The sequence below is a fragment of the Herbaspirillum rhizosphaerae genome, assembly GCF_046025915.1.
Classification (GTDB): Bacteria; Pseudomonadota; Gammaproteobacteria; order Burkholderiales; family Burkholderiaceae_D; genus Herbaspirillum; species Herbaspirillum rhizosphaerae_A.
This window is the reverse complement of sequence record NZ_JAQQFR010000007.1, coordinates 1-115,343: the sequence shown is the minus strand read 5'-3', so window position 1 is coordinate 115,343 and position 115,343 is coordinate 1. Positions and strand designations below refer to the sequence as shown.

The window sequence follows — 115,343 nt, the reverse complement described above, 5'->3', positions numbered from 1 at the left end:
AAGCTCTTGCGCAAGCTGTTCCTGTGGCTGATCGTGTTGCCTTTAACCTTAGTGTTGCTGCTGCAACTGTATTTCTTCGTGCAGATCTGGTGGTGGGTTGATCACAATCCTGATTCGACCAGTTTCATGCGTCAGCAATTGTCCATCCTGCAAGAAAAAAATCCCAACGCGCAATTGCAATTCCGCTGGGTGCCTTACAACCGTATTTCCAATAACCTCAAGCGCGCCATCATTGCGTCGGAAGATTCCAATTTCTCCGAGCATGAAGGTGTCGACTGGGATGCCCTGCAAAAAGCCTACGAAAAGAACAACAAGAAGGGCAAGGTCGTCGCCGGCGGTTCCACCATTACCCAGCAGTTGGCGAAGAACCTGTTCCTTTCCGGTGAGCGCAGCTATATTCGCAAGGCGCAGGAATTCGTCATTACCTACATGCTGGAATTCCTGATGGACAAGCAGCGCATCTTTGAGATTTATCTCAATGTGGTGGAGTGGGGGAATGGCGTCTTTGGCGCCGAGGCAGCGTCGCTGCATTACTACAACACCAGTGCGGTCAATCTGGGGCCGAGCCAGGCGGCGAGGCTGGCGGTGATGCTGCCGCGTCCGCGCTTCTACGACAAGAATCCCGGGTCTGCCTACCTCGCCAACCGGACAGGCCTGATCCTGCGCCGCATGGGAGCGGCCGAGCTGCCGCCGGTGAAGCCGGTGGAAAAGCCGCCCGCCAAGCCCGCCGCCAAGTCGTCTTCCCGAAAATAAGCGAGGTAGCAGGCGGCCGCAGCTGTGGCGCTTGCTTGCCGACAAGCTTGAACGTACACTTGCGTTCCAGTTCGACGGCAGGTCGTGAACCGCTTTGTTACCGCGCCGTTACACACTATCCGTCCAGTCGACTTGTCCTGACAGTGAGATCACATGATTAATGTTTTTGTTTTGCAAAATGGTCGACTGAATCAGGTCAATATCGATAGCCGCAGCGATCTGGAAAACATCGTGCCGGTCTGGGTCGACCTGACCGAGCCGACCGACGACGAGCGCGCCTGGGTCAAAAGCATCTACGGCGTGACCTTGCCGGACGAAGACGAATTCAGCGACATTGAAGCTTCCGCGCGTTATTTCGAAGCGGAAAACGGCGACCTGCATCTGCGCACCGATTTCTTGTTCGAAGGCGAAAACGACGCCTCGGCCACCATGACCGTGGCCTTCATCCTGGCACGCAACATCCTGTTCTCAGTCCATGCGGAAGACCTGCCGGTATTTCGCCTGGTGCGCATGCGCGCGCGTTCGCGTCCCGGTTCGATCGGTGATTATCGCGACGTGTTGCTCGACTTGTACGAAACCGATGCCGAATATTCGGCGGATGCACTCGAAGGCATTTATCAGAAGCTCGAAGCCGTCAGCCACAGTGTGCTCAAGAAAAGCCTCTCCGACCAGGCTGCTGCCGACGTGCTCAACACCATCGCCCACGAGGAAGATTTGAACGGACGCATCCGCCGCAACATGATGGATACGCGCCGCGCCGTGAGCTTCCTGATGCGTGGCCGCTTGTTGAGTTCGGAGCAGTTCGAAGACGCGCGCCAGATCCTGCGCGACATCGAATCGCTGGACGGCCATACCGCCTTCTTGTTCGACAAGATCAACTTCCTGATGGATGCCACTGTCGGTTTCATCAACATCAACCAGAACAAGATCATCAAGATCTTCTCGGTGGCTTCGGTCGCCTTCCTGCCGCCGACGTTGATTGCCAGTATTTACGGCATGAACTTCGAATGGATGCCCGAGCTCCATTGGGGCGGTGGCTACCCACTAGCGATCCTGATGATGATCGGCTCGGCAATTGCGCCGTTCTGGTACTTCCGCCGCCGCGGCTGGCTCAATTAAAACGCATTCCCTCACGCTTGGTGATGAACTGCGTTCTACGGAAAGGTCTTCACCGCTTCCCAGCTTCCCTTACCGGCGCGGTACAGCGTGTAGCGGGGATTGTTGAGGTTGCCTTCCTGGTCGAAAGAAATCTGTCCCGACACGCCGTTGAATTTTATCTTGTGCAAGATCGCCGGGAGCCGCTGCGGGGTGGTTGAGTCGGCCTTCTTCATCGCATCGATCAATATGCCGACGGCGTCGTAGGTCAGCCAGGATTGGGGTATCAGCGGTGCTTTGAATTTTTCCCTGTAAGTTGCCACCAGCCTTTTATAATCCGCAACTTTGTCAGGCGCAATGCCGGGCGCCAGCACCATGGTGCCTTCCGGATATTCGTCAGAACGCTGAGGAAAATCGCTGTTGATAGCGCCACTGGCCAGCAGCAGCGGGACATTCATATTCATTTGCTGCAGACGCGACGACAAGGCCATGGTTTGCGGCAAGATACCGGCGAAACACACCAGGTCAGCATTGGCGTTCTGGATTTTTGCAATGGCTGTATTGAATTCCGAAGTCCGGGCGCTCGCCAATTGCTCGTGCTCCACGACACGCACGCCTTTGCGTTGCAGATTGGCGATGAAATTTTTCGCGAGGTCGACGCCGAGCGAGGTGTTGTCGTCGATGATTACGATACGGCGCGCACGGATGACGCCAAGCGCTGCTTCAGCCAGATATTTCGGTGTGACTTCGCTGTTGCCCAGCATTTGGAAGATGGTCGGGTAATTCAGTTTGGTGAACTCCCGTCCCGCTGCCGTAGGGGACACCTGTGGAATGCCCGCATCCCTGTATACCGGTGCTGCGGCAATGCTGGCGTCTGTCGTCAGGTGCCCGATCACGCCCACCACGCCGGCCGCGACAGCAGCGCGCGCGGTGATGGCGGCGATGTTCACATCGTTCTTGTCGTCGGCGACAAACAGTTTGAAGCGGGTCAGCTTGCCGCCGATACGGATGTCGCTTTTATTGGCTTCGTCTATTGCGAGCTGAGCGGCGTCGTGTGCGGTCTGTCCGCGCACCAGCTTCATGGAGCCGATCAGGCCGATGAGAACGATTTGGCTAGGTTCCTGCGCTTGTGCCGTCATCAGGGGCAAGGCCAGCAGAATTCCTATCGAAGCGGAGACGCGACGAGAGAAATTTCTCATTTTCGATCCTTTAACAATGGTCTTCCGGGGCTTGGCGGTGGCGAAGGCTTATTTGCTGTCCCTATCTTTGCATGTGAAGTGGATATCGCATGAGGCAGAGAAGACGGGGTTTGGAACGGCTGTTAATCGATATGCCGACAGAATGGGCTTGTGTCTGGACGCAACACCAGGTCCGGCCATGTGGCTGAAGATCGGCGGGGCAGGGTACGAAAGTGTTGCTTCTTAGAAATATTTAAAGCGTCTTCCAGATTTGTTTCTCGGCGCATTGTGTAAGCAGAAGGATGGCTGACACGCAGGAACAGAAGGGGGTTTTTATCGTCATACCGCGGATCGTGTAGGACACGGTCTGACAAGAGCTTGCGTCGTTCGCTGATGTCGCGCACGGGCTTGAGCGTCAACAATGACCACATCACCTCACGATGGGGTTGAAGCCACAAAAGGACATCGTCATGAAACACCACTACATCTCCCTGCTCGCCGTTGGCTTGAGCATGCTTGCGCTACTCAATGGCTGTGCCGGCGGTCCGGATTATCGTTCAGCGCCAACCGGCCCGAACGCGCCGCCTTCGTATTCCAATTCCAGCACCGGCGTGATCGAAGAGATCGAAGTCAGCCATCAGCAAAGCAACGGTGTCGGTGGCGCGGTTGTCGGCGGCGTTGTAGGTGGTCTGTTGGGTAACCAGATCGGTAGCGGCTCGGGCCGGACGGCGGCTACCGTTGCCGGCGCCGTAGGCGGTGGTGTGGTCGGCAATCAGGTGCAGAAAAATCATGGCGGACGCGAGGTCTACAATATCCGCGTACGCATGAATGACGGCTCCATGCAAAGCTTCGCGCAGGACAGCACGGATAACTTGCGCGTCGGCGACCGCGTCCGCCTGGATGGCGGAAGGGTCTATCGTTACTGATAATCTAAGCTAATACTTGCTACTAATTATTGCGCTGGATAGAGTCCGCCGAGCACGCGCAAGCCACGTGCGCCGGTGACCGCCGGCAGGTTGCCCGGCAAGCGCAGGCAAAAGCGCTGCGCCAGCCAGGCGAAGGCCAAGGCTTCCACGTGATTCGGGGCGATGCCCAGTACTTCCGTGGATAACACCGGAATAGCGCGTTCTGCGCCGGCCGACAAGGCTTCTCCCAGTAATTTCAATAAGTAGGCATTGTAGGCGCCGCCGCCGCAGACATACACGGCGCCGGTCTGTGCCGCATGCTTGAGGATCGCGTCGGCAATGGTCGTCGCGGTAAAGGCGGTCAAGGTCGCTTGTACGTCGGCGGGCGTCAACTCCTTGTGTGATGCCAATTGTGCATCCAGCCATTCGATATGGAACAGATCCCGACCGGTGCTCTTTGGCGGCGGCAACGCGAAATAGGCGTCGCTGCGCAAGGCGGCCAACAGCGCTGCATCGGGTTTGCCGGATGCGCCCCAGGCGCCGTCGGCGTCATAGGTTTGGCCCTGGTGGCGAGCGATCCATGCATCCATTAATACATTGCCGGGGCCGGTATCGAAACCGGACGTTGCTTCCAGTTTGCCGGCAGGCAGGATACTGATGTTACTGATGCCGCCAATGTTGACTGCCACGCGTGCCTGCTCTTCGCTGCCGAAGACCGCCTGATGAAAGGCCGGTACCAGCGGTGCACCCTGACCGCCGGCAGCAACATCGCGGCTGCGGAAATCGGCAATCACATCGATGCCGCACAACTCCGCCAGCAGCGATGGATTGTTGGTCTGACGCGTATAGCCCAGTTCAGGGCGATGACGGATCGTCTGCCCATGTACACCGACGGCGCGGATATAGGCTGCCGGAATGGCGCTTTTTTCCAGTAACTCGGCGATGCATTGCGCGTAATAGACGGCCAGTTGATTGGCTGCCATCGCCTCGCGCTGCAATTCGTTTTCGCCGTTGGCTTGCAAGGCCATCAGGGCCGCGCGCAAATCATCGGGAAAGGGCACATAAGCAGTCGCCAGCGTTGCCATCGGCTGTCCGTCTGCATCGGCCGGCAGCGAAGCCAGCACGCCATCGACACCGTCGAGGCTGGTGCCCGACATCAGGCCGATGTAGAGAGAGGACGAGGCGGAGCGTGGAGGATCGAGATCGGTGGACATAGAAAAACCGGTGATGAGATCGCTGCATTTTACAGCGATTCCATCACCGGTTTTATGCACTCAGAGAGCGCTGATACGACTGAGCTTAGCGTGAAGCCAGCGTGACACCATTGCCGTCGGCAGGGCGCAGCAGCGACAGGCGGCGGCTCATGTCGGTCGACACCGTGCGGAAGCGCGCCAGTTGATTGCCGCCCAGCGGTTGTGCGTTAGGCACGTCTACCGACAGCGGATTGCGCGGCACATTGTTGACACGGAATTCGTAATGCAGATGCGGCCCGGTTGCCCAGCCCGTCATGCCGACGTAGCCGATCACTTCGCCCTGGCTGATCTTGTCGCCCTTGCGCAAGCCCGAGACAAAGCGGCTCATGTGACCGTAGGCAGTGGAATAACCGCTCCAGTGCTTGATCACGACGATGTTTCCGTAGCCGTTTTGCTTGCCGACGAAATCCACCACGCCGTCGCCCGATGCATGGATCGGGGTGCCGGTCGGCGCCGCGAAGTCGACACCGGTATGCTGCTTCCAGATACCGAGGATAGGATGCACGCGCATCGAAAAGCCTGACGAAATACGGGTAAAGGCCAATGGCGACTTGAGGAAGGCTTTCTTCAGCGACTTGCCGTCGAAGGAGTAATAGCCGCCGCCGATTTTGCTGCCCGGCTCATCGAACCAGACGGCCTGATAGGTGTTGCCGGCGTTGGTGAACTCACCCGCAAGCACGCGGCCTGTGCGTACCGGTTCTCCGTTGTTGTAGAAGGTTTCATAGACCACGTTGAAGCGGTCGCCGCGGCGCAGGTCCGACGCGAAGTTGATGTTGGTGGCGAACATGTCGACGATTTGCGTCGCGATGCTGTCGGGGATCTGGGCGTTGTCGGTGGCGGCAAACAGCGACGAGCGGATTTGGCCCGAACGCATTTCAACACGGCGCTCCAGCACGGCAGGTGCCGTCGTTGCCTTGAATTTGTCGCCGTCGCGTGCGATCACCAGATTGTTGATCGGGCCGTCGCGGCCATCGCTCAGGGTGGCGGTCAGTTGTTGCAGCTCGCCCTCTTCAGAGGTGCGCGCCATGACGCGCTTGCCTGCGCGCAACTGCATGACGGCGCGGGCCAGCGTATCGGACTTGATGAAGCTGGCTGCTTCCTCGTCATCGACGCCCAGTCGGGTCAGTAATGTTGCTAATGTGTCACCGGCACGGACTTTTTCTTCGTTGACGTAAAACTCGTCACGTTCTTCCAGCTGGGCAATCTGTTGTTTCAGATCAGGCAAGGCCAAGTCTTTGGTGATGGCGTGAACCGGCGCGTCGGAGGTGTCCGGCTCGGCCGGTGCAAAACCGGCGGCGCCAATGGTGAACGCGCCAAGGAATAAAGCCCCGGCGGAAAGAACCTTGGTTTTACGGGAAGAGCCGTGAAATTTCTCGTGGCAGAAGAGATGGGCGGTGCGGTATAGGGAGGCGGCGCGCGCGAATTTATCTTTAGGGAACATGCAATACGTTAAAATCTACCGTTTACGCTTGTTCTGAATTCTGTTGCAGGAAAAGCAATGAGAGAAGACGGATCGTTCCGTTTATTGTCTTGTTGATGATCAACTCGACAACCGACTCATGTTGCTGTTCAACCGCAGGCATCGTCAGTGACTCCCCGATGACGCACGCTTTTACAGACTCTTGACAGGCGATGAATGCTAATTCTCTGCTGATTGCGCTTCTAGATGGCGTGCGGCAGAAAGACGAAGTGCGCATTATAGCAAGCGTCAATCCGGTACTGTCCTACAAAAGCCTATTTTTTAGTTATATCAATGACCGCCGAACAACCACCATCCAAAACTCCCTTGCCCCTGTCAGACAAAGTACAGGAGGCGCTTGCCGTTGCCAAACGCGGCGTTGACGAATTGCTCATCGAAAGCGAATTCGCCCAGAAACTGGCGCGTGCCGAGCAAAGCGGCCAGCCGCTGCGTATCAAGCTGGGTCTGGATCCGACCGCGCCCGACCTGCATCTGGGCCACACTGTGGTGCTGAACAAGATGCGTCAGTTGCAGGATCTCGGCCATACCGTGATCTTCCTGATCGGTGACTTTACCTCGATGATCGGCGACCCATCGGGCCGCAACGCGACCCGCCCGCCGCTTACGCGCGAACAGATCGAAGTCAATGCCAAGACGTATTTCGCCCAGGCCAGCCTGGTGCTGGATGCGGCCAAGACCGAGATCCGTTACAACTCCGAGTGGTGTGACCCGCTGGGCAGCCGCGGCATGATTCAACTGGCGTCGCGCTACACCGTAGCGCGCATGATGGAGCGTGATGATTTCACCAAGCGTTTCAAAGAAGGCACGCCGATTTCGGTGCATGAATTCCTGTATCCGCTGATGCAAGGCTACGACTCGGTTGCGCTGAAAGCCGATCTGGAGCTGGGCGGCACCGATCAGAAGTTCAATCTGCTGGTCGGCCGCGAGCTGCAAAAGGATTTCGGCCAGGAGCCGCAATGTATCCTGACGATGCCTTTGTTGGAAGGTCTGGACGGCGTCGAGAAGATGTCGAAGTCCAAGAACAACTACATCGGTATCACCGAGCCGGCCAACACCATGTTTGCCAAGGTGATGAGTATTTCCGACGTGATGATGTGGCGCTACTACGAACTGCTGTCGTTCCGTTCGATGGCCGATATCGCCGGTTTCAAGGCAGACGTGGAAGGCGGCAAGAACCCGCGCGACATCAAGGTGGCGTTGGCCCAGGAAATCGTTGCCCGCTTCCATTCGCAGCAGGCTGCCGAAGATGCGCTGGCGGACTTCGTCAATCGTTCCAAGGGCGGTATTCCCGACGACGTGCCGGAAGTCGCCCTGAGCGGCGCGCCGCTGGGTATCGGTCAATTGCTCAAGCAAGCCAATCTGTGCGCCTCCACCTCGGAAGCCTTGCGCATGGTGGAGCAGGGTGGTGTGCGTATCGACGGCACCGTGATCAGCGACAAGGGTCTGAAGGTCGATGCAGGTGTGTTTGTGGTGCAAGTCGGCAAGCGCAAATTTGCACGCGTCACTTTGTCGTAATCACAACGAATCACAACGAATCACAACGAATCACAACGAATCACAACGAATCACAACGAATCACAACGAATCGCAACGCATGATCGGATTATTGCAACGAGTCAGCAAAGCTGATGTCGTAGTGGAAGGCGAACAGATTGGTGTCATCGGCGCGGGTTTGATGGTGCTGGTCTGTGCCGAACGTGGCGATACCGAAAAGGAAGCCGATCTCTTGCTCGGCAAGCTGCTCGGTTACCGCGTGTTCGCCGACGATGCCGGCAAGATGAACCGCAGTGTGACGGATGTGCAGGGCGGTTTATTGCTGGTGCCGCAGTTTACGCTGGCGGCCGATACGCGTTCCGGCACGCGGCCATCATTTACACCGGCAGCTGCACCGGAAGACGGCAGAAGATTGTTCGATCACTTTGTCACACAGGCGAAAGCCAGGCATGGCATGGTGCAGACAGGACGCTTCGGCGCCGACATGCAGGTTTCACTGACCAACAACGGTCCGGTCACATTCTGGCTGCAGGTGAAGCCGGCCGCGACAGCAAACATAAGCAAGCCCTAGCAAGCCAATTTTCAAAGGAGAGCACAATGAAACTCTGGAGCGATTCTTTTCAAGACGGTGCGACCATCCCAGGCGAATTCGCCTTTGCGGTGCCTGATGCCAAAAGCCACATAGCGCTGTCATCCAACAAAAATCCACATCTCGCCTGGAGCGATGTGCCTGCCGGCACCAAATCGCTGGTGCTGGTCGTGCATGATCCCGACGTGCCGTCGCGCGGTGACGACGTCAATCAGGAAGACAAGACCGTGCCGGCGGACTTGCCGCGTGTCGACTTTTTCCACTGGAGCCTGGTGGATATCCCGGCAAGCGTCAGCGAACTGGCTGCAGGCCAGTTCAGCAGCGCCGTCACTACACGCGGCAAGGCCGGCCCTGCGATTCCGGGCGATCCGTTGTTGGGCGCGCGTCACGGCCTCAACGATTACACCAGCTGGTTTGCCGGCGACGGCGACATGAGTGGTGATTACTTCGGCTATGACGGCCCTTGTCCGCCATGGAACGACGCGATCGTGCACCGTTACGTTTTTACGCTGTATGCGGTGGATCAGGAGCAACTGACGGTAACCGGCAAATTCACCGGCACCGACGTGCACAATGCGCTGCAAGGCCACGTGCTGGCGCAGGCCAGTATCACCGGTACGTACACATTGAACCCGGCGTTGGTCAGCTGACGAATCAACTCACCAAGTAAATAAGTAGAGAAACAGACTCATGCTCGATATCCTGCTGATCCGCCACGGCGAAACCGACTGGAACGTAGACAAGCGCCTGCAAGGCCACATCGACATTTCTCTGAACGCCGAAGGACAGCGGCAGGCAGCAGCGCTCGGGCGCGTACTTGAGAACGAACCGCTGGATGCCATCTATGCCAGCGACCTGCAACGCGCGCGCGATACGGCCCAAGCCGTGGCGACACGGCAAGGCAAGACGGTGCAGATCGATCCTGCTTTGCGCGAGCGTTGCTACGGCGGGTTTGAGGGTTTGCAGCACCACGATATCGAGCAGCGCTATCCGGAAGACTTTGCTGCATGGAAGTCGCGTGAACTCGATGCGCGCTACCCGGCCGGAGAGCGCATTGCCGAAACCATGCGCGAATTCTCCGGGCGCGCCGTCAGTGCAGTCAGCGCTATCGTTCGCGAAGGGGCTGCCGACGGTCATCGCAAGATCGCCATCGTCACCCACGGCGGCGTTCTCGAATGCATTTACCGCTGGGCCAGGCAAACCGGTTTTGCGCATGCGCGTGATTTTGATATCTTCAACGCCAGCATCAATCGTCTGCAATGGGATGGTGAGCGCATCCACATCAGGCAATGGGCGGATATCGCTCATCTCTCGCCGCAAGTACTCGACGAAGTCGATCGCTGAGGAAGCCTCGATGCATTTTTAATCGGTAGCGAGACGTTCTGCGGTGCCGGATATAACGATGCATTGCTTTTTTGATAATTTCTCGTCGGCGTTGCGCTGCAAGACCGATTCTTGTTGGGGCGCAGGGCCAATCGCGCTAAAATAGCGCCCTTCCCCAGCAACCACACGCTCACGCGTCCAGAGATTCGTGAATATCGGCCCGCATTCCCTGCGCAATAACGTTTTCGTCGCCCCCATGGCGGGTGTGACGGATCGTCCTTTCCGCCAACTGTGCAAACAGTTGGGCGCGGGTTATGCCGTCTCGGAAATGGCCGCCTCGGACCCGCGTCTCTGGCAAAGTGAGAAGACCTCCCGCCGCACCAATCATGACGGCGAGATGGAGCCGAAAGCGGTGCAGATCGCCGGCGCCGATCCCGCCATGCTGGCCGATTGCGCCAAGCACAACGTCGACCGCGGCGCGCAGATCATCGACATCAACATGGGCTGCCCGGTCAAAAAAGTCTGCAACAGCTGGTGCGGTTCGGCCTTGTTGCAAAACGAAAAACTGGTCGGTCAGATTCTCGACGCGGTGGTGAAAGCCGTCGACGTGCCGGTGACGTTGAAATTTCGTACCGGCTGGAATCGCGAGAACAAAAATGCATTGACCATCGCCGCCATGGCCGAGCAAAGCGGCATCGCCATGCTGACGTTGCACGGCCGCACGCGCGCCGACGGCTACAGCGGCGAAGCCGAGTACGAAACCATCGCCGCCGTCAAGGCAGCGGTGAAGATCCCGGTGGTCGCCAATGGCGACATCACCACGCCGGAGCGCGCCAGGCACGTGCTGGCTGTGACCGGTGCCGATGCCGTCATGATCGGCCGTGCAGCGCAGGGACGTCCGTGGATCTTCCGCGAGATCGATCACTTCCTGCGCACCGGCACGCATCTGCCGGCGCCGATGGTGACCGAAGTGCAGGAACTGATGCTGGAACATTTGCAGGCGCACTATGCGTTCTACGGCGAGTATCTCGGCGTACGCACGGCGCGCAAGCACATTGGATGGTATGTCCGCGACCTGCCGGAGGGAGAAGAATTCCGGCAACGCATGAACCGCCTCGAAGATTGCCAGCTGCAGTGGAACGCCGTGCGCGATTTCTTCGAATCGCAGGCGGCATATGGCGAGCGGTTACAATACGGGATTGCCGAACAGGCGCTGGCAGCGTAGCTGCAAGCAGCACTGAAGGTTATTGATTAACACACCAAAAAGAACAGAAGTAGCACGTAATGAGTAAAGAAAGTATCGAGGATGTCGTCAGGAAGAGCCTTGACAAGTATTTCAAGGATCTCGGCGAGCAACTGCCATCCAATGTGTATGACATGGTTGTTTTGACGGTCGAGAAACCGATCTTCGAAGCAGTGATGGCGCGCGCCGACGGCAATCAGTCTCAAGCCGCAGAAATTCTCGGTATCAATCGCAATACCTTGCGCAAGAAATTGCAGCAGCACGGCTTGTTGTAAGCGCAGGCCTTAGTCGCCTGCATGTATCGCATACATGCGGCAGCGTCCCTCGATTGCAGGCGTTGCCGGTCCCACCACCGAATTCCTTCATTTACCTTCATGCCATCATGATCAAACAAGCACTCATCTCCGTTTCCGACAAAGCCGGCGTGCTCGACTTTGCACGCGCGCTGTCCGCCATGGGCGTCAACATCCTGTCCACCGGCGGTACTGCCAAACTGCTGGCCGACAATGGCGTCAAGGTTACTGAAGTCGCCGACTACACAGGTTTCCCGGAGATGCTGGACGGCCGCGTCAAGACGCTGCATCCAAAGGTGCACGGCGGCATTCTGGCGCGCCGCGATTTTCCTGAGCACGTCGCTGCGCTGGACAAGCACGGCATCCCGACCATCGACATGGTGGTGGTGAACCTGTATCCGTTCCAGCAAACCGTCGCCAAGGAAGAATGCTCGCTGGAAGACGCGATCGAAAACATCGACATCGGCGGCCCGGCCATGTTGCGTTCGTCGGCCAAGAACCACAAGGACGTGGTCGTCATCTGCGACCCGACCGACTACGCCGGCGTGCTGGCCGACCTGCAAGCCAGCGGCGACCTGCCGTACGAAAAGCGCTTTGCGCTGGCCAAGAAAGTGTTCGCGCACACTGCGCAATACGACGGTTCCATCACCAACTATTTCACCTCGCTGGGCGAAGACAAGCAGCACACCACCCGCAGCGCCTATCCTGACACGCTGAACCTGCACTTTGAAAAAGTCCAGGACATGCGCTATGGCGAAAACCCGCATCAATCGGCTGCGTTCTATCGCGATATCAAGAAGAGCGACGGCGCGCTGGCCAACTACACCCAGCTGCAAGGCAAGGAACTGTCGTTCAACAACATCGCCGACGCCGACGCTGCGTGGGAATGTGTCAAGACCTTCGACGCTGCCGACACCGCAGCCTGCGTCATCATCAAGCACGCCAATCCCTGCGGCGTGGCAGTCGGCGCCAATCCATTGGAGTCGTACAGCAAGGCATTGCAAACTGATCCGACTTCCGCGTTCGGCGGCATCATCGCCTTCAACCGCGAACTCGACGGCGCAGCCGCTGAAGCAGTTGCCAAGCAATTCGTTGAAGTGCTGATCGCTCCGTCCTTCAGCGCCGAAGCCAAGAAGATTTTCGCCGCCAAGCAAAACGTGCGTCTGCTGGAAATCCCATTGGGCAATGGTCTCAACGCGTATGACTTCAAACGCGTCGGCGGCGGTCTGCTGGTGCAATCGCCGGACGCCAAGAACGTGCTGCTGGCCGACGTCAAAGTCGTCAGCAAGAAGCAACCGACACCGCAGCAATTGCAAGACCTGATGTTCGCCTGGCGCGTCGCCAAGTTCGTCAAATCCAACGCGATCGTCTTCTGCGGCAATGGCATGACGCTGGGCGTCGGCGCCGGCCAGATGAGCCGTATCGACTCCGCGCGCATCGCCTCGATCAAGGCGCAGAATGCCGGTCTGACACTGGCTGGCTCGGCCGTGGCGTCGGATGCATTCTTCCCGTTCCGCGACGGTCTGGATGTGGTGGTGGATGCAGGCGCAACCTGCGTGATCCATCCGGGCGGTTCGATGCGCGATCAGGAAGTGATTGATGCGGCAGACGAACGTGACGTCGTGATGCTGTTGACCGGCACGCGTCACTTCCGCCATTAATTTTCTTCGCTCTCAAATACTGTCGTCCTGACGAAAGTCAGGACCCAGCGTCGTAAAGACGGTCGATAAATCACTGGGTCCCAGCATTCGCTGGGACGACAAGAAATTCCTTTTTGATAATTAATTCACGTGCGGTAACATTCGCGCATGAGTTATTTCGTCTATATTCTGGCGAGTCAACGCAACGGCACGTTGTATATCGGCGTCACTGGCGACGTGGTGCGACGCGTTCATGAACACAAGTACGGCTTGATACCCGGATTTACTCAAAAATATGGGGTCAAGGATTTAGTGTATGTTGAAGTCCTGGACGATATAGTTAGTGCTATCGCTCGTGAAAAACAACTGAAAGCATGGCGACGTGCCTGGAAAATCGAGTTGATCGAAAAGACCAACCCTTATTGGAATGATCTGTATGCAACGGTCGTTTGACGACACTGGGTCCCAGCGTACGCTGGGACGACGCGTAATGGTTCAGTCGTGGATGCGTTCGTACTCATGAAAATTCTCGGCATCGACCCCGGCTTGCGGACCACCGGTTTTGGCGTGATCCACAAGCAAGGCACCAAGCTCACCTATATCGCCTCCGGCACCATCAAGACGCCGGATGCCGATTTGCCGCAACGGCTCAAAGTCATTCTCACCAGCGTCGGCGAAGTCATCAAGACTTATGCGCCCGATTGCGCGGCCATCGAAAAAGTTTTCGTCAACGTCAATCCGCAATCCACGCTGTTGCTCGGACAAGCGCGCGGCGCTGCGATTTGCGCACTGGTGAGCGCCGATCTGCCGGTGGCGGAATACACCGCACTGCAAATCAAGCAGGCCGTCGCCGGTCACGGCAAGGCGCAGAAGCAGCAGGTGCAGGATATGGTGCAGCGTTTGCTGGCATTGCCGGGCTTACCCGGTACCGATGCGGCTGATGCCCTCGGTGTAGCGATCTGCCATGCACACAGCGGCGAAGCATTGAGCGCCCTCGGTGCACTCGCGCCAGGCTTGGCGAAGAAGGGCTTGCGCATGCGCGGCGGTCGCCTGATCGGTTAGTTTTTCTTGAAAAATTTCAGTACGCGTTTCACTGCCTCCACCAGCAGCAGCACCACACCGCCGGCAATCACGCCGAATACCGCATCGATCACCGAAGGTGCAATCACCGACAACAAACCGCCCACTGCAGGCAGTGCGGCGAGCGGCGTACTGACGTCCGCAATCCAGTGATGCACCGGCGGGATGCCATGCGTCAGAATGCCGCCGCCGACCATGAACATCGCGACAGTGCCGATGACGGTCAGACTCTTCATCATGTAAGGTGCTGCGACCAGAATAGCGCGACCGACGCGTTGTTTGAACTGGCCGAAGCCGCTATTGCCGCCCGTGCGCAGCAAATACAAACCACCATCGTCGAGTTTGACGATACCTGCCACCACGCCGTACACGCCCACCGTCATGATCAATGCGATGCCGATCAGCACGATGATCTGTTGCTGCAAAGGCGCGGTGGCGACCGTGCCGAGCGTGATGGCGATGATTTCCGCCGACAGCACGAAGTCGGTGCGGATTGCGCCCTTGATCTTGTCCTGTTCGCTGGCAGCGTTATCGGCGTCATCAACTGCCGCCGCCTCATGATGCTCTTCCTCGTGCGGCAGATACTTGTGCGCCAGCTTTTCGAATCCTTCGAAGCACAGGAAGGCGCCGCCCACCATCAGCAGCGGCGTCACGGCCCACGGTGCAAAAGCGCTGATAGCCAACGCGGCAGGCACCAGAATCGCCTTGTTCTTCAATGATCCGACTGCCACCGCCCACACCACGGGGAGCTCGCGGTCGGCGTTCACACCGGAGACCTGCTGCGCATTGAGCGCCAGGTCGTCGCCCAGCACGCCCGCTGTTTTTTTCGCGGCAACCTTGGTCATCAGGGAGACGTCGTCCAGGATGCTGGCGATGTCGTCGATCAATGCGAAAAAGCTGCTGCCTGCCATGGTGTCCTTTGGTCTTGAAAATACGGTGTACTGAAGAGAAGCAGGGCAGACAATAGCCCACGCGGACGGGATTAGGCAAATCGTGTCCAGTCGTGTCCATTCAGCAAATAATTCAATGCTGCCGGATATACTGTTTATCCGAACAGTACTGTATCATTCCACCATTCATCTTTCTGCCCAGCTATCATGATCGGTCGCCTCTCCGGAATTCTGCTCGAAAAAAATCCTCCGCAATTGCTGGTCGATTGCAACGGTGTCGGTTACGAAGTCGGCGTGCCCATGAGCACCTTCTACAATCTGCCGGGACTGGGCGAGAAGGTCGTGTTGCTGACGCATCTCGCGATTCGCGAAGACGCCCACGTCCTGTTCGGTTTCGGCAGTGCAGAAGAGCGTAATACGTTTAAAGAGTTGATCAAGATTTCGGGCGTTGGTGCCCGGACTGCCTTGTCGATTCTGTCGGGCATGTCGGTCAGTGATCTGGCGCAAGCCGTGACCTTGCAGGAAGCTGGCCGCCTCACCAAAGTGCCCGGCATCGGCAAGAAAACCGCCGAACGCCTGCTGCTCGAATTGAAGGGCAAGCTCGGTGCCGATCTCGGCGCCGTCGGTGGCGTCGTGCATCACGATACAACTTCGGATATCCTCAACGCCTTGCTGGCGCTGGGTTATTCCGACAAGGAAGCGACGCTGGCGCTGAAACAGGTACCAGCCGATGCAACCGTCTCGGAAGGCATCAAGCATGCGCTCAAGGCGCTGTCCAAAGCATAAATAGTCACCATCCATGAGCATTCAGACCGACGACTTTTCCGAACAACGCATCATTGCAGCCACGCCGGCTTCGGCTAACGAGGAAGCAATCGAGCGCGCGCTGCGCCCCAAGCAGCTCGACGAATACGTCGGCCAGGAAAAAGTCCGCGGTCAGCTGGAGATCTTCATTTCAGCCGCACGTCAGCGCGGCGAAGCACTGGATCACACGCTGCTGTTTGGCCCTCCGGGTCTCGGCAAGACCACCATGGCGCACATCATCGCGCGCGAGATGGGCGTCAACCTGCGCCAGACTTCCGGCCCGGTGCTGGAACGTGCCGGCGATCTGGCCGCCTTGCTGACCAACCTCGAAGCCAACGATGTTCTCTTCATCGATGAAATCCATCGCCTGTCGCCGGTGGTCGAAGAAATCCTTTACCCGGCGCTTGAGGACTATCAGATCGACATCATGATCGGCGAAGGTCCTGCTGCGCGTTCGGTGCGTCTCGATCTACAACCCTTCACGCTGGTCGGCGCCACCACGCGCGCCGGCATGCTGACCAATCCGTTGCGCGATCGGTTCGGCATCGTTGCGCGTCTGGAGTTTTATTCGCCGCCGGAACTGGCGCGCATCGTCACACGCAGCGCCGGCTTGCTCAATGCACCCATCGTCGAAGAGGGCGCGCTGGAAATCGCCAAGCGCAGCCGTGGCACACCGCGCATTGCCAATCGTCTGTTGCGCCGCGTGCGCGACTATGCGGAAGTGAAAGGCGACGGCAGAATTACCCGGGCCATGGCCGACGCCGCGCTGGTGATGCTGGATGTAGATCCGGTCGGCTTTGACTTGATGGACCGCAAACTGCTGGAAGCCGTGCTGTTCAAATTTAACGGTGGCCCGGTCGGCCTCGACAATCTCGCCGCCGCCATCGGCGAAGAGCGCGATACCATCGAAGACGTGCTCGAGCCTTATCTGATTCAGCAGGGTTATCTGCAACGCACGCCGCGTGGCCGTGTAGCGACACCGCTGGCCTATACGCATTTTGGCGTGACGGCACCGCGCACCGGCCCCAACGGTGACCTTTGGGCGGGCTGAGTCTTGAATCGTGCTCGGTGAAATTGTATTGGCTGTCTTCCCAGTACAGCAGCCCATGCCTTGCTCATTGAGTCCTCAGCAGCGCCGATGCCAACCTGACACTGGCCTGACCAATTGACCGCCTCAGTTGTAGCAGGACGGTTTTGTGTCTTTCGAGATGGCAACTAGTCGCTCGACATCATTATTTCATTAAAAATTTGCCAAGAAATTCGCGGGATCTTCTCGTGATTTCTTTATTTTCACTTGTGCAAAAATTAATCGTCATCGACAATGGATAGCTAATCACTATCTTTCTGTGCGAGCCTCTCATGCTTATGTCGAGCCAAGCCAGTCGGTATGCGCATCAACTCCTCGATGCACGAGCAAACACACGTTTACTGCCGCTGTTGTCCTCCTCTGAACCGCTGTCTGTTGACGATGCCTACGACATCGCCCGCCGTGTGCTGGATATTCGCGTTGCACAAGGCGAGCAGCCCATCGGCCGCAAAATCGGTTTTACTGTGCACAAGACCTGGAGCCAATATGGCGTGACGGACGACGTGCGCATCCCGATCTGGGCGCATATCTATGACAGCACAGTGCGGTTTGCCGAGGATAATCATGGCAAGCAATGCCTGGCTGGTGCACTGCAGCCACGTATCGAACCAGAGATCGTCTTCAAGCTCGGGCAGACACCGTCGCCCGATGCGACCATCGATGAATTGGCTGAATGCATTGAGTGGATGGCCCACGGTTTTGAGATCGTGGCCTGTCCTTTTGCCAATTGGGAATTCACGGTTGCGGATTCCATCGCGGCCTTTGGCTTGCACGGTACGCTGATCATTGGCGAACCACACGTGTTGTCGTCTGCCACACGCCACAACCTGGCGCAGATTCTTGCCGGCGCAAGCGTGTCGCTGTCGAGCAGTACTGACAGCACCGGCACCTTGCGCGCGGCAGGATTTTTCAACAATGAAGCAGACAGCCCGCAGCATGCCTTGTGGCATCTGCATCAATTATTGAAAACGCAGCCTCAATTCGCACCGCTGCAGGCAGGCGAAATCATTACCACAGGCACCTGGACCGATGCGTATCCGATTGCAGCAGGGCAGACGTGGATTACGGCGTTCTCCGGTGTCGCCTTGCCAGGATTGACGGTATCGTTTGTCTGAACCTGTCGCTACAATAGAGTACTTTCATCGGACCCTTTGCGGTCCGATGTTTTTTTGATCGCTGATTTTTGAGAGCCGACTATGCAAATCTGGGTTGATGCCGACGCCTGTCCAGGCGTCATCAAGGACATGCTGTTCCGGCTTGCCGAGCGCACCCAAATCCAGGTCACGCTGGTCGCCAACAAGCTGCTGCGTGTTCCGCCGTCACGCTTCATCAAGGCGGTCGTTGTACCTGCCGGCTTTGATGTTGCGGACAAAGAAATCGTCAGGCTGACGCAGCCCGGTGACCTCATCATTACTGCGGATATCCCGCTGGCTGCAGAGGCGATTGCCAAAGGCGGCGCGGTACTTAATCCGCGCGGTGAAATGTATTCGGCCGACAATATCCAGCAACATCTGACGATGCGCAATTTCATGGAAGAGCTGCGCAGCAGCGGGGTAGAAACCGGCGGCCCTGCAGCTTTCAGTCAAAGCGACGGACGTGCCTTTGCGCGTCAGCTTGACCGCTATGTTGCCAAGTTCAAATCTGCGCCGTAACATCTAGCCCGCTGCTGTATGCAAATCACTTGGCAGTAAACACGCGCAACGGCACCCACTTATGCTGCTCCATGATGTATAGCGTAAAACTCGGTTTGACCAACGCACCATTGGCGTCGAAGGAAATTGGTCCCGTAATGCCGTTGTATTTGATCTCGTGCAGCGCATCGATGATTTTGCTGCGCTCCAGCGAATTGGCTTTCTTCGCCGCGGCGATCAACAGATTGACGCAATCATAGGAGTACGCAGCAAAGGGCAGCATGTCGGCATTGAAACGTTCGGCATATTTTTTCTGTAGCGCTGCCATGCCTGGACGCTTTTCCAGTGGTGTACTCGGGACGATCGCCATGACCGTGTTAGTCGTCTTATCCGCGTCGCGCAGAAAGCTGTCGGTCACCACGCTACCGGTTACCAATAGCTTCGACGGTAAATTGAATCGTTGCAGATTGCGCGCCAGCACGTCGCTCTGAATAACGCGTCCGCTGAAAAAAATCAGATCCGGTTTGATTTGCTGGGCCTTTTGCAACGGCGCGTTGAAGTCCGATGTCTTGCCGTTAACCGAGGCGCGGTACACGATCTCGCCGCCGGCCGTCTTCACATGATTCGACAAATAGTCGGCCATGCTCATGCCCAGATATGCGCCATCGTCCAGCACGAATATGCGTTTGAGTTGCTGTTCCCTGACCAGATAATCCGCTGCCAATGCCAGGCCTGCATCATCACTGCCCAAAATTTGGAACGCACTCTTGTAGGATTTTTGCGTAAAACCTCGGCTCCACGACGCAGGCGAGATTTGCGCCAGCCCCGCTGCGTTGTACACCGGTGCTGCGATCACCGTGGCATTGCTGGTCCAATGACCGACTACACCGATAGCGTTGCTGCTCACGAATAAACGTGCAATGTATTCCGTAATGCGTGGGTCTGCTTTGTCATCCTGCTCCATCAGGTCAAAGATCACAGCCTGACCGTTGATACGCGGATTGCTCTTGTTGGCCTCTTCGATAGCGAGAATGGCGGCATTGCGTCCGCTCTTGGCATTGATTTCAGCGAGCGGGCCGGCAAAGCCGATCTGGACTATTTTGGGAAGCTCTTCTGCCGCGATGGCATGGGCAGCGAATGGGGCCGTCAAGAGCAGCAAGATGAAGCGTCGGAATGAACACATGCACCCTCCAGATAATGATTGTTTGCAGTGTCGGCGTTATGCCGGTGCCTTGATGGTTCTGCGCACTGTCCAGCGGTTTTTTTCTGTCTGATACAGGGTGTAGCTGGGATTTTTAAGCGTGCCGTCGGGGTTGAAAGACATCACCCCGGAAAGGCCTGAATAGCTGACTTCATACAGCGACGCAATAATGCGCCGTCGATCCAGCGAATCAGCTTTTTTAATCGCACTGATCAGTGTCAGTGTGCAATCGTAGGCAAACATGGCAAACGGTGCTGGTTCGCGATTGAAGCGTGCCACATAGCGCTTCCGGAAGTTTTGTATTTTGGCGTTGCCATCCTTGGGCGGACCAGGGACGATCGCATACAAGTCTTCATTGCTGTAATTGATTTTCGTGAGGAATTCCGGAGAAACCACCGGCCCCGTCAATAACAATCTGGATGAAATGCCGAGGCGTTTTATGCTGCCGGCAAGTACTGCGCTTTGCGCGCCGCGGCCTGTGAAGAGAATGAGCTCCGGACGAAACTGCTTTGCAAATATCAGCGGCGAATTGAAGTCCGAAGTTTGTGTGCTGACAGAGCGACGCAGCGTTTCCATGCCTGCTTTTTTGGCATATTTTTCAAAGGAATCTGCCATCGAAACGCCCAGCAACGCGCTATCGTCAATCACCATGACGCGCTTGAGAAACAGATTGGAAGACAGATAGTTGACAGCGTAAGACATGGCGAGATCATCGCTGCCGACACCTTGGAAATGACTCTTTCCCGCGACGAGCGTGTAGAGGCTGCTCCACGCGATTGGTGCCAGTTGCGCGATACCGGCTTCGGTATAGATGGGCGCTGCGCTAATGCTTGTAGTGCTGGTCCAGTGACCCACTACGGCGACTGCTTCCGTCTTGATCAGGTAGCGCGCGATCCGTTCGGCTGCACGCGGATCTGCTTTGTCGTTCTGTTCCAGCAATTTGAACGAAACGTTAACGTTTCCGATGCGAACCGGCGCCGCATTGGTTTCTTCAATCGCCAGCTGAGCAGCTTGCGCACCACTGACGGCATCCGGATCGTCCAGCGGTGCGACGTAGCCAATCAGCACTTCTTTATTGAGTTCTTGCGCAACGGCAATCGATGGATAAAAGGCTGCTGCGCAGATGTACAAAAGGCACCATATGACGGGACGAAATAGTGGTGACATAGAACAGTTTCCCCTCTGCGGATTATGATTCTTATGGCAAAAATCATCGTAGTGCAAAGCGATGAATGCCCGACTGTGACGTCATTGCAGAGCTTGGTTGGGACGATGTCTCATGTGGCCCTTTTGTTATCTACAGACTAACAATTCCGTCACGAATGAGCAATGCGAAATCTAACAGGCGTTGTGTAGATGCGCATATTGCCCGAGAGGAAAAATAGAAGGGGCGGAGAAATCAGAAAAAGAATGCGCGTTGAAGAGGAGCGGGAGGGTGGGACTAGATGGGTGGCAAGATGCAAGGAATGCATCCGGAAAATGCGCCGCACATTGTCTTGCCTGCGGCGCATATGACGAGAAAGCGTCGTTACTCTTCGCGTACCCAGGTCTGCGTGCGACCCAGCATCGGCATGCCGATATAGCCGCGAACATTGAGCTTCTTGCCATCTTCAACGACGGTCAGCTTGCTCTTGTACAACTTGCCGTTGGCAGGATCAAGGATCTGGCCGCCATTGTATTCGTCGCCGTCTTTCTTCAGCCCGGACAGGATAGTCATGCCGATGATGGGCTGATCCTTCAGTGCGCCTTCGCATTTCACACACTTGGGATTCTGATCTTCTTCCGCCGGGCGGAACAGCTTCTCAATCTTGCCCTTGAGTTCGCCGTCGCTTTCGGTGATGCGGATCAAGGCCTTGGGTTTGCCGGTGGCGTCATCAATATTCTTCCACAGGCCTACGGGTGAACCGTCGGCCCAGGCGGTTGCGGTAGTTAATGCGCTGACGGCCAGCAGAGCGCTGCTCAGGATGATGCGAGTTTTCATGATGTCTCCGTCCAAAATGGAAGTTATAAAAGCACGGTTGTTCTAATTTTGTTCAGCTAGTGTAGTCAAGCCGGCGAGGTCCGGCAAGGATTAAAAACGGAGGTATCCGGGCAACGCCGGCAAGGCAATAAAAAAGCCGCCGGCCTTTGCAGGGCGGCGGCTTGTCGAAACAGTAACGAACGAGCTTATTTCAACTTATTTCAGCTTGGTCAGTTGCTCTTCCAGTTTTGCCAGCGTTGTCGTGAAGTTGGCCAGGCGTTCTTTCTCCTGTGCCACCACCGCCTCCGGTGCGCGTGCAACGAAACTCTCGTTGGACAGCTTGGCGTTGGCCTTGACGATCTCGCCGCTGATGCGGGTGATCTCCTTGGTCATGCGCTCACGTTCGGCAGCGATATCGACTTCCACCTTCAGCATCAGCTTGACGTTGCCGACGATCGCCACCGGTGCGGGCGACTCCGGCAGTTGCGTCACGACTTGCGTTTCGCTCAGTTTCACCAGCGATTGCAGATACGGCAGGAAGGAGTTCACCGATTCCGCATCGGCGGTTTCGATGATCAGCGGCACGCGCAGGGCCGGCGACAATTGCATCTCGCCGCGCAGATTGCGGCAAGCGTCGGTCAGTGTCTTCAGTTGCGTCATCCAGGCTTCCGCTTCGTCGTCGATCTTTTCCAGATCGGCTTGCGGATAGGGTTGACGCATGATCGAGTCACCGGCCGGATCGAGTTTCTTGTCGGTCAATGGTGCAACGCTTTGCCACAAGGCCTCAGTCACAAACGGCAGCACCGGATGCGCCAGGCGCAGCACGGCTTCCAGCACACGCAGCAGCGTGCGGCGAGTGGCGCGCTGTTGCGCTTCATTGCCGGTCTGCACTTGCACCTTGGCGACTTCCAGATACCAGTCGCAGTATTCATCCCAGACGAACTTGTAGATGGCCGAAGCGATGTTGTCGAAGCGGTAGTCGGCGAAACCCTTTGCCACTTCCGCTTCAGCGCGTTGCAGCAGCGAGACGATCCAGCGGTCGGCTTGCGAGAACTGCAGCTTTTCCTTGTTGCATTCACCTTTGATATGACCGTCGAAACCGCAGTCATGACCTTCGGTGTTCATCAACACAAAGCGTGTGGCGTTCCACAATTTGTTGCAGAAGTTGCGATAGCCTTCGCAGCGGCCGAGGTCGAAGTTGATGTTACGGCCCAGCGTCGCCAGCGAGGCGAACGTGAAGCGCAGCGCATCGGTGCCGAAGGCCGGGATGCCGTCCGCGAATTCCTTGCGGGTCGCCTTTTCGATGCTGGCGGCTTGCTTCGGATTCATCAGGCCGACGGTACGCTTGGCGACCAGTTCATCCACGCCGATACCATCGATCAGGTCGATAGGATCAAGTGTGTTGCCCTTGGACTTCGACATCTTCTGACCGCTGGCGTCGCGCACCAGACCATGCACATAGACCGTATTGAACGGCACCTGTCCGGTGAAGTGCGTGGTCATCATGACCATGCGCGCCACCCAGAAGAAGATGATGTCGAAGCCGGTCACCAGCACCGACGACGGCAGGAACAGCTTGTAATCAGGCGTGACTTCCGGCCAGCCCAGCGTGGAGAAAGGCACCAGCGCCGACGAGAACCACGTATCCAGCACGTCGTTGTCGCGCGTCACAGTCTTGCCGCCGGCTTGCGCCTTGGCTTCTTCCTCGGTGCGGGCAACGTAGACCTTACCGTCTTCGTCGTACCACGCCGGGATCTGATGGCCCCACCACAGTTGGCGCGAAATACACCAGTCCTGAATGTTGTTGAGCCACTGGTTGTAGGTGTTGCTCCAGTTTTCCGGGATCAGTTTGATCTCGCCGTTGGCGACTTTTTCCAGCGCAACTTCAGCGATGGATTTGCCCGGGAAATAAGTACCTTCCGGCGCCGGCTTGCTCATCGCGACAAACCATTGATCTGTCAGCATCGGTTCGATCACGACACCGGTACGGTCGCCGCGCGGGACCATCAGCTTGTGCGGCTTGACCAGTTCCAGCAGGCCCAGCGCATCGAGGTCGGCAACCATCTGTTTGCGCGCTTCGAAGCGATCCAGGCCTTGATATTTGGCCGGGCCGTTTTCGTTGATCTTGGCGTCCAGCGTCAGGATGCTGATCTTGTCCAGGTTGTGACGCGCGCCGACGGCGTAATCGTTGAAGTCGTGCGCAGGCGTGATCTTTACACAGCCGGTGCCGAATTCCTTGTCGACGTATTCATCCTTGATGATCGGGATTTCGCGATCAGTCAGTGGCAGCTTCAACATCTTGCCGACGAGGTGCGCGTAGCGCTCGTCGGTTGGATCGACCGCCACGGCGACGTCGCCCAGCAGAGTTTCCGGACGTGTTGTTGCCACCGTGATGTGGCCACTGCCGTCCACCAATGGATAGCGGATGTGCCACATCGAACCGTCTTCTTCTTCCGACACCACTTCGAGGTCGGATACAGCCGTGCCCAGTACCGGATCCCAGTTCACCAGACGTTTGCCGCGATAGATCAGCCCTTGTTCGAACAGGCGCACGAAGACTTCCGTGACGGCATTCGACATCTTTGGATCCATGGTGAAGTATTCACGATCCCAGTCAGTCGAAGCGCCCATGCGGCGCATCTGGCCGGTGATGGTGGAACCGGATTTTTCCTTCCACTCCCACACCTTCTCGACAAACTTCTCGCGGCCGAGATCATGGCGCGAAATCTTTTGCGCATCGAGCTGGCGTTCCACCACGATTTGCGTGGCGATACCGGCGTGGTCGGTGCCCGGAATCCAGGCCGTGTTGAAACCGCGCATGCGATGGTAGCGGGTCAGACCGTCCATGATGGTCTGGTTGAAAGCGTGGCCCATGTGCAGCGTACCGGTCACATTCGGCGGCGGCAGCTGGATGCTGAACGACGGCTTTTCCGGTGCGGTGGTGGCCGCGAAATATCCGCGCTTTTCCCACTCCTCGCGCCAGAATTTTTCGATATCGGCAGGCTCGAACGACTTGGCTAATTCCATGATTTGACGTGTGTTTTTGCGAAACCGTCCATTATAAAGGAGGCATGCCCGCAGCGGTTAAAAGCAACCTACCGGAGCGCACGTGACGATTTGTCCCATGCCCCTAAAAAATAAGCTTCCAAGGATGAGAAAGTACTTGCGATCAACGTTGTCCAAATGCAAAAATGACCTCCATCCGGGGGAAGGTATCCGTACCTGCCGAATATAAAAATAATCTGATTCAAGCATATGCAATCGACAGGCAGGGCAGCATTGCCATTCTGTGGCGAGCTGCGGGGAATGCTGGCATGAGGCCCCGCAAACCAAGACGCAACGTTGCGAAAAAGGCAATTTCGCCGGGGGTGCTTTTCAGGCGTATTGCCTTGGAAAGCGCGACTGCATTGTGCATCGGCATTCTGCTGGCATTTCTCTGGCCAAAAATCGTCGGCGAGGAATTTTCGACCAGAAGCAATGCGCGTATCTACGCTCCTTTTACAGGAAAGCTTTACGGCGCTGCGGCGCGCGAACATACGAGTGTCGTTTTGATCGACAATGCCGCGCTCAACGATGCAGGAGAGGCTTGGCCGCCTCACTATTCTTACCACGCTCGTCTGCTTAAAGCGTTGGCGCGCTATCGTCCGCGCGCAGTATTCCTCGACATCTATTTTGCCCAGGTACGCGACGACGCCACCATTGCACTGCTGACAAAGAGTCTCTGTGCGCTGCAAGAGCAGGGAACGCCGGTCTTCCTCGGCGTATCGCCGGACGCTACGGGCAACGCATTGCTGCGTCCTGAGCTGGAGAGCCTTGCTGGACGCTGTTTCCAGAAGGTCGCCTTGCAGTACACGCCAGACAGTCTGGATCGTCTGGCCTGGGCCTATCCGTTGGAAAGCGAAGAAGAAAACTCTCGCGAAGAAGCGCTGCCGAGCGCTGCATTGGCGATCTATCGCGAGGCCTTCGGACGACAGTTGCATGTTGAAGACAATGAGCTGGCGCTGACATGGGGGTTACAGCCAGCCACCTACGGCCTTCGTTGGCTCGCTGCGGAAGACAAGGAGAACAAGCAAGCGCAACAGGAGAGCGGCAACCGTCTGTACTGCCGGCAGGATTTCGGCGTGCTTGAGCTGGCGCCAGCAATCGTCAAGAACTGGCAGCATCATGACGCGGAGAAACCGGTGTGCGTGTATCACGAGACGCTGTACGCGAGCGACCTCGCCTCCAGTTCCGAAGAAGAGGAAGCAGTTCTGAAACGCTTACTCGAAGACCGCGTGGTCATGGTGGGGGCCGCACTATCCGGTGGCGGAGACCGCGTACTCTCGCCCTTGCATGGGCGGATCCCGGGCGTCTATCTGCACGCCATGGCGCTTGATAACCTGTTGACCTTCGGGCATCGCTATCCCCGTGATATCCATTTGGAATGGAGTACAAGCTCAAGTCATCTGAAGCTCTATCTCTTTCTTTGTCTGAGCCTGCTGTGTGGATTGGTTCTTCCCAAGGCCTTCCACGCAATCTGGACGGACTCTCGTCCAACGCGCTGGCATCGGCGTGTCGATCATCTGCACGAACGCTGGCGTCGCTGGTGGCGACCGACGACGGATTGGCTGTTCGGCGCCGAGTCGAAACCGATGGGAAAGAAAACATGGGTCACTCTCAAACAACAGCGCTCATGGATGCAAAAATGCGTGCACATTTTGCGAGGACTTGCACAGACGGCATCTGAATTGCTGTGGATCGTTCTGAAGCTGGCAATGGCGATGGCAGTTGTCTGCGTCTTTGTCACGATAGGGCAGTACTGTTTTTCCATAGGCTTGATGTCGACGGTCGATATCGTCTTCTTCACGTTTGCTGCGGAATGGTTTGAGTTGAACGAAAAGTTGCTGAAAAAGCTGGGAATGAGAAAGTCGGAAGATTAACCAGGAACGAGGGGAAAGCATGAAGATAAGTACGGTAGTCGCAGCGCGCATCAAGACGTGTCTCTTGGGTTTGACGATGCTGGCTTGCGCCACCAGCGTGTCTGCACAAAGCCTCGGCAGCGTGGTCGCCGCAAAACAGAATCCTTTGCCGGTGTACGCCAATCCGGATGCGGTTGCGCCATCCAATACCGTCGCCGCAAGCAATCTGCCCTGGCCCATCAAGGAGTCAAAAAACGATTTCTTCAAAGTGAGTGTCGGCGGCAAGGATGTCTGGGTGGACGCCATGGATGTGCGCGCCGACCGTCAGTCGGTACATCGCTGCAGCGCCATGCCGGGAGCAAAAGATACCGCAGGAAGTCCGGGCGCAGCCGGGAAGAATTGCTGATCGACTGCGGATGAACTGCTGATGAACGGCGAACCGAAATAAAATATTTTCAGGGGATGGGGAAATGAAGCACAAGCGCCAATTGCTTGCGGGCGGGGTATTTCTGGTACTGCTGTCCGGATGCCAGACTGTTCAGGATGTAAAAGAAAAGCTGCCGTCCCTGTCCCTGACCGGGCCCAGCGTAGAAAAAGTCGGCGATCTTCCCAAGGTGGAAACGCCGAAGTGGGATGATGCGACCGAGGACGTCAATGACAACCGGGCGGTCGGCTACGGGCTGGTCAATATGCCTGGCATGGAGACGTATCTGAATCAGTTGTACGTCAAGATCAAGAAAACTGCCGAGGTGCCTGACTGGCCCGGCAAGATTTATATCTCCTCCGATTCCACGCTCAATGCGCATTCCAGTGGAGCAGGCAATATTTTCGTCAACATCGCCGTGCTGCAATCCTTCGAATCGGAAGATGAGATCTTTGCGCTCCTGTCGCATGAGTTTGCACACGTCTATCTCGGACATCAGACTGCCTACAACGCGCGCATGCTGACGGACACGGCCACATTGCTGGCCATGGCGGCAAAGACTGCCGGGAAAGATGTCAACCTGAACGTGTGGGGCAGCCAGAACAATATCGCTCTGCTGGGCATGGCCGCCAACAGCGTGCTGTTGCCTGCGTGGCAGCGATCGGTCGAAGAGCAGGCAGACCGTTTAGGCGCGACGATCAGCCTGCGCAATGGTTACTCGTATGCCTCCGGATTCAAGGCGTTTCTGGAGCGGCTGGCCGACGTTGAGCAAGATGTCGCGAAGAAGAGCCAGGCCCAGTTGCAGATCAAGCGCTCCGCAGCAATTCAGGGCCGCAAGACGGATGTCGACAAGGCCATTGGTGAGGTCGGTGATTCGATCAATGACAAGATTGCGGCACTCGTCGGCTCGGCGACACAAAATCATGACGATGCCGTCTTTCGCGAAGATGCACTGAGCCAGCAGGTAGCGCCACTGCTGCCGCGTCCGCGACCGCAGCCTCGCGTCATTCCGTGGCGCAACGCCCTGAAGGAAAAAACGACTGCCGAAGTACTGGCTCACTATGCCTTGTTTCCGCGCATTGATCAGATGACGGCAACCAACAAATATCGGGACGCCCTCCGGCTGGCGCGGACGGCGGCAAGTGGCGCGACTGCGGGGGATGGCATGGCGGTATCGTATCTGTCCGACGTGATGCAGAAAAACGGCATCAGCCGGGCAGAGCAGATGAAGGTGCTCATGCGCAATCAAGATTGGCCACAGCGTTCGTGGGCGGTGCAGGTAAGCATTGCCAATGCCATTGCAGCCACTGACAAGGCCAAGGGAAAAGCCTTCATCGATCAGCAATATGCCTACTTTGGACAAGCGCAACGCGCCATGCCGGACGTGATCAGTTTCTATGTTGCACAGGACGACAAGGGCACGGCTGAACGCATGGCGCTGGCGTGTACGGTATCCAATCCCCGCTTCCGCGCCATTTGTCTCGATCGATCCAAAACCGAGGCCCAGCGCCAGACCGAAAAGATGCAGAGCGAGGCACGCGCCAAGACCATGGCCAATCAGATCGGTGACAAGATGAAAGTCAAATAAGTATCAAGGAAATGACGTAAATGAAGACCATGAATAAAGGCGCAAGAGATTGCGCCTTTATTTATTCCCTTACCATTAACGCGGTGTCGAGACCGCTTGCAACAGCCAGCGCTTGAAACGCTCCACCTTGGTCCATTTGCCATGCGTAGCCGGATACACCAGATGATGCGCGTGCACGCGTATGCCCTTGCGATCCGGGAATACCGGCACCAACCGACCTTCCTTCAACGCCGCATCCGCCAGCCAGGCACTGTCCAGCGCGACACCCAACCCTTGTATTGCCGCCTCGATCGCCAGATAGGCGCGGTCGAAGCTGAGCGCGTACTGGCTCGGCGCGAGTTGGATGCCGTGGGCGGCGAACCACTGTGGCCATTGCACCAGATTCACTTCTGAAAAAATCAGGCTTTGCTGTAACAAGTCTTGCGGCGTGCGCAACTTCAGCCGCTCGGCCAGCGTCGGGCTGATCATGGGCATCACTTCCTCCGTCGCAATTGTTTCGACATGCAGGTCGGCCCAGCGCGCCGCGCCATAGCGGATATCGAGATCAATCTCTCCTTGTGAAAAATCCGAATGCATGTACGACGCCGACAAGCGGATGCGAATGTCGGGATGTTCATGCATGAAATGCGGTAGCCGCGGCATCAGCCACAGGCTGGCGAAACTCGGCGACGCATGCACGCGCAGCACCTCGATACCGTCGTCGGCGCGTGCATTCTGCGCGGCGCTGGCAATCAGCGCCAGTGCACCGGCCAGGCTTTGCTGATAGCGCTCGCCGGCAGGTGTGAGGGCAACGCCGCGCGAGGTGCGATGGAACAATTTCAGCGCGACAAAATTCTCCAGATTGGTGATCTGGTGACTGACGGCGGAGGGTGTCAAATTGAGCTCTTCGGCGGCCTTGCTGATGTTGCCCAGGCGCGCGACGACTTCGAAGGCGATGACCGATTTGAGCGGCGGCAGATGGTGCATGGCGAGTCTCCCTGCAGGGTCTCCTGCTTGTTCTTGTTATGAAAATTATTCAAAGCATGTTGAGGGATTCTAGCTTGCTGGCCTATGGGGCGGGTGAAATACTGCATCCGTCGTCAGGGCTGGCTGTGAAATAAATCTAAAGGCGTTGAAATCCAAACGACGCAGCCCGGCGGCGAGAAAAAATAAATCCATTAGGAGACAACCGTGTTACTCAAAGACAAAGTCGCCGTCATCACTGGCGCTGCTTCCGCTCGCGGTATCGGCAAGGCCGTGGCCCGCCTGTTCGCTGCGCATGGTGGCCGCGTCGCCATTCTCGATCTGGACGAAGCTGCCGCTGTTGCCGCTGCCGCCGATATCGGCGCCGGCCACATCGGGCTGGCATGCAACGTCACCGTCAAGGCAGATTGCGAACGTGCCGCCAAGGAAATCCTGCAGCGCCTCGGTCAGGTCGACATCCTGATCAACAACGCCGGGATCACCCAGCCGTTGAAGATCATGGACATCCAGCCGGAAAACTATGAGGCCGTCACCGACGTCTCGTTGCGCGGCACGCTCTACATGAGCCAGGCGCTGATTCCGCACATGCGCAGCCGCCGCAGCGGTTCCATCGTCTGCCTGTCGTCGGTGTCGGCGCAGCGCGGCGGCGGCATCTTCGGCGGTCCGCATTATTCCGCCGCCAAGGCCGGCGTGCTCGGACTGGCGCGTGCCATGGCGCGTGAGCTGGGGCCGGACAACATTCGCGTCAATTCGCTCACGCCCGGCCTGATCCAGACCGACATCACCGCCGGCAAACTGACCGACGAGATGAAGGTCGAGATCCTCAAGGGCATTCCGCTCAATCGTCTCGGTGTTGCTGATGACGTCGCCAATAGCTGCCTCTTCCTCGCCAGCGATCTGTCGTCCTATCTGACCGGCGTCACGCTGGACGTCAACGGCGGCATGCTGATTCATTAAGTCACTAAGGAGTTGCGATGACTACCAAGGAACAAAACTTCACCCTCGCAGAGCGCGCCTATCGCATCCGCAAGAAAGCGCTGCGCATGGGCGAGGTGCAGGGGCAGGGCTACATCGCCCAGGCGCTGGGCATTTCCGACGTGCTGGCGGTAGCGTATTTCCGCGCGCTGCGCTACAAGCCGGACGATCCGCATTGGGAAGAGCGCGACCGCTTCCTGCTGTCGATCGGTCACTACGCGATTGCCTTGTATTCAGTGCTGATTGAAGCCGGCGTGCTGCCGGAAGAAGAGCTGGAAACCTACGGCGGCGACGACAGCCGTTTGCCGATGTCTGGCATGGCGGCATATACGCCCGGCATGGAAATCACCGGCGGCTCGCTCGGCCAGGGACTGACGGTTGCAGTCGGCATGTCGCTCGGCCTCAAGCGCAAGAAGTCCTCCTCCTTCGTCTATAACCTGCTGTCGGACGGCGAACTCGATGAGGGCGCGACGTGGGAAGCAGCCATGTCCGCCGCGCACTGGAAGTTGGGCAATCTGATTGCGATTGTCGACGTCAACAACCAGCAGGCCGACGGCCCGTCAACCAGCGTGCTCAACTTCGAACCGCTGGCCGACAAGTGGCAAGCTTTCGGCTGGTACGTGCAGCGCGTCGACGGCAACAACCTGAAAGAAGTCGTGGCGGCCTTTGATCGTGCACGCGTGCTGGCGGAAGACAAGCCGCGCGTGATCATCTGCGACACCAAGATGTGCAAGGGCGTGCCTTTCCTCGAAGGGCGCGAAAAGAACCACTTTATCCGTGTCGATCCTGAAGAATGGCAACTGGCGCTCGATACGCTTTATGTCGGGAGCGAAGCATGAATCAGGTCATGAAAGACAAACAAACAGCCGAAGCAAAAAGCGATGTTCCGGCCAAACCACGACTGACCACCTCGGCGATGATCGCCTCGCTGGCGGCCGAGGGACAGGCAACGCGCCCGGCGCCGTTCGGCCATGCGCTGGCGGAGCTGGCCAATGTGCGCACCGACATTGTCGGCATGACCGCCGATCTGGCCAAGTACACCGACTTGCACATCTTCGCCAAGGAGCATCCGGAGCGCTTCTACGAAATGGGCATGGCCGAGCAATTGCTCATGGGTGCCGCCGCCGGCATGGCGCGCGAAGGCATGGTGCCGTTCGCGACCACTTATGCGGTGTTTGCGTCGCGCCGTGCTTACGACTTCATCTGCATGGCGATTGCCGAGGAAAGCCTCAACGTCAAGATCGTCGCCGCGCTGCCGGGACTCACCACCGGTTACGGCCCCAGCCATCAGGCCACTGACGACCTGGCGATTTTCCGTGCCATGCCCAACCTGACTATCGTCGATCCTTGCGACGCGCTGGATATCGAACAGGCGGTGCCGCAGATCGCAGAACATCAGGGGCCGGTCTACATGCGCCTGTTGCGCGGCAACGTACCGGCCGTGCTGGACGAATACAACTACAAGTTCGAACTGGGTAAGGCCAAGATGATCCGCGACGGCCGCGATGTGCTGATCATCTCCACGGGCCTGATGACCATGCGTGCGCTGGAAGCAGCCAAGCTGCTGCAAAAGGACAGCGTCGACGTCGGTGTGCTGCACGTGCCGACCATCAAGCCGCTCGACGAAGACGCTATCCGCAAGGAAGCGGCGCGCAGCGGCCGCATGGTCATCGTCGCAGAAAACCACTCCGTCGTCGGCGGTCTGGGCGAGGCCGTAGCGGGCGTACTGATGCGCGCCAACGTGCGGCCGTCGGCCTTCCGCCAGATCGGCTTGCCGGACGCCTTCCTCGACGCCGGCGCTTTGCCGACCTTGCATGACCGCTACGGTATTTCCGCGGCAGTGATGTCGGCCAACATCAAGTCGTGGCTGTAAGCACTAAGCGCTGAAAAAGGAAACAAGACAGGAAAAACAGGAACGACCGCATGCAATAACAAGTAAAACCAAAATCAAGGAGACAGACATGACCAAGGACGCACTCACGCAGAGCGGGATCACTCGCCGCAAGCTCTTGACCTACGGCGTCGTCGGCGCAACCCTGCCGATGTCGGCATGGATTACCAAATACGCCCACGCTGCTGAATTCAACTACAAGTTCGCCACCGGACAAGATCCGACCCATCCGGTCAACAAGCGTGCGCAAGACGCCATCACGCGCATCAAGGAAGCCACCAACGGTCGCGTGGATATCAAGCTGTTTCCGGCAAATCAGCTCGGTTCCGACACGGACTTGCTGGCACAGGTGCGCAACGGCGGCGTCGAATTCTTCAACATCGCCGCCTCTATCCTGGCAACACTGGTGCCGGCGGCGGGCATCGTCAACACCGGCTTCGCTTTCTCCAACTACGATGAAGTGTGGAAGGCGATGGACGGCGATCTCGGCAAATACATCTTCAGCCAGATCGACAAGGTCGGCGTCATGAGCATGTCGCGCAGCTGGAACAACGGCTTCCGCCAGATCACTTCCGGCGTCAAACCGATCCGCACACCGGACGATCTGCGCGGCATGAAATTGCGCGTGCCGGCGGCGCCTATTCTGACTTCACTGTTTCAGTCGCTGGGCGCCGGGCCGACGCCGATCAACTTCAACGAGGTGTATTCGTCACTGCAAACCAAGCTGGTCGAAGGGCAGGAAAATCCACTGCCCATTATCGCCACCGCACGCCTGTACGAAGTGCAAAAATATTGCAGCATGACCAGCCACGTGTGGGATGCGTATCTGGTGCTGGGCAACAAACGCGCCTTTCAGAAACTGCCGGCGGACGTGCAGGCAATCGTGCTGCACGAGTTCGACAAGGCGGCGCTGGATCAGCGTGCCGATATCGCCAAGCTCAACGACTCCTTGCGTCAGGAGCTGACCGGCAAAGGCCTGCAATTCATCGACGTCGACAAGAACGCCTTTCGCGATGCCTTGCGCAAGACCACGTTCTATAAAGACTGGAAAGCCAAGTTCGGTGAACAGGGCTGGCATCTGCTGCAGCAATATTCCGGAGAGCTTGCATGATGGCCGCCGGCCATCACATCGAGACCATGCCGCGCGCCAGTCTGGGTTTGACGCACCTGGACCGTGCGCTGGGCATGCTCATCGAAATTCCGGCCGCCATCGCTGTGGTGGCGGAAGTAGCGATTTTGCTGACCAGCGTGTTTTCGCGCTTCGTGCTGCATCAGCCGCTGGTGTGGGCGGATGAACTGGCGTCGACCGTGTTCCTGTGGCTGGCAATGTTCGGCGCGGCGGTGGCCTTGCGGCGCGGCGAGCACATGCGCATGACGGCGCTGATCGGCAAATTGTCGCCGGTCTGGCGCGCGCGTATCGAAGCCATCGCGGTCGGTACGCCATGCCTTTTCATCGCCATGCTGTTGCTGCCTGCAGTCGAGTACGCACAGAACGAATGGGTGGTGGAAACGCCCGCGCTGGGGGTACCCGGCACCCTACGCGAAGCGGCGCTGGCGGTCGGCTGCGTGCTGATGCTGTGCGTATCCGGTTTGCGTCTGGCGCGCCATGGCTGGCGCGATCTGGGTTTCGTCGCGCTGGTGCTGGCGGCGATTGCAGCGGCCTTGTACTTGGGTGGCAGCAACCTGCAAGCCATGGGCAACTGGAACCTGGCGTTCTTTTTCATCCTGTTGCTTGGAGCGGGCGTGCTGGCCGGCGTGCCAATTGCGTTCTGTTTCGGACTGGTCACGATTGCTTATTTATTGTGCACCACGTCGACGCCGCTGGAAGTCGTGCCGGGCCGTGTCAACGAAGGCATGAGTTCGCTGATTTTGCTGGCGGTGCCGCTGTTCATCCTGCTCGGGCAATTGATTGAAATGACGCAGATGGCGAAGGCCATGGTGGCTTTTCTGGCATCGCTGCTGGGGCATGTGCGGGGTGGGTTGTCTTACGTATTGCTGGGCGCAATCATGCTGGTATCGGGCATCTCCGGCGCCAAGACGGCCGACATGGCGGCGGTGGCACCGGTGCTGTTTCCCGAGATGAAGAAGCGCGGCATGGAAGAGGGTGAACTGGTGTCCTTGCTGGCTGCATCCGGCGCAATGGCCGAGACGATTCCGCCGTCGCTGGTGCTGATCACCATCGGTTCCGTCACCGGCGTATCGATTGCGGCACTGTTCACCGGCGGCTTGTTGCCGGGCATCGTGCTGGCGGTTGCGCTGGCGATCCTTGCGCGTCAGCGCATCTCGGAAAGCAATCTCAAAGACGTCAAGCGCGCATCGCTGCAAGTCGTGCTGCGAACCTTTGTCGTCGCGCTGCCGGCGCTGGCGATTCCCGTGCTGATCCGCACGGCGGTGGTGGAAGGTGTGGCGACGGCGACTGAAGTCTCGACCATCGGCATCGCCTACACGATCGTGGTGGGGATCCTCGTCTACCGCCGCTTCGACGTGAAGCGCCTGTATCCGATGCTGGTCGAAACCGCTTCGCTGTCGGGCGCGATCCTGTTCATCATCGGCACCGCAACTTGCATGGCGTGGGCGCTGACCCAGTCGGGCTTCTCGCATGATCTGGCGCACATCATGTCGCTGATGCCGGGCGGACGCTGGGGTTTCCTGCTGATTTCCATCGTCACCTTCATCGTGCTGGGCAGCGTGCTGGAAGGGATTCCGGCGATGGTGCTGTTCGGGCCGCTGCTGTTTCCGATCGCCAGGCAACTCGGCGTGCATGAGGTGCATTACGCGATGGTGGTGATCCTGGCGATGGGCATTGGTTTGTTCGCGCCACCGTTCGGATTGGGCTATTACAGCGCCTGCACCATCGGCCGCGTCAGCCCGGATGCAGGCATGCGCAAGATCTGGCCTTACCTCGGTGCGCTGCTTGCCGGGCTGCTGATTGTTGCCGCAGTGCCATGGATCTCTATAGGATTTCTCTCATGACAACTAGTCGAAATTTGTGATGTCACGGGCCGGATTATGGGTGTAGAATCCGGCCCACGACGTTTGAAACTGAACGAAGTAAGAGAAACAAATGCTAGGGGTCCTGAATGCCAAAGTACGGCAAACGGGTGAGAAATACCCTTGAACCTGATCTGGGTAATGCCAGCGAAGGGAAGCTGCCGGACCGGCGCATGGACCATTTTTATCACCTCCATCGCCATCTCTCCGTATCCTCCTTTGCTGGCTCCAAGCCAAGTAATTTCAAGCAAAGGAGCCAAAATGAACGCCAATCCAAAATTCCTCTCCGCTACCGCCACGGTAGACGAAGCGGCAGTCCAGCCTTTACCGAATTCCCGCAAGATCTACGTCACCGGTTCGCGCCCTGATATCCGCGTGCCGATGCGCGAGATCAGCCAGTCCGATACGCCGGCGATGTTCGGCTCGGAAAAAAATCCGCCGATCTATGTCTACGACACTTCCGGTCCCTACACCGATCCGGACGCTAAGATCGACATCCGCAACGGCCTGTCGACGCCGCGTCTGCCGTGGATTCTGGAGCGCAACGACACCGACGAACTCGATGGTCCCACTTCCGAATACGGCCAGCAGCGTTTGAACGATCCGGCGCTCGCCGAACTGCGCTTCAACCTGCATCGCAAGCCGCGCCGCGCCAAAGCCGGCGGCAATGTATCCCAGATGCACTACGCGCGCAAAGGCATCATCACGCCCGAGATGGAATACATCGCCATCCGCGAAAACCTGCGCCGCCAGGAATACCTGGAGCAACTGAAGGCTTCCGGCCCGATGGGCAACAAGCTGGCCGATTTGATGGGCCGCCAGCATCCGGGCCAGTCCTTCGGCGCCTCGATCCCCGCGACCATTACGCCGGAATTCGTACGCGACGAAGTTGCCCGCGGCCGCGCCATCATCCCCGCCAACATCAACCATCCGGAAGTCGAACCGATGATCATCGGCCGCAACTTCCTGGTGAAGATCAACGCCAATATCGGCAACTCGGCTGTGACCTCCTCCATCGGTGAAGAAGTCGAGAAGATGACCTGGGCCATCCGCTGGGGCGGCGACAACGTCATGGACCTGTCGACCGGCAAGAACATCCACGAAACGCGCGAATGGATCATCCGCAATTCGCCGGTGCCGATCGGCACCGTGCCGATCTATCAGGCGCTGGAAAAGGTCAACGGTAAGGCCGAAGACCTGACCTGGGAAATCTTCCGTGACACGCTGATCGAGCAGGCCGAGCAAGGCGTCGACTACTTCACCATCCACGCCGGCGTGCGTCTGCAATACGTGCCTCTGACTGCCAAACGCATGACAGGCATCGTCTCGCGCGGTGGTTCCATCATGGCGAAATGGTGTCTGGCGCATCACAAGGAATCTTTCTTGTATGAGCACTTTGAAGACATCTGCGAAATCATGAAGGCCTACGACGTCAGCTTCAGCCTCGGCGACGGCTTGCGTCCCGGTTCGATCTATGACGCCAATGATGAAGCGCAACTGGGCGAGCTGAAGACCTTGGGCGAGCTGACCACGATCGCGTGGAAGCACGACGTGCAAGTCATGATCGAAGGCCCCGGCCACGTGCCGATGCACCTCATCAAGGAAAACATGGACCTGCAACTGGAGCAGTGCCACGAAGCGCCGTTCTACACGCTGGGCCCTTTGACCACCGACATCGCACCGGGCTACGACCACATCACTTCCGGCATCGGCGCTGCGCAGATCGGCTGGTACGGCACCGCGATGCTGTGCTACGTCACACCGAAAGAGCATCTGGGCTTGCCGAACAAGGTCGACGTCAAGGACGGCATCATCACCTACAAGATCGCAGCGCACGCGGCCGATCTGGCCAAGGGCCATCCGGGCGCACAGATCCGCGACAACGCGTTGTCGAAGGCGCGCTTCGAATTCCGCTGGGAAGACCAGTTCAACATCGGCCTCGATCCCGACAAGGCGCGCGAATTCCATGACGAAACCTTGCCCAAGGATTCGGCCAAGGTGGCGCATTTCTGCTCGATGTGCGGCCCGCATTTCTGCTCGATGAAGATCACGCAGGAAGTGCGCGATTACGCCGCCAAGGAAGGTATTTCGGAAATCGCTGCCTTGAAGCAGGGCATGGAAGTGAAGTCGGTGGAGTTCGTGAAGATGGGCGCCGAGATTTATTCCAAGACCTGATTGTTGCGGTGAATGCGATGCAGATTGAATTGAATGGCAAGCCGCATGCCATCGCTGACGGGGCGGATCTGGTGCAGCTGATTGCTGCGCTGGAGCTGACCGGGAAGGCGGTGGCGGTGGCGGTTAACCGGCAGGTGGTGCCGTCGCAGTTGTGGGCGGGGCGGGTGCTGGTTGAGGCGGATCGGGTGGATGTTGTGAGGGCTATCGGCGGGGGGTGATTTCTGCACCCCGTCGCCCTTACTGACGACGCTTTGTGTTTTGTTCCGACTTGGTTTTTGCGTAGCTGAGGTCGTTCTCTCTTCGGACTGCCGGGGTTGCCGGGGGCGGCCCGGCAGCCGCTCACTTTCTTTGCTTCGCCAAAGAAAGTAAGCAAAGAAAGGCGACCGCGCTTCGCTGCCCCTACGGGGTTCCCGTTGGTGCCGCACACAAATCGGGAAGGGAAAACAACTCGCTGCGCTCAGACATTTTTCCCTTCTTTTTCCGATTTGTGCACGTCACCAACGGCAGCTCTCATGCGGACTTCTTGTCCGGCTCGCTTCGCCTCGCCGAGGAAACTCGCCTTCGGCATCGTGGTTTCTGCGGAAGCTATTAGTCCGTCGTCCCAGCGAACGCTGGGATCCAGCGTCGTTTGCAACGGTTTGCCACAGCGCGCAAACGCTTGAAAGGATTTGAAATGAATATGAACGATACGCCCGCGCTGACTGCAGATGCGGGTTTGACGATTGCAGGAAAAACCTACAACTCGCGCCTGCTGGTCGGCAGCGGCAAGTACAAGGATCTCAACGAAACCCGCGAGGCCACCGAGGCCAGCGGCGCCGATATCATCACCGTGGCGATTCGCCGTGTGAACATCGGCCAGGATCCGAACGCGCCCAATCTGCTCGACGTGGTGCCGCCTTCGCGTTACACCATCCTGCCGAATACGGCAGGTTGCTACAACGCCGAAGATGCGGTCTACACCCTGCAACTGGCGCGTGAATTGCTCAACGGTCACAAGCTGGTCAAGCTGGAAGTGCTGGGCGACGAGAAGACACTGTTCCCGAACATGCCCGAGACCTTGAAGGCTGCCGAGACGCTGGTCAAGGATGGCTTTGATGTCATGGTCTATTGCAGTGACGATCCTATCCAGGCGCGCATGTTGGAAGATCTCGGCGTGGTCGCGGTGATGCCGCTGGCGTCGCTGATCGGATCCGGCATGGGCATTCTGAATCCGTGGAATTTGTCGCTGATCATCGAGCAGTCGAAGATTCCGGTGCTGGTCGACGCCGGCGTCGGTACGGCTTCCGATGCGGCGATTGCGATGGAGCTTGGCTGTGACGGCGTGCTGATGAATACCGCCATCGCCGGCGCACGCGATCCGATTCGTATGGCGCGGGCAATGAAGCTGGCGGTGGAAGCCGGTCGCGAGGCTTTCCTCGCCGGGCGTATTCCAAAACGTTTCGCTGCGTCGCCGTCGTCGCCGATGGCCGGACGCGTCATTTAAGCCGGTTGGACCCTATGTCTTCCTATCGTTCGTCACCGCCGTGCGTGCTGGTGTTCTCTGGCTCCGATCCGAGCGGGGGTGCCGGCATGCAGGCGGATATTCCGGCCATCAGTGCGCTTGGTTGCCACCCGCTGTCGGTGCCGACTGCGCTGACGGTGCAGGATAACGTCAGCGTGTTCGCGGTGCATCCGCTCGATGCCGAGCTGATTCGTCATCAGGCGCAGGTGCTGATCGATCGTTTCGACATCCGTGCCGTCAAGCTCGGCATTGCCGGCAATCGCCGCAATGCCGAGACGATTGCGGATTTGATTGTGCAGTTGCGTGCGCGTCAGCCGGACTTGCCGGTGGTGTTCGACCCCGTGCTGGCCAACGGCAAGGGCGATCAGTTGTCGACCGACGATGCGGCGCTGGCGATCGAGTCTTTGTATGCGGTTGCAACCGTCATCACGCCCAATCTCAACGAAGCCAACCGGCTATGCGGCAGCGAACATGCGCCCGAACAGCAGGCCGCGATCCTGATGCAGCGTGGTTGCGAGCATGTGTTGCTCAAGGGGGGGCATGGTCCGCAACAGCAGGATGTGGTCAATCGCTGGTTCGGCCCTGCAGGGGCGTTTGCATCGTGGAGCTGGTCGCGCTTGCCGGACGAGTTTCATGGCAGCGGCTGCACCTTGGCGGCGGCCTTATCGGCACAGTTGGCGCGAGGCCTTGGGATGCGCGCTGCTATCGAAGCGGCACAGCAATATTGCCAGTACGCGCTGGAAACGTCCTATGCGATTGCCGCCGGGCAGCGCATTCCCAATCGCGTGCCCTTGTACGACAAATACATTGCAGGAGAACAGAAATGAGTGAAGCCAAACAATGGTCCTTGCGCGGCCTGTATATCGTCACGCCCGATTGGGACGATACCAACAAGCTGGTCAATGCTACCGAGCAGGCAATCAAGGGCGGCGCGACGCTGGTGCAATACCGCCACAAGACTGCCGACGCAGTATTACGCAAAGAGCAGGCGAGTGCGCTGCTGCAAGTCTGCCGTCGTTACAACACACCGTTCGTCATCAACGACTACGTCGACCTCTGTATCGAACTTGATGCGGAAGGCATTCACGTCGGCGGCACCGATGCCTCTGTGGCGGAGGTGCGCGCACAGGTCGGCAAGGACAAGATCGTTGGTGCGTCATGCTACGGCACCTTGCAATTGGCGCGTGATGCGCATGCGGCCGGTGCGACCTATGTGGCGTTCGGCGGTTTCTATCCGTCGCGCGTGAAAAAATATGAATTCAAGACCGCGCCGGAAATCGTCGCCGAGTCGAAGAAGGAGATTCCGTTGCCGGTAGTCGTTATTGGCGGCATGACGCAAGAGAACTGCCTGCCGCTGATTGCGCAGGGCACCGACATGGTGGCGGCCATCAGCAGCGTCTATATGGCTGAACAGGATGCTCAGTCCGCAGCCCGCCGTTTTTCCGACTTGTTCTGAGCACCTTCGGAAATGAAAAATGCCGCTGCATCGTCACGATGTCAGCGGCATTTTTTTCGCGCTGTTTTTTACGCGATCAAGGTGAGGCGGATCAGCCTTCCAGCAAGCTGCGCAGCATCCACGCATTCTTTTCATGCAATTGCATGCGCTGTGTCAGCAAGTCGGCAGTCGGTTCATCAGCCGCAGCATCCACAGCCGGGAACATCGAACGTGCAGTACGGGTGACGGCTTCCTGTCCGGCCACCAATTGACGGATCATTTCTTCTGCGGCAGGGACGCCATCCGCTTCAGGGATGGAAGACAGCTTGGCGAAATCCTTGTACGAACCCGGTGCCGGATAGCCCAGTGCACGAATACGTTCTGCGATCAGATCCACAGCCAGCGCCAGTTCGTTGTACTGACCTTCGAACATCAGGTGCAGCGTGTTGAACATCGGACCGGTGACGTTCCAGTGGAAGTTGTGTGTCTTCAGGTAGAGCGTATAAGTATCGGCCAGCAGTTTGCTGAGGCCGTCTGCAATTTTTTTGCGATCTTTGTCGTTGATGCCGATGTTGATCGCTGCCACGTTTTTCTTTGCCATTGTTTTGCTCCTTGGTGTGATGGAATGCAACGTTGCGATTCTATGCCAAAACCGCGACCCCATGAATAGAGAGCCTGACAAAATGCCGCTTGCGGCGTTACGCCTCCTAGCCGTACGCAGTACTGTCTTCGTCGGCGCGCCTTGCCATCGGCATTTTGTCAGGCTCTCTAGCACTTGGGGATGATTGACTCCATCACAAGGAGTTAGTTTAAGTTGTCTTTTCTGTAATCTGCGCGCGGCGATACAGCGACAAAGTCAATGCCACCGCGCACAGCGCACCGATGGCGGCGAAGAGGAAGACTTCTTCGTAACCGAACTGGCCCACGATCAGCCCGGCCAGCGGGCCGGTGATGCCCAGCGCCAGATCGAGGAAGACCGAATACGCTCCTAGCGCCGCGCCGCGATTGGGCGCCGGCACCAGGCCGACAGCTTCCACACCCAGTGACGGGAATACCAATGCAAAGCCGAAGCCGGCCAACGCCGCACCGACCATGGCGACTTCCGCCGAACCTGCCAGCCACAGGATGCTGAGGCCCACGGCTTCGACGGCAAAAGAAGCGATGGCGACCTTGAAGCCGCCGAAGCGGTTGATCGAATTGGCGAACAGCAGGCGCGAGCCGATGAAAAATCCACCGAACAGCGTCAGCGAGAACGCCGCATTGGACCAGTTATGGCTGGCGTAATACAGCGTGATGAAAGTGGCAATCGCGCCGAAGCCGACCGTGCCCAGCGCCAGGCCGATGCCGTAAGGCAGCACGCGATTGAGCACCAGGCGGAAGGCCAGGCGTTCACCGCGCACCACCGGCACCGCAGGACGACGGCGCGCAATCAGGTAGCCGATCAGCGGCAGCGCCAGCGCGATGAAGCCGATGGAAGAAAATCCGGCCACATGCTGCAAGGCCACACCCAACGGTGCGCCGATGGCCAGTGCACCGTAGGTGGCGATGCCGTTCCACGAGATCATGCGTGCGGTATGGGTGGCACCGATGCGGCCGATGCCCCAGATGATGGAGCCGGTGCCGGCCAGGCTTTCACCGATACCGAGGCAGAAGCGGCTGACCAGAATCATGGACAGGCTCAGCCAAGGCAGTTCCGACGACCAGGCGGCCAGCACGAGGAAGACACCGCTGGCGACGCAGGCCAGCATGCCGCGCATGACGGTTTTCTTGGGGCCGACGGTGTCGACCATGCGGCCGGCTTGCGCACGGGTGATAAAGGTGGACAGGTATTGCACGCTGATGGACAGACCGGCGATGAAGGAGCTGTAGCCCAGATCCAGATGCACATAGCCCGGCAAGACCGCCAGCGGGATGCCTATGGTCATATAGGCAAGAAAAGTGAACAACACCGTCGACAGGATCTGGACGATGACTGCGGATTGCGCAGGGGTAGCGTCAGGCGCTGCTTCAGGTGCGGCGACAGGAGTGGAACGTAGAGCTTCTTCGGACATGATAGGGAGTAAGAGAGGGCAACCGGCCTCAATGCCATGTTGCAGTGCAGAATTTTACTCTTGTTGCCGCAAACCTGCTGGCAGCGCGGGATTTGGTCTGGTTCGGCGAATTTTTCGATGGAAGAATCAAGGGTGATGGCGCGCTGAGGATGACGCACCCACGTATAATCGCAGGATGCAAAATCTTCTCCACAATCTCAACGCCGAGCAGCTCGCCGCCGTCACTCTTCCCGCACAATCCGCTTTGATTCTGGCCGGCGCCGGATCAGGCAAGACGCGTGTATTGACGACCCGCATTGCATGGCTGATCCAGACCGGGCAAGTGTCGCCGTCGGGCATCCTCGCGGTGACCTTCACCAACAAGGCTGCTAAGGAAATGCTCACGCGCCTGTCGGCAATGATGCCGATCAATACGCGCGGCATGTGGATCGGTACCTTCCACGGCTTGTGTAATCGCCTGCTGCGCGCGCATCACCGTGACGCAGCCTTGCCGCAGACTTTTCAGATTCTCGATTCGCAGGATCAGTTGTCCGCCATCAAGCGCCTGCTCAAGCAGATGAACGTGGACGACGAGAAGTATCCACCGCGCAACCTGATGTATTTCATCAACGGCGCCAAGGATCAGGGGCTGCGCGCCAAAGATGTAGAAGCGCATGATGATTACAATCGAAAGTTCGTCGAGCTGTACGACCTCTACGATCAGCAATGCCAGCGCGAAGGCGTGGTCGATTTTGCCGAACTGCTGCTGCGCACGTATGAGCTGCTGTCGCGCAACCAGCCGCTGCGCGAGCATTACCAGCGCCGTTTCCGCCACGTGCTGGTGGACGAGTTTCAGGATACCAACGACTTGCAATATAAATGGCTCAAGCTGATGTCTGGCCAGGGGCAGGTCGATAGCGGCGCCGTGTTTGCAGTGGGCGACGACGACCAGAGCATCTATGCATTCCGCGGCGCCAACGTCGGCAACATGACGGCCTTCGAGCGCGAGTTTCGCGTGCAGAATCTGATCAAGCTGGAGCAAAACTACCGCTCGCACGGTCACATCCTCGACGCCGCCAACATCCTGATCGCCAACAACAGCAAGCGTCTCGGCAAGAATCTGCGTACCGACGCCGGTCATGGCGAACAAGTGCGCATCTTCGAATCCAGCAGCGACCTGCAGGAAGCGCAATGGATTATCGAGCAGGTCAAGAACCTCATTGCCGAAGGCTGGTCGCGTAGCGAGATCGCCTTGCTGTATCGCTCCAATGCGCAGTCGCGCGTGCTGGAACATGCCTTGTTTTCGTCGGCAATTCCTTACCGCGTGTACGGTGGCCAGCGCTTCTTCGAGCGCGCTGAAATCAAGCATGCGATCGCTTATTTGCAGTTGATGGACAATCTGCACAACGATTCCGCTTTCCTGCGCGTGGTCAACTTCCCGACCCGCGGCATCGGCGCCAAGGCGCTGGAGCAATTGCAAGACGCCGCGCGTCAGTACAACTGCTCGCTGTACGCGGCCGTACCGTATGTTGCCGGCAAGGCTGGTTCTTCCTTGAACGGCTTCATCAAGCTGATCGAAGGCGCGCGTTTTGAAACGCAGAATCTGCCGCTGCAGGAAATGGTGCAGGTAGTGCTCGACGCCAGCGGCCTGATCACGCATTACCAGAACGAAAAAGAAGGCGCCGACCGTATCGAAAACCTGGAGCAGCTCGTCAGTGCTGCGACCCTGTTTGTGTCGGAAGAAGGCTATGGCCTGGATGCGCCTGCCTTCCTCGGTCCGCAGGCGCAAGCCGTTGCGGGGACATCCATTACCACCGCCGACGGCATTGAGATCATTGACGCCGATGCCTCGCTGACGACGATCATGTCGCCGCTGTCGGCTTTCCTCTCGCATGCTTCGCTGGAAGCCGGCGACAACCAGGCGCAGGCCGGACAGGATGCCTTGCAACTGATGACGGTGCATTCGGCCAAGGGCTTGGAGTTTGATGCGGTGTTCATCACCGGTCTGGAAGAAGGCTTGTTCCCGCATGAGAACAGCGCCAAGGAAGAGGGCGGCGTGGAAGAAGAACGACGCCTGATGTACGTCGCGATTACGCGTGCACGCAAGCGCTTGTACATGAGCTTTTCTCAGACCCGCATGTTGCATGGCCAGACGCGCTACAACATGCGCTCACGCTTCTTTGATGAGCTGCCGGATGAGTCGATCAAGTGGTTGTCGCCGAAGATTCAGCAGCAACAGCATAGCTGGTTCGCTCAGCCAAAATCGGCCTGGGATGCGGCGCCTGAATCAGGAAATAACAAGATTGCGCAGAATTTCAGCCGGCCGGATTCGGGGTGGCGGATTGGGCAGAATGTGGCGCATGCCAAGTTTGGTGAGGGTGTGATTGTCAATATTGAGGGCGGCGGCGGGAGTACGCGGGCGCATATCAACTTTGGTAAGTTTGGGATGAAGTTGTTGGATTTGAGTGTGGCTAAGTTGGAGAAGCTTGGCTGATTTTGTTCCGACTTTGCTTATGTTGGTAGCTTGGATTTTTCTTTCTTCGGACGACCGTGCCGGGGGTAGCCCGGCGGCTACTCACTTTTCTTGCTTCGCCAAGAAAAGTAAGCAAAAGAAGGCGACCGCTAGGTCGTAGCCCCTTCGGGGTTCCCGGCGCCAGCGGGTGAAAATCGGGAAGGGAAAACAACTCGCTGCGCTCAGACATTTTTCCCTTCTTAATCCGATTTTCACCCACTGACACCGGCTACTCTCAAGCGGACTTCGAGACGGGCTCGCTGCGCATCGCCCTGGTTGGCTCGCCTTCGGCATCGTGGTGTCAAGTACAGGGGACGCCACAAATTTCATTTCTATCTTTTAATATCGTCGTCCCAGCGAACGCTGGGATCCAGTGACGTTTGCGCTTACTCATCCGTCTTCACGACTCTTGGTTCCAACTTTCGTTGGAACGACAGAGTAAGCAAATAAGGCCAAAGAAAAAAACATCGCAGTACCCTGGCGATGCGAAGCGAGCCCGTCTCGAAGTCCGCTTGAGAGTAGCCGGTGACGGCAGGTGCAAATCGGAAAAAGAAGGGAAAAATGTCTGAGCACAGCGAGTTGTTTTCCCTTCCCGATTTGTGCCTGACGGCGCTGGGGACCCCGAAGGGGCTACGACCTAGCGGTCGCTTCTTTGGCTTACTTTTCTTGGCGAGACAAGAAAAGTGAGTAGCCGCCGGGCTACCCCCGGCAAAGGTTGATCGAAGAAAGAACAAGATCAGTTACCTAAAAGCTGGTCGGAACAAAATAAAATAAAAACAAGCCATCGCGCTCAGCGATTAACTAATTCCTGCACCTCACCCCAAGTCGCCGCATAAGCCCCCGCCCGCGCCGCCGACAACGCAGCCGCCGCGGCAGCACACTGCAAATGCTGAATCACCGGCGCATCCGTCTGCCGTAAAATGCTGGCAATCCAGCCGCCCATGGACGCATCGCCACAACCCACGGTATCAATCACCTCAACCCGATAAGCCGGCTGATCGATCACGCTCTCTCCCTTGATCCACGACAGTCCGTTTGCGCCACGTGTGAACAGGATTTCGGCTTGCGGCGCCAGGGCCTTCAGCGTTGCTATCGGCTGCGCATCGCCAGGGAACAGCTTCTCCAGATCTTCATCCGACACCTTCACGTAATGCGACAGCGCCAACAGCTTGCGCATCAAGACGTGATAATCGGGTTGATCCATCAGCTTGCGCCAGTTGGGATCGAAGGCGATGCGTTTGCCGCGCTGAGCCCCTTCGGTGGCAATCGCCAGCAGACGCGACGCCAGCGGTTCGCGCGTCAGGCTGATGCAGCCGAAGTGCAAGACGCGCGCGTCGTCCATCCAGCCTGCAGGCAATTTGGCCGGATCAAAATGCAGGTCGGCACTATCGTCACCGACGAAGAAATAATTCGGCGGCGTAGTTGACGTCACCATCGCCAGCAACGGCGATTTGTCGACTTGCTGCAGGTAGCGCATGTCGAGTCCGGCTTCTTGCGTGAGCACACGCAATTCCTCGCCAAAGACGTCGCTGCTGATACTGCCGGCATAACCGGTCGCGACACCGAGGCGTGCACCGACGCGGGCAACGTTCCAGCAGGCGCCGCCGGGCAGGGCGCGCCATTCGCCGCCGGGCTGGCGAATGAAATCGGTCAGGGCTTCGCCGAAGACGACGAATTCGATGGGGTGGGGCATGGATGTCTCCGCGTTGCTAATGTGCTGATTTTGAAAATTCTTGATGTGACTGCGTTAAAACTCAATCGTCATGCAACGCAAATTGCGCGCAATATTCGTCCGTCACCAGACCGGTCAGCCAGCCGCCGCGCAAGGCGCCGCGTACGGCTTCGGCCTTCTTGCGGCCGCCTGCCATGGCGATCACCGGTTTGTTCGGTGGCGTACTCAGCGGCGGGGTGGTGATGCGTGCCGCCAGTGGTGAAATCAGCATTTTTCCTTTTGCATCGAAGGCGTGGCAAATCAACTCGCCGACCGCACCCTGCTGCTGCAATTGCGCCACTTCGTCGTCGTCGATAAAGCCGTCTTCATGCATCGCGCCTTGCAGGGCAATAGTGCCGATGCCGAGGAAGGTGACGTCGGCCTTTTGCGCCAGGCCGGTGACGATCTGATAGGCGCGGTGATTGCACCATTGCTTGCGATCAGCTTCGCTCTCGGCGACGCGTGGCGCGGGCAGCAGATAGAAGCGGCTTTGCATTTTTTCCGCCGCCAGCAGGGCGACGTCGTAGCGATTGGCGGAGCCGTCCGAGGCGAAGGCGCCGATCATGGAGACGATCTGGTGCTGCGGTCTCTCCATTTCGCTGATTTTTTCGATGGCGGCTTTCAGCGTACGGCCGGAGCCGACGTTGACGATCAACGGCGCTTCCTGGCGCAGATATTGTTCCATCAGCTCGGCACCGGCCACAGCGAGCATTTGCTGCGTGCCTTGCGCATCATCCCCGGCGGGTTCGTCAGCAACGGCGCTCGGCACCACGCGGCACACTTCCAGGCCGTAACGCTGCTGCAGGCCCTGCGCCAATTCCAGGCAAGACGAAATCGGATGCGTGATCTGCACCTTCACCAGATTCGATGCGCTGGCATAGGCCACCATGCGTTGCGCCATCTGGCGCGAAATGCCGAGACGTTCCGCGATCTCGTTCTGCGTATTGCCGGCGACGTAGTACATCCACGCGGCGCGCGCCGCCAGATCGAGTTTGGATGAGCTGGATGACATCGATTTTCCTTGTGATGAACCTGCTGTCGTCCCCTCCACGCAATGACATGGTTGACAGTTCAGGCGATCCGGCATTGTACGGAGTTGGCCGACGACATCGCATTATTATCAAAATTGAATATTTGCTCAAGAAAAATGCAAATGCTTGACTTTCAATGGCCAATGTTTGATTATTTGCTCGCAAACAGATTTTTTGCTCAATAACTACATCGAGGCAAAGACGGTCCTTTTCGGACGTTCTTCAGCCCGCACACAATTGGAGACAAGCATGAAACTTCGCGCCCCTGTTGCACGTGTTAGTACAGGCATTGCTGCCGCTATCGCAATGCTCGGTTCAGTCGGCATCGCCGGCATGGCATCCGCCGAGCCGGTCACACTAAACATCGCATCCATCAACAACCCCGACATGATCGAGCTGCAAAAGCTGTCGCCGCAGTTCGAAAAAGCCAATCCCGACATCAAGCTGCGCTGGGTCACGATGGAAGAGAGCGTTCTACGCCAGCGTCTGACCACCGATATCGCCACCAACAGCGGCCAGTTCGACCTGATGACCATCGGTGCGTATGAAGCGCCGATCTGGGCCAAGAAAGGCTGGCTGGCGCCGATGATCGGCCTGCCTGCCGACTACGACGAAGCCGATCTGATCAAGACCGTGCGTGAAGGCCTGACGACTGACGGCAAGCTGTATGCGCTGCCGTTCTATGCGGAAAGCTCGATGACTTATTACCGCAAGGATCTGTTCGCACAAAAGAATCTGAAGATGCCTGAGAAGCCGACCTGGGAAGAAATCGGCAAGCTGGCATCGCAACTGCATGATCCCGCCAAGGGCGTCTATGGCATCTGCTTGCGCGGCCGCGCCGGCTGGGGTGAAAACATGGCGCTGGTCGGCACCATGGTCAATGCCTACGGTGGCCGCTGGTTCGATGAAAAATGGCAGCCGCAGCTTGATACGCCGGAATGGAAGCAGGCCGTCAATTTCTACGTCGACCTGATGCGCAAATCCGGTCCGCCGGGCGCCAGCTCCAACGGCTTCAATGAAAACCTCGTGCTGTTCTCGGGCGGCAAATGCGGCATGTGGGTAGATGCGACCGTCGCTGCCGGCATGCTGTATCACGGCAAGGATTCCAAGGTGTCGGACAAGACTGCGTTTGCACCGGCGCCGATGGCAACCACCGACAAGGGTTCGCATTGGCTGTGGATCTGGTCGCTGGCAGTGCCGAAATCTTCCAAGTCGCCAGAAGCCGCCAAGAAGTTTGCGGCCTGGGCCACCTCCAAGGATTACATCAAACTGGTCGCCAAGGACAGCGGCTGGGCATTGGTGCCGCCGGGTACACGTACATCGACCTACGCTTCGGCTGATTACAAAAAGTCGTCGCCGTTTTCCGACTTCGTACTCGATGCAATCCAGAATGCCGACGCCAACAATCCGACGGTGAAACCGGTACCTTATACCGGCATCCAGTTCGCCACGATTCCGGAGTTCCAATCCATCGGCACGATTACCGGGCAAGCTATTGCCGGTGCGCTGGCGGGCAAGGGCACTGCGGATGCGGCGCTGAAGACGGCGCAGGCGCAAACGGTGCGCATGATGAAGCAAGGTCGCTACATCAAGTAATGCCGACTTGCTGCGCTTGCCCGGCTTGATGCCGGGCGGCGCATGAAACCGTTTAACCGAATTCAGCCGGATTATCGTCAAGATGCCGGCCCGAACCTGATTGCATCGAGGCCGCCATGTCGTCGATATCGAATACTTCTCCAATGCCTCCTGAAGCCAGCGCTTCACCTTCATCCACCCAAAAATCCCGTCGCGGAAAGCGCACGGGCGGCGAGCGTTTCCTGCCGATCCGTCTGCTGCAGACGCCGGCCGTGGCCTTGCTGTTCCTGTGGATGATCGTGCCGCTGGCGATGACGGTGTACTTCTCGTTCAATCGCTACAACCTGATGGCACCTGACCAGACCGGCTTCGTCGGTTTGGAGAACTACCAGTTCTTGCTGGAAGATCCCGCCTTCTGGCCATCCATCGCCAACACCGCGTTGCTGATCGGGGCGGTGCTGGGCATCAGTGTCATCGGCGGTACCTTGCTAGCGGTGTTGTTCGATCAGCCGTTTCGCGGACGCGGTATCGCACGCCTGCTGGTGATCGGCCCCTTCTTTGTGATGCCGACCGTCGCCGCGCTGATCTGGAAGAACATGATCATGCATCCGGTCTACGGCATGCTGGCCTTCGTCATGCGTCACCTCGGCATGGAACCGATCGACTGGCTGGCTGAATATCCGATGCTGTCGGTGATCATCATCGTGTCGTGGCAGTGGATACCGTTCGCTTTCCTGATTCTGCTGACTGCCTTGCAATCGCTCGACGGCGACCAGAAAGAAGCTGCGCAGCTGGATGGCGCCGGGCCGATCCGTATCTTTTTCTATATCGTGTTGCCGCATCTCAAGCGCGCGATCACCGTGGTCATCATGATCGAGACCATTTTCCTGTTGTCGGTATTTGCTGAAATTTTTACCACCACGGCAGGCGGCCCCGGTACGGAAACCACGAATCTGACTTACCTCGTGTACTCCATCGGCTTGCAGCAATTCGATATCGGCATCGCCTCGGCCGGCGGCATCTTCGCGGTCGTGCTGGCGAACATCGTGTCGTTCTTCCTGGTGCGCATGCTGGCGAAGAATCTGAAGGGAGCGAACGAAAAATGAACGATACAAAAAAGAGCCCGCTTTGGGTGGGGCTGTTGGCATGGACTTGCGCCATCGTGCTGTTCTTTCCGATTTTCTGGGTTGCCGTCACGGCGTTCAAGACGGAGCATCAGGCCTATATGCCGAGCCTGATCTTCATGCCGACGCTTGATACCTTTCGCGAAGTTTTCGAGCGCAGCAACTATCTGTCCTTCGTCAAGAATTCCATGATCGTGTCGCTGGGATCGACCTTTCTGGCGTTGCTGATTGCGGTGCCGGCGGCCTATTCCATGGCGTTCTTCCCGACCGGGCGCACGCAAAAATTGTTGCTGTGGATGCTGTCGACCAAGATGATGCCGGCTGTCGGTGTGCTGGTGCCGATCTATCTGTTGGCAAAGAACAGTGGCATGCTTGATTCGGTGACCGGACTGACCCTGATCTACACGTTGATCAACCTGCCGATTGCGGTGTGGATGGCGTTCACTTACTTCAACGATGTGCCGAAAGAGATCCTCGAAGCTGCACGCATCGACGGTGCCAACGCCTGGCAAGAAATGATCTATCTATTGCTGCCGACCGCCATGCCGGGGCTCGCCTCGACGGCCTTGCTGCTCATCATCCTGTCGTGGAATGAAGCCTTCTGGAGTCTCAACCTGACCAGCGTCGATGCCGCACCACTGACGGTCTTCATCGCCTCGTATTCCAATCCGGAAGGCTTGTTCTGGGCCAAGCTGTCGGCAGCATCGCTGCTGGCGATCGCTCCCATCATGGCGCTCGGCTGGCTGGCGCAGAAACAACTGGTGCGCGGCCTGACCTTCGGCGCCGTGAAGTAATGAAAGAACACATGACATCAAGAATCACGCATCTGGTGTGCGACTGCGACGGTGTACTGCTCGACAGTGAAAGCATCGCTTTGCGCGTGCTGCATGAGCACCTGCTGCCGCTGCTGAAAGATCCGGCAGACGGCGACAAGCTGCATCACGCGATTGCTTCCCGGCTCGGCATGTTCACCGAATTGCTGCTCGACGAACTGGATGTGGAGTTCGGCTTCGGCCTGAATGCTGTGCAATATGCCGATATCAATACTGCCGTCGGTATCGCCTGCGGCGACGAAGTGCAACTGGTGCCCGGCATTGCAGAAGCCTTGAAGGCAATCGACTTGCCCAAAGCCGTCGCCAGCAACAGCAGCAGCGATCGCATCGTGCGAGGTCTGCGCCGTTGCGGTTTGCTGAGCATGTTCGAGGGGCACATCCATAGCGCGCATGATGTCGGCCGTCCCAAGCCGGCGCCGCATGTTTATCTCGCAGCTGCCGAAGGCTACAAGATCGCACCGCAGCAGTGCGTCGCCGTCGACGACAGTGTCACCGGCGTACGCGCGGCCAGCAGTGCCGGCATGCGCGTACTGGGCTTTACCGGCGTGGCGCACGATAAGGAGGGCATGCATCAGAAGCTGCTCGCGGCCGGCGCCGAACTGGTGTTCGACGACATGCGTGAGTTGCCGGCGTTGATTACTGGACTGCTGGCAGAAGACGCCGCCTGAACAAATCGCCTGGACAAGCCGCAGCAACCTTCATACAAAACATCGTCGCCATCGTAATCGTTGGTATTTACTGGCAGTCATCGCGACGAGATCATTGAGACACAGAGAAACAAGGAGACTTCCATGGCAGCCGTCACCATCCGTAACCTCGCCAAGCGCTACGACGACACTGAAGTCATGCGCGATATCAACCTCGACATCGACGATGGTGAGTTCGTCGTTTTTGTCGGTCCGTCCGGCTGTGGCAAGTCGACCTTGCTGCGCATGATTGCCGGTCTGGAGGACATCAGCGCCGGTGAACTCAACATCGGTGAGCGCCGCATGAACGACGTACCGGCATCCAAGCGCGGCATCGCCATGGTGTTTCAGTCTTATGCCCTGTATCCGCACATGACGCTGTACGACAACATGGCGTTCGGCCTCAAGATCGCCGGCAAGTCCAAGGGTGAGATCGATAGCGCCGTGCAGCACGCCGCCAAGATCCTGCACATCGATCATCTGCTCGATCGCAAGCCGCGCGCCTTGTCCGGCGGCCAGCGTCAACGCGTCGCCATCGGGCGTGCAATTACCCGCCAGCCAAGTGTATTTTTGTTCGACGAACCCTTGTCGAATCTCGATGCCGCCTTGCGCGTGAAGATGCGTCTGGAGTTCTCCAAGCTGCATGACGATCTGAAGACCACCATGATTTACGTTACGCACGATCAGATCGAAGCGATGACGCTGGCCGACAAGATCGTGGTGCTCTCGGCGGGACGTATTGAGCAGGTGGGGACGCCGCAGCAGTTGTATCACCATCCCGCCAATCGTTTCGTCGCGGGTTTCATCGGCTCACCGAAGATGAATTTCATTGACGGCGTGGTCGCCTCTCTGAGCGAAGCAGGCGTGCAAGTTCATTTGCCCGGCGGTGGACAGCAATTGGCCGCTGTCGAGGCCGGCACGCTGAAGGTCGGCGACAAGGTCACGCTGGGCATCCGTCCGGAACATTTACACATCGTCACCGACAAGCCCATGCTGCAGGCACACTTCGCAGCGATGGAATTACTGGGTGATTTTTCCTATCTGTACGCTGCCAGCGAAGCATCGGAAGAGTCTCTGATTCTGCGCGTGCCGGACAGCATGAAGATCGCTTCCGGCAGCGTGATCGATATTGGCGCCGACGCCGGCCGCTGCCACCTGTTCCGTCAGGATGGCAGTGCGGTACCGCGTCTTGAAGTGCATGCGGCTGCGGTGCATTGAAGCGCGGCTAGGGATGTGATTAATAGCGTACAAGCAGCACAGTAATTGAGTAACAAAGCAATAGAGGACAACATGACGAATCGCGATTCAAAAAACGACCTGGTCTGGCTGCATATCGGAGCCGGATCTTTTCACCGGGCGCATCAGGCCGTCTATTTGCACCGTCTGCGCGAGCGCGGCAATGATGAAGATCGCCGCTGGCAACTGGCATTGGCAAATATCCGTTCCGATATGGCGCCGCTGTTGCAAGAACTGCAAAAAAGTGAAGGTAGCTATACGCTCGAGACCGTGACTCCGCAGGGGCAGCGTGCTTATGAAACCATTCGTGCGATCCGCGATATCGTGCCTTGGGATGTACAGTTGAAGAGCCTGGTGAAAACCGGGGCCGCGCCGCGCACCCGTGTGATTTCCTTTACCGTCACCGAAGGCGGTTATTACCTGGATCATGTGCATCAGCTGGATGTGCATCAGCCTGATCTGGCCGCCGATCTCGCCGGCGATCGGCGCACGATCTATGGCGCCGTTACGGCAATATTGCAGGCGCGTCATAACGACAACGCGGGTGGCGTGACGCTGCTTAATTGCGATAATCTGCGCCACAACGGCGAACGTTTCTTCAGCGGTTTGCAGCAGTTCCTGGCGTTGCGTGGTCATCTGCAGTTGCTGGAATGGGTGCGCAACAATGTCACCAGCCCCAATTCCATGGTCGACCGTATCACGCCGCGTCCCACCGATGCCGTGCGTCAGCGCGTCAAGGAAGCAACCGGCATTGACGATCCCTCCGCATTGATGGCGGAGTCCTTCATTCAATGGGTGATCGAGGATGATTTCAAAGCCGGCCGCCCGGCGTTGGAAAAGGTCGGCGTGGAAATGGTCGCGTCGGTCTTGCCCTACGAAGAAGCCAAGATTCGCATCCTCAACGCCAGCCACAGCTGCATCGCCTGGGCAGGTACGCTGATCGGTCTCAACTATATTCATGAAGGCACTGCGCATGAAGACATTCATCGCATGGCCTACGACTACATCACGCAGGATGTCATTCCCAGTCTGACGCCCAGCCCGCTCGATTTGGAAGCTTATCGAGACACGACGCTGGCGCGTTTCGGCAATCCGGCGATTCAGGATACGAATCAGCGTGTGGCAGCGGATGGCTTCTCCAAGATCCCGGGCTTTATCCGTCCGACCATCAGCGACAGTTTGGCGCGTGGGCACCAGCCGCGCGCCACGGCGCAGCTGCCGGCCTTGTTTTTCATCTTCCTGCAGCGCTGGAAGCAGGGCGGTCTGAGTTACGAATATCAGGACGGCGTGTTTGATCCCGCAACGGTGCGCGCCATGCTGGACGCTGCCGATCCATTGCGTGCGTACTGCGCCGATGCGCTGCTGTGGGGCGAGTTGGCCGGCACCCCGCCGCTGGAGCGCCTGCTGCGCGAAGCGGTCGCCGATATCAATGCGTGGCTGGCGGCTTCGACTAAAATGTCCGCATAAATACCTGTTCGCCGAACTATCTATCTGATGAAGACTGAAGGCGGACAAGGACAAATGAGAATTCAACGAGGAGCACCATGTATCTGGGGATAGACCTTGGTACGTCGGAAGTCAAAGCGGTCGTCATCGATGCCGAAGGCAAGCTGCTGGCGCTGGCCGGCACGCCGCTGACGGTATCCCGTCCTCACCCGCGCTGGTCGGAGCAGGATCCGCAGCAATGGTGGCAAGCGACTTGCGACACCGTCGCCAAGCTGCGCGCGCAGATCGGGCCGGAACATTTCAAAAAGATCAGCGCAATCGGCTTGTCGGGGCAGATGCACGGTGCTGTGTTGCTGGATGCGCGCGACCGGGTGTTACGGCCGGCGATCTTGTGGAGCGATTCGCGCAGCACGGAAGAATGCGCCGAGCTGACACGGCGCGCTCCTGATTTGCATGAGGTGGCGGGCAATCTGGCGATGCCGGGGTTCACCGCGCCTAAACTGCTGTGGGTAGCGCGGCATGAACCGCAGCTGTTTGAGCAGGTAGCGTGCGTGCTGTTGCCCAAGGACTGGCTGCGTTTGCAAATGACGGGGCAAAAAATTTCTGATCCGTCCGACGCGGCCGGCACACTCTGGCTCGACGTGGCGCGGCGTGACTGGTCCGACGCCTTGCTCGCGGCCGGCGGCATGCATCGCGGGCAGATGCCTGCCTTGGTTGACGGCAGCCGCGCAGCGGGTTTTTTGCTACCGGCATTGGCGCAGGCATGGGGTTTGTCGCCGGAGGTCAAGGTGGCTGGTGGCGCCGGCGATGGTGCGGCGAGTGCGGTGGGTATTGGCGCCGTCAATGCGGGAGATGGTTTCCTTTCGCTTGGTACATCGGGCGTCCTGTTTGTGGTCAACGACAAATTTCGCCCCAATCCTGCACGTGCGATTCACGCGTTTTGCCATACCTTGCCGCAACGCTGGCATCAGATGAGCGTGATGTTGTCGGCGGCCAGCTGCTTGCGCTGGTTCTGCCGTTTGTGCAGCGTCGATGAAAAGACCCTGCTCGAAGAAGTCGCCTTGCTGGATGACGAAGCCTTGGCCAATGCACCTTTGTTTCTGCCGTATTTATCGGGCGAGCGTACGCCGCACAATGACCCGTATGCGCTTGGGATGTTTCATGGCCTGTCGCACGAGCATCAACGTGCCGCGTTGGCCTATGCGGTGCTGGAAGGCGTGAGCTTCGGCATGGTGGATGGCCTGGATGCCTTGCGTGCGGCCGGCACCGGCGTGCAGCAACTGTCGCTGGTCGGTGGCGGTGCGCGCAGTGCGTATTGGGCGCAACTGTTGAGTGACGCGCTCAATGTCCGCATTGTCACGCATGTCGGCAGCGAAGCCGGTGGCGCTTTGGGCGCAGCGCGTCTGGCATGGTTGGCTGATGGCGGCGAGGAAGAAGTGGTTTGCCGTAAGCCGCAGCAGCAGGACAGTTTTATACCACGAGCGTCGCGTCACGCTGCCCTGATGCCGCGCTTGCAGCGTTACCGCGATATCTACCGGCCTTGGCCGGCATTGCCATCAACTGAGACGGCGCAATAAAAAACGACTGGCGGCGATGTGTTCGCTACCAGCCGGTTTTTATACCTGTGCTCTGTACTCTTTGCCAGCGCTTATTTGTGCTGGAACTTGAACACCGAAATCGCTTGCATCAGGCGCCCGGTCTGCTCTTCCAGGCTGGCTGCTGCGGCGGCGGCTTGTTCCACCAGCGCGGCGTTCTGCTGCGTACTCTCATCCATATCGGTGACGGCCTGATGTACCTGTGTGATGCCGGTGCTTTGCTGCTGGGTGGCGACGGTGATCTCGTTCATGATGCCGGTGACGCGTTTGACCGAGTCGACGATTTCCGTCATGGTGCTGCGGGCATCGTCCACCAGGCGATTGCCGATGTCGACCTTTTCCACCGAGTCTTCAATCAGGGTCTTGATCTCTTTCGCCGCACCTGCCGAGCGTTGGGCCAAGCTGCGCACTTCGGAGGCGACCACGGCAAAGCCACGGCCTTGTTCGCCGGCGCGTGCCGCTTCCACCGCGGCGTTCAATGCCAGGATATTGGTCTGGAAAGCAATGCTGTCGATCAGGCTGATGATGTCGACGATTTTCTTCGACGATGCGCTGATTTCGCTCATGGTGCTGCCGGTCTTGGCGACCACGTCGCCGCCCTTGACCGCAATCGCCGAGGCCGACGCCGCAAGTTGATTGGCTTGCAACGCGCTGTCCGCATTTTGGCGCACGGTGGCAGCCAGTTGCTCCATGCTGGATGCGGTTTCTTCCAGATTGGAGGCTTGCGATTCAGTACGATGCGACAAGTCCATGTTGCCGGTAGCGATCTCGCGCGTCGCGCCGTTGATCGATTCGACGTTGGAGCGCACGTCACCGATGATGGCGGTCAGATTGATGTTCATCTGACGCAGCGCGCGCAGCAGGCGTCCGATTTCATCGTGACGATCGGATTCGATATTGTTCGACAGGTCACCGCCAGTGATGGCGTAAGTCGCCTTCAGCGCTGCCATCATCGGACGCACCAATGCACTGTGCAGCGCGTACCAAATGTACAGCGTGAGCACGATGGTCGCGACGCAGATGCCGGTGTTGAGTTTGCTGTGATCGGTAAAGAAGCTCGTACTCGCGGCAACCAGCTGCAGCGCCAGCATAATGCTCATCGACAGGTTGATGCGCGTATTGAGCTGGATCTTGCCGAGCTTGGCGATCCAGCCCTTCAGGCCGGTCTTGACCACATTGCCCTGCTCAATGGCGATGCCCTTGGCCTTGCCTTTGCGGATGTCGGCGTAGAGTTTTTCTGCCGCGGTAATATCTTGGCGCGACGGTTTTGTGCGCACGGACATATAGCCGATGACCTGGCCTTTTTCGCGAACCGGTGTGATGTTGGCCAGAACCCAGTAGTGATCTCCGCTCTTGCGGCGATTCTTGACCAGGCCGGTCCAGGGGATGCCCTTTTTTACCGTCGTCCACATGTCGGCGAAGGCTTGGGCGGGCATGTCGGGATGGCGCACGATGTTTTGCGGCGCACCCATCAGTTCTTCCTCGTGAAATCCGCTGACTTCGATGAAGTAGGGATTGACGTAGGTAATATTGCCCTTCAAGTCCGTTTTCGAAACAATGGATTTGCCGTCTTGTAGTGGATACTCGACATTGGTTACAGGCAGGTTCATCCGCATCTTTTTTCCCCGTGACAGAAGCGTTGTTATAGGCAGTTTATTTTCAAAAAGAAACATTTTCTTTTTGAAAACATTTTACCTTGCGCTGTCGTTGCTTTCAGGAACGGATGTTTCTTCGCGCTGCGGCCTGCCAAAGATCGCAGTGTATGTCGGGTAAAAAGAGCAATACATGACGACGGTCAATATTATCGACAATGGCAGCAAAATAAAAACGATGATCGTCATGTTGTTGATCAGCAATGCAACGATCGTGCTGACCGCCGCCGGCAGCAGAATGCCGATCACCAGCCACGCCAGTCCATACAGCAGAAAGGCTTTACCGGCGCGGCGTACAGCGAAGAAGCTGTAAAACAATGCCTTGCCCAGCGGCATGTCGTGCCAGGTGATCAACGGTGCGGCGAACCAGAATGCCATTGCCGCCGGGATATAAACGACAGCGGCCAATACCATTGCCAGACTGATATTGCTGCCTTCAATGTCTTTGGGGTTGAGTCCGCCGATGCCGGTCATGGCGTTCCAGAAGATGCCGCCGTCGACCAGCGCCGATACGCCCACCGCACCGAATGCCGCGAGCAAATACAACACGCCCAGGGCAAGCAGGGTGCGTAATGCCGGCGAGCGGAAACCGACCAGCAGCAAGTTGGGATAAACGCGCTTGCCTTCCTCGATGTGGCGGCAGGCTTGCATGAAGGACATCGCAAACACCGGCACCAGAATCAGCGGCAGCAATTGGCCGATGACCGGCACGATGCCCAGCGCCAGCATCAGAAACATGTAGCTGAGGAACAGCGTCGATACTTCAGCAGGTTGCTTGCGAAAGAGCGCAATGCCTTCCTTGACCCATAGCCAGCCAGTTTTTGCAGGCAATTTTTCCATAATCAGTTCAGTGGCGGATTGGCGTGCGTGACGCGCAATCTCAGAATACGTTCGAAGTGCGTAGGATCGTGCGGCGTCAGCATTTCGGCGGCGCGCGGAAGATAAAAATCGTACAAACGCGACAGCCAGAAGCGTAACGCAGCTGCACGCAAGGAGGCGTTCCAGGCTTGCTGTTCAGCGGGCGTAAATGGTCGCACTGCATGGTAGGCGTCGAGCATCGCTTGCACGCGCGGCAAATCAAGCGCGCCGGTCGGCAAGTCGATGCACCAGTCGTTGACGGTGACGGCCAGGTCGAACAGCCAAGTATCGCAGCCGGCAAAATAGAAATCGAAGAAACCGGTCAGGCGTGTATCGACAAACATCGCATTGTCGCGGAACAGGTCGGCATGCACCGGGCCGTTGGGCAATTGCGCATAGATGTCGGAGGCGGCAAAGTCTTCCTGGAACTGCATTTCCGTGCGTAACAGGTTTTGTGTTTCTTCATTCAGATACGGCAGCACTACCGGTGCCGTCTGGCGCCACCACGGCAAGCCGCGCAGATTAGGCTGGCGGATGCCGAAGTCTTTCGCCGCCAGATGCATCCTGGCCAGCATGGTGCCGACTTCTGCGCAATGCACGGACTGTGGCTTCGGTTGATACGCGCCTTCAAGTTTGGTAACGATAGCCGCGGGCTTGCCGTTGAGCGCATTGATGATGCTGCCGTTCTTGTTGGGGATCGGTGCAGGCACCAGCACGTCGCGTTGCGCCAGATGGCGCATCAGTTCCAGATAAAAGGGCAGTTGCTCGAAGCTCAGTTTTTCAAACAGCGTCAGGACGTACTCGCCGCTTTCGGTCGTGATGAAGAAATTGCTATTCTCAATACCGGAAGAAATGCCTTTGATGGCGAGCGCTTTGCCGAGAGAAAACTGGGAGATCCAGCCGGAGAGGTCATCCAGGCTGACCGGAGTAAAAACTGCCATGTGCGGAAATGATGAGGAACGATGAGAAGCTCAGGCGCTGATCACAGTGTTACGCGTGTGCGCAACAATGTTGTCGCCTGAGCGTATGGGTTACTTGCCGGAACTGTCGGTGTCGCCTTCTTTAGGCGTCTTCTTGCCACCCCAGTCAAATTCCTTGATCTGCCATTGTGCGTTGGTCGGCGGGCCGCTTTGTGCGTCACCTGGCGTGGAGCTGCCGAGCTGTTGCTTGGGTTTCAGGTAATACGTGCTTGGACCCGACTGAACCTTGATTTCCTTGGTCTGGCCGTGATCGCGGCGTTCTTCAATCTTGTTGCCGGAACTTGTGCCTTCGCCTGGCTTCTTGATGGTCACGGCAGGCGGTTCGCCTTCGTCCAGCGTTTGCAGTTCAGGCGGCGGTGGCGCGACAGCGGTCGGCGCAGATTGCGCCATCGCCAATGGCGACGCAAAACCGGCCGCAGTGGTGACGACAGCCAGCAGCGCGGCTTTCGACCAGATTTGTGTGAGGTTCATGATGATTCTTCTATGGAAGTTGAACGATATGCTGTCATTGTAACAAACCGCCCTTGCGAGCCCGCAGTTTGCGGCGCTTTCGCAAGGGGGGCGGCATGCTTCAAGATTACGCTGTTCTGCGTTGTCCTGTGCTAGTCAACGTTTTATCAACGTTGCTTACCAGGCAGTCTTGAAAACCAGCTTTAGAGATACATGCCGGTTTGCTGTTCGCTATCGCCGTCGGCGCCGGGCGGTTTTTGACGGGCCTCGTAGAATTTCTGGATGGCGATCACAACTTCAGCAGGATCGTCGATCACCTGCAGCAGATTCAGATCTTTTGCAGAAATCATGCCGTCGTCAACCAGGCGTGTACTAATCCACTCCATCAGGCCGGCCCAGAATTTGCTGCCGACCAGAATCACCGGCATCAGACGCGATTTGCCGGTCTGCATCAAGGTCAGCGCTTCGCTGAGTTCGTCCAGTGTGCCGAAGCCGCCCGGCAGCACCACATAGGCGTCGGCGTATTTGACGAAGGCAACCTTGCGGGCGAAGAAATGGCGGAATGACAAAGAGATATCCTGCCAGCCGTTGCCATGCTGTTCATGCGGCAGTTCGATGTTCAGACCGACCGATGGCGAGGCACCGTCGAAGGCGCCCTTGTTGGCTGCTTCCATGATGCCCGGGCCACCGCCGGAGATGACTGCAAAGCCAGCATCGGAAAGGCGTCGCGCGATATCGACGCACAAGGCATAATGCGGATCGTCTGCTTTCGTACGCGCAGAACCGAAGATGGAAACGGCAGGTCGCAGCTCCGACAGACGCTCGGTCGACTCAATAAATTCTGCCATAATCGTGAGTACATGCCATGACTCGCGTGCCTTCTTGGCGGTGGCGCGCTCGATGTCATCCACTTCCCGCAGTCGCGGTACATTTTTTCCTCTAAGTTCCATATGCAAAAAACCTTGTTGTTAGTTGATGGTTCCAGTTACCTCTATCGTGCATTTCATGCCTTGCCAGATATGCGTAACGCGGAAGGCGCGCCGACCGGTGCGTTGTACGGCATCATCAATATGTTGCGCCGACTGCGTAATGATTATCCTGCAAGTTACATCGCTTGTATATTCGACGCCAAGGGAAAAACGTTTCGTGACGACTTGTATACCGAGTACAAGGCTACACGCAAATCCATGCCTGAGGACCTGGCGTTGCAAATCGAGCCGATTCACGCCGCCGTGCGCGCGTTGGGCTGGCCGATTCTGATGGTTGAAGGCATCGAAGCCGACGACGTCATCGGTACGCTGGGTTTGCGCGCCGCTGAAGAAGGACTCAAGACCATCGTCTCCACCGGCGACAAGGACATGGCGCAACTGGTCAACGATCACGTCACGCTGGTCAACACCATGAGCAACGAAACCATGGACCGCGCCGGCGTCATCGGCAAATTCGGCGTGCCACCGGAACGCATCGTCGACTACCTCAGCCTCATCGGCGACACGGTCGACAACGTGCCCGGTGTTGAAAAATGCGGCCCCAAAACTGCCGTCAAATGGCTCACCCAATACGACTCGCTCGACGGCGTCATGGCCAACGCCGACAAGATCACCGGCGTGGTCGGTGAGAATCTGCGCAAGGCCCTGCCTTGGCTGCCACAGGCGCGTGTGCTGGTGACCATCAAGACCGACTGCGATCTGTCGGCGCATATGGGCACCATTCTTGATTCGCTCACCGTGCAGCCGAATGACAATGCCGCGCTGCGTGAGATCTTCAGCCGCTACAACTTCCGCACCTGGCTGCGCGAGCTCGACAGCGCAACTGATGCAGGCAATGCCAACACCAATACAGGCGCTGGCGCCAAGGCCGCTACTGCTGCAGATATTTCCAGCGCTACATCAGCATCGTCAGCATCGACAACAGCACAAGGCGGCCTATTCGATACCAGTGCTGCCATCGTCAAAGAATACGAAACCATCCTGACTGAAGTGCAGCTCGACGCATGGATAGAAAAAATCAACGCGGCCACGCTCACCGCAGTCGACACCGAAACCACCTCGCTGGTTCCCATGCAAGCACAGCTGGTGGGTATCTCCTTGTGCTGCGAACCGGGCCGCGCTGCGTACATCCCAGTCGCGCACAACTATCAGGACATGCCCGCGCAATTGCCGCGTGAACTCGTGCTGAACAAACTCAAGCCATGGCTGGAAGATGAGAGCAAGCCCAAGCTGGGGCAGAACCTCAAATACGATAGTCACATCTTCGCCAATCAGGGCGTGCAACTGCGCGGCATCGTGCATGACACGCTGTTGGAATCCTACGTCTTTGAATCGCATCGCACGCACGACATGGACAGCCTGGCGCTACGCCACCTCAATCGCACTACCATCAGCTACGTTGATGTGTGCGGCAAGGGCGCGTCGCAAATCACTTTCGATCAGGTTGAAATCGGCCGCGCCTCCGAATACGCCGCAGAAGATGCCGACGTCACGCTGGCGTTGCATCACGCCATGTGGCCGCAGATCGAACATGACGCCAAGCTGCGCTATATCTACGAAAATATCGAAGTGCCGACCTCCGTCGTGCTGCAAAAGATCGAACGCAACGGCGTGCTGATCGATGCCGACATTCTGGCGACGCAATCCGGCGAACTTGGCAAGCGCATGCTGGAAATCGAGCAGCAAGCTTATGAACTGGCAGGCCAGCCATTCAATTTGAATTCACCCAAACAGCTCGGCGAAATCCTGTTTGAAAAACTGCAATTGCCCATCGTCAAAAAGACCCCGTCCGGCACGCCCTCAACCGATGAAGAAGTTCTGCAAAAGCTGGCGGAAGATTACCCGCTGCCGAAGATCCTGCTCGACTATCGCGGCCTGTCCAAACTGAAGTCGACCTACACCGACAAGCTGCCCAAGATGGTCGACCCGACCACCGGTCGCGTGCACACCAACTACGCACAAGCCGTAGCGGTGACAGGGCGTCTGGCGTCCAACGATCCCAATCTGCAAAACATTCCGATCCGCACCGCCGAAGGCCGCCGCATCCGCGAAGCTTTCATTGCACCACCGGGCAGCACGATTGTCTCCGCCGACTATTCGCAGATTGAATTGCGCATCATGGCGCACATCTCTGAAGACGCGAACATGCTCAAAGCTTTCGCCGATGGCGAAGATATTCACCGCGCCACCGCGGCAGAAATCTTTGGTGTGGGTTTGAGCGACGTCACCAGCGAGCAGCGCCGCTATGCCAAGGTCATCAACTTCGGCCTCATCTATGGGATGAGCGCCTTCGGCCTGGCCGGCAACCTCGGTATTGAACGTGCCGCTGCGGCGATGTACATCGAGAAGTATTTTCAGCGCTTCTCCAGCGTCAAGCAGTACATGGACAACACCCGTCTTGAAGCTAAGTCGCAAGGTTATGTCGAGACTGTCTTCGGTCGCCGCCTGTGGCTACCGGAAATCAATTCGCCGAACGGCCCGCGCCGTCAGGGTGCAGAACGTGCGGCGATCAATGCGCCGATGCAGGGCACCGCCGCCGATCTGATCAAACTGGCAATGATTGCTGTGCAAGGCTGGTTGGAGCGTGACGGCATGAAGTCCAAACTGATCATGCAGGTGCACGATGAACTGGTCATGGAAGTGCCGGACGACGAGCTCGCCATCGTGCGTGAAAAATTACCTGAACTGATGAAAAATGTTGCTGACTTGAAGGTGCCTTTGCTCGCCGAAGTGGGGCAAGGAAAAAATTGGGACGAAGCTCATTAACAAGGTGGTGAAGCTACTGCGCGAGCCGGGCTTTGGCCTGCGGTGCTCGACGTACTCCAGTACGTCTGCGCTCCTCGGCCAAATCTCGAATCGCTCGCTACGCTTCACCGCCCTGTTAAACGTTGTATGAATGTCTCCTTTTTCGTTCGTTCCGAGTCATGTCGGTGTCGTGCCACCCCCCTTTCCCCGCTTGCCCTCCATTAACATTCCTGCGAGCATGTGCCGCATGGTGCAAAATATGCCGCAGCAGTGAATTTTCCGTACTTGAAATAAACACAATAAAAAAGAAGTAACGATAAAAGTTGCATCTTCGTCATCGCTCGATGACGTTGGGGACAAGCGAAACAAATTAAACAAAGTTAGACAAGAGACACGAAGCTGTTGTGCAGTGAAGTTGGCGGTGCGTCGACGGAAAACAAAAGCAAAGCAGGTCGACGTATTCGTAGTGCCGGCTTCAAGGCGCAGGGGCTTCTCGGGATCATCAGATCAGGTGGAAGAACGAGGAGGCGTCATGGTTGCAGGGATGAAAGTGGGAACGCGGCTGGGGTTGGGGTTCGCGTGGGTGGTGCTGTTGCTGATTCTGGTGACGGTGTTTGGTCTGTACAACATGGACCAGATGCAGCGGCGGTTTCTGGAAGTCGTGAGCGTCAATAATCCGGAATCCAAGCTGATCAGCGAGATGATGGAGACGGTGCAGGAGCGTTCGATTTCGTTGCGCAATCTGATGCTGCAGGGCGGCGCCGACGACATCGAAAAGGAAGCGGCTTACATCAAGGCGCAGACGCAAAAATATCTCACCGCAGAACAAAAACTGCGCAAGATGTTTGATACCGAACCCGGCACGCAGCCGGAAGAAAAGGCCGCGCTGCCAAAAATCAAGGCGCAGGCTGATACCGCACATAAGCTGATCGACCAGGCTGTCGATCTCGGTCTGAAGCGAGAAGCTTACGAACTGGCGCAATTCCTCAAAGAAGACTACTTGCCTGTGCAAAAAAAGTGGCAAGCAGAGCTGACTGCGCTCAATGTTCTTGAAGACAAACTGAATCAGGATGCAGCGCGCGACAGCACCAGCGCCTATGACGCTGCACGTTGGCTGATGCTGATTACCAGCGGGGTCGGCATCGTCACCGCACTGCTCGCAGCAGTATGGATCACCCGTAATCTGCTCAAAAAACTCGGTGGTGAGCCGGACTACGCCGTCAGCATCGCCGGTCAGATCGCCGACGGCGACCTCGCCGTCCATATCGAAACCAAAAAGGGCGATCAGGAAAGTCTGCTGGCCGCAATGAGCGTCATGCGCGACAAGCTCGCTGCCATCGTCACGCAAGTACGTGCCGGCTCTGAAACCATCAGCACCGCGTCCACTGAAATCGCGCGCGGCAATCTCGATTTGTCGACGCGTACGGAACAACAAGCCGGCTCGCTGGAAGAAACAGCTTCGTCGATGGAGCAGCTTAATTCCACCGTCAAGCAAAATGCCGAGAACGCCTTGCAGGCGAATCAGCTGGCGGTAGCGGCATCGGATGTCGCGGTGCAGGGCGGTAGCATCGTGTCGCAAGTGGTGGCGACGATGGAGTCCATTAACGCGTCGTCGCAAAAGGTCGTGGATATCATCAGCGTAATCGATGGGATCGCTTTTCAGACCAATATCCTGGCCTTGAATGCTGCGGTGGAAGCGGCGCGCGCCGGTGAGCAGGGGCGCGGTTTCGCGGTGGTGGCATTGGAAGTACGCAACCTGGCGCAACGCTCGGCCAGTGCGGCCAAGGAAATCAAAGTCTTGATCGGCGATTCGGTTGAGCGCGTTGGCGCCGGCAGCAAGCTGGTGGAACAGGCCGGTGTGACGATGAATGACATCGTCACCAGCATCCGCCGCGTGACGGATGTGATGTCGGAAATCACCAGCGCCAATACCGAGCAGAGCAGCGGTATCGAGCAGATTAACGAGGCCATCATCCAGATCGACGACATGACACAGCAGAATGCAGCCTTGGTTGAGCAGGCTGCTGCTGCCGCGCAGTCGTTGCAGGATCAGGCCGGCAATCTGACGCAACTGGTCAGCGTGTTCAAGCTGGACGGTCGCCACATTGGCATGGCACAACCGGAGCATACGGCACAGCGCACCATCGACATCACGCCGATGCATCCGGAGTTGCCGGATGCGGTGACGGCATAATCAAACGAATCACGCGAATGCGTTGCGTGTAGTGCAAATCATTCCACAACTCTTGTAGAATGCTCTGAGCAGGAAAAGCAGCACGGCCTGCCTGAAACAACATCAGGCGGGCCGTGTTTGTATCCGCCGTGCTATCGATTTTTGTTTGGCGTTTGTATGTTTTTTTAAATGCGGCGTCCCATGCAATACCGCCGTCGGCATGTTGCCAGGCGCCCATCATTCCCTCGCGCAATTCTGTTTTGAATTCTGAACTGGAGATTCTCATGAACGATCTGAAGAACGATGTCGACAGCCTGGTCGGTACCACCGGCCTGCTGGATGCCGGCAATCGCCGTACTTTCATCAAGACGGCTCTGGGTACCGGATTTGCCGCCGCAGTGCTGCCGGTGTGCGCGCAAACCATGATCAAGACCGACACCGCCGGTCTGACGGCAGGCGAGGTCAGCGTGATGGTCAACGGCACCAAAGTGCCGGCGTATCGCGCCCAGCCGGAAGGCAAAACCAATTTGCCGGTGATCTTTGTCATCTCCGAAATCTTCGGCGTGCACGAACATATTGCCGACATCGCCCGCCGTTTTGCCAAGTTGGGTTATTTGGCGATCGCCCCGGACTTTTTCGTGCGCCAGGGCAATCCGGCGATCTATCCGACCATTGCCGAACTGAACAAGGAAATCATCTCCAAGGTGCCGGACGAGCAGATCTTTGGCGACCTCGATGCCTATGTCGCCTGGGCCAAGGATAACGGCGGCAATCCCGACAAGATGGGGATCAACGGTTTCTGCTGGGGTGGTCGCGTGGTCTGGCTGTATTGCGCACGCAACCCGAAGATCAAGGCGGGCGCGGCCTGGTACGGCCGTATCGTCGGCGAAAAGACCGCGCTGCAGCCACAGCATCCGATCGATATCGCGCCGACACTGAAGGTGCCGGTGCTGGGTCTGTACGGCGGCAAGGATGGCGGCATTCCGGTCGCAACCGTGGAGCAGATGAAAGAAGCGCTGGCCAAGACAGGCAACAAATCGGAGTTCATCGTATTCCCCAATTCCGGCCATGCCTTTAACGCCGACTACCGTCCGAGCTATGTGGAAGCGGACGCCAAGGAAGGCTGGAAGCGCGCCACGGAGTGGTTCAAAGCGCATGGCGTGGGCTGATTGCCGGTGACCATCTGATCATCAATAAAATTTGAATCCGGTTCAATTGCATTGATGATATTGGCGTTGTTTTTGCGTCAATCCAGCGAGTTTTACGGAGCAGCAAAGGGATTTCAAGCAGCATCCTTTTCTCCGTAACTTCTGGATTGATCACATGCAGCGCAAGGACTTTCTCAAGCTCGGCGCCCTGGCCGCATTGGCGGCAGGCGCGCCGGGAACCATCGCCTCCGCACTAGCCGGGCGCAAGCAACTTCCGCCTGAACATCCCGTCATCATTGTCGGTACCGGCTATGGCGCTTCGGTGGCAGCGCTGCGTCTGGCGCAAAAAGGTGTGCGCGTGCTGATGCTGGAGATGGGCATGGAATGGCCCGTCACCTCCCGCCACGATACCTTCAGCAAGATGATGCCGCCGGACCATCGTTCGTCATGGCTCAAGGACGGCAGCATTGCGCCGTTCGGCAATATCTTCTCTTTCAAAAAATATACCGGCGTGCTGGATCGCATGGAGTTCGACGGCCTGAAAATTTATGCGGGTCGCGGCGTCGGCGGCGGTTCGCTGGTCAACGGTGGCATGGCGGTCACCCCCAAGCGTGCCTACTTCGAGGAAATATTTCCGGAGATTGACTCGGCAGAGATGTATGCGCGCTATTTCCCCCTGGCCAACCAGACGCTGAAGGCCAACCTCATCGCCCCAGCCTTCTTTGAGCGCTCCGAATGGTATCGATTTTCACGCGTTGCTCAGCAGCAGGCGCACAAGTCCGGTTACAAGACGACCTTCGTGCCCAACGTCTACGACTTCAACTACATGGAGCAGGAAGATGCCGGTACCGTCTATCGCTCGGCGCTGGGCGGTGAGGTCATCTATGGCAACAATGCCGGCAAGAACAGTCTCGACAAGACGTATCTCGCGGCAGCACGCAAGACTGGTCTGGTGGAGATTCTTACCTTGCATGAAGTTGCCGACGTCGCAGCCGAAGGCAACGGCTACAAGCTGGATGTCAATTGCATCGATACCTCCGGCGCCGTGGTGCAGACGAAGGTCTTCACCTGCAAATATCTTTTTGTCTGCGCGGGCAGTGTCGGCACCGCGTCCATTTTGCTCAAGGCCAAGGCGACAGGCGGCTTGCCCGATCTCAGCGAGGACGTCGGCAAATATTGGGGAAACAATGGCAACGTCATGACCGGCCGCAATTTCGTCAGGCCGGGAACCGGCGCCAGTCAATCCAGTATTCCCGTGATGGCAATCGACGACTGGAACAACCCTGCGCATCCGGTATTTGCCGAAATAGCGCCGCTGCCGATCGGACTGGAAGCATGGAGCACGCTTTACCTGGCCATCACGCGTAATCCCGATCGCGGTACTTTCATCTACGACAAAGCCAGCAAAGCGCTGCAATTGCGCCTGCCGGAGAATTTCACCAGGCAATCGGTGGCAGCGACCAGAAATCTCATTGATAAGCTCAACGATGGCAACGGCGGCACCATCGCGCATTTGCTGTTTCATAACGGCATTGGCGACGACATTTGCTACCACCCCCTGGGTGGCTGCGTGCTTGGCCGGGCCAGCGACATGTATGGCAGGGTCAAGGGATATCGGAATCTTTATGTCATTGACGGCTCCATGATTCCAGGCAGTACCGGGGTCAATCCTTTCGTAACGATCACCGCCCTGGCGGAGCGCTGCATCGCCGAGATACACAAAAAGGATTTCGCCTGACCGTGTGACACCGTGAGCGCCATTTTAGGGCGCGGTACGGCTGCTCTCTTCCTGTTTCGCACCAAGATGAGTGAGAAGGGTTGCTCAGAACCATACTTGCATGCGGCGCTTCGCTCGGTCTTCAGACGAAATCCGCATGCAGCTGGTCGTGGCACAAGCTTTGCTTATTCAAAAACTGAGTAGAAGCGGTTAGCGATCGGACATCATCCCGATCGTGGGACATTGCTCGTGAAGCCACTGGCGTTGCCGGTGGGCTGGTACTTCGTTCAATACGACACGAGAGAATGATGCTGCTAACTGTATTCAGGCCCCTCCGCCATTTCTGCTTGTTCCGCCGGCATGCCTTGCGGGCGCGTCAACTTCTTTGTTCTCCCCATTTCCTGTTTGCACGATCGGCCGACTTTGCGTCTGCCGGTCTTGTTGCGTCTTGCGACCGTATTGCACAGCGCATGCGGCGCCCGTTTTCTGTCAATCAACCCACTGAAAGGAAGGCATGATGAGCAAGCGACTACGTTGGACAAGCCTGGCGGCCGGCATGATGGCCATGGTCTGCCTGCATGCGGCAGTGCATGCGCAAGAGAAAGTGACCTTGCTGAGCAACTGGTACGCCCAGGCTGAACACGGCGGTTTCTATCAGGCCGTCGCCAAAGGGATCTATAAGAAATACGGCATGGACGTCACCATCAAGATGGGCGGACCGCAAGTCAACAACATGCAGATCCTGGTCGCCGGCCAGGCCGACTTCAGCATGGGTTATGACTTCACAGTGTTGAAGGGCATCGAGCAGGGTTTGCCGCTGGTGACGGTCGGCACTTCGTTTCAGTCCGATCTGCAAGGCATGATGACGCACGCTGATGTGCCTAATCTTGGTGCGCTGAAAGACAAGACGATTTTAGTGGCCGGTTCCGGTCAATCTAGCTGGTGGCCGTGGTTGAAAGCCAAATACGGCTACACCGACGCGCAATCGAAGGCCTACACCTTCAACCTGCAGCCGTTCTTCGCCGATCCGAATATCGTTCAGCAAGCCTATCCGTCGTCGGAGTTGTTCCAGGCGGAAAAGACCGGCGCCAAGGCTAACTTCTTCCTGTTCGCGCAAGAGGGCTATCCGCCTTACGGCACCACCATCATCACGCTGCAAAAGATGGTGGCGACAAAGCCTGATCTGGTGAAACGCTTCGTCAAGGCTACCGCCGAAGGCTGGAAGAGCTATCTGGAAGATCCGTCTGCGGGTAACGCGCTGATCAAGAAAGACAACAAGGAAATGGGCGACGAGCAACTGGCTTACGCGCTCAAGAAACTCAAGGAACTGAAAGTCGTCACCGGGGGCGACGCCGCCAAGCAAGGTATCGGCATCATGACGGATGAGCGCTGGAAGAAAACCTACGACACCATGGTGTCGACCGGTCTGCTGAAGGCCGATGTCGATTGGCACAAGGCGTACACCACGCAGTTCGTCAAAGACATGCATGTGATGCCTTAAGCGATAGCACAGAGAAACATCGTCGTTCCCGCGAAGGCGGGAACCCAGCGTCGTGTCTTATTCGACGTATTTGTGCGACGCGTAACGACACTGGGTCCTCGCGTTTGCGAGGACGACGGTGTTGATGTTGTGAGCATAGACAGAACTGACAGCGTGAGGACGCCATGATTCTCTACACACCACCCAAGACTGCGCAGCGCCTGCCGGTCATTGATTTCGCCGATGCGTTTTCCCAGGACCTCGGCAAGCGTGAAGCCGTCGCCTGGGAGATCCACAAGATCGCGCGCGACGTCGGCTTCTTTTATCTCATCAATCACGGCGTACCGCAAAGTCTGGTTGATGGGCAATTCGACTGGGCGCGCCGTTTCTTTGCTGCTCCCGATGCGGTGAAGCGCGGGGTCGACATGGCGCTGTCGCCCGCTGGTTTCGGCTATGAGCGTATCGGCACGCAGGCGCTGGATGATGGTCCGACCGATCTCAAAGAGGGCTTCCAGTTCGGTACCGATCTGCCGCTCGATCATCCTTATGTGCAGCAAGGCGTACTGCGCTACGGTCACAACCTCTGGCCGCAAGAGTTGCCCGGCATGCGCACGCATGCACAGCAATATCACGCCGCCATGAGCAGGTTGTCGCAGCGGCTGCTGGCAATTATTGCGCTGTCGCTACAATTGCCTGAAGACTTCTTTTATTTCGCACTCGGCACACCGATCGCCACGCAGCGCATGCTGCATTACCCGCCACAGCCTGCCGACGCCCAGCACAACCAGATCGGCGCCGGCGCCCATACCGACTGGGGGCTGGTCACCATCCTCGCACAAGACGACATCGGCGGTCTGGAAGTGCGTAACGCCGATGGCGATTGGGTACGCGCGACGCCGATCCATGGCAGTTTCGTGGTCAATATCGGTGACCTGCTGCAGCGCTGGAGCAACGACGTTTATCACAGCAACGCGCACCGCGTGCGCAACGACAATCCGGTGCCGCGTTATTCGCTGCCGTTCTTCATGGATGGCGACCATGCGGTCACGGTGTCGTGCCTGCCGTCATGCTGTTCCGATGAACATCCGGCGCGCTATGCGCCGTGCACCATCGGTGATTACCTCGCACAAAAAGTACGAGAAACCTTTGGCGCCGCCAGCGTACTGGCTGCGACATCGTAGTTTGATCAGATCGAATTTGCGGCGAAGGCGACCATGATGGCGCGCCGGCCGCTTGGCCTTGTCCCTGCAAGCGCAGAACGACATGGCCGGTTTTAAAGGAGTTTGCACCATGCTGGTTACGAAACAAAAAGTCCTGCGCCGCTTCTGGTACGCCCTGATGCCTGTTTCCATGCTCAAGGACGGCCCTAAGCCATTTACTTTGCTGGGTGAGAAGATTGTTCTCTGGCTCAAGGAAGACGGCTCGCCGGCTGCCTTGCAGGACCGCTGCTGCCATCGCACTGCGCAACTGTCGAAGGGCTTTGTGGAGAAGGGCAACATCGTCTGCGGTTATCACGGCTGGACGTATGACTGCTCCGGCGCTTGCGTGCGCATTCCGCAAAATCCGGACGGCGCGATTCCGGCCGGCGCCAAGGTCAAGCCATATCATTGCCAGGAACGCTACGGCTACGTCTGGGTGGCGCTGGAAGATCCGTTGCGTCCGATTCCTGATTTTCCGGAAGAGAGCCAGCCGGGCTATCGCCGCATCTTCCAGTTCTATCAGCGTTGGGAAACCAGCCCGCTGCGCATGATGGAAAACTCTTTCGACAATTCTCACTTCAGCTACGTGCATCGCGCCACGTTCGGTCTGTACGATCAGCCCAAGCCTGAGAAGTACGAGATCACCGAAACCGACTACGGCTTCGAGGCGGAGACGCTGGTGCCGATCAAGAATATCCCGGCCAGCTATCGCGTCACCGGCACCACCGACGACGTCACCATGCGTCACATGTTCAACCGCTGGTATTTGCCTTTCGTGCGCCGTTTCGGTTGCCAGTACCCGGTATCCGGACGGCATCACATCATCTACAACTGCGCCACGCCGATCGACGACAGCACCATCATGCTGGCGCAATGGCTGTACCGCAACGACACCGAAGAGGATTGCCCGGAGGCGGAGCTGATCGCCTGGGACAAGCCGATTCTGGACGAGGATCGCGAAATCCTCGAAGCCACCGATCCCGATGCCTGCATCGATACGCGCCGCAAACAGGAATTTCACATGGCGTCCGACCGGCCTGGACTGATCATGCGCCGCGCTCTTCTGCAATTGCTGGAAGAGCATGGCGAGACGGAAGTGTTCGGCAGCGACAACCAGGTGTAACGGTGGGTCACATGAAGCGAGGCAACCATGAATGCGATGCAAGAGGCGATGATGAAAAGAGATGACATGACGATGCCGCTGCCGGGTTCCGGTGAATATGGCGCCGATGCAGCTGATCTGTCGAACACCGTGCTGAGCGCGAACCGTGTCGAAAAGACTTACCGCAACGGCACGCGCGCACTGGACGAGGTCAGGCTGGACATCAAGCGCGGCGAGTTCGTCTCGCTGCTCGGGCCGTCCGGCTGCGGCAAGAGCACGCTGCTGAAAATGTTCGCCGGGCTGGAGGAGCCGTCGCACGGTCATATCCGCTGGTGGGGCAAGAACCTGGCGACGGTGGGTACCCCGGATCGGACGCTGGCGATGGTGTTTCAGGAAGCGACGCTGATGCCTTGGGCATCGGTGGTGCAAAACGTACGTCTGCCGCTTGAGCTCAAGCACATGCCGCGTACCGAAAGCGACGTGCGCGTGCGCGATGCGCTCAAGCTTGTGGGACTGGATCGCTTTGAGGATGCCTATCCGCGTGAACTGTCGGGTGGCATGCAGATGCGTGCCTCGATAGCGCGTGCGCTGGCGACGCGGCCAAATCTGTTGCTGATGGATGAACCTTTCGGCGCACTCGACGAGTTCACACGCAACAAGCTCGATGCCGATCTGCGCAAGATCTGGAGCCAGCAAGACCTGACCGTGGTGTTCGTCACGCACAGCATTTACGAAGCGGTATATCTGTCGAGCCGCGTGGTGGTGATGGCGGCGCGGCCGGGACGCGTGATTGCGGACGTGCCGATCGAGGCGCCGGGAGCCGGCGGCATGCGCGACGACGCTTTCCGCATCTCGCCTGAATTCATGGGCTATTGCAAGATCCTGTCCGATTACCTGACGCTGGCCAATCAAGAAAACCAAGAAGGAGGGGCCCATGACGCCGCTCATCACTAATCCGAAATTTTTGCGCGTTGCCGCGCCCTTGATGATCGGCGTGGTGTTGCTGCTGGCCTGGCAACTGATCTGCGTAGCGCTGGAAGTGCCGGTCTATCTGGTGCCGACACCGTTGGTGATTGCCAAGACGCTGGTGGCGGATTGGGGCTTGCTGTCCGATTCGCTGCTGGTGACGCTGAAGATCACCTTCATGGCCTTCGTGCTGTCGGTGCTGCTGGGTGTGGCGATCGCGTTCGTGTTCGTGCAAAGCCGCTTCATCGAAGTCAGCTTCTTCCCGTACGCGATCATTCTGCAGGTGACGCCGATTGTCGCTATCGCACCGTTGATCATCATCTGGGTCAAGGAGCCGACCTTTGCGCTGGTGATCTGCGCGACCATCATGGCGCTGTTTCCCATCATCTCGAATACCACGCTGGGACTGCGCAGCGTCAATCCGGGTTTGCTGAATCTGTTCAAACTGAACAAGGCCTCGCGCTGGCAGACCTTGCGTCGCTTGCGCATTCCCAGCGCCTTGCCGTACTTCTTTGGCGGCTTGCGGATTTCCAGTGGGCTGGCCCTGATCGGCGCGGTGGTGGCGGAGTTTGTCGCCGGCACCGGCGGTACAGGCTCGGGATTGGCGTATCAGATCTTGCAGGCGGGTTTTCAACTGAATATTCCGCGCTTGTTTGCGGCACTGTTTTTGATTACCGTGACCGGGATCGTATTGTTCCTCGCCATGATGGCCTTGTCGCGCGTGGCGCTGGCCGGATGGCATGAAAGTGAAATGGGTTAAACGACAATGCAGACAATGACGACTTCTTTTTTGATCAGCAACATCGATGCCATCATGACCGGCTTGCCCGGCGCGGCGGCGCGTCATGCCGGGCCGGACATCCGTGTGATTGACGGCGTCATTGGCGCCATCGGCAAGCTGTCACCCTTGCCGGGCGAGACGATTGTCGACGCCACCGATTGCATCGCCTACCCGTCGTGGGTGAACACGCATCACCATCTGTTTCAGTCCATGCTCAAGGGCGATCCCGAAGGTATCAATGCCTCGCTCACGCCGTGGCTGGCGGCGACGCCTTATCGCTATCGCGCCAAATTCGACGAGAAGCTGTTTCGCCTGGCCGCGCGTATCGGCCTGGTGGAGCTGATGCGTTCCGGCTGCGGCACGGTGGCCGATCACAACTACTTGTACTATCCCGGCATGCCTTATGACACTTCGGCGATTTTGTTCGAAGAAGCCGAAGCGCTCGGCCTGCGCTTCGTGCTGTGCCGCGGCGGCGCGACGCAGACGCGTCAGCTGGAAGCCGAATTGCCGACCGCGTTGCGGCCGGAAACGCTGGACGGCTATCTCACCGACATGGAGCGCCTGATCCAGCGTTATCACGACTCGTCGCCAACTGCGATGCGCCGCATCGTGATGGCGCCGACCACACCGCTGTATTCGGCCACGCCGGAAGAGTTGCGCACCATGGCCGGTTTTGCGCGCCGTGCCGGCGTGCGCTTGCACAGCCATTTGTCCGAAACCGTCGGCTATCAGGAAACCGCGCAGGGCAAGCACCACTGCACGCCGGTGGAATTCGCCGAGCGCTGCGACTGGCTTGGTAACGATGTCTGGTTCGCCCACCTGGTCAAACTCGATCCCTCTGAAATCGCCTTGCTCGGCAAGACCGGCACCGGCATTTCGCATTGTCCGCAAAGCAACGGCCGGCTCGGCAGCGGCATTGCGCCGATCCGCCAGCTGGAAGAGGCGGGCGTGCCGATTTCCATCGGTGTCGACGGCGCTGCGTCCAACGAAGCCGCCGACATGGTGTCGGAAACCCACGCTGCCTGGCTGATGCAGCGCGCGCGGCGTGGCCAGGAAGCGACGCCGTCCTACGCCGGCGGCAGTTTTGAAGGCGGTGCCGATGCCGCGACGGTGGAAGACGTGGTGCGCTGGGGCACGACCGGCGGCGCCAAAGTGCTAGGGCTGGGAGGCCTTGATGGCTTGCAAGTCGGACAACAGGCCGACATTGCGCTGTACCGCCTGGACGATCCGCGTTACTTCGGCCTGCACGACCCAGCGCTGGGGCCGGTGGTCGGTGGCGGACGGCCGTATTTGAAGGCCTTGTATGTGGCCGGCAAGGCGGTGGTCGAGGATGACAATATTCTCGGTGTCGATCTGGTGGCATTGGGGCGGGAGGCAAGGGAAGCGACACGGCGTTTGTTGGCAGCCTAGGGCGATCCACGCCGGTCGGCGGGCGCAAAGCAGCAGGTGCTCGCCGCCGGGCTGGGGGATTTGCCGTAAAACTGCTAAAATGGCGGGCATGATCAAGCGACGTAAAGCCTTCTCCGCCGACACCTCCGACGCAGCCTTCGACGCGACGGAAACCTCCGATTTTGCTGCAAGCTCCGACAAGGCCGCCAAACTGGCTCCCGAGTTCGACCTGACCAATCATTTCCTGATAGCAATGCCCTCGATGCTGGATCCGATTTTCGGCGGCACCGTGGTATATCTGTGCGAGCACAATCAGAACGGCGCGCTCGGCGTCGTCATCAACAAGCCGACCGACATGACCATGGATGTCTTGTTCGATCGCATCAATCTCAAGCTTGAAATCATTCACGATTCGCCTGATGCCGTGCCTGAGCTGTATCGCAGCCCGGTGATGTTCGGCGGTCCGGTGCAGGTCGAGCGCGGTTTCGTGCTGCATACGGCGATGAGCCAGTTTTCGTCTACCTTGCAGGTGACCGAAGGCATTTCCCTGACCACTTCCAAAGACGTATTGGAAGCAGTCGCTCACGGCGACGGGCCGCAACAGGTGCTGGTCAGCCTGGGTTGCTCGGGCTGGAGTGCCGGTCAGTTGGAGGAAGAACTCGGCCGCAATGGCTGGCTGACTGTCAAAGCCGATCCATCCATCATTTTCGACTTGCCGGTGGAGCAACGCTTCACTGCAGCGCTGGCCTTGCTGGGCATCGACCCAGTCATGCTCAGCGGCGATTTCGGCCGGGCCTGAGCAGGACTCCGTGGAAACGCTCCTGGCCTTCGACTTCGGCTTAAAGCGCATCGGCGTGGCAATCGGCAATACCCTGATCAAACAAGCTCAGCCTTTAACCATCATCAGCGCGGCAACCAACGACGGAAAGTTTGCCGAACTCGGCAAGCTGATCGCGGAGTGGGCGCCGACGCGCTGCATCGTCGGTCTGCCCAGCCATCCGGACGGCGCCGAGCACGAAATGACCGTACGCTGCCGCCGCTTCGCCAACCAGTTGCACGGCCGTTTCGGCGTCGAGACGGTACTGGTGGACGAGCGCTATTCTTCAGCCGTGATCGAACAACGCCGCGGCGAGCATATCGACGCCGAGGCCGCCGCCATTATCTTGCAGCAATATTTTGACGACTCCCATGAGCACAACTAACACTTCCTTACCGTCGCTGGACGCCGAAGCGCTGTATGCCAAGCTGGTGCAGCAAGTAAAAGCCGGTTTGCAAGGCGTCGAACACGCCGCCATCGTCGGCATCCACTCCGGCGGTGCCTGGCTGGCAGAACGTCTGGCTGCCGAGCTGCAACTGAACGACCGGCTTGGCTTCATCGACGTCTCCTTCTATCGCGACGACTTCGCCGAGAAGGGCCTGCGCCCTGACGTCAAGCCGAGCCAGATTGGTTTTGACGTCGAAGGCGCGACCATCGTGCTGGTCGACGACGTGCTCTACACCGGCCGCACCACGCGCGCCGCGATCAACGAACTGTTCGACTACGGCCGCCCGGCGCGCATCCTGCTGGCGTCGCTGGTTGACCGCGGCGGCCGCGAGCTGCCGATCGCCGCTGACTTCCTGGCCGAGACGATTGTGCTCGCCGACAACCAATCCCTGCAACTGCAACGCGCCGACGACGGCCGATTTTCCCTGACGGTGGTCCATGCTTAATCCACAACTGAACAAGAACGGCGAACTGCAACATCTACTGACCATCGAAGGTCTGCCCAAAGCAATCATCACCAACATCCTCGACACCGCGTCGTCCTTCGTCAGCATTGGCGATCGCGAAGTGAAGAAGGTGCCGCTGATGCGCGGCAAGAGCGTGTTCAACCTGTTCTTCGAGAACTCCACGCGCACCCGCACCACCTTCGAGATCGCCTCGAAGCGTCTGTCGGCCGACGTCATCAACCTGAATATTTCCGCCTCCAGCGCCAGCAAGGGCGAGTCGTTGCTGGACACTATCGACAACCTGGCCGCGATGCACGCCGACATGTTCGTGGTGCGCCATTCGCAATCGGGTGCGCCCTATCTGATCGCCAAGCATCTGATCGACACCAGGCAATCGCACGTGCACGTGGTCAACGCCGGCGACGGCCGCCATGCGCATCCGACGCAGGGCTTGCTGGACATGTACACGATCCGTCACTACAAGAAGGATTTCACCAACCTGCGTGTGGCGATTGTCGGCGACATTCTGCACAGCCGCGTGGCGCGTTCGGATATCCACGGCTTGACCACGCTGGGTGTGCCGGAAGTGCGTGCCATCGGCCCAAGCACATTGCTGCCGAGCGGGCTGGAGCAAATGGGCGTGCGCGTCTTCCACAACATGGAAGAAGGCCTGAAGGACGTCGACGTCATCATCATGCTCCGTCTGCAGAACGAGCGCATGAGTGGCGCCTTGCTGCCGTCAGCGCAGGAGTTCTTCAAGAGCTACGGCCTGACGCCTGAACGCCTGGCGCTGGCCAAGCCGGACGCCATCGTGATGCACCCGGGCCCGATGAACCGCGGCGTCGAGATCGACTCGGCAGTGGCCGACGGACCGCAAGCGGTGATCCTGCCGCAAGTGACGTTTGGTATCGCGGTGCGCATGGCGGTGATGAGCATCGTCGCAGGTAACTGAGCAATCTCAAGCAACCCAAGCAACCAAAGCAACAACGAATTCAACATAGATTCAACGCGGACAAGAGTGGAATAGAGCGCATGAAACTGCACATCAAGAACGGCCGACTGGTCGACCCTGCCAACAATATCGACGCGCAGCACGACGTGTTCATCGCCGACGGCAAAGTGGTCGGCATCGGCAAGGCGCCGGCCGACTTCACGGCCGATAAAACCATCGATGCGACCGGCTTGGCGGTTGCCCCCGGTCTGGTTGATCTGAGCGCTCGCCTGCGCGAGCCGGGTTACGAATACAAGGCCACGCTGGAATCTGAAATGCAGGCGGCAATGCAAGGCGGCGTCACCAGTCTGCTGTGCCCGCCTGACACCGATCCCGTGCTGGATGAGCCGGGCCTGGTTGAAATGCTCAAGCACCGCGCCAAGTCGCTCAACCAGGCGAACGTCTATCCGCTGGGCGCGCTGACTGTCGGTCTGAAAGGCAAAGCCCTGACCGAAATGGCCGAGCTGACCGAAGCCGGTTGCGTCGGTTTTTCGCAAGCCGATGAGCCTATTCTCGACACCACGGTATTGCTGAGTTCGCTGCAATACGCCAAGACCTTTAACTACACCGTCTGGCTGCGCCCGCAGGATCCCCACCTCGGCCGTCACGGCATCGCACATAGCGGCCCTGCCGCCTCGCGCCTGGGTTTGTCCGGCGTTCCGGTGATGTCCGAAACGATCGCGCTCTACACCATCTTCGAACTGGTGCGCTCGACCCGCGCCCGTGTCCATCTGTGCCGCATGTCGTCCGCCGCCGGTCTGGAGCTGGTGCGTGCCGCCAAGCGCGAAGGCTTGCCGGTGACTTGCGACGTTGGTGCGCATCACATTCATTTGTCGGATATGGACATCGGTTTCTTCGACTCCAACGCGCGCGTCAATCCGCCATTCCGCTCGCAACGTGATCGCGATGCGATCCGCGCTGCGCTGCTGGACGGCACGATCGATGCAATTTGTTCTGACCACACGCCAGTCGATGATGACGAGAAACTGCTGCCTTTCGGCGAAGCCTCGCCGGGCGCCACCGGTCTGGAACTGCTGCTGTCGCTTTCCTTGAAATGGGCGGAAGATGCCGGCGTCAAGGAATCCGATGTGCTGAGCAAGGCCGTCGCCAAAGTCACCACCGATGCCGCGCGCGTGGCAGGTTTGCCTGCGGGCGGACTCAAGGTTGGCGACATTGCAGACGTCTGCATTTTCGATCCCAAGACACGCTGGACGGTGGAAGCCAAAGTCTTGGCCAGCCAAGGCAAGCACACGCCGTTCCTCGGTTACGAACTGAGCGGCCAGGTCAAGGCAACCATCGTCGCCGGACACATCGCTTTCGAACGCTAACCTCAGAAGAAAAAGCGATGCTTCCTTTTCGCATACTGCGCCTGGTTGCGCATTTGTTTCTTGGCATGGCGATTTGCGCCTTCATCTTTCCCTGGGTCGGCCCGGCGCGACGCGAAGGCCATATCCGCCGTTGGTCACGCCAGGTGCTGGGCATCTGCGGTATCCGCGTAGTCATCCATCCGCTGGATAGCGTGACGGCACCGGCGCGATCGCTGATCGTGGCCAATCACATCTCATGGCTGGATATTTTTGTCGTGAACTCGATGCAGCCATGCCGTTTCGTCGCCAAATCGGACATCCGGAGCTGGCCCTTCATCGGCTGGCTATGCGCAAAAACCGGCACGATTTTCATCTCGCGCGGCAAAGCCAGCGACGTGCGCCGGATTTTCAAGGGATTGGTGGAAAGTATCGAAGCCGGCGACCGCGTCGCCTTCTTCCCGGAAGGAACGACCGCTGCCCAAGGCAAGTTGCTGCCGTTTCATGCGAACCTGTTTGAAGCCGCACTTGATGCGAAGGTGCCGGTGCAACCTTATGCGCTGCGCTATCTGGATGCGCAGGGGAATTATCACCCTGCCGCCGATTTTATCGGTGACACGACCATCGTGGAAAGCATTCTGGGGATTCTGAAGGCGCGTTCCATGACGGCGGAATTGAGGCAGCTGCCTTCAATTTCAACCGAAGGCGCGCATCGCCGCGAACTGGCTGTCGCCGCCCGCAAGGTAGTGGCGGACGGGTTGGGTTATGTGCCGGAGGATATCAGCCGTGCTTCTGCGCCTGCGGGCAATCCACTTGAAACAGCGCACGATCCTCAAGCCGCACCGCAGTAAGTTTTCCGCCCCAGACGCAGCCTGTGTCGAGCCCCATGAGATTTGGGCGCAGCGTCAATCCCAGTGCAGACCAATGACCAAAGACGCAAGTCACGTCGGCGGTCTTGCGTCCCGGCATATCGAACCACGGTACGTAGCCTTCAGGCGCAGCGCCGGCGCCCTCCTTGATCTTGAAATCGATGCCGCCGTCAGGCCTGCAAAAGCGGATGCGCGTCAGGGTATTGATAATGCAGCGCAGACGATCATAGCCTTCAAGGTCATCCGACCATATTGCCGGCTCATTGCCATACATATGACGTAAAAAGTCTACCCAGTCCGGGCCGCGCAGTTTGGTTTCCACTTCATGCGCCAGTGACATCACTTTTTCGGCATCCCATTCCGGCAGGACCCCCGCGTGGAATAGGAGATGGCCTTGTTCGAACAAGGCCAAAGGTCGATGGCGCAGCCAATCGATCAGTTCGTCACGGTCGGGGGCGATCAGGATGTCTTGCAACGTATCGGTCGCATGGAGAGGGCGAATGCCTTGCGACACAGCGAGCAGGTGGAGGTCGTGGTTGCCGAGGACAGTCTGGGCGCGGTCCCCGAGGGCGCGGATGTGGCGCAGGGTCTGAAGCGACCGCGGACCGCGATTGATCAGGTCGCCAAGGAACAGGAGTTGGGCATTTGGCGAGGACTTATCGATTAAATCCAGCAACTGTTGCAGTGATTGGCAGCAGCCTTGAAGGTCGCCGATAGTGTAGGTGATGGACATTAGCAAACAAATGGTAAGAATAGTAGTTTAATTGAGCAATTTTGACTCTGTCGCGAACGACTAGTGGCGGCAGTCGTGTTTCATTTCCTGCGTTCCGGCGCAGTACGAGGTTTTTTCATGACATCACTATTTTTAACTAGAATAATTCATTGCTAATTTGCAGTGGCGGCCTTTCCTTGAATGTCATTACCCTACCAGGGATGATTGAATGTCATTTTGATAATTCAAACCCGGCTATAAATAGTGGATAATCCAAAGTTACCCGTAAATTCAGAGTGCCTATGTAGTATCGCTCTTAGTGTATGTGGCCCGCTATTTATTTGAACGCACTTAGGACAACCAGATGATTTTCGTTACAGGAGGGGCCGGTTTTATCGGTTCCAATTTTATTCTCGATTGGCTCGCCAAAAATGACGAAGCGGTAGTCAATTTCGATAAATTGACCTACGCGGGTAGCATGAATAACTTGGTAAGTGTTAGTCAGGATCCTCGGCATATTTTTGTGCAGGGCGATATCGGTGATAAAGTGCGGGTCGCTGCGTTATTTGCGCAATACAAGCCACGTGCCATCATTCACTTCGCCGCCGAAAGCCATGTAGATCGCTCGATCCATGGTCCTGCTGCCTTCATTGAAACCAATGTGAATGGCACCTTTGGTCTGCTGGAGGCCGTACGCGCGCATTGGGCCAGTTTGCCAGATGCTGACAAGGTCACTTTCCGCTTTTTACACGTCTCTACGGACGAGGTGTATGGAACTCTGGGGACGCATGATGCGCCGTTTACAGAAACCAGCCAGTACGCCCCCAATAGTCCCTATTCTGCCTCCAAGGCGGCATCCGATCACTTGGTACGGTCGTATCACCATACCTACGGTTTGCCCACTCTGACGACCAATTGCTCCAACAATTACGGCCCTTATCATTTCCCGGAAAAGCTTATCCCATTGATCATTGCGAATGCCCTGTCAGGTAAGCCGCTGCCTGTTTATGGGGATGGCCAGCAGGTGCGCGACTGGCTCTATGTAAGCGACCATTGCGCTGCAATCCGCCGCGTGTTGGAAGCGGGAGTACCGGGTGAGGTCTATAACATAGGCGGCTGGAACGAAAAGACCAATTTGGATGTGGTACATGTCTTATGCGACATTCTGGATAGACTTAGTCCAAAGAGTGCTGGCAGTTATCGCGATCAAATCACCTTCGTTGCTGATCGCCTGGGACATGATCGCCGCTACGCTATCGATGCGCGAAAGATTGAGCGTGACTTAGGCTGGAAACCAATGGAGACTTTTGAAACCGGTATTCGCAAGACGGTGCAGTGGTACTTGGAGAATCAGGCCTGGGTCGCTGATATTCAATCGGGCGAGTATTTGAAGTGGGTTGACCAGAACTATAGTCAGCGCCAAGGTGCTATAAAGGCAATGCAATGACAACGGCTGCGCAAAATCGCAAAGGCATTATCCTGGCCGGTGGCTCGGGTACCCGACTGTATCCGGTTACGATGGCGGTCTCCAAACAGCTGCTGCCGGTTTACGATAAACCGATGATTTATTATCCGCTGACGACGCTGATGCTTGCTGGAATTCGCGAAATCCTGATTATCTCAACGCCACAGGACACGCCGCGCTTCAAGGAATTGCTCGGCGACGGAACACAATGGGGTATAGAGCTCAGTTATGCCGTGCAGCCGACACCGGATGGTCTGGCGCAGGCATTTATTATCGGACGGGATTTTATCGGAAATTCCCCTTCTGCCTTAATCCTCGGGGATAACATCTATTACGGTCACGATTTCGACAGTCAATTGCGTGCCGCCTCTGCACGGACGGGGGGCTCGACGGTCTTTGCCTACCATGTGCATGATCCAGAGCGCTACGGTGTTGTTGAATTTGACAGTGAGCGTCATGCCGTCAGCATTGAAGAAAAGCCGCAACGGCCAAAATCCAACTATGCAGTCACAGGTTTATATTTTTACGATCAACAGGTCTGCGACATCGCCGCCAACATCAAGCCATCTGAGCGCGGGGAGTTGGAAATCACCGACGTCAATCGTGTCTACCTCGAACGCAATGAGCTCACAGTTGAGTTAATGGGGCGCGGGATGGCATGGCTCGACACGGGCACGCACGAGTCGCTGCTGGACGCCGGGCAGTTCATTGCCACTATCGAAAACCGCCAAGGGCTGAAAGTGGCATGCCCGGAGGAGATCGCCTATCGCAAGGGATACATCACAGCCACGCAACTCGACGTATTGGCGCAACCGCTAAAGAAAAATGGCTATGGTCAATATTTGTTGCGTTTACTGACTGACAAGGTGTACTGAAGATGCAAATTAAACAGACTGACCTCTCGGACGTACTCATCGTTGAACCTAAAGTATTCGGCGACGATCGTGGTTTCTTTTATGAGAGCTTCAATGAGCGCAGTTTCAATGAGCTGACTGGTATCACGGTCGATTTTGTCCAAGACAATCACTCTAAATCTACAAAAAATGTTTTGCGCGGTTTGCACTATCAGATCCAGAATCCTCAGGGGAAATTGGTGCGTGTGGTGTCTGGTGAAGTTTTTGATGTCGCTGTGGATATCCGAAAAAGCTCGCCTACATTTGGACGCTGGGTGGGAGTGACGCTGTCCGCTGACAACAAGCGCCAGCTATGGGTGCCACCGGGCTTCGCACATGGCTTTCTCGTTACCAGCGATTCTGCAGAATTTTTATACAAAACTACCGACTATTGGGCTCCGGAATTCGAGCGCTCTATTCTGTGGAGCGATCCTGCTATTGGCATCGAATGGCCGATTGATGGTGCGGCACAGCTTTCCGGTAAAGATCAAATCGGGAAATTGCTGGCCGATGCTGAGGTTTTTGCGTAAAGATACTGCTCACAGGAAACTTCAAAGCCAAAGTGGCGTTGGCAGCGTTATGGGAGATAAAACGCTGACGGAAATTGCACAGTAATATGAAGGCCATTCGAATCAGGTAACGGAATGGAAACGGCAATTGCTGGAACGCGCAGCCGACGTGATTGAGAGTGGATCGAACACCGGAAGACCGACAATGCACCGGACATCAAGACACTGTATGCAAAGATAGGTCAGCTGACGCCTGAGGATTTTTTTTAGGCGGCACGTTCACCAAGGCGGGATTGCTGAGCGCAAAGAAATGATCGACGAGTTCACGATCTACCGGTTTCCCGACAATGCAAGATTCTGCCGCTGGCGTGATCGACGGCTTCTTACCCGCCTGAGCAAATCGGTGAGACTGATTTGATGCAGATGCGTATTGACGAATTACATCTGGAACATCCATTCGCCGGCAGCCGGAATCACCTACATTTCGGTGAGGCAAGGCTTCGTTTATCTGTTGACACCGATACGTTTTACCACTGGCATCTGTCTGCCTTGAAACAGGCCGCGTAGATGACTTTATTTCTGCAAAGAGCCACTTAACAACGGAAAATTCTCGTCCAAACAATCGAGGCCACCTCTCTTGTGGCCAATCAAAGAACTCTCTCATTTACTGCGGAACAACGTCGCAATTAATGCAGGAATTTTATCCGTGATGCCATATGTACGGGTCACCGACGGCTACTATTGACCGAGGATAACAGTCGTCTTTCAAACCACTTGCTTATCGCTAGGCCACGGCGCTCTATCAAATAATAGGTTGCCGTGGATACGATGATTGATAGTAATGCGACCAAGAGAAAGCCTCCCAAGCTTCCTTCTGCGGAAGGCACAATTTTTACAAGAGCTTCCTTGATCGGAAGATGACTGAGGTAAATACCGTAACTTATGGTTCCCAAGAAAAGACATATGCGATTCTGGAAAAAGATTCTACATATAAAGCTTTTGGGCGACCCAAGGCATATCAGTGCGAACGTCGCAAACGACGTGAACACGAGGTCGTTGTATACGAACCGATTAAATAGCGGTGGATTTGTTGAATAAATGACCGATGCCAATAGGACTGCTGCGATAGCAACATTGTATGGACGAGAGGGGGTAATCTGCCGCAGCTTGAAAGCCGATATCCCAAGGCAATAGGCCAATAGGTAAGGGATAGGGCTCCAATATAATGCTATCGCTGCTGTATCTGGATCTAGTGGCAAAATAGCGGGAAGGTATGTGGTCGCGACACAAATAGCTAGTGATAGCGGGATCGCTATCAACACACCGTAGCGAGCACGAGTTATTGGCCCCATGATGTAAGGAACGAGGAGGTACCAAAATACCTCGACAGGGATTGACCACTCGGTGCCTATGATGGAGTTGGTTACACGGTAATCAAGAAATCCAAGAAAGGTGACATGCATGAACCAGTTATATGCGTCAAGTTCCATCCCAAAGTGTTGGCCCCAGTAATTAGTTCCTTGAGCTATTGAGGCTGTAACAATAATCCAGAAATAATAAAGAGGCGCGACACGCCATATCCTACGCGCAAGATATGAACCGTAGGACGGCGCGCTCAGGTATGAACTTGTCACGCTAAACCCTGAGATTACGAAGAAGACATAGACGCCTGCATGGCCCATGTCGGCGAAGTGATTTCCTATTGCGCCAAGTTGCCGCAATCCCGCGCCGCCGGCGTGAATAAGAACAACAACCAATGCCGCATATGCCCGCATACCTGTGATGAAATTCGTTTCACCATAGTTGGGTAGCGCGCTGGGAGAGTTATGTCTTTGCATTTTTCTGCTTATCGTGGAACTGCTATGGTAGCAGAGTCGTCAGCCAGTCAAATTTTGTCACATTCTATTTATTTGTCAGGGTGACCTACTGTTCAATGAGATTAACAAAAATCAACTCCATCTGTACAATGCAGACAGCACTAATAAGCCGCATTTTCAATTTCTGGTAATGCGTACAAAGCAAATAACTAGGGCAGGTTATGCGTACGGATAGTGGGATTTATCGCTCAGGAGGCGATTCGTTTGGCGAAAAAATCTATCGATTTTTGATTGCCGCCAAGGATGTTTTTGATCTGAATATGCCTGGGCGCATCGATATTTTTGATGGTTTTCGGGCGATCGCAATCATCCTCGTGTTCAATACTCATTTCTTTTCAACTTATTATGCGCAACAGTATTTTGCGGACGACATGCCTGTTGTCCGGCGACTTTTCAATACCCTTCGCTCCGGAGATATGGGCGTCGACTTATTCTTCATATTGAGCGGTTTTCTGATATTCAATATATTGCGACGTAGGTCGCCGACTTTCAGCAGTTTTTTCGGAAAACGCTTTGCGCGACTACTTCCCGCACACATTGTGCTGTTGCTATTTATGTCGGTCGCGCCATTCTACTTCGGAGATTTTGTGGCGAATTTATTTTTTGTTTCGCCACTTTTTGAAGGCGTCAAGACAATTAACCCGGTAACTTGGACCCTAACGATCGAGTTGCTTTTTTATATTATTATTTTCTTTGTATGTCGGTCCTTAAAGGGAGTCGGAGCATGGTGGTTGATAGCGGCGACCGGCATTTTTGTTCTCATACCGCACAATCTTTTGCTCTGGATCGCGGCGAATGTAGAAACCTCGCCTAGCCTGCAATTCTTTTTTATCACACCGGCGCATATCTTGATATTGGGCGTATGTTCAGCTTTCTGGTGGGCATGGCGATTGCTGAACTGACGCTACCAGGTAAATTAGTTATGTCGAAAAAAGTATCGGCATTTCTGGCGTTCTGCTCGCTAATAGGCTTGGTTGTCTTGATGATGATCTGGGCAAAATTTTCAGCAGTACTGGTGAGCCATCCGGCAACAAGCGGGTATTTCATGTTAAGCGCGTTATTTTTTGGCGTTATCGTATATCACGCAATGATGCACCCAGGGATGCTGTCAAAAATAATGAGCTCGACACCCCTCCGGTTTTTAGGAAAAATAAGCTATTCGTTCTACTTGATTCATATTCTTACATTGCAATTTATCCCGCATTTATTTCCAAAGATTTCCTCTGTCTCTGGAGTGGTCGGCGTCTATTTTTTCATATTCACTCTGTGCGTGTTTTTAAGTTCACTAAATTACCTATACTTCGAGCGCCCGTATTTCAACGGCGGCTTGCTGTCTTTCTTCCGCATGAAGAGAGGGTAATCCCCCCATTTTTAAGAAAAATAAAAGTAGAGGCTAAGCCGCGAGGGTCAATTTCTGCTTCGGAGTGATTCAGCCGAGCGCCATATTCGGGTGTTCGTGATTGTAGGTCCGGAGCCAGCCGGTGGCAAATTCCTGGATTTCATTAATCGATTCAAACAGGTAATGCTCTAGCCAGTCATAACGAACGGTCCTGTTGTCGCGCTCGATATATGCGTTCTACTGTGGCTGTCCATGCTGGATAAAGTTAATCTGGATGCCACGTTTTTCAGCCCATGCCGCCAATGTTGCGGGCTATCCTTAAATGCGGCAGAACTCAGAGAATCAGAAGCTCAAACGTCTCGTTGCCGAACAAGCGTTGGATATTCTTGTGCTGAAAGACGTTCTGCAAAAAAAAGTAGCGTTGCCCGCCGCATAAAGTGAGCAGGTTTTACAAAACGCGCTTGAAAAATGTCAGTGAGGTCCCTGGCGCGTATCGCTCCAAATTACCTTTCCGGCAGGCGATAGCAGTTTGTAATCAGTGCCATCAGGTTCAATATAGGCCTCGCATTTTTTATTGGTTTTCCCCAACATGACCTTCACTGGATATTTTGCCCGCTTTGAAATAAAAAACGACCAATAATCATATGGATCTGCATCAGCCATGAGGCTCGTAATGCACAGAGTAGAAAATGGACCGATATTGCGCGAATGGAGCGCGTCACCTAATGCCGCCATTGAGGAAGAACGCCGTGCATCATTCCGACTTTTGTCGAAAAATGAGACTGACTGGTAATGATTCAGATATGCGCCGAATGCGATGCTTGATGCAAGCAACACGGCAATACCGTTGGAAAAAAATGTAATAAATAATTTTTTTGATGTGTATGTCAACAAGAAAACAATAGCCACCGCCAAAGCCAGGCATATGGCAAAACTGCTGAAATAGCTGCCGATATAGTAAGGGCCTTTGGTGGCCCATCCTCGGTAGCGCTCTGTTAAACCAAATAAAATATTTGGTATAAAAATAAACAGGACTATGGATAAAATGCATTTGAAACTAATTATGCCGCTCGTTTTTTTAGGCGAAAATGCCTGCAGAAAAATACAAAATGCCATTCCTACTGCAACGATTACGCTAATGTGGCTTGCGGGGAGTGATAGATCCCAAAACCAATCACGCAATCCCCGGATGTAGATTCCATTAACGGAAAATGCATAGACCGTATATAAAACATCGTGTGTATTGGACCAGCTTAATCCTTGCGCGCCAGCATAGCTAGATCCGTAGATCATTCTATATATGGCATACAGAAGTAGGTAGCTTCCAGTGGAAACGAACAACCCGATATTATTTTTTCTAAATTCGTTCAAATACATCCGCCATGTATCTCCTGCTACCTTTTTGGGGGGAGATAAATGAAGCCACAATAAAACAAATGCCAATGCGTAGAGGAGCATTGCTTCATAAGTGAGCAGGCTAGTAAAAAAAATTGTATAGGCTAATGTTGTTGGCTTGCCTCTGCTAACGGCCTGTGTGAATAAATACAGGCTGAAAAAGAACAGCGTAATGCCGAGGTTGAACCAGAGCGGAAGGGCGTGAAAGGGGTTATAGCCACTACCGACGGTGTCTTGTAGTGCCAGGAGAATAAAACCCGACAGCAGCGCTAATATCCTTCCGAATAGCACTTGGGTAAAATAATAGAAAGCAATTACAGCGCTTGCGCTGGATAATATTCTGAGTGAATTCGTCCAAGCCAAACTGTCAAACAAATAGGGAATTTGAGCGAGCGGGAAGATAAATAATTGGTAAAACCGTCCTTGTGATTCCGCCAGGACTTTGGCTGCGCCGAACACGCCGTTGTAATGGTAGGCGGCAGATGCCGTGAAGCCTTCATCACCGCCAGTAAACCCCCCGCCCCACATACGGAACAGCACTAAAGCCCAGCCTATGACAAGTAATAGCAATAACGCGACATCAACTCGAAATGGCACCGAATTGTTGTGGTGAATAATGTTGTTTGAGGGCTTATTCATATTTTTTTCTGAACCTCTAGCTGGCAGATCGCGCACATTGCGGTCATTGGCTTATTCGAATTGGGGCTTACTGCTCAAATAGACGCAATCCACCGGATTGTTGCGTTGTTAGCTAAAAAGCCTGAGAGCAATTACTCCGAACATTATTAGTCCGATTGAAAACCACTGCGCCATCGAAATTGGCTCGCGCAAAAAAAAATACGCAAAGATAGGCACCAAAGCGAAACTTAAGCTTAGCAATGGATAAACGCTGGAAACGTCGCATTTGGACAAAACCCACAGCCATGCCGCGGAGCAAATCGCGTAAATTGCTATTCCCAGCCATAAGCGTGGTTCAAATAATATTCCGCTCAATATTTTTTCAGCGACATTATTTTTGTGCCGTTCGACAGCCATTTTGAGCACGATTTGTCCAAAGGCCGCAGCAATAGCGACAATTAATGCAACGACATATCCGCCATTCATAGGGCGCCCGACTTCTTGACTTGTGCCACCACAAGCATTTGTTTGCCCATGAATTTAAATGGCGATTTCAAGTAAGTCTTGATTAGTATGGGCCATGAAGGAAGTCTTGATTTCATCGATAGTGGGAGAAAACGTGGCTGCAAATCGGTGACATCAAATCCATGCGCATCCAAAAAATCTCGGATGGAAACATGGGACCAAATTGCCTTGTGCGTATAGTCATCAAAATATTCGGTGCTCGCATAACGATAATTGGGCTGCATAATTATGAGCCGCCCATTGGCTGTCAATTTTCGTTTTATTTCGCTTAGGCACGCGGCGAACTCATCCTGGTCCAGATGCTCGAATAAATTACTTGCGAACACCGTGTCAACGGACGTATTCGTTACAAAATCTAAGTTTGACACCTCACCCACGACAGCCTGAACATCTTTGTTTGCATAGCTGGGAAATTGCGGCCAAAGATCGACGGCAATTTTTTTTGCTGCAGTTATGTTGTTTATGAATTCACAATAACCAGCGCCGAGTTCAAGTACGGTTCCTCCCGTGGGAGACATTTTTTGAAAAACTGCCTGAATAAGCGTTTTCCAGACAACATCTCTTTGTGTTGAGTGTTGAAACCGCGATTCGTGATAACCCTGGACATTCATGATGTTATCGCACTCCAGCCAATGATAATTCCAACAATCATCCGCACCCCCACTCGCAGCGCGACACGATTTGATATATTCCCACCCTTGCTGATGCCTACGCGAGGGTGAAATGTTATGGGGCACTCCAATACTGAAAAACCATTCCGGATTGCTTGCTCTAGAAAATATGGATTGAATTCCAGATTGACTTTGGAATCGATTTGTTTAAGTAGTATGCGGAGAGAGTTTGAGCGAATGACCTTGTAAGTTGTGCCCACATCACTAAGCGTGGCATCTCCGAGGTATTTGGCTTCCAGCAGCTTTGCGACTGCAAAATTGCCGTAATGCATAAACATGGAAAGCTGCGTTTCTGCTTGTTGTAATTGTTCAACGATGCGGGTGCCATTGACAATATCAGCGTGCGGCAAATACGCTACGAATTTTGGTAAATCGTAGGCTCTGAATGTCATGTCGCCTTCACAGAGTGCGACGATTTCGGTGTCCTCATATTTTGAAGCTTCAGACAGTGCGCGCATTACGCAGGCACCGTAGCCTTGCTTCTCTTCGTTATAGACAATGGCTCCAGCGTTTGCGGCGACTTCCATTGTTTGGTCGCTGCTGTTGTTGCTAATAACGATAACTCTTTGTACCAGTTTATTTTCTAAAAAATCTCTTACCGAACTGCCAATGCTTTCCTGATCATTGTAGGCCGTCAGTACAACAGTGATTTTTGTATTTTCAATTGGCTCATTTCGAAGTTTTTTTCTATTTCTTTTCGATGGGACAACGAAAATCAGATCAATGGTTATCAGCACAACACCAAAAATAACAGGCGTTGCGCTATACCAAATGATGATTTCAACAACATCTTTTACGTGATGACTTAATGGCAGAAACAATCGTAGGGCGGCCATTATTGCACCCATTATTGCGCCTATTAAATAGCCAAAAATGCCAAGCATAATTAGCATTAATCCCCAAAGAGCAAAACTTGTTTTTTTGCCTTTCATTGTTTCCCTTGTATGTAATTTAGGCGCGCTTGTAAAAATCCCACAATTGGTTGGAAGTCTAAATTTCTTGATGAATTGTCGACTCAAAGCGCTGATCTACTGTGCTCTGTTTATTGTCCAGGCTGCAAGTATCTGACATTTTACACAAAAAACTACTGGCTCCGTACTAGACTTGGCGCGAGTTGTCATTGCAATAAATAAGCGTTTTTAGGCTGCCTCTGGGTGCTTGTTTGTATGTTGGCAACAACAGCTGGATATTGCTGAAAAGTGCGAAATGCCGCCCTGGATTATCGAGGCTGTTGGGGTGCGGTCTTTGTATTGCATTGGAGCATGCGGGGGGATTGGCGGTTTATGTTGCCGCTTTTGAACTTCTATCGGAAATTTTTCCGTGTGTGGCGTAGTCCAGTCGTTCCATCTTTCTGATAGTAGGCTGATTGCGAGTCCTTCTATCGTGCCTTGCCGCTTTGCTTGTGTTGGCTCGCTCCATGCCGCTCCTTGTGAGGGCTCTTGCCACCGCCGTCCCGTTTGCGTGCGTGGAGCGGCTTTCAACGCTAAGCACTTTGTGCGCAAGCTTTACCAACTTCATTCCCAAGTTTGGGGTTTGCTTGTTCGGTGGGGGCGCTAATCCCGGTTTGTGAGGTTTTGCTCGCACGCCGGACTGAAAGTTCTGAAGTCGTGCTGTACGTTGTGCGGGTCGTGGAGGTCGCCAGCCTCCTCCCCGTGCTGTATAATTTCGCCCTGCGCTGCCGCCTGTTTTGCGGCGCGCACGCACTTGTAAAACCTCAATGGGGCATGCCGAACGTGGTCTGGGTGTCATATGTGCCGGTTTGGCGGCAACCCGCCGTTTGGTATTCAGCCAAATGCATGCAAGATTGTCTGATAGCCCCGCTCCAATTGATGATTGGCGGTGTTGCGGGATTTCGGTCTTCCTGCCGCCACGTGAGTTGTTCTTGGCTATTGCGAGTGATTTTGGTGTTGCGGGCTACCGTCTTGCATCTAAAGAGGTGTTGTAGGCGAGTATTTCTATGGGGTTACTCAAGAACCGGGAAATCCCTTACATGTTAGCTCGTAACGGTAGCGCAGGCCGACAGTGAAGTTAACGTTGAGCGGTTTGAAGATACTTAGGGAAAAAGTGAATACTATGAACAAAAAAGTCGCGTTAATAACCGGAGTGACCGGTCAAGATGGTGCGTATCTTGCGGAATTTTTGCTTGATAAGGGGTATGAGGTGCATGGCATTAAACGACGCACTTCCCTCTTCAATACGGATCGAATAGACCATTTGTTTCAGGATCCCCACGTTTCGGACGGGCGGTTCGTTTTGCACCATGGCGACATGACGGATTCATCCAGTCTGATCCGCATCATCCAGCAAACTCGCCCAGACGAAATCTATAACTTGGCAGCGCAAAGCCATGTCGCAGTGTCTTTTGAGGAGCCCGAATACACCGCGAACTCGGATGCGTTAGGCGCCTTGCGTGTATTGGAGGCGATCCGCATTCTGGGTATGGAAAAGAAAACCCGGTTTTACCAGGCCTCCACGTCCGAGTTGTATGGTTTAGTGCAGGAAACGCCGCAGAAGGAAACTACGCCTTTCTATCCCCGTAGTCCTTATGCTGTTGCCAAACTTTATGCCTATTGGATTACCGTCAATTACCGCGAGGCTTACGGGATGTACGCCTGCAACGGGATTCTCTTTAATCATGAGTCGCCAATTCGCGGCGAAACATTTGTCACTCGTAAAATCACCCGGGCGCTTGCTCGCATCAAACTGGGTTTGCAGGAGTGTCTATACCTCGGCAATATTAATGCTTTGCGGGACTGGGGGCATGCTCGCGACTATGTCGAGATGCAGTGGCTGATGCTGCAACAAGAGCAGGCTGAAGATTATGTTATTGCCACAGGGCAGCAGTACAGCGTGCGCGACTTCGTGAATGCTGTTGTTAGTGAGCTGGGCATGTCTATTCGTTGGGAAGGTGACGGCGTTGACGAAAAAGGATACGACGAAAAGGGGCAATGCATTGTCGCTATTGATCCGCGCTATTTCCGACCGACAGAGGTTGAAACACTGTTAGGTGATGCCAGCAAAGCGAAGTCCAAGCTGGGTTGGGTGCCAAGAACTTCATTTGTCGAGTTGGTACGCGAGATGGCGGAGTCTGACCTCAAGCAGGCGGAGTTTGATCTTAAAGTGCAAGAGCATGGTCACAAAGCGCTTCGGGGGCAAGGCTAAGGTATGTCAGCAAAATCAAAGATTTTGTTGACCGGGGGGGGCGGCATGGTCGGGCGAAATTTGCTCGAAGTCGCAGCCGCCCGAAATGTCGAGATCATCGCGCCTTCCAGTCGTGAATTGGATCTCATGGACCGGTTGGCTGTATCAAGCTATCTCAAGTACCTCAAGCCCGATTGCGTAATTCATGCAGCCGGCCGGGTGGGCGGCATTCAGGCAAATCTTCGCGAGCCGGTTCTGTTTCTTGTTCAAAACTGGGATATGGGCCAAAACTTGATCATGGCTGCACGCGACGCTGGGATCAAGCAGTTGATCAATCTTGGTAGTTCGTGCATGTATCCACGCAATAGCCCGGATGCTCTGCGCGAAGAGGATGTGCTAAGCGGTGCGCTGGAGCCGACCAACGAGGGGTATGCAATCGCAAAATGCGCCGTCGCGCGACTGTGTGATTACATTCAGCGCGAGAACCCTGAGTATCACTATAAGACGCTTATTCCATGCAATCTGTATGGTAGGTATGACAAATTCGATCCGGCTCACTCTCATCTTGTGCCTGCAGTTATCCATAAGCTGCATCGCGCTAAAGAGAATGGTGTGGCTGCAGTAGATATTTGGGGAGACGGCAGCGCACGTCGTGAATTCATGTACGCCGGTGATCTGGCGAATGCAATTCTCTCGGCCATAGATCGCTTTGACACCTTGCCAAATCTCATGAATGTCGGGTTGGGCCATGACTTTGCGGTCAATGATTATTATCGCGTTGGCGCGCAGATTGTGGGTTACACCGGCGAGTTTGAACATGATCTCACTAAGCCGGTCGGCATGATGCGTAAGCTTACCGACGTGTCGCGCGCCCAAGATTGGGGCTGGAGTGCAGAAACCTCGCTCGAAGATGGTCTTCGAGCCACTTATTCATATTATTTAGAATCTGGAGTTGCTAATGTCTTATCCGCTGGCTAGTTCAAGTTGGGATCAAGAGGAAATCGCCGCCATGCAGGCAGTGATTTCCTCGGGTATGTTCACGATGGGACCTAAAGTTGCTGAGTTCGAGCGCGCGTTTGCAGAGTTTGCCGGCAGTCGTTTTTGCGTCATGGTTAATTCAGGTTCTTCTGCCAATCTGCTGATGGTAGGTGCATTGCGTTATCGCAAGGAAGGTGCCTTGCTGCCTGGCGCAGAGGTGATCGTGCCGGCGGTTTCATGGAGCACGACCTATTACCCGCTGTATCAGTATGGATTGCGCCTGAAATTTGTCGACATTGATCGCGAAACGCTCAATTACGACCTGGATCAGCTGGCTGCGGCAGTGACAGATGAAACTCGCGCCATCATGGTTGTCAATCTGTTGGGTAATCCGAATGATTTTGCTCGCATCCAAGCAATTATTGGAGATCGTGACATTCAGGTACTGGAAGATAATTGCGAGTCCATGGGGGCCACTTTTGATGGCAAGCAAGCTGGTACGTTTGGCTTGATGGGAAGTTACAGTGCTTTCTTTAGTCATCATATCTCCACGATGGAAGGTGGCATGGTGGTGACAGACGATGAAGAGCTATATCATATCTTGCTGTCCCTGAGAGCTCATGGATGGACGCGTAATTTACCGAAGCATAATTTTGTGTCGGGTACCAAGAGCGACGACCCTTTCGTGGAGTCTTTCCGCTTTATCTTGCCGGGCTACAACGTCCGCCCACTGGAGCTAAGCGGTGCGATCGGATTGCCTCAACTGAAAAAATTGCCGGGAATGATTGTCGCGCGTCGCCGTAACGCAGAAGCATTTCTGAACTTGATCGCCGAGTTCCCCTATCTGACTCCCCAGCGCGAAATTGGCGAAAGCAGTTGGTTCGGGTTCAGCATGATTGTTGATAAAGATGCGCCATTTACACGTGCCGATGTCGCGGCAACATTGTCGGCAAGCGGCGTTGACGTCCGACCAATCGTAGCGGGTAATTTTGCCAAAAACGAGGTTCTCCGCTGGTTTGACTACAGTATTCACGGGACCTTAAATAATGCTGATGAGATCGATTCTCAGGGTTTGTTTATTGGTAATCATCATTACCCGCTGAGTACCGAACTTGACGTATTGCGCGCGTCGCTCAAAACATTGGCGGCGCGTTGATGTCAACGAACGGTATTAATCCATCGTCAATAACGTCCGCCAATAGTCCCGAGATTGTCATTTCTGCGAATCCGGACCATAGCCATTATTGGCGCGACTTCTGGAGTTTTCGCGAATTGCTGGCCTTACTCGTGTGGCGGGATGTACTGGTTCGCTATAAGCAAACGGTGATTGGCGCGAGTTGGGCGATTCTTCGGCCTTTGGCAACGATGCTTGTATTTACGTTGGTTTTCGGGAAAATTGCCAAACTTCCTTCCAGCGATACTCCTTACGCATTGCTTGTCTTTGCAGGCCTTCTGCCATGGATGTTTTTTGCGACCACGCTCTCTGAGGCCGGTAACAGCATCACAGCGAATGGGCATATTGTATCCAAGGTATATTTTCCTCGGCTTATTGTGCCTGTCAGTACTTTGCTGGTCGGTCTGGTGGACTTTCTATTAGCGGGGCTTGTTTATCTTGCGTTGGCAGTTATTTTTGGACATTTTCCCAACTGGCACATCATATTCCTGCCCCTGTTCCTCATTTTACTTTGCGGTTTGATCATGGGGTGTGGCTTATGGGTTGCTGCACTCAATGTCAAATACAGAGATTTTCGGTATATCGTGCCGGTGGTGCTGCAACTGGGAGCGTACCTGTCGCCAGTTGGGTTCGCTAGTTCCTTGGTCCCGGAGCGGTGGAGGCTGCTTTATTCGATTAATCCCATGGTTGGAATCATCGATGGTTTTCGTTGGAGCCTTCTGGGTGATGGTTTCCCTTTGCATTGGGATTCATTGCTGATGTCGCTGTTAGTGACGATGTTGCTTCTGATCCCAGGAATCATTTTTTTCCGCCGTAGCGAGGGTGCGTTTGCCGACGCCATTTAGAATATGAGTAATGTCATTGTTGTAGACCAGTTGTCGAAGAGCTATCAATTGGCCCACCGTTCTAAAAGACCTCAAAAACAGTCATTAAGAGAGGCCGTGACGGGTAGTTTTTTTAGCTTATTCAAACGTCCAGAAGCAGAGGTGCGTGCAGAAGAGACCCAGGAGACCTTCTGGGCACTGAAGGACGTGAGTTTTGAAGTCGAGCAGGGGGAGCGGCTTGCTATCGTCGGCAGGAATGGAGCTGGAAAATCGACGTTACTAAAGATACTGTCGCGTGTGGTCAGTCCAACCTCGGGAACCGTCCGATATCGTGGACGCATGAGTAGTCTGCTAGAGGTCGGAACAGGCTTTCATCCCGAACTTACCGGCCGAGAAAATATTTATCTCAGTGGCGCTGTGCTGGGGATGAGTCAAGCCGAGGTCCGTCAGAAATTTGATGCGGTAGTGGATTTTGCCGAGGTGGAAAAATTCCTGGATACACCTGTGAAGCATTATTCCAGTGGTATGTACGTTCGGCTTGCATTCTCGGTTTCAGCTTTTCTGGAGCCCGATATCTTAGTGTTGGATGAAGTACTTTCTGTCGGCGACGCCAACTTTCAGCGCAAGTCTCAAAAAAAGATGCGCGAGTTGGCAGCAGAAGGACGTACTGTGCTATTCGTCAGCCATAGCATGGGGGCGGTACGAGAGATGTGTGACACCGCCATTATTCTGGACGGTGGGCGTGTAAGCGAAAAGCAAACGGTTGATGTGGCTGTTGGTTCTTACTTGCGTCATTCCGTTCGCACAGAGTCAGCAACACTTCCTCTGTTCACGGAGGAAGTAGATCTGCTTGCGGTCGAATTGAGCCAAGATGGTTTGCCACACACTGAATACGATGGCGATAAGCCTCTGGATGTCGCGATTGCTTTCAAAATAAGGCATACGCTCGATAACTTCCGCATCGGTTTTTATATCAAGACCGTCATGGGTGAATTGGTAACGCGTGCACTGCTTGCCGATTGGGACTCGGCTGCTGAGGATGCCTCCATCGGCGAGTGTGTTGTGCGTGCGACAATCCCGGCGCGTTTCCTGATCGCTGGGAGTTATGTGCTTGAAGTGCACTGCAGCCGATTTGGCATAGGAGATTTTTTCGCTGATGCAGCTTCGTTTCCTTTCCGTATGCGGGCGTCGACGCTGTACAACACTCAGCACGCAAATGAGCAAACCTTTGGATTTGTTTATTTGAATCCAAACTGGCGCCTTGAGCGGGTCTGAGATGCGCGCATGATCGAAGTCAAACTATCAACGTGCGCGCCGCTTTGGCCATGGCTGCGCCAGATGCCTGGTGGCCAAGCTGAATGGGGCCCGTTCAGGTTTCACGTTGACAGTGATGTCCGCGATTGTGATATGTGGGTGGTGTTCGAGTCTCTGGAAAAAACGGAAATCGTCGGGTGTCCGCCCGAGCGCGTAATTTTTATCGCCGGTGAGCCAGATTCGATTGGGTCTTATCAGACTGAGTTTCTGAAGCAATTTTTCTATGTGATAAGCGGTCGCCAGGACCTCACCCATCCTCGTCAGCTAAGAATTCAGCAGGGACACCCTTGGTTTGTCGAAAGATCATACGACGAATTGTTTTCGTTGCCTCCCGTTGTAAAAACACGTGATGTCTGTGTCATTTCCTCCGACAAGGCGTTTACCGAAGGGCACCAGCAACGACTCGCTTTTGTGGAAATACTCAAACAAAAATTAGGCGACAGACTGGATGTCTATGGCAGAGGCATTCGTGGTTTCGATTCAAAATGGGATGTTCTCGCTCCCTATCGATATGCGATCGTATTAGAGAATTTTTCTGGTGATGACTTTCTCACGGAAAAACTCCCCGATGCTTGGCTGGCTTATTGTTTTCCTCTCTATTTCGGGTGCACAAACGTAGGGCGGTATTTTAAAGAAGGCGCTTGGCAGGAAATAAGCTTAAATCAGCCTGAAGCGGCGGCAGCTGCGGTCATCGAGTTGATCGATGATCCAAGTAATTATGAGCAACGTTTGCCTGCGATTATATCTGCCCGTGAGCATTACCTTAATCACGCTCAATTTTTTGCAAATCTCTCGAACATACTGCAATCGGTGCTCAGTTCGACTTCAGGTAAATGTGAGCAGGTCACTCTGCATCCCAATTCTGCAGTGTTTAAATTGCCAGAAGCGCCGGCAGCGCCTCCAGAGAATATAACCTGGCGCGATAAGTACAAGCATTGGTGGAGTTCAAAAGTATGAAATCGCTTATTTTTAGCCGGGACCAAACTAAATGGAATTAATCAAGGCAGCTACGAGTTGGATCATTAGGCGGGCGTTAAAACCAGAAATCGCGCAGTTTCTCCTGGACTCTCCTAGTGGTAATTTGACTGCCGATTTGAAGTCTCTCACCGAGTGGATAGTTCTGCACGGGACCCCTGAGCCGCCAGAGGTTGACCCGTTTTTGATGCCGCTTGCTTGCGACATCAATTCAAACATACACAAAGCAGACTTCTTGGACGGAGAAGATATCTCCATTATGAAAGGGAGCTTCGTTTCACCAGACAGCTCCATTGGTGCATATAGTTATGTCGGTTTCAACTGCCATATAACCCGCGCCTCAATAGGGCGTTATGTCTCCATTGCGAATGATGTCGCAGTCGGTCCGGGTGAACATGCCACCACTTCAATATCAACCAGCAGTATGTTTTATGAAAATCCTTACGAGCAGTTAACAAAACTTCCTTGTTCTATTGGGCATGACGCTTGGATTGGTGCAGGTTCTATTATTCGACGCGGAATAAGTGTGGGAATTGGCGCTGTGGTCGGCGCCAATTCTTTTGTAAATCAAGACGTGCCTCCATTTGCGATTGTCGCGGGGTCTCCGGCGCGCTTGCTTGGATATCGTTTTAATAAAGAGTCAATTGACGTGATAATGCGCAGTTCTTGGTGGGATCAGCCTATTGATACCGCACGTGAAGTTATCAATTCCCTACAAAGTGATATTGAAAAAACATTATGATCGTTACTCGCCTTATCGGTGGACTCGGTAATCAAATGTTCCAGTATGCGGCGGGCCGCGCTCTGGCACAGCGGCTGGGCGTCGATTTATATATTGATCGTCGCGCCTTTGAAAATTATGAAACACATGCCTTTGGACTGCAGCACTTCGCGGCAAAATTGCTTGATGCGGCACCGCGTGATCTACCTGGTATGCAGCGGGAGTCGCGCCTCAATCGCTGGTTGCGCCGTTTTAGCGGCGGAGCAATGAGGGTCGTTACCGAATCGGCCTTTACCTTTGATCCTGCCGTTTTAGCCCTGCCCGACGGGATCTACATCGACGGCTACTGGCAGAGTGAACAATATTTTGCAGATGTTATTCAGACGATACGTGATGATTTCCGTATCGCTACTCCCCCGTCGCCAGAGAATCAAGCGTGGCTGAAGAAAATTGACAGCGTGTTATCGGTGTCATTGCATGTTCGCAGAGGCGATTATGTGAGTAACGCATCTGCCAGCGCCGTGCATGGGACATGTGATCTGGACTACTACCGACGAAGTGTGAGTAAGCTTGTCGAGCAGGCAGGGAAAGAGATCGAACTTTTCGTGTTTTCTGACGATCCGGGTTGGGTTGCCGAAAATCTGCAGTTGCCGCATCCGACCCATTTTGTGCGCCACAATAATGCAGATACCAACTATGAGGACTTGCGACTAATGTCGGCCTGTCGTCATCACATCATTGCAAACAGTACATTTAGCTGGTGGGGTGCGTGGCTCGATTCTCGTTCCGATAGCATTGTCGTGGCCCCACGGCAGTGGTTTCGCGGGGATAAGCCGGATGCGCGGGATTTAGTCCCTGAGCGCTGGATTCGTCTCTGATAAGTATGGATAATTGTGGGGATGCAGCGTGATAAATAAGTGGATTTTTAAAAAATGATAATTGGTTCGGGGTTAATTGCTAACGCATTTGGACGTGCAGGCGCATATTTTGATGATGCTTGCCTTTACGCTGCCGGCGTTTCTAATTCCGACTGTCGCGATAGCTTGGAATTTGAGCGAGAACGATTAATGCTGTCGTCAGCATTACAGCAGTTTTCAAAGGCGCGTCGTTTTATCTATTTCGGCACTTGCAGCGTTGGTGATCCCTCCTTGGCCGATAGCATGTATGTTCGACACAAAATGGCTATGGAAGATCTGGTCAGATCTCACAGCGGCTACTTGATATTTCGCCTCCCCCAAGTCGTCGGAATTACGAGAAATCCTCATACACTTTTGAATTTCTTACATCATAAAATTGCACATGCAGAAAATTTCAAGCTTTGGATGGGGGCAAAAAGAAATGTCATTGATATAGCAGATGTTGTGGCTATTGCGATGGATTTGCTCGAAGTGGAAAATTGCGCAAAAGAAACAATTGATATTGCAAATACAAAAAACTTCTTTGTACGTGAAATTGTTGAGGTTTTGGAAAATATATTAGGGCTTGACGCAGTCTATGACCGTGTTGAGAAGGGGGCAAGTTACGAAATTGATGTCTCCAGAATCGGCAATTCGATTGAACGATGCAACGTCTCTTTTGACTCCGCTTATCTTCAGCGCGTCTGTGAAAAATATTACTCAAAATCTTGATTTGCGCCTAAAACCACCTCATTTTTGTGAGGGAGTCCTCAAAGATGAAGTGCAGCGCCTATCAACAAATGGGCGCGGTTTTTAATCAATAACAGCGGTAATTCAAAAGGTGACTTTTAAGATGAGTGGTCCTGCGCTTAGCGTCGTAATGCCTGTATATAACGGCGAGACGCATTTAGTTGAGGCTTTACAAAGCGTTTTGCAGCAGAGCTTTGCTGATTTTGAGATATTAATTATCGATGACGGCTCAACTGATAATTCCTGTGCATTAATTAGCCAATTCAGCGATTCTCGTGTTCAGCTAATAAAAAATCCTAGCAATGTCGGTCTGGTGCCTACCCTGAATATAGGGTTGTCATTGTGTAAGGGTAAGTTTATAGCGCGTATGGATCAGGATGATATCTGCGAACCTACCCGCTTTGCTGAGCAGATTGGTTTTTTATCGACACACGCAGATGTTGATATTGTTGGCTGTGCTATTCGATTTTTTGGGGCAATAAAAACCCCGTATGTTCATGTCTTTCCATCAGAACATAAGGACATTCATGTCGCGTTGCTTTTTTATTGTTCGTTAGCCCATCCGACATTGATGTTTCGACGGTCTTTGGTCGATAGCGGGCTTTTTAATTACGCAAATGACTTTCGACATGCCGAAGATTATCATTTGTGGAGTCGATTGCTGTTACGTGTCCGTGCCGCCAATCTACCTCAGCATTTACTAAGTTATCGGTTGCATCAAAAGCAATACAGCTCAACGCTCTCCAATGGGCAATATGATGTTTCTTTGAAAGTCAGGAAATTAATGTTGTCTGAAGCCGGTGTGACTCCGACGCAGCATGACATTGACTTGCATGAGAGCGTCATCCTGGAGCGTCCACTTCCGGGCGCGGAGTATTTGGAAGAAATCGCTGCTTGGTTCGGCAAGATAGAGGATGGCAATACGGTGTCGGCTTATTGGGATACAAGCGCGTTGCATCAGCTCTTGCGTGGAAAATTCTCCGAGGTGGTGCTGCGTCAAGGGAGCAATCCAGCCATCGTGGCACGAGGTGTGAATGCTGCGCGGTATTTTGATCCCGCGGACATTGTGCAAGAGAAACGCTCCGCGCGAGCCTATCTGCATGCACTGCTCCGTCGATTGCGCCGTATCATGCCGAGTTAGCATTTATGGACGCACTTCAGGATAATTTGGTCTCTCTGGTCATGCGTACGGTCGGGGGGCGGCCTCGGGAGATTCGGCGTGCTCTGACCAGCGTAGCTGCCAATACTTGTCAGCCAATCGAGGTGGTGATTGTTTACCAAGGGGGGGACCTCGCAGAACGCCAGTTTCTGAACTCTTTGCAAGATGAGTTTAGTAGGCTGACGATTCGCGTATTGCACAATACTGCGGTTGGAGACCGTCGAGCTGAGAATCTGAATATCGGCTGGGAGCAGGCGACGGGCCGCTACCTTGGCTTTCTCGACGATGACGATACTTTGGAGCCACATCATTGCGCGTTGCTGCTCGCCGCACTGCAGCGCTCGGGGCGAGTTTGGAGCTATGCACAAACGACGTTGCGCAAGGAGAATGACGCGCTGGAGATTATCGAAGAATCACAACCGTTCAGGCGACATTCTTTTTCTGTGGCGGGATTGTGGACAGAAAATTTTATCCCCATTCACAGCTTCATGATTGATCGTGCAAATTTAATAGATGAGTTGCGTGAGCGACCATTTTGTGAGGCTCTGGACCGCTCAGAAGACTGGGATTTTCTGATTCGACTCGGTTTTTTTCATGCCCCCGAGCGGGTGGATGAATTTACCTGCAATTATTACGTTAGTACCGGCTTGCGAAACACCAATTTGTCACTAATGGAAAATAACGACGTCGAGCGTCAGGAGCGAAATCGTCAAGCTTGGGCGCGTTGCAAGGCATTGGTCGAGCAGCGCAAGAGCGCGTTGTTGGGCCGGGTCTGGTGGGCGCAAGAGCTATTTGCTGGGGCCGTAGCAATTCCAGTTGATGGCTCTGTAGCAGACGAGGCATCCACAAAAAATAAAATCTGCGTGCCGTTACTACGCAGTCGAATCGTGCGTGCATTAATTCGACGTTTGGAACGTCTGCTATGAGTGCAAATAAATTTCAAGGACGCCTTGGCTTATGGTGAAAGTATCAATTTGCATTCCAGCATATCGGCAGGTCGAATACCTGCGACTGACACTGGAGTCAATTAGGGCACAGAACTTCAAGGACTATGAGGTAGTCGTTACCGATGATTCCCCCGATGATTCGGTGGAGAATCTGGTGGCAGAATTTCCCCTGGATGGTCGCTTAATTTATTGGCGCAACCCGGTTCCCCTTGGTTCGCCTGAAAATTGGAATGAATGCATACGGAGGGCGCATGGGGAACTGGTCAAGATCCTGCATCACGATGATCACTTCACGGATGCAGATTCGCTTGGAAGTTTCGTCGCGCTGCTTGACAAGCATCCGGAAGCCGATTTTGGTTTTTCTGCTACACGCATCGTTGATGTTTCTGGTGGAGTTGACCGCACTCATTGCCCGACAGAGAAACAATTGGCGAGCCTGCTTGAGCGCCCGTATAGTCTGTTTGAGGGGAATTGCGTAGGTGCTCCCAGTGCCACGATTTATCGGCGCAAGACGCCTCTTGAGTATGATCCTGGGATGAAGTGGTTGGTCGATCTCGATTTTTATATTCGAGCGCTATCTGTCAACTCTCATTTCGCGTTCACTTCGCAACCGTTAATCACCACCCCAACTAACGCCACTCATCAGGTTACGGAGTCTTGCAGAGACAATCCTGCTGTTGAGTTGTATGAGTATTCTCGCTTGTTTTCCAAGTTGGACCCCGCTTGGCGTGATGATCCGCAAGTAATCGGAACGTGGGTGCGATTATTTTTAAAATATCGTATTCGTAAACTCGCTGATTTTGGGCGCTTCGGCGTAGCAGCGCCAATTGAGATCGAGTATTTTGAAACGCTTTTCCGGCATATGCGAAAATTTTCGTTGAAGAAGCTATTTTACAAGTTGCTATATCCGTTGGTGTTGTTTTACAGGTGGTATCCTCATGCTCCCCCGTATATACGGGGTCCGATTCGTTGGGCAAGGAACCGAGTAATTGGCTTGCGTGAACGCTTCCGGTGATGGGGATTGCATCTATGGAGCGGGACACGGGTACCGATTTACCTGTTGTATCCGTGCTCTTACCTGTTAGAAATGGGGGCTCTGGATTTATTGCGGCCATACGATCAATACTCGATCAGACTTTTGTCAATTTCGAATTGTTGGTCATCGATGACGGCTCCTTCGACGATTCCGTCAACGTTGCAATGAGTATGGGGGACGCGCGTATTCGTGTGTTTGCAGACGGAGTTAACAGAGGACTTGCAGCACGTTTGAATCAAGGGATCCAGCTTGCCAGAGGTGCGTATATTGCACGCATGGATGCCGACGATGTCTCATTTCCAGATCGATTGCAATTGCAATTCGAATATCTAAGCCGCCATCCTGACGTTGATTTACTGGGTACACGGGCCGTTGTATTTCGTAACGTGAGCGATATAGTTGGATTGCTCCCCTATCGGGCAACGCATGCAGAAATTTGTGCTACTCCGTGGCGCGGCTTGCCGTTGCCTCATCCCAGCTGGATGGGAAAAACATCCTGGTTTCGCAAACACCGGTATCGCACTCCTGAAGTTCTTCGGGCTGAAGATCAGGAGTTGCTATTGCGCGCGGCCCCCGAGAGTCGGTATGCATGTATCGAGCATGTATTGCTAGGATATCGTCAGGGAGTGTTTCCAATTCGCAAGGTCTTGCTCGCCAGAAGGCAATTGCTGCGTGCGCAGACAGGGTTATTTTATCAACGCAAGCAATGGGGCAATTTGTTACTTGCGACCGCCGCAGGTCTTGCAAAAGTGGCAGTCGATTGTCTGGCTGCGCTACCTGGATGCAGTCAGCTATTTTTTACAAGAATGGGTGGGGCGGTTCCTGCTGGCGTCGTAGAGACACTGCGGCAAACTTTGTCGTCGATCGATGAGCAGCAATGAATAAGAAAATCCTTTATCTGATTACGGAAGACTGGTTTTTTTGTTCTCACTTTATCGAACGCGCAGTGGCCGCACGCCAGTCCGGCTACGACGTGGTTGTGGTCGCCAGGGAAGGCGTCCATGGCAAGCAAATTCGTGATGCAGGTTTGCGGCTTGTTCCACTTGAGATTCAGCGTCGCGGTATTAATCCTTTCAAAGAGATGGCTACGATATTCCGTGTGCTTCGCATATATAGGGCGGAGCGTCCGGACATCGTTCATCACATTGCATTGAAACCGATCTTTTACGGCTCGTTTATCGCTCGCTTGACAGGCTTGAAAAATATCGTAAATGCACCCGTTGGAATGGGCTTTATTTTTTCTTCTAGTAGCGTCTTGGCCAAAAGTTTGAGGCCTTTTGTCAATCTTGCCATGCGTTTCTTGTTGAATCCGCGAGGAAGTTGCGTTGTATTTGAAAATCAAGATGATCTTAACGACGCGATATCGACTGACCGTGTTCGCCAATCGGATGCCGTGCTGATACGTGGCGCAGGCATCAATCTTGATGCATTTCCGGTCAAGGAAGAGCCGACAGGTAAGGTAACAGTGGTTTTGACCGCGCGTATGTTGTGGGACAAAGGAGTGGGTGAATATGTTGCTGCGGCTCGATTATTGCTGCAACGGCAGACTCAGGCACGATTTTTGTTGGTGGGGGCGCCAGATATTGGCAATCCGGCAGCGATCTCACTTCAACAACTTGAGGATTGGGAGCGCGAAAAGGTTATTGAATGGTTGGGGCATAGGCAGGATATACCTGAAATCTTGTCAAATAGTCATATCGTTTGCTTGCCGTCGTATCGTGAAGGCCTGCCCAAGTCTTTGTTGGAGGCATTGGCGGCAGGGAGGCCTGTGGTAACGACTGACGTACCAGGTTGTCGGGAGGTTGTCCGACACGAGGAAAATGGACTTTTAGTGCCGCCTAAAGAAGTGCTGCTGTTAGCCGAGGCTTTGGCCCGCCTGATAGATGATGCTGACTTGCGTCGAAAACAGGGAAGGAAAGGACGGCAGCGAGCAGAACAAGAATTTTCCTCGCAAGAAGTAATTGGCGCCACGCTAGATTTGTATGGCCGATACGACAGTTGCCGATGATCATTGAGGACTGGCGGGTCTCGAAGAGTATGATGGAAGGCCGCCTGTTCAAGGCTATGCCGATATCCCGAATGTGATTAAATATAATTTCAAATGAAACGCATGTTTGATGTTGTCGTCGTTCTTTGTGCGACATTGTTTTTGGCTATCCCCATTCTTCTGATTACCTTGCTTGTCAAATGCACATCCACCGGCCCTGCTTTATATTGGTCAGATCGTGTTGGCGCTGACAACAAAATATTTCGGATGCCAAAATTTCGTACTATGAAAATTGGGGCGCCGGTTGTGGCAACGCATTTATTGGCAAATCCTGCTGAGTATCTGACTTCCATCGGTAGTTTTTTGCGTAAATCGAGCTTAGACGAGTTACCGCAATTGTGGAGTATTTTTGTGGGCGACATGAGCCTAGTAGGACCTCGTCCCGCGTTGTTCAATCAGACAGATCTGATTGAACAGAGGACGCAGCTGGGGGTCCATCGACTAGTCCCGGGCCTGACAGGATGGGCGCAGATTAATGGCCGGGATGAGTTGCCGATATTGGAAAAAGTTCGCCTTGACGCCGAATATCTTCAGCGGCGCTCATTCTCGCTTGATTTATCAATACTGTGGAAGACTTTCTTGAAAGTACTTTCGCAATCCGGCGTTACTCATTAAAAGTTGTCATTCTTTAGGGCATAGTTTTTTGTCATGAAACGTCGCGTCATACATTTATCGAGAATGTCCAAGCAAGGTATAGCCGCCTTCTCGGATGTCGTCATGTCGTTTCTGGCGACGTGGTGTGCATTTTCATTGCGATTGGATACCCCGAACTGGCCTGATGGTTTTCAGTGGCACGTCTATCAATTGGCCCCAGTTCTGGCGCTGCCGATTTTCGTTCGGCTGGGACTTTATCGCGCGGTGTTTCGCTATACAGGGATTGCTGCGATGGTCACAGTCGGTAAGGCGGTGGCATTGTACGGTGTGATTTTGTTCAGTTTGTTGCTGTGGTTGGGACTGCCAGGCGTTCCCCGTTCCATCGGTTTATTGCAACCTCTTTTACTGCTGATCTTTGTTGGTGGAAGCAGAGCTTTCGCCAGAATTTGGCTAAGCAGGGCTGATGCCGATAGAAAGCATCAGAAAGATGCGCGTTTATTGATTTACGGTGCAGGCGCGGCAGGCGCGCAGATTGCAGAGATTCTGTTGCAGAGGCAGCAGCTTATTCTGATTGGCTTCCTTGAAGATGATCCCGAGTTATTTGGAAAAACTATTAATGGACAACGCGTCTATGCATCTGGTGACGCAGAGGATCTCATCGAAGCATATGGCGTGACAGATGTCTTGCTCGCGCTGCCATCTATTAGCCGCGCAAGACGGAATGAGATTATTGAGAATTTGCATCGCCATCAGGTCCACATTCGATCCTTGCCGGACTTGACTGACTTGGCACGGGGGAAAATTACCGTTTCAGATATTCATGAGTTGGACATTGTCGACTTGCTTGGACGCGATCCTGTTCCGCCCAATCCGGCCTTGATTAGCCGGAATATTACAAACAAAGTGGTATTGGTTACGGGAGCAGGCGGGAGTATAGGGAGTGAATTGTGTCGTCAGATTTTGGTGGCGAAGCCATCTATTCTGCTGCTCTTGGATCATAACGAATTTAGCTTGTATTCCATCCATCGCGACTTGCAAGAGCGGCTGGAGGAAATGAAGGGCGACACGCAACTGATTACATTGCTAGGCAGTGTTCGCGATCTTGAACGCGTCCGGCAGATCTTCAGTACATGGCGCCCAAGAACTGTCTACCATGCAGCTGCTTATAAGCACGTACCTTTAGTGGAGTCCAATCCGATTGAGGGCGTGCGTAATAACGTTTTCGGTACGTATAACGTTGCCCGGGCAGCCATTGAAAACGGCGTCTCCGATTACGTTCTGGTGAGCACCGATAAGGCCGTTCGGCCGACAAATATCATGGGAGCCACTAAGCGCTTGGCTGAAATGACATTGCAGGCGCTTGCTGCTGCGGAGACTCCGGTTTTTCTGGATGGGCATTCTATTCCGGATTCGAGAAGAAACCTTACACGTTTTGCGATTGTGCGTTTTGGAAACGTGCTTGATTCTTCTGGCTCGGTAGTCCCGTTGTTTCGGGAGCAGATTAAAGCTGGCGGCCCGATTACGTTGACCGACCCTCAGGTAACGCGTTACTTCATGACGATTCCAGAGGCAGCTCAATTAGTTGTTCAGGCTGGTGCCATGACGGAAGGTGGGGACGTATTTGTTCTGGATATGGGCGATCCGGTGCGAATTCTTGATCTTGCTTATCGTATGGTTGAATTGTCTGGTTTGAGTGTCAGAGATGATCAAGTTCCGGATGGAGATATCGAGATCAAAGTTACAGGATTGCGTACCGGCGAAAAACTCTATGAAGAGTTGTTGATAGGAGAAAATCCTCAGCCAACGGCGCACTCCAGAATTATGAAGGCTCATGAGGATTTCTTGCCTTGGACTAAGTTAAAAGACGAGTTGAATCAACTCGCAACGGTCATGGAGTCGCATGATCTCAAAGCACTCAAAATTATCTTGCAACGTTTGGTCAGCGGTTATCAACCGGTAGCCGATTCCGTCGATTGGATTGATCTTGCCGTAAAGGACGACATCACTACTGTGCCGGACAATCTCATCAAACTAGAAATCGTCAACAAATCACAATCGCTCTAGTCCTTGGACTTTAAAAATAAATATATGGTTCTCTCTTCTTCCATCTTCAAAGCCTACGACATCCGTGGCATCGTCGGCCAAACGCTCAACACAGACGTTGCCCGCCAAATCGGCCAGGCCTTCGGCTCCGCCGCATTAGCCAAAGGCCAGAATTCGGTAGTCATCGGTCGCGACGGCCGCCTTTCCGGCCCGGAACTGTCTGCTGCGCTAGCAACCGGTCTGCAATCGGTCGGCATCGACGTCATCGACCTCGGTGTGGTGGCAACCCCTATGGTGTATTTCGGTACTCACATTCTGGGTACGCAATCCGGCGTCATGGTCACCGGCAGCCACAATCCGCCCGACTATAACGGTTTCAAAATGGTGCTTGCCGGCGAAGCGATATACGGCGACACGATCCAGGCCCTGTATCAGGCCATTCTCAAAAACGAATTCAAGACCGGTGCCGGCGCTTACCGCACCTACGACATCCGCAAGGAATACATCGATCGTATCGTCGGCGACGTCAAGCTGGCGCGTCCGATGAAGATTGCTGTCGACTGCGGTAACGGTGTGGCCGGTGCTTTCGCGGGTGATCTGTACCGCGCGCTTGGTTGCGAGGTGACCGAGTTGTTCTGCGAGGTTGACGGCACCTTCCCCAATCATCATCCTGATCCGGCCCATCCGGAAAACCTGCAGGATCTGATCCGCTGCCTGCAGGAGACCGACAATGAAATCGGTCTGGCCTTCGACGGTGATGGTGATCGCCTGGGCGTGGTCACCAAAGACGGTAAGATCATCTATCCGGATCGTCAGCTCATGCTGTTTGCCGCTGACGTTCTCACACGCCATCCCGGCCGGGAAATCCTGTACGACGTCAAATGCACGCGCCACCTGGCGCCATGGATCAGCGCGCGCGGCGGTCAGCCGCTGATGTGGAAAACCGGGCATTCGCTGGTCAAGGCCAAGATGCGTGAAACCGGCGCGCCGCTGGGCGGTGAAATGAGCGGTCACGTGTTCTTCAAGGATCGCTGGTACGGTTTCGACGATGGCTTGTACGCCGGTGCGCGCCTGCTGGAGCTCATGAGCCGTGAATCCGATCCGTCGGCCGTGCTCAACGCCTTGCCGCAATCAACCAGTACGCCGGAGCTGCAATTGAAATTGAAGGAGGGTGAGAATTTTGTCCTCATCGATCAATTGCAAAAGGATGCAAAGTTTCCCGATGCCGAGCAGATCATCACGATCGACGGTTTGCGCATCGAATATGCGGATGGCTTCGGTCTGATGCGCTCGTCCAATACCACGCCGGTAGTGGTGTTGCGCTTTGAGGCGGAGACGCCGCAGGCGCTGGCGCGTATCCAGAACGAGTTCAAACGCGTGATCCTGGCCGCCCGGCCGGATGTAGCCTTGCCGTTTTGAAAGAGGTAAGATGCTGGCCCACAGACAAAGAATAGTGGGCTAGCCTTGAACATCCTGATCGTCCGCGTTTCGTCCCTAGGCGACGTGGTCCACAACATGCCGATGGTCGCCGATATCCGACGCCATTATCCGGATGCCAACATCGATTGGGTGGTGGAAGAGGGCTACACCAGCCTTGTCCGGCTCAATCCGTATGTACGCAATATCATTCCGATCGCTTTGCGGCGCTGGCGTAAAACGCTTGGCAGCGCTGCTACGCGCGCCGAAATCGCCGGTTTTTATCGACAATTGCGGCATGAAGCGTATGACATCGTTTTTGATACCCAGGGTTTGCTGAAGACCAGCATTGTCATGCGGATGGCGCGTCTGGCCCCCGGCGGTAAGCGCGTCGGATTGGCCAATGCGACCGAAGGCTCGGGTTACGAGCCGATCTCCAGAATTTTTCATACGCAAAGCATAAAAGTCGGCTTGCATACCCATGCGGTCATGCGCGCACGCGCGGTCGCTGCCGGGGCGCTTGGCTATCAGCCTGACACCGCGGCTGATTTTGCGCTGCAGGCGCCTGCGTTGCAGACTGCGCCCGCATGGCTGCCGGCACATCCTTATGCGGTGTTTTTCCACGGAACGGCGCGCGCTGCCAAACAATGGCCTGTTGAGAATTGGGTTGCCGTCGCCCGCGCGTTGTCATTGCCGGTCTTGTTGCCTTGGGGGAGTGCCAAGGAAAAACTGGCTGCCGAAGAGTTGGCGCGACAGATGCCGCAGGCGACCGTGTTGCCGGCGCTCCCGCTCATGGATGCGGTTGCACTGGTGCAACACGCGGCCTTGGTGGTCGGTCTCGATACAGGCCTGACGCACATCGCCGCCGCATATTGCCGTCCCACGGTCGAACTGTACTGTGACTCGCCGCGCTGGAAGACCGAAGGCAACTGGTCGCCGCGTATCGTCAATCTGGGCGATACCGGCGCTCCTCCTGATGTAGCGCAAGTCGTGCAAGCCATCAATCAGGTATTGTCTGCCTCGAAGGTGGAGGCAAAAGCCGCCTCGCCGGACAGCCGTGCACAAGACAACGAGGCATAATATCGAGATGGAATCGCAAATCATAGAAATCGACGTCGCCAATTGGCAAGTCGACGCACCAAACCAGGACTGGATCGCTGGCCTTGAAGCCGGCAAGGTACTGTATTTTCCGCACTTGCCGTTTGAACTGCTGCCGGAAGAAAAATCTCTGCTCCGGCCTGACATCCGCAACCCCAAGGTTCGCAACATCAGCCTCGACGCCAGCGGCCATTTGAAAGGCGCGCTCGGCGACACGGCGACTCAGTTGGCGCTGGCGCTGATGATCGGACGTTTCCGCGAACAGGCGCAGACACTGGTCTATTCGCTGTTGCCAAAATATAAAGGCGTGTTGCGCCTGGCGCCGACCAGCTACCGGCCGACCCAGGTCGAGACGCGCGCGCAATCCTGGCGTGCAGACGACCGCCGTCTGCATGTTGACGCCTTTCCGTCACGTCCGAACTATGGTGAGCGCATTCTGCGCGTGTTCAGCAACGTCAATCCGGATGGCATCCCGCGTGTCTGGCGTGTCGGTGAGCCGTTTGAAACCGTGGCGCAGAAATTCCTTCCGCGCGCCAAGCCTTATGTTCCCTGGCAGGCAGCCATGATGAAGGCGCTTCACATCACCAAGTCTTACCGCAGCGAATACGACCACCTGATGCTGCAGCTGCATGACGGCATGAAAGGTGACATGGCCTATCAGGAAAGCGCCGGTCAGGTCACCATGCCGTTTGCCGCCGGTTCCGTGTGGGTGTGTTTCTCGGATCAGGCATCGCACGCCGTCATGTCGGGACAGTACATGCTGGAGCAGACGCTGCACCTGCCTGCGGACAAACAGTATGATCCGTCGTCCAGCCCGCTGGCGATCCTGAGCAAGCTGACCGGACGTCAGCTGGTCTGATGCGTCTGATCTACTCCGCGCTGTGGTGGGTGGGCCTGCCGTTCGTACTGCTGCGTCTGTGGCGCCGTGGTCGCAAGGAGCCGGGCTATCGGCAGCATATCGGCGAGCGTCTCGGGTTCTATGATCAGTTCAGTCAACGCGCCTTGCCGCCTCTGTTGTGGGTACATGCCGTCTCCGTCGGTGAGACGCGGGCCGCGCAACCCTTGATTGATGCGTTGCTGGTTACGTATCCCGACCATACGATACTGCTCACGCACATGACCGCTACCGGACGTGCAACCGGTCAGCAATTGTTCGCACACCACGGCGATCGTCTGGTGCAAAGCTTCTTCCCGTATGACACGGGTTGGATGTGTGCGCGCTTCCTGCGTTACTTCAAGCCGAAGATCAGCATCCTGATGGAAACCGAAGTCTGGCCGAACATGGTGCGTCAGTGCCGGCGACATGGCGTACCGGTGGTGTTGGCGAACGCGCGTCTGTCGGAGCGCTCGTTGCGGCGCGGGCAGCGGTTCGGTTCCATTTTGCTGGAAGCCGCCTCGGGCATCGATTGCGTGGCGGCTCAGTCCGACGCGGATGCGGAGCGACTGCGGTTGTTTGGCGCGCGTAACGTGCATGTGACGGGAAGTATCAAGTTTGACGTTGAGGTGCCGGCGGATATGGTCGCTCTGGGAGAACAGTGGCGCAGGCAGTTCGGCGAACGTCCGATATTGCTTTGCGCGAGCACACGTGAAGGTGAGGAGCGACTTATTCTGGATGCGTTGAGCAACATTGTGCGACGGGATTTTTTGACCATTATCGTTCCACGCCATCCACAACGGTTTGGCGAAGTAGCAAAGATGATTGTTGATTACGGATTCAGCATGCAGCGTCGCTCGGATTTGACAGATTGGTTGTCCGCTAAAGATGCTGAGATTGTTCTGGGCGATTCGATGGGGGAGATGTTTGCTTACTATGCCTGCTGCGACGTCGCCTTTGTCGGTGGAAGCTTGTTGCCGCTCGGCGGACAGAATCTCATTGAGGCCTGTTCACTGAGTAAGCCAGTATTGGTTGGTCCGCATACTTTTAACTTCCAGCTTATTAGTGAGCAGGCTATTGCAGCTGGAGGCGCCATCCGTGTTCCGGATGCAGAAACAACTCTGCAAACAGCGCTATCCCTGTTTGACAATGTCGACCGCAAGGATGCAATGGTAAGCGCTGCAAAGGATTTTGCGAAACATCATCAGGGCGCAACTCGCCGGACAGTCTCGTTGATTGGCAAGGTACTGAACTAAATTTAACACGCCGGTCTTATTTTTGATTCATGCGTAATGCGGCAGCAGTTTTCTTCAGCGCCGCATCGACGCTCACCGGCGGGCTCCATTGAAGCAATTCTTTCGTTTTCCCGATGTCGACTTGCAGCGAGCCGCATAGACGTTGAGCAATGTGGCTTTTTCTCAAAAGACCGGCAGCAGTCGCCAATAAAATAGCAGGAACCGGCACGAGCCGCGCTGGTCGTTGGAGTGCTTGCGCAGTGCGCTGCAGCAGCGCCGTCGTTGATAGATCTTCTCCATCGCTTACCAGAAAAACCTGATTCACTGCCGCAGGATGATGCATGCAGACAATAATCAGATCTACCAGATTGTCTAACGCAACCATGCTGCGACGGTTGCTCTTGATTGCTCCCAACGGTAGTGGAACGCCTTTATCCAACCATCGCATCATGCTCAGAAAATTAGCTTTGACACCTGGGCCGTATACCAGCACTGGGCGGATGATGACAACTTCCAATCCTGATTTTTGCGCTAGTGCCAACAAGCCTTGTTCGGCCTCATGTTTCGATATCCCGTAAGGATCCCCGGGGTTGGGGGTATCGTCTGCAGTGTAAGGCCTGCCTGGGAGTGTCTGTTCACCGTTAACTTTTATCGAACTGATGAATACGAAGCGACGTACGCCGGCATTAATGGCTTGTTGTGCGAGCCGCAAGGTACCTTCTACATTTACACGCCGGAATTCAGCAAGAGGATCGGTGGAAGTATCGTCCATCACATGCACACGTGCTGCCGCATGCACCACAGTATCCACGCCAATTAAGGCCGCAGTCCAGTCAGTGCTTGCCGTCAGGTCGGTTACCTTTGCGACTTCCACATTGTCGGGGAATTGGCTGTTTTTGCGACGAGTGCAGGCGCGCAGCGTATATTGGGAATCGGACGCTAGTGCGGCAATCAAAGCTTTGCCGACAAAGCCGGAAGCGCCGGTGACAAGTAGTTTCATAAAAATGAGCGGGGATCTGAAGATATGATCTTAGCATCCAGAAGAAATGACATCTCGTGTGATCTTGCTGCAAGCATAAAAAACGCCCCTGAAAA

Annotated in this window: 103 protein-coding genes, 2 pseudogenes and 1 riboswitch (1 of these 106 running past the window's edge); of the genes and pseudogenes, 78 read left to right on the top strand and 27 right to left on the bottom strand. The window is 55.7% G+C overall.

Features of this window, described 5'->3' with window-relative positions; genetic code table 11:
• Positions 1-753, top strand: partial view of a monofunctional biosynthetic peptidoglycan transglycosylase gene (gene mtgA, locus PQR63_RS12475; protein ID WP_408168201.1) — the 3' portion only. 3 nt of this gene lie to the left of the window's left edge; only the last 753 of its 756 coding nucleotides appear in the window; its start codon lies off the left edge, out of view; the stop codon is at positions 751-753.
• 153 nt (positions 754-906) lie between these two features.
• Positions 907-1,872 carry a magnesium/cobalt transporter CorA gene (gene corA / locus PQR63_RS12470; protein ID WP_408168200.1) on the top strand — a complete coding sequence of 322 codons (966 nt, stop codon included), beginning with the start codon at positions 907-909 and terminating at the stop codon, positions 1,870-1,872.
• Between the two features lie 35 nt (positions 1,873-1,907).
• On the opposite strand, the gene PQR63_RS12465 is transcribed toward corA, so the two are convergent.
• On the bottom strand, positions 1,908-3,047 hold the full coding sequence (locus PQR63_RS12465) for a branched-chain amino acid ABC transporter substrate-binding protein (RefSeq protein WP_408168199.1): 1,140 nt from the start codon (positions 3,045-3,047) through the stop codon (positions 1,908-1,910).
• A gap of 449 nt (positions 3,048-3,496) precedes the next feature.
• On the opposite strand from PQR63_RS12465, the gene PQR63_RS12460 reads away from it, so the two are divergent.
• Entirely contained in the window at positions 3,497-3,952 is a 456-nt protein-coding gene (locus tag PQR63_RS12460; protein WP_408168198.1) for a glycine zipper 2TM domain-containing protein, read from the top strand.
• 26 nt (positions 3,953-3,978) lie between these two features.
• Here the strand turns inward: PQR63_RS12460 and PQR63_RS12455 are convergent, their stop codons facing one another.
• Together PQR63_RS12455 and PQR63_RS12450 are read right to left on the bottom strand one after the other, a co-directional pair.
• A complete protein-coding gene (locus PQR63_RS12455; protein ID WP_408168197.1) occupies positions 3,979-5,145 on the bottom strand; it encodes an anhydro-N-acetylmuramic acid kinase in 1,167 nt (388 codons plus the stop codon).
• 85 nt (positions 5,146-5,230) lie between these two features.
• Positions 5,231-6,625, bottom strand: coding sequence for a M23 family metallopeptidase (locus tag PQR63_RS12450; RefSeq protein WP_408168196.1), 1,395 nt, complete (start codon positions 6,623-6,625; stop codon positions 5,231-5,233).
• A gap of 312 nt (positions 6,626-6,937) precedes the next feature.
• Here PQR63_RS12450 and tyrS point away from each other — a divergent pair, with 312 nt between their 5' ends.
• The 9 genes from tyrS (at position 6,938) to ruvC (ending at position 14,308) form a co-directional block, all read left to right on the top strand.
• Positions 6,938-8,179, top strand: coding sequence for a tyrosine--tRNA ligase (gene tyrS, locus PQR63_RS12445; protein ID WP_408168195.1), 1,242 nt, complete (start codon positions 6,938-6,940; stop codon positions 8,177-8,179).
• 79 nt (positions 8,180-8,258) lie between these two features.
• The gene (gene dtd, locus PQR63_RS12440) at positions 8,259-8,729 is read left to right on the top strand and encodes a D-aminoacyl-tRNA deacylase (RefSeq protein WP_408168193.1); all 471 of its coding nucleotides are present in this window, start codon (positions 8,259-8,261) and stop codon (positions 8,727-8,729) included.
• Between the two features lie 26 nt (positions 8,730-8,755).
• Positions 8,756-9,397, top strand: coding sequence for a YbhB/YbcL family Raf kinase inhibitor-like protein (locus PQR63_RS12435; protein ID WP_408168192.1), 642 nt, complete (start codon positions 8,756-8,758; stop codon positions 9,395-9,397).
• Positions 9,398-9,437: 40 nt separating this feature from the next.
• On the top strand, positions 9,438-10,091 hold the full coding sequence (locus PQR63_RS12430; RefSeq protein ID WP_408168191.1) for a histidine phosphatase family protein: 654 nt from the start codon (positions 9,438-9,440) through the stop codon (positions 10,089-10,091).
• 187 nt (positions 10,092-10,278) lie between these two features.
• Positions 10,279-11,295, top strand: a complete 1,017-nt coding sequence (dusB, locus tag PQR63_RS12425; protein ID WP_408168190.1) for a tRNA dihydrouridine synthase DusB — start codon at positions 10,279-10,281, stop codon at positions 11,293-11,295.
• Positions 11,296-11,354: 59 nt separating this feature from the next.
• On the top strand, positions 11,355-11,588 hold the full coding sequence (locus PQR63_RS12420) for a Fis family transcriptional regulator (protein WP_007883354.1): 234 nt from the start codon (positions 11,355-11,357) through the stop codon (positions 11,586-11,588).
• Positions 11,589-11,695: 107 nt separating this feature from the next.
• Positions 11,696-13,267, top strand: coding sequence for a bifunctional phosphoribosylaminoimidazolecarboxamide formyltransferase/IMP cyclohydrolase (gene purH, locus PQR63_RS12415; RefSeq protein ID WP_408168189.1), 1,572 nt, complete (start codon positions 11,696-11,698; stop codon positions 13,265-13,267).
• A 147-nt stretch (positions 13,268-13,414) separates the two neighbouring features.
• Complete coding sequence (locus tag PQR63_RS12410) at positions 13,415-13,699, top strand: GIY-YIG nuclease family protein (protein WP_408168188.1); 285 nt, start codon at positions 13,415-13,417, stop codon at positions 13,697-13,699.
• Positions 13,700-13,765: 66 nt separating this feature from the next.
• Positions 13,766-14,308, top strand: coding sequence for a crossover junction endodeoxyribonuclease RuvC (gene ruvC, locus PQR63_RS12405; RefSeq protein ID WP_408168187.1), 543 nt, complete (start codon positions 13,766-13,768; stop codon positions 14,306-14,308).
• On the opposite strand, the gene PQR63_RS12400 is transcribed toward ruvC, so the two are convergent.
• Complete coding sequence (locus PQR63_RS12400; RefSeq protein WP_408168186.1) at positions 14,305-15,237, bottom strand: DUF808 domain-containing protein; 933 nt, start codon at positions 15,235-15,237, stop codon at positions 14,305-14,307. The two genes, ruvC and PQR63_RS12400, sit on opposite strands and share 4 nt — an antisense overlap.
• 186 nt (positions 15,238-15,423) lie before the next feature.
• Here PQR63_RS12400 and ruvA point away from each other — a divergent pair, with 186 nt between their 5' ends.
• The 4 genes from ruvA to PQR63_RS12380 all read left to right on the top strand — a co-directional run bounded on the left by ruvA (position 15,424) and on the right by PQR63_RS12380 (position 18,759).
• On the top strand, positions 15,424-16,002 hold the full coding sequence (gene ruvA, locus PQR63_RS12395; protein WP_408168185.1) for a Holliday junction branch migration protein RuvA: 579 nt from the start codon (positions 15,424-15,426) through the stop codon (positions 16,000-16,002).
• Positions 16,003-16,015: 13 nt separating this feature from the next.
• Entirely contained in the window at positions 16,016-17,071 is a 1,056-nt protein-coding gene (gene ruvB, locus PQR63_RS12390; protein ID WP_050478980.1) for a Holliday junction branch migration DNA helicase RuvB, read from the top strand.
• Between the two features lie 308 nt (positions 17,072-17,379).
• Entirely contained in the window at positions 17,380-18,222 is an 843-nt protein-coding gene (locus PQR63_RS12385) for a 2-keto-4-pentenoate hydratase (RefSeq protein WP_408168184.1), read from the top strand.
• Between the two features lie 81 nt (positions 18,223-18,303).
• A complete protein-coding gene (locus PQR63_RS12380; protein ID WP_408168183.1) occupies positions 18,304-18,759 on the top strand; it encodes a YaiI/YqxD family protein in 456 nt (151 codons plus the stop codon).
• Positions 18,760-18,784: 25 nt separating this feature from the next.
• On the opposite strand, the gene PQR63_RS12375 is transcribed toward PQR63_RS12380, so the two are convergent.
• The 4 genes from PQR63_RS12375 to PQR63_RS12360 form a co-directional block, all read right to left on the bottom strand.
• Entirely contained in the window at positions 18,785-19,921 is a 1,137-nt protein-coding gene (locus PQR63_RS12375; RefSeq protein ID WP_408168182.1) for a branched-chain amino acid ABC transporter substrate-binding protein, read from the bottom strand.
• Between the two features lie 36 nt (positions 19,922-19,957).
• Positions 19,958-21,163, bottom strand: coding sequence for a branched-chain amino acid ABC transporter substrate-binding protein (locus tag PQR63_RS12370; RefSeq protein WP_408168181.1), 1,206 nt, complete (start codon positions 21,161-21,163; stop codon positions 19,958-19,960).
• Positions 21,164-21,467: 304 nt separating this feature from the next.
• Positions 21,468-21,920, bottom strand: coding sequence for a DUF2147 domain-containing protein (locus tag PQR63_RS12365; RefSeq protein ID WP_408168180.1), 453 nt, complete (start codon positions 21,918-21,920; stop codon positions 21,468-21,470).
• A gap of 195 nt (positions 21,921-22,115) precedes the next feature.
• Entirely contained in the window at positions 22,116-24,926 is a 2,811-nt protein-coding gene (locus PQR63_RS12360) for a valine--tRNA ligase (RefSeq protein ID WP_408168179.1), read from the bottom strand.
• Positions 24,927-25,090: 164 nt separating this feature from the next.
• Here PQR63_RS12360 and PQR63_RS12355 point away from each other — a divergent pair, with 164 nt between their 5' ends.
• The 3 genes from PQR63_RS12355 to PQR63_RS12345 all read left to right on the top strand — a co-directional run bounded on the left by PQR63_RS12355 (position 25,091) and on the right by PQR63_RS12345 (position 28,809).
• The gene (locus PQR63_RS12355; protein ID WP_408168178.1) at positions 25,091-26,818 is read left to right on the top strand and encodes a CHASE2 domain-containing protein; all 1,728 of its coding nucleotides are present in this window, start codon (positions 25,091-25,093) and stop codon (positions 26,816-26,818) included.
• A 19-nt stretch (positions 26,819-26,837) separates the two neighbouring features.
• Complete coding sequence (locus PQR63_RS12350; RefSeq protein ID WP_408168177.1) at positions 26,838-27,203, top strand: hypothetical protein; 366 nt, start codon at positions 26,838-26,840, stop codon at positions 27,201-27,203.
• A gap of 64 nt (positions 27,204-27,267) precedes the next feature.
• Complete coding sequence (locus tag PQR63_RS12345; protein ID WP_408168176.1) at positions 27,268-28,809, top strand: M48 family metalloprotease; 1,542 nt, start codon at positions 27,268-27,270, stop codon at positions 28,807-28,809.
• Positions 28,810-28,884: 75 nt separating this feature from the next.
• Here PQR63_RS12345 and PQR63_RS12340 read toward each other — a convergent pair whose 3' ends face one another.
• Positions 28,885-29,775, bottom strand: coding sequence for a LysR substrate-binding domain-containing protein (locus PQR63_RS12340; RefSeq protein ID WP_408168175.1), 891 nt, complete (start codon positions 29,773-29,775; stop codon positions 28,885-28,887).
• Between the two features lie 204 nt (positions 29,776-29,979).
• On the opposite strand from PQR63_RS12340, the gene PQR63_RS12335 reads away from it, so the two are divergent.
• From PQR63_RS12335 to thiE, 10 genes are all read left to right on the top strand, one after another.
• The gene (locus PQR63_RS12335) at positions 29,980-30,729 is read left to right on the top strand and encodes an SDR family NAD(P)-dependent oxidoreductase (RefSeq protein ID WP_408168174.1); all 750 of its coding nucleotides are present in this window, start codon (positions 29,980-29,982) and stop codon (positions 30,727-30,729) included.
• Between the two features lie 17 nt (positions 30,730-30,746).
• Positions 30,747-31,586 (top strand): transketolase, encoded by an 840-nt coding sequence (locus PQR63_RS12330; RefSeq protein WP_408168172.1) that lies wholly within the window; start codon positions 30,747-30,749, stop codon positions 31,584-31,586.
• Positions 31,583-32,620 carry a transketolase family protein gene (locus PQR63_RS12325; RefSeq protein WP_408168171.1) on the top strand — a complete coding sequence of 346 codons (1,038 nt, stop codon included), beginning with the start codon at positions 31,583-31,585 and terminating at the stop codon, positions 32,618-32,620. The genes PQR63_RS12330 and PQR63_RS12325 overlap by 4 nt, the downstream gene beginning before the upstream one ends.
• A gap of 88 nt (positions 32,621-32,708) precedes the next feature.
• On the top strand, positions 32,709-33,749 hold the full coding sequence (locus PQR63_RS12320) for a TRAP transporter substrate-binding protein (RefSeq protein ID WP_408168170.1): 1,041 nt from the start codon (positions 32,709-32,711) through the stop codon (positions 33,747-33,749).
• Entirely contained in the window at positions 33,749-35,611 is a 1,863-nt protein-coding gene (locus tag PQR63_RS12315) for a TRAP transporter large permease (protein ID WP_408168333.1), read from the top strand. The genes PQR63_RS12320 and PQR63_RS12315 overlap by 1 nt, the downstream gene beginning before the upstream one ends.
• 86 nt (positions 35,612-35,697) lie before the next feature.
• A riboswitch (TPP riboswitch) is annotated at positions 35,698-35,802 on the top strand.
• Positions 35,803-35,890: 88 nt separating this feature from the next.
• Entirely contained in the window at positions 35,891-37,804 is a 1,914-nt protein-coding gene (thiC, locus tag PQR63_RS12310) for a phosphomethylpyrimidine synthase ThiC (RefSeq protein WP_408168169.1), read from the top strand.
• A 17-nt stretch (positions 37,805-37,821) separates the two neighbouring features.
• A complete protein-coding gene (gene thiS, locus PQR63_RS12305) occupies positions 37,822-38,022 on the top strand; it encodes a sulfur carrier protein ThiS (RefSeq protein WP_050478970.1) in 201 nt (66 codons plus the stop codon).
• A 455-nt stretch (positions 38,023-38,477) separates the two neighbouring features.
• The gene (locus PQR63_RS12300; protein WP_408168168.1) at positions 38,478-39,287 is read left to right on the top strand and encodes a thiazole synthase; all 810 of its coding nucleotides are present in this window, start codon (positions 38,478-38,480) and stop codon (positions 39,285-39,287) included.
• Between the two features lie 14 nt (positions 39,288-39,301).
• A complete protein-coding gene (thiD, locus tag PQR63_RS12295; RefSeq protein WP_408168167.1) occupies positions 39,302-40,132 on the top strand; it encodes a bifunctional hydroxymethylpyrimidine kinase/phosphomethylpyrimidine kinase in 831 nt (276 codons plus the stop codon).
• Positions 40,129-40,761: a thiamine phosphate synthase gene (thiE, locus tag PQR63_RS12290; protein ID WP_408168166.1), complete on the top strand. Its 633-nt coding sequence runs from the start codon at positions 40,129-40,131 to the stop codon at positions 40,759-40,761. The genes thiD and thiE overlap by 4 nt, the downstream gene beginning before the upstream one ends.
• 91 nt (positions 40,762-40,852) lie before the next feature.
• Here thiE and PQR63_RS12285 read toward each other — a convergent pair whose 3' ends face one another.
• Positions 40,853-41,341 (bottom strand): Dps family protein, encoded by a 489-nt coding sequence (locus PQR63_RS12285; RefSeq protein ID WP_094565564.1) that lies wholly within the window; start codon positions 41,339-41,341, stop codon positions 40,853-40,855.
• 208 nt (positions 41,342-41,549) lie between these two features.
• Positions 41,550-42,791, bottom strand: coding sequence for an MFS transporter (locus tag PQR63_RS12280; protein WP_408168165.1), 1,242 nt, complete (start codon positions 42,789-42,791; stop codon positions 41,550-41,552).
• 175 nt (positions 42,792-42,966) lie between these two features.
• On the opposite strand from PQR63_RS12280, the gene PQR63_RS12275 reads away from it, so the two are divergent.
• Positions 42,967-45,264 (top strand): UvrD-helicase domain-containing protein, encoded by a 2,298-nt coding sequence (locus tag PQR63_RS12275; protein ID WP_408168164.1) that lies wholly within the window; start codon positions 42,967-42,969, stop codon positions 45,262-45,264.
• An 808-nt stretch (positions 45,265-46,072) separates the two neighbouring features.
• Here PQR63_RS12275 and PQR63_RS12270 read toward each other — a convergent pair.
• Both PQR63_RS12270 and PQR63_RS12265 read right to left on the bottom strand, forming a co-directional pair.
• A complete protein-coding gene (locus tag PQR63_RS12270) occupies positions 46,073-46,975 on the bottom strand; it encodes a carbohydrate kinase family protein (protein WP_408168163.1) in 903 nt (300 codons plus the stop codon).
• A 61-nt stretch (positions 46,976-47,036) separates the two neighbouring features.
• Positions 47,037-48,005 (bottom strand): sugar-binding transcriptional regulator, encoded by a 969-nt coding sequence (locus PQR63_RS12265; protein WP_408168162.1) that lies wholly within the window; start codon positions 48,003-48,005, stop codon positions 47,037-47,039.
• Positions 48,006-48,330: 325 nt separating this feature from the next.
• Between PQR63_RS12265 and PQR63_RS12260 the strand changes: the two genes are divergently transcribed.
• The 7 genes and pseudogenes from PQR63_RS12260 (at position 48,331) to xylB (ending at position 56,501) form a co-directional block, all read left to right on the top strand.
• Entirely contained in the window at positions 48,331-49,620 is a 1,290-nt protein-coding gene (locus PQR63_RS12260) for an ABC transporter substrate-binding protein (RefSeq protein ID WP_408168331.1), read from the top strand.
• Between the two features lie 116 nt (positions 49,621-49,736).
• Entirely contained in the window at positions 49,737-50,705 is a 969-nt protein-coding gene (locus tag PQR63_RS12255) for a carbohydrate ABC transporter permease (RefSeq protein WP_408168161.1), read from the top strand.
• A gap of 29 nt (positions 50,706-50,734) precedes the next feature.
• Positions 50,735-51,517 (top strand): annotated as a pseudogene (locus PQR63_RS12250) (carbohydrate ABC transporter permease); the annotation flags it as partial.
• Between the two features lie 11 nt (positions 51,518-51,528).
• Positions 51,529-52,224, top strand: a complete 696-nt coding sequence (locus PQR63_RS12245; RefSeq protein ID WP_408168160.1) for an HAD family hydrolase — start codon at positions 51,529-51,531, stop codon at positions 52,222-52,224.
• A gap of 123 nt (positions 52,225-52,347) precedes the next feature.
• A complete protein-coding gene (locus tag PQR63_RS12240) occupies positions 52,348-53,460 on the top strand; it encodes an ABC transporter ATP-binding protein (RefSeq protein WP_408168159.1) in 1,113 nt (370 codons plus the stop codon).
• 72 nt (positions 53,461-53,532) lie between these two features.
• Positions 53,533-54,945, top strand: coding sequence for a D-arabinitol 4-dehydrogenase (gene dalD / locus PQR63_RS12235; protein WP_408168158.1), 1,413 nt, complete (start codon positions 53,533-53,535; stop codon positions 54,943-54,945).
• A gap of 77 nt (positions 54,946-55,022) precedes the next feature.
• Positions 55,023-56,501: a xylulokinase gene (xylB, locus tag PQR63_RS12230; RefSeq protein WP_408168157.1), complete on the top strand. Its 1,479-nt coding sequence runs from the start codon at positions 55,023-55,025 to the stop codon at positions 56,499-56,501.
• A gap of 71 nt (positions 56,502-56,572) precedes the next feature.
• Here the strand turns inward: xylB and PQR63_RS12225 are convergent, their stop codons facing one another.
• From PQR63_RS12225 to PQR63_RS12205, 5 genes are all read right to left on the bottom strand, one after another.
• Positions 56,573-58,135 (bottom strand): methyl-accepting chemotaxis protein, encoded by a 1,563-nt coding sequence (locus PQR63_RS12225; protein ID WP_408168156.1) that lies wholly within the window; start codon positions 58,133-58,135, stop codon positions 56,573-56,575.
• A gap of 75 nt (positions 58,136-58,210) precedes the next feature.
• Positions 58,211-59,011 carry a BPSS1780 family membrane protein gene (locus PQR63_RS12220; RefSeq protein ID WP_408168155.1) on the bottom strand — a complete coding sequence of 267 codons (801 nt, stop codon included), beginning with the start codon at positions 59,009-59,011 and terminating at the stop codon, positions 58,211-58,213.
• 2 nt (positions 59,012-59,013) lie between these two features.
• Positions 59,014-59,970, bottom strand: a complete 957-nt coding sequence (locus PQR63_RS12215) for a homoserine kinase (protein ID WP_408168154.1) — start codon at positions 59,968-59,970, stop codon at positions 59,014-59,016.
• A 90-nt stretch (positions 59,971-60,060) separates the two neighbouring features.
• Complete coding sequence (locus PQR63_RS12210; RefSeq protein ID WP_408168153.1) at positions 60,061-60,480, bottom strand: DUF2782 domain-containing protein; 420 nt, start codon at positions 60,478-60,480, stop codon at positions 60,061-60,063.
• Between the two features lie 182 nt (positions 60,481-60,662).
• Entirely contained in the window at positions 60,663-61,409 is a 747-nt protein-coding gene (locus PQR63_RS12205) for an LOG family protein (protein ID WP_408168151.1), read from the bottom strand.
• On the opposite strand from PQR63_RS12205, the gene polA reads away from it, so the two are divergent.
• Both polA and PQR63_RS12195 read left to right on the top strand, forming a co-directional pair.
• The gene (polA, locus tag PQR63_RS12200; RefSeq protein WP_408168150.1) at positions 61,410-64,214 is read left to right on the top strand and encodes a DNA polymerase I; all 2,805 of its coding nucleotides are present in this window, start codon (positions 61,410-61,412) and stop codon (positions 64,212-64,214) included. It abuts the gene before it with no gap.
• 511 nt (positions 64,215-64,725) lie between these two features.
• On the top strand, positions 64,726-66,387 hold the full coding sequence (locus PQR63_RS12195) for a methyl-accepting chemotaxis protein (protein ID WP_408168149.1): 1,662 nt from the start codon (positions 64,726-64,728) through the stop codon (positions 66,385-66,387).
• On the opposite strand, the gene PQR63_RS12190 is transcribed toward PQR63_RS12195, so the two are convergent.
• On the bottom strand, positions 66,344-66,652 hold the full coding sequence (locus PQR63_RS12190) for a hypothetical protein (protein WP_408168148.1): 309 nt from the start codon (positions 66,650-66,652) through the stop codon (positions 66,344-66,346). The two genes, PQR63_RS12195 and PQR63_RS12190, sit on opposite strands and share 44 nt — an antisense overlap.
• On the opposite strand from PQR63_RS12190, the gene PQR63_RS12185 reads away from it, so the two are divergent.
• From PQR63_RS12185 to PQR63_RS12120, 14 genes are all read left to right on the top strand, one after another.
• Positions 66,651-67,535, top strand: coding sequence for a dienelactone hydrolase family protein (locus PQR63_RS12185; protein WP_408168147.1), 885 nt, complete (start codon positions 66,651-66,653; stop codon positions 67,533-67,535). The genes PQR63_RS12190 and PQR63_RS12185 overlap by 2 nt on opposite strands.
• Before the next feature lie 154 nt (positions 67,536-67,689).
• Entirely contained in the window at positions 67,690-69,252 is a 1,563-nt protein-coding gene (locus tag PQR63_RS12180) for a GMC oxidoreductase (protein WP_408168146.1), read from the top strand.
• A 535-nt stretch (positions 69,253-69,787) separates the two neighbouring features.
• Positions 69,788-70,732 (top strand): ABC transporter substrate-binding protein, encoded by a 945-nt coding sequence (locus tag PQR63_RS12175; RefSeq protein WP_232512036.1) that lies wholly within the window; start codon positions 69,788-69,790, stop codon positions 70,730-70,732.
• Between the two features lie 164 nt (positions 70,733-70,896).
• Entirely contained in the window at positions 70,897-71,892 is a 996-nt protein-coding gene (locus PQR63_RS12170; RefSeq protein WP_408168145.1) for an isopenicillin N synthase family dioxygenase, read from the top strand.
• Positions 71,893-72,001: 109 nt separating this feature from the next.
• Positions 72,002-73,033 (top strand): aromatic ring-hydroxylating dioxygenase subunit alpha, encoded by a 1,032-nt coding sequence (locus PQR63_RS12165; protein ID WP_408168144.1) that lies wholly within the window; start codon positions 72,002-72,004, stop codon positions 73,031-73,033.
• Positions 73,034-73,105: 72 nt separating this feature from the next.
• Positions 73,106-73,966 (top strand): ABC transporter ATP-binding protein, encoded by an 861-nt coding sequence (locus PQR63_RS12160; protein WP_408168330.1) that lies wholly within the window; start codon positions 73,106-73,108, stop codon positions 73,964-73,966.
• A complete protein-coding gene (locus tag PQR63_RS12155; protein ID WP_408168143.1) occupies positions 73,947-74,738 on the top strand; it encodes an ABC transporter permease in 792 nt (263 codons plus the stop codon). The genes PQR63_RS12160 and PQR63_RS12155 overlap by 20 nt, the downstream gene beginning before the upstream one ends.
• Before the next feature lie 15 nt (positions 74,739-74,753).
• Positions 74,754-76,169, top strand: coding sequence for an amidohydrolase family protein (locus PQR63_RS12150; protein WP_408168142.1), 1,416 nt, complete (start codon positions 74,754-74,756; stop codon positions 76,167-76,169).
• A gap of 79 nt (positions 76,170-76,248) precedes the next feature.
• Positions 76,249-76,947 carry a YqgE/AlgH family protein gene (locus PQR63_RS12145; protein ID WP_408168141.1) on the top strand — a complete coding sequence of 233 codons (699 nt, stop codon included), beginning with the start codon at positions 76,249-76,251 and terminating at the stop codon, positions 76,945-76,947.
• Between the two features lie 10 nt (positions 76,948-76,957).
• Entirely contained in the window at positions 76,958-77,350 is a 393-nt protein-coding gene (gene ruvX / locus PQR63_RS12140) for a Holliday junction resolvase RuvX (RefSeq protein ID WP_408168140.1), read from the top strand.
• Positions 77,337-77,858: a bifunctional pyr operon transcriptional regulator/uracil phosphoribosyltransferase PyrR gene (pyrR, locus tag PQR63_RS12135; protein WP_408168139.1), complete on the top strand. Its 522-nt coding sequence runs from the start codon at positions 77,337-77,339 to the stop codon at positions 77,856-77,858. Before ruvX ends, pyrR begins: the two co-directional genes overlap by 14 nt.
• Entirely contained in the window at positions 77,851-78,810 is a 960-nt protein-coding gene (locus tag PQR63_RS12130) for an aspartate carbamoyltransferase catalytic subunit (RefSeq protein WP_094565537.1), read from the top strand. The genes pyrR and PQR63_RS12130 overlap by 8 nt, the downstream gene beginning before the upstream one ends.
• Before the next feature lie 80 nt (positions 78,811-78,890).
• Complete coding sequence (locus PQR63_RS12125) at positions 78,891-80,177, top strand: dihydroorotase (protein ID WP_408168138.1); 1,287 nt, start codon at positions 78,891-78,893, stop codon at positions 80,175-80,177.
• Between the two features lie 17 nt (positions 80,178-80,194).
• Positions 80,195-81,004, top strand: a complete 810-nt coding sequence (locus tag PQR63_RS12120) for a lysophospholipid acyltransferase family protein (RefSeq protein ID WP_408168137.1) — start codon at positions 80,195-80,197, stop codon at positions 81,002-81,004.
• On the opposite strand, the gene PQR63_RS12115 is transcribed toward PQR63_RS12120, so the two are convergent.
• A complete protein-coding gene (locus PQR63_RS12115; RefSeq protein ID WP_408168136.1) occupies positions 80,934-81,755 on the bottom strand; it encodes a symmetrical bis(5'-nucleosyl)-tetraphosphatase in 822 nt (273 codons plus the stop codon). The two genes, PQR63_RS12120 and PQR63_RS12115, sit on opposite strands and share 71 nt — an antisense overlap.
• 343 nt (positions 81,756-82,098) lie before the next feature.
• Between PQR63_RS12115 and rfbB the strand changes: the two genes are divergently transcribed.
• Genes rfbB through rfbC form a run of 3 tightly spaced genes read left to right on the top strand, consistent with a single transcriptional unit; the run spans position 82,099 to position 84,622 of the window.
• Positions 82,099-83,181 (top strand): dTDP-glucose 4,6-dehydratase, encoded by a 1,083-nt coding sequence (gene rfbB / locus PQR63_RS12110; protein WP_408168135.1) that lies wholly within the window; start codon positions 82,099-82,101, stop codon positions 83,179-83,181.
• Positions 83,178-84,074 (top strand): glucose-1-phosphate thymidylyltransferase RfbA, encoded by an 897-nt coding sequence (gene rfbA, locus PQR63_RS12105; protein WP_408168134.1) that lies wholly within the window; start codon positions 83,178-83,180, stop codon positions 84,072-84,074. The genes rfbB and rfbA overlap by 4 nt, the downstream gene beginning before the upstream one ends.
• Before the next feature lie 2 nt (positions 84,075-84,076).
• Positions 84,077-84,622 (top strand): dTDP-4-dehydrorhamnose 3,5-epimerase, encoded by a 546-nt coding sequence (gene rfbC, locus PQR63_RS12100; RefSeq protein WP_408168133.1) that lies wholly within the window; start codon positions 84,077-84,079, stop codon positions 84,620-84,622.
• Positions 84,623-85,326: 704 nt separating this feature from the next.
• On the opposite strand, the gene PQR63_RS12095 is transcribed toward rfbC, so the two are convergent.
• Positions 85,327-86,439 carry an acyltransferase family protein gene (locus PQR63_RS12095; protein ID WP_408168131.1) on the bottom strand — a complete coding sequence of 371 codons (1,113 nt, stop codon included), beginning with the start codon at positions 86,437-86,439 and terminating at the stop codon, positions 85,327-85,329.
• 200 nt (positions 86,440-86,639) lie between these two features.
• Here PQR63_RS12095 and PQR63_RS12090 point away from each other — a divergent pair, with 200 nt between their 5' ends.
• Positions 86,640-87,380, top strand: a complete 741-nt coding sequence (locus PQR63_RS12090; protein ID WP_408168130.1) for an acyltransferase family protein — start codon at positions 86,640-86,642, stop codon at positions 87,378-87,380.
• Positions 87,362-87,838, top strand: a complete 477-nt coding sequence (locus tag PQR63_RS12085) for an acyltransferase family protein (RefSeq protein ID WP_408168129.1) — start codon at positions 87,362-87,364, stop codon at positions 87,836-87,838. Before PQR63_RS12090 ends, PQR63_RS12085 begins: the two co-directional genes overlap by 19 nt.
• A gap of 69 nt (positions 87,839-87,907) precedes the next feature.
• On the opposite strand, the pseudogene PQR63_RS12080 reads toward PQR63_RS12085, so the two are convergent.
• From PQR63_RS12080 to PQR63_RS12060, 5 genes and pseudogenes are all read right to left on the bottom strand, one after another.
• Positions 87,908-88,114, bottom strand: a pseudogene (locus tag PQR63_RS12080) (integrase core domain-containing protein); the annotation flags it as partial.
• A 174-nt stretch (positions 88,115-88,288) separates the two neighbouring features.
• The gene (locus tag PQR63_RS12075) at positions 88,289-89,887 is read right to left on the bottom strand and encodes a hypothetical protein (protein WP_408168127.1); all 1,599 of its coding nucleotides are present in this window, start codon (positions 89,885-89,887) and stop codon (positions 88,289-88,291) included.
• 72 nt (positions 89,888-89,959) lie between these two features.
• Positions 89,960-90,316, bottom strand: coding sequence for an EamA family transporter (locus PQR63_RS12070; protein WP_408168126.1), 357 nt, complete (start codon positions 90,314-90,316; stop codon positions 89,960-89,962).
• Entirely contained in the window at positions 90,313-90,966 is a 654-nt protein-coding gene (locus PQR63_RS12065) for a class I SAM-dependent methyltransferase (protein WP_408168125.1), read from the bottom strand. The genes PQR63_RS12070 and PQR63_RS12065 overlap by 4 nt, the downstream gene beginning before the upstream one ends.
• Complete coding sequence (locus PQR63_RS12060) at positions 90,963-91,958, bottom strand: glycosyltransferase (RefSeq protein WP_408168124.1); 996 nt, start codon at positions 91,956-91,958, stop codon at positions 90,963-90,965. Before PQR63_RS12060 ends, PQR63_RS12065 begins: the two co-directional genes overlap by 4 nt.
• Before the next feature lie 1,141 nt (positions 91,959-93,099).
• On the opposite strand from PQR63_RS12060, the gene gmd reads away from it, so the two are divergent.
• The 20 genes from gmd (at position 93,100) to waaA (ending at position 114,269) form a co-directional block, all read left to right on the top strand.
• On the top strand, positions 93,100-94,188 hold the full coding sequence (gene gmd, locus PQR63_RS12055) for a GDP-mannose 4,6-dehydratase (RefSeq protein ID WP_408168123.1): 1,089 nt from the start codon (positions 93,100-93,102) through the stop codon (positions 94,186-94,188).
• Between the two features lie 3 nt (positions 94,189-94,191).
• The gene (locus PQR63_RS12050; RefSeq protein WP_408168122.1) at positions 94,192-95,145 is read left to right on the top strand and encodes a GDP-L-fucose synthase family protein; all 954 of its coding nucleotides are present in this window, start codon (positions 94,192-94,194) and stop codon (positions 95,143-95,145) included.
• Complete coding sequence (locus PQR63_RS12045) at positions 95,126-96,301, top strand: DegT/DnrJ/EryC1/StrS family aminotransferase (RefSeq protein WP_408168121.1); 1,176 nt, start codon at positions 95,126-95,128, stop codon at positions 96,299-96,301. Before PQR63_RS12050 ends, PQR63_RS12045 begins: the two co-directional genes overlap by 20 nt.
• Positions 96,301-97,164 carry an ABC transporter permease gene (locus tag PQR63_RS12040; protein WP_408168120.1) on the top strand — a complete coding sequence of 288 codons (864 nt, stop codon included), beginning with the start codon at positions 96,301-96,303 and terminating at the stop codon, positions 97,162-97,164. Before PQR63_RS12045 ends, PQR63_RS12040 begins: the two co-directional genes overlap by 1 nt.
• Positions 97,165-97,167: 3 nt before the next feature.
• Positions 97,168-98,418 carry an ABC transporter ATP-binding protein gene (locus PQR63_RS12035; protein WP_408168119.1) on the top strand — a complete coding sequence of 417 codons (1,251 nt, stop codon included), beginning with the start codon at positions 97,168-97,170 and terminating at the stop codon, positions 98,416-98,418.
• 9 nt (positions 98,419-98,427) lie between these two features.
• The gene (locus tag PQR63_RS12030) at positions 98,428-99,414 is read left to right on the top strand and encodes a glycosyltransferase family 10 domain-containing protein (protein WP_408168118.1); all 987 of its coding nucleotides are present in this window, start codon (positions 98,428-98,430) and stop codon (positions 99,412-99,414) included.
• Between the two features lie 31 nt (positions 99,415-99,445).
• The gene (locus PQR63_RS12025; protein ID WP_408168117.1) at positions 99,446-100,174 is read left to right on the top strand and encodes a CatB-related O-acetyltransferase; all 729 of its coding nucleotides are present in this window, start codon (positions 99,446-99,448) and stop codon (positions 100,172-100,174) included.
• Entirely contained in the window at positions 100,171-101,031 is an 861-nt protein-coding gene (locus PQR63_RS12020; RefSeq protein ID WP_408168116.1) for an alpha-1,2-fucosyltransferase, read from the top strand. The genes PQR63_RS12025 and PQR63_RS12020 overlap by 4 nt, the downstream gene beginning before the upstream one ends.
• A gap of 54 nt (positions 101,032-101,085) precedes the next feature.
• Positions 101,086-101,781 carry an NAD-dependent epimerase/dehydratase family protein gene (locus PQR63_RS12015; protein ID WP_408168115.1) on the top strand — a complete coding sequence of 232 codons (696 nt, stop codon included), beginning with the start codon at positions 101,086-101,088 and terminating at the stop codon, positions 101,779-101,781.
• Between the two features lie 121 nt (positions 101,782-101,902).
• Positions 101,903-102,940 carry a glycosyltransferase family 2 protein gene (locus PQR63_RS12010; protein ID WP_408168114.1) on the top strand — a complete coding sequence of 346 codons (1,038 nt, stop codon included), beginning with the start codon at positions 101,903-101,905 and terminating at the stop codon, positions 102,938-102,940.
• A gap of 5 nt (positions 102,941-102,945) precedes the next feature.
• Entirely contained in the window at positions 102,946-103,884 is a 939-nt protein-coding gene (locus PQR63_RS12005) for a glycosyltransferase family 2 protein (RefSeq protein ID WP_408168113.1), read from the top strand.
• A 31-nt stretch (positions 103,885-103,915) separates the two neighbouring features.
• On the top strand, positions 103,916-104,920 hold the full coding sequence (locus PQR63_RS12000; protein WP_408168112.1) for a glycosyltransferase family 2 protein: 1,005 nt from the start codon (positions 103,916-103,918) through the stop codon (positions 104,918-104,920).
• Positions 104,921-104,934: 14 nt separating this feature from the next.
• Positions 104,935-105,822 (top strand): glycosyltransferase family 2 protein, encoded by an 888-nt coding sequence (locus tag PQR63_RS11995; RefSeq protein WP_408168111.1) that lies wholly within the window; start codon positions 104,935-104,937, stop codon positions 105,820-105,822.
• Complete coding sequence (locus tag PQR63_RS11990; protein WP_408168110.1) at positions 105,819-106,949, top strand: glycosyltransferase family 4 protein; 1,131 nt, start codon at positions 105,819-105,821, stop codon at positions 106,947-106,949. Before PQR63_RS11995 ends, PQR63_RS11990 begins: the two co-directional genes overlap by 4 nt.
• 93 nt (positions 106,950-107,042) lie before the next feature.
• Positions 107,043-107,603: a sugar transferase gene (locus PQR63_RS11985; RefSeq protein WP_408168109.1), complete on the top strand. Its 561-nt coding sequence runs from the start codon at positions 107,043-107,045 to the stop codon at positions 107,601-107,603.
• A gap of 33 nt (positions 107,604-107,636) precedes the next feature.
• Positions 107,637-109,646, top strand: a complete 2,010-nt coding sequence (locus PQR63_RS11980) for a polysaccharide biosynthesis protein (RefSeq protein ID WP_408168107.1) — start codon at positions 107,637-107,639, stop codon at positions 109,644-109,646.
• A 24-nt stretch (positions 109,647-109,670) separates the two neighbouring features.
• Positions 109,671-111,044, top strand: coding sequence for a phosphomannomutase/phosphoglucomutase (locus PQR63_RS11975; RefSeq protein ID WP_408168106.1), 1,374 nt, complete (start codon positions 109,671-109,673; stop codon positions 111,042-111,044).
• Positions 111,045-111,089: 45 nt separating this feature from the next.
• Positions 111,090-112,121, top strand: a complete 1,032-nt coding sequence (waaC, locus tag PQR63_RS11970) for a lipopolysaccharide heptosyltransferase I (protein WP_408168105.1) — start codon at positions 111,090-111,092, stop codon at positions 112,119-112,121.
• A gap of 7 nt (positions 112,122-112,128) precedes the next feature.
• Complete coding sequence (kdoO, locus tag PQR63_RS11965) at positions 112,129-112,998, top strand: Kdo hydroxylase KdoO (RefSeq protein WP_408168104.1); 870 nt, start codon at positions 112,129-112,131, stop codon at positions 112,996-112,998.
• Positions 112,998-114,269 (top strand): lipid IV(A) 3-deoxy-D-manno-octulosonic acid transferase, encoded by a 1,272-nt coding sequence (waaA, locus tag PQR63_RS11960; protein ID WP_408168103.1) that lies wholly within the window; start codon positions 112,998-113,000, stop codon positions 114,267-114,269. The genes kdoO and waaA overlap by 1 nt, the downstream gene beginning before the upstream one ends.
• A gap of 16 nt (positions 114,270-114,285) precedes the next feature.
• On the opposite strand, the gene PQR63_RS11955 is transcribed toward waaA, so the two are convergent.
• Positions 114,286-115,248, bottom strand: a complete 963-nt coding sequence (locus tag PQR63_RS11955) for a UDP-glucose 4-epimerase family protein (protein ID WP_408168102.1) — start codon at positions 115,246-115,248, stop codon at positions 114,286-114,288.
• Positions 115,249-115,343: the final 95 nt, after the last annotated feature.

Coding starts and splice junctions, on each gene's coding strand:
- corA (WP_408168200.1), top strand. CDS start 907: ATGATTAATGTTTTTGTTTTGCAAAATGGTCGACTGAATCAGGTCAAT.
- PQR63_RS12465 (WP_408168199.1), bottom strand. CDS start 3,047: ATGAGAAATTTCTCTCGTCGCGTCTCCGCTTCGATAGGAATTCTGCTG.
- PQR63_RS12460 (WP_408168198.1), top strand. CDS start 3,497: ATGAAACACCACTACATCTCCCTGCTCGCCGTTGGCTTGAGCATGCTT.
- PQR63_RS12455 (WP_408168197.1), bottom strand. CDS start 5,145: ATGTCCACCGATCTCGATCCTCCACGCTCCGCCTCGTCCTCTCTCTAC.
- PQR63_RS12450 (WP_408168196.1), bottom strand. CDS start 6,625: ATGTTCCCTAAAGATAAATTCGCGCGCGCCGCCTCCCTATACCGCACC.
- tyrS (WP_408168195.1), top strand. CDS start 6,938: ATGACCGCCGAACAACCACCATCCAAAACTCCCTTGCCCCTGTCAGAC.
- dtd (WP_408168193.1), top strand. CDS start 8,259: ATGATCGGATTATTGCAACGAGTCAGCAAAGCTGATGTCGTAGTGGAA.
- PQR63_RS12435 (WP_408168192.1), top strand. CDS start 8,756: ATGAAACTCTGGAGCGATTCTTTTCAAGACGGTGCGACCATCCCAGGC.
- PQR63_RS12430 (WP_408168191.1), top strand. CDS start 9,438: ATGCTCGATATCCTGCTGATCCGCCACGGCGAAACCGACTGGAACGTA.
- PQR63_RS12420 (WP_007883354.1), top strand. CDS start 11,355: ATGAGTAAAGAAAGTATCGAGGATGTCGTCAGGAAGAGCCTTGACAAG.
- purH (WP_408168189.1), top strand. CDS start 11,696: ATGATCAAACAAGCACTCATCTCCGTTTCCGACAAAGCCGGCGTGCTC.
- PQR63_RS12410 (WP_408168188.1), top strand. CDS start 13,415: ATGAGTTATTTCGTCTATATTCTGGCGAGTCAACGCAACGGCACGTTG.
- ruvC (WP_408168187.1), top strand. CDS start 13,766: ATGAAAATTCTCGGCATCGACCCCGGCTTGCGGACCACCGGTTTTGGC.
- PQR63_RS12400 (WP_408168186.1), bottom strand. CDS start 15,237: ATGGCAGGCAGCAGCTTTTTCGCATTGATCGACGACATCGCCAGCATC.
- ruvA (WP_408168185.1), top strand. CDS start 15,424: ATGATCGGTCGCCTCTCCGGAATTCTGCTCGAAAAAAATCCTCCGCAA.
- ruvB (WP_050478980.1), top strand. CDS start 16,016: ATGAGCATTCAGACCGACGACTTTTCCGAACAACGCATCATTGCAGCC.
- PQR63_RS12385 (WP_408168184.1), top strand. CDS start 17,380: ATGCTTATGTCGAGCCAAGCCAGTCGGTATGCGCATCAACTCCTCGAT.
- PQR63_RS12380 (WP_408168183.1), top strand. CDS start 18,304: ATGCAAATCTGGGTTGATGCCGACGCCTGTCCAGGCGTCATCAAGGAC.
- PQR63_RS12375 (WP_408168182.1), bottom strand. CDS start 19,921: ATGTGTTCATTCCGACGCTTCATCTTGCTGCTCTTGACGGCCCCATTC.
- PQR63_RS12365 (WP_408168180.1), bottom strand. CDS start 21,920: ATGAAAACTCGCATCATCCTGAGCAGCGCTCTGCTGGCCGTCAGCGCA.
- PQR63_RS12360 (WP_408168179.1), bottom strand. CDS start 24,926: ATGGAATTAGCCAAGTCGTTCGAGCCTGCCGATATCGAAAAATTCTGG.
- PQR63_RS12355 (WP_408168178.1), top strand. CDS start 25,091: ATGACCTCCATCCGGGGGAAGGTATCCGTACCTGCCGAATATAAAAAT.
- PQR63_RS12350 (WP_408168177.1), top strand. CDS start 26,838: ATGAAGATAAGTACGGTAGTCGCAGCGCGCATCAAGACGTGTCTCTTG.
- PQR63_RS12345 (WP_408168176.1), top strand. CDS start 27,268: ATGAAGCACAAGCGCCAATTGCTTGCGGGCGGGGTATTTCTGGTACTG.
- PQR63_RS12340 (WP_408168175.1), bottom strand. CDS start 29,775: ATGCACCATCTGCCGCCGCTCAAATCGGTCATCGCCTTCGAAGTCGTC.
- PQR63_RS12330 (WP_408168172.1), top strand. CDS start 30,747: ATGACTACCAAGGAACAAAACTTCACCCTCGCAGAGCGCGCCTATCGC.
- PQR63_RS12325 (WP_408168171.1), top strand. CDS start 31,583: ATGAATCAGGTCATGAAAGACAAACAAACAGCCGAAGCAAAAAGCGAT.
- PQR63_RS12320 (WP_408168170.1), top strand. CDS start 32,709: ATGACCAAGGACGCACTCACGCAGAGCGGGATCACTCGCCGCAAGCTC.
- PQR63_RS12315 (WP_408168333.1), top strand. CDS start 33,749: ATGGCCGCCGGCCATCACATCGAGACCATGCCGCGCGCCAGTCTGGGT.
- thiC (WP_408168169.1), top strand. CDS start 35,891: ATGAACGCCAATCCAAAATTCCTCTCCGCTACCGCCACGGTAGACGAA.
- thiS (WP_050478970.1), top strand. CDS start 37,822: ATGCAGATTGAATTGAATGGCAAGCCGCATGCCATCGCTGACGGGGCG.
- PQR63_RS12300 (WP_408168168.1), top strand. CDS start 38,478: ATGAATATGAACGATACGCCCGCGCTGACTGCAGATGCGGGTTTGACG.
- thiD (WP_408168167.1), top strand. CDS start 39,302: ATGTCTTCCTATCGTTCGTCACCGCCGTGCGTGCTGGTGTTCTCTGGC.
- thiE (WP_408168166.1), top strand. CDS start 40,129: ATGAGTGAAGCCAAACAATGGTCCTTGCGCGGCCTGTATATCGTCACG.
- PQR63_RS12285 (WP_094565564.1), bottom strand. CDS start 41,341: ATGGCAAAGAAAAACGTGGCAGCGATCAACATCGGCATCAACGACAAA.
- PQR63_RS12280 (WP_408168165.1), bottom strand. CDS start 42,791: ATGTCCGAAGAAGCTCTACGTTCCACTCCTGTCGCCGCACCTGAAGCA.
- PQR63_RS12275 (WP_408168164.1), top strand. CDS start 42,967: ATGCAAAATCTTCTCCACAATCTCAACGCCGAGCAGCTCGCCGCCGTC.
- PQR63_RS12270 (WP_408168163.1), bottom strand. CDS start 46,975: ATGCCCCACCCCATCGAATTCGTCGTCTTCGGCGAAGCCCTGACCGAT.
- PQR63_RS12265 (WP_408168162.1), bottom strand. CDS start 48,005: ATGTCATCCAGCTCATCCAAACTCGATCTGGCGGCGCGCGCCGCGTGG.
- PQR63_RS12260 (WP_408168331.1), top strand. CDS start 48,331: ATGCTCGGTTCAGTCGGCATCGCCGGCATGGCATCCGCCGAGCCGGTC.
- PQR63_RS12255 (WP_408168161.1), top strand. CDS start 49,737: ATGTCGTCGATATCGAATACTTCTCCAATGCCTCCTGAAGCCAGCGCT.
- PQR63_RS12245 (WP_408168160.1), top strand. CDS start 51,529: ATGACATCAAGAATCACGCATCTGGTGTGCGACTGCGACGGTGTACTG.
- PQR63_RS12240 (WP_408168159.1), top strand. CDS start 52,348: ATGGCAGCCGTCACCATCCGTAACCTCGCCAAGCGCTACGACGACACT.
- dalD (WP_408168158.1), top strand. CDS start 53,533: ATGACGAATCGCGATTCAAAAAACGACCTGGTCTGGCTGCATATCGGA.
- xylB (WP_408168157.1), top strand. CDS start 55,023: ATGTATCTGGGGATAGACCTTGGTACGTCGGAAGTCAAAGCGGTCGTC.
- PQR63_RS12225 (WP_408168156.1), bottom strand. CDS start 58,135: ATGCGGATGAACCTGCCTGTAACCAATGTCGAGTATCCACTACAAGAC.
- PQR63_RS12220 (WP_408168155.1), bottom strand. CDS start 59,011: ATGGAAAAATTGCCTGCAAAAACTGGCTGGCTATGGGTCAAGGAAGGC.
- PQR63_RS12215 (WP_408168154.1), bottom strand. CDS start 59,970: ATGGCAGTTTTTACTCCGGTCAGCCTGGATGACCTCTCCGGCTGGATC.
- PQR63_RS12210 (WP_408168153.1), bottom strand. CDS start 60,480: ATGAACCTCACACAAATCTGGTCGAAAGCCGCGCTGCTGGCTGTCGTC.
- PQR63_RS12205 (WP_408168151.1), bottom strand. CDS start 61,409: ATGGAACTTAGAGGAAAAAATGTACCGCGACTGCGGGAAGTGGATGAC.
- polA (WP_408168150.1), top strand. CDS start 61,410: ATGCAAAAAACCTTGTTGTTAGTTGATGGTTCCAGTTACCTCTATCGT.
- PQR63_RS12195 (WP_408168149.1), top strand. CDS start 64,726: ATGGTTGCAGGGATGAAAGTGGGAACGCGGCTGGGGTTGGGGTTCGCG.
- PQR63_RS12185 (WP_408168147.1), top strand. CDS start 66,651: ATGAACGATCTGAAGAACGATGTCGACAGCCTGGTCGGTACCACCGGC.
- PQR63_RS12190 (WP_408168148.1), bottom strand. CDS start 66,652: ATGAGAATCTCCAGTTCAGAATTCAAAACAGAATTGCGCGAGGGAATG.
- PQR63_RS12180 (WP_408168146.1), top strand. CDS start 67,690: ATGCAGCGCAAGGACTTTCTCAAGCTCGGCGCCCTGGCCGCATTGGCG.
- PQR63_RS12175 (WP_232512036.1), top strand. CDS start 69,788: ATGATGGCCATGGTCTGCCTGCATGCGGCAGTGCATGCGCAAGAGAAA.
- PQR63_RS12170 (WP_408168145.1), top strand. CDS start 70,897: ATGATTCTCTACACACCACCCAAGACTGCGCAGCGCCTGCCGGTCATT.
- PQR63_RS12165 (WP_408168144.1), top strand. CDS start 72,002: ATGCTGGTTACGAAACAAAAAGTCCTGCGCCGCTTCTGGTACGCCCTG.
- PQR63_RS12160 (WP_408168330.1), top strand. CDS start 73,106: ATGCCGCTGCCGGGTTCCGGTGAATATGGCGCCGATGCAGCTGATCTG.
- PQR63_RS12155 (WP_408168143.1), top strand. CDS start 73,947: ATGACGCCGCTCATCACTAATCCGAAATTTTTGCGCGTTGCCGCGCCC.
- PQR63_RS12150 (WP_408168142.1), top strand. CDS start 74,754: ATGACGACTTCTTTTTTGATCAGCAACATCGATGCCATCATGACCGGC.
- PQR63_RS12145 (WP_408168141.1), top strand. CDS start 76,249: ATGGCGGGCATGATCAAGCGACGTAAAGCCTTCTCCGCCGACACCTCC.
- pyrR (WP_408168139.1), top strand. CDS start 77,337: ATGAGCACAACTAACACTTCCTTACCGTCGCTGGACGCCGAAGCGCTG.
- PQR63_RS12130 (WP_094565537.1), top strand. CDS start 77,851: ATGCTTAATCCACAACTGAACAAGAACGGCGAACTGCAACATCTACTG.
- PQR63_RS12125 (WP_408168138.1), top strand. CDS start 78,891: ATGAAACTGCACATCAAGAACGGCCGACTGGTCGACCCTGCCAACAAT.
- PQR63_RS12120 (WP_408168137.1), top strand. CDS start 80,195: ATGCTTCCTTTTCGCATACTGCGCCTGGTTGCGCATTTGTTTCTTGGC.
- PQR63_RS12115 (WP_408168136.1), bottom strand. CDS start 81,755: ATGTCCATCACCTACACTATCGGCGACCTTCAAGGCTGCTGCCAATCA.
- rfbB (WP_408168135.1), top strand. CDS start 82,099: ATGATTTTCGTTACAGGAGGGGCCGGTTTTATCGGTTCCAATTTTATT.
- rfbA (WP_408168134.1), top strand. CDS start 83,178: ATGACAACGGCTGCGCAAAATCGCAAAGGCATTATCCTGGCCGGTGGC.
- rfbC (WP_408168133.1), top strand. CDS start 84,077: ATGCAAATTAAACAGACTGACCTCTCGGACGTACTCATCGTTGAACCT.
- PQR63_RS12095 (WP_408168131.1), bottom strand. CDS start 86,439: ATGCAAAGACATAACTCTCCCAGCGCGCTACCCAACTATGGTGAAACG.
- PQR63_RS12090 (WP_408168130.1), top strand. CDS start 86,640: ATGCGTACGGATAGTGGGATTTATCGCTCAGGAGGCGATTCGTTTGGC.
- PQR63_RS12085 (WP_408168129.1), top strand. CDS start 87,362: ATGGCGATTGCTGAACTGACGCTACCAGGTAAATTAGTTATGTCGAAA.
- PQR63_RS12070 (WP_408168126.1), bottom strand. CDS start 90,316: ATGAATGGCGGATATGTCGTTGCATTAATTGTCGCTATTGCTGCGGCC.
- PQR63_RS12065 (WP_408168125.1), bottom strand. CDS start 90,966: ATGAATGTCCAGGGTTATCACGAATCGCGGTTTCAACACTCAACACAA.
- PQR63_RS12060 (WP_408168124.1), bottom strand. CDS start 91,958: ATGAAAGGCAAAAAAACAAGTTTTGCTCTTTGGGGATTAATGCTAATT.
- gmd (WP_408168123.1), top strand. CDS start 93,100: ATGAACAAAAAAGTCGCGTTAATAACCGGAGTGACCGGTCAAGATGGT.
- PQR63_RS12050 (WP_408168122.1), top strand. CDS start 94,192: ATGTCAGCAAAATCAAAGATTTTGTTGACCGGGGGGGGCGGCATGGTC.
- PQR63_RS12045 (WP_408168121.1), top strand. CDS start 95,126: ATGTCTTATCCGCTGGCTAGTTCAAGTTGGGATCAAGAGGAAATCGCC.
- PQR63_RS12040 (WP_408168120.1), top strand. CDS start 96,301: ATGTCAACGAACGGTATTAATCCATCGTCAATAACGTCCGCCAATAGT.
- PQR63_RS12035 (WP_408168119.1), top strand. CDS start 97,168: ATGAGTAATGTCATTGTTGTAGACCAGTTGTCGAAGAGCTATCAATTG.
- PQR63_RS12030 (WP_408168118.1), top strand. CDS start 98,428: ATGATCGAAGTCAAACTATCAACGTGCGCGCCGCTTTGGCCATGGCTG.
- PQR63_RS12025 (WP_408168117.1), top strand. CDS start 99,446: ATGGAATTAATCAAGGCAGCTACGAGTTGGATCATTAGGCGGGCGTTA.
- PQR63_RS12020 (WP_408168116.1), top strand. CDS start 100,171: ATGATCGTTACTCGCCTTATCGGTGGACTCGGTAATCAAATGTTCCAG.
- PQR63_RS12015 (WP_408168115.1), top strand. CDS start 101,086: ATGATAATTGGTTCGGGGTTAATTGCTAACGCATTTGGACGTGCAGGC.
- PQR63_RS12010 (WP_408168114.1), top strand. CDS start 101,903: ATGAGTGGTCCTGCGCTTAGCGTCGTAATGCCTGTATATAACGGCGAG.
- PQR63_RS12005 (WP_408168113.1), top strand. CDS start 102,946: ATGGACGCACTTCAGGATAATTTGGTCTCTCTGGTCATGCGTACGGTC.
- PQR63_RS12000 (WP_408168112.1), top strand. CDS start 103,916: ATGGTGAAAGTATCAATTTGCATTCCAGCATATCGGCAGGTCGAATAC.
- PQR63_RS11995 (WP_408168111.1), top strand. CDS start 104,935: ATGGAGCGGGACACGGGTACCGATTTACCTGTTGTATCCGTGCTCTTA.
- PQR63_RS11990 (WP_408168110.1), top strand. CDS start 105,819: ATGAATAAGAAAATCCTTTATCTGATTACGGAAGACTGGTTTTTTTGT.
- PQR63_RS11985 (WP_408168109.1), top strand. CDS start 107,043: ATGAAACGCATGTTTGATGTTGTCGTCGTTCTTTGTGCGACATTGTTT.
- PQR63_RS11980 (WP_408168107.1), top strand. CDS start 107,637: ATGAAACGTCGCGTCATACATTTATCGAGAATGTCCAAGCAAGGTATA.
- PQR63_RS11975 (WP_408168106.1), top strand. CDS start 109,671: ATGGTTCTCTCTTCTTCCATCTTCAAAGCCTACGACATCCGTGGCATC.
- kdoO (WP_408168104.1), top strand. CDS start 112,129: ATGGAATCGCAAATCATAGAAATCGACGTCGCCAATTGGCAAGTCGAC.
- waaA (WP_408168103.1), top strand. CDS start 112,998: ATGCGTCTGATCTACTCCGCGCTGTGGTGGGTGGGCCTGCCGTTCGTA.
- PQR63_RS11955 (WP_408168102.1), bottom strand. CDS start 115,248: ATGAAACTACTTGTCACCGGCGCTTCCGGCTTTGTCGGCAAAGCTTTG.